100 protein-coding genes (2 of these 100 only partly in view) are annotated in these 115,343 nt (G+C 49.6%); 66 read left to right on the top strand and 34 right to left on the bottom strand.

Features of this window, described 5'->3' with window-relative positions; translation table 11 throughout:
- Positions 1 to 536, top strand: the 3' end of a protein-coding gene (locus ACYQ2L_RS04885; protein ID WP_460051802.1) for a substrate-binding domain-containing protein. It extends 1,597 nt beyond the left edge of the window; 536 of the gene's 2,133 nt are visible here — the last part of the coding sequence; the start codon falls outside the window, past its left edge; the stop codon is at positions 534 to 536.
- On the opposite strand, the gene ACYQ2L_RS04880 is transcribed toward ACYQ2L_RS04885, so the two are convergent.
- Complete coding sequence (locus tag ACYQ2L_RS04880) at positions 507 to 905, bottom strand: AraC family transcriptional regulator (RefSeq protein ID WP_460051799.1); 399 nt, start codon at positions 903 to 905, stop codon at positions 507 to 509. The genes ACYQ2L_RS04885 and ACYQ2L_RS04880 overlap by 30 nt on opposite strands.
- Before the next feature lie 158 nt (positions 906 to 1,063).
- Here ACYQ2L_RS04880 and ACYQ2L_RS04875 point away from each other — a divergent pair, with 158 nt between their 5' ends.
- Together ACYQ2L_RS04875 and ACYQ2L_RS04870 are read left to right on the top strand one after the other, a co-directional pair.
- The gene (locus ACYQ2L_RS04875) at positions 1,064 to 2,254 is read left to right on the top strand and encodes an endo-1,4-beta-xylanase (protein ID WP_460051796.1); all 1,191 of its coding nucleotides are present in this window, start codon (positions 1,064 to 1,066) and stop codon (positions 2,252 to 2,254) included.
- Between the two features lie 25 nt (positions 2,255 to 2,279).
- On the top strand, positions 2,280 to 4,157 hold the full coding sequence (locus ACYQ2L_RS04870; RefSeq protein WP_460051794.1) for a sialate O-acetylesterase: 1,878 nt from the start codon (positions 2,280 to 2,282) through the stop codon (positions 4,155 to 4,157).
- Between the two features lie 21 nt (positions 4,158 to 4,178).
- Here the strand turns inward: ACYQ2L_RS04870 and ACYQ2L_RS04865 are convergent, their stop codons facing one another.
- Positions 4,179 to 5,681 carry a hypothetical protein gene (locus ACYQ2L_RS04865; protein ID WP_460051791.1) on the bottom strand — a complete coding sequence of 501 codons (1,503 nt, stop codon included), beginning with the start codon at positions 5,679 to 5,681 and terminating at the stop codon, positions 4,179 to 4,181.
- Positions 5,682 to 5,809: 128 nt separating this feature from the next.
- Positions 5,810 to 6,355: a LysR family transcriptional regulator domain-containing protein gene (locus ACYQ2L_RS04860; protein ID WP_460051789.1), complete on the bottom strand. Its 546-nt coding sequence runs from the start codon at positions 6,353 to 6,355 to the stop codon at positions 5,810 to 5,812.
- 219 nt (positions 6,356 to 6,574) lie between these two features.
- On the opposite strand from ACYQ2L_RS04860, the gene ACYQ2L_RS04855 reads away from it, so the two are divergent.
- Positions 6,575 to 7,588: a diguanylate cyclase domain-containing protein gene (locus tag ACYQ2L_RS04855; RefSeq protein ID WP_460051786.1), complete on the top strand. Its 1,014-nt coding sequence runs from the start codon at positions 6,575 to 6,577 to the stop codon at positions 7,586 to 7,588.
- Positions 7,589 to 7,688: 100 nt separating this feature from the next.
- Here the strand turns inward: ACYQ2L_RS04855 and ACYQ2L_RS04850 are convergent, their stop codons facing one another.
- Complete coding sequence (locus ACYQ2L_RS04850) at positions 7,689 to 9,047, bottom strand: hypothetical protein (RefSeq protein ID WP_460051784.1); 1,359 nt, start codon at positions 9,045 to 9,047, stop codon at positions 7,689 to 7,691.
- Between the two features lie 51 nt (positions 9,048 to 9,098).
- Complete coding sequence (locus ACYQ2L_RS04845; protein WP_460051781.1) at positions 9,099 to 10,322, bottom strand: GAF and HD-GYP domain-containing protein; 1,224 nt, start codon at positions 10,320 to 10,322, stop codon at positions 9,099 to 9,101.
- A 319-nt stretch (positions 10,323 to 10,641) separates the two neighbouring features.
- Here ACYQ2L_RS04845 and ACYQ2L_RS04840 point away from each other — a divergent pair, with 319 nt between their 5' ends.
- The 4 genes from ACYQ2L_RS04840 (at position 10,642) to lnt (ending at position 13,440) form a co-directional block, all read left to right on the top strand.
- Positions 10,642 to 10,815 carry a hypothetical protein gene (locus ACYQ2L_RS04840; RefSeq protein WP_460051777.1) on the top strand — a complete coding sequence of 58 codons (174 nt, stop codon included), beginning with the start codon at positions 10,642 to 10,644 and terminating at the stop codon, positions 10,813 to 10,815.
- A 36-nt stretch (positions 10,816 to 10,851) separates the two neighbouring features.
- Positions 10,852 to 11,025 (top strand): 50S ribosomal protein L33, encoded by a 174-nt coding sequence (gene rpmG, locus ACYQ2L_RS04835; RefSeq protein ID WP_460051774.1) that lies wholly within the window; start codon positions 10,852 to 10,854, stop codon positions 11,023 to 11,025.
- 11 nt (positions 11,026 to 11,036) lie between these two features.
- Positions 11,037 to 11,279, top strand: coding sequence for a 50S ribosomal protein L28 (rpmB, locus tag ACYQ2L_RS04830; protein WP_460051770.1), 243 nt, complete (start codon positions 11,037 to 11,039; stop codon positions 11,277 to 11,279).
- 94 nt (positions 11,280 to 11,373) lie between these two features.
- The gene (lnt, locus tag ACYQ2L_RS04825; RefSeq protein WP_460051767.1) at positions 11,374 to 13,440 is read left to right on the top strand and encodes an apolipoprotein N-acyltransferase; all 2,067 of its coding nucleotides are present in this window, start codon (positions 11,374 to 11,376) and stop codon (positions 13,438 to 13,440) included.
- 7 nt (positions 13,441 to 13,447) lie between these two features.
- On the opposite strand, the gene lgt is transcribed toward lnt, so the two are convergent.
- Genes lgt through ACYQ2L_RS04810 form a run of 3 tightly spaced genes read right to left on the bottom strand, consistent with a single transcriptional unit; the run spans position 13,448 to position 18,587 of the window.
- The gene (gene lgt / locus ACYQ2L_RS04820; RefSeq protein WP_460051764.1) at positions 13,448 to 14,485 is read right to left on the bottom strand and encodes a prolipoprotein diacylglyceryl transferase; all 1,038 of its coding nucleotides are present in this window, start codon (positions 14,483 to 14,485) and stop codon (positions 13,448 to 13,450) included.
- Positions 14,485 to 17,442, bottom strand: a complete 2,958-nt coding sequence (locus ACYQ2L_RS04815) for a flagellar assembly protein A (protein WP_460051762.1) — start codon at positions 17,440 to 17,442, stop codon at positions 14,485 to 14,487. Before ACYQ2L_RS04815 ends, lgt begins: the two co-directional genes overlap by 1 nt.
- Positions 17,443 to 17,444: 2 nt before the next feature.
- A complete protein-coding gene (locus tag ACYQ2L_RS04810) occupies positions 17,445 to 18,587 on the bottom strand; it encodes a P-loop NTPase (RefSeq protein WP_460051759.1) in 1,143 nt (380 codons plus the stop codon).
- A gap of 74 nt (positions 18,588 to 18,661) precedes the next feature.
- Here ACYQ2L_RS04810 and ACYQ2L_RS04805 point away from each other — a divergent pair, with 74 nt between their 5' ends.
- Genes ACYQ2L_RS04805 through ACYQ2L_RS04795 form a run of 3 tightly spaced genes read left to right on the top strand, consistent with a single transcriptional unit; the run spans position 18,662 to position 21,628 of the window.
- Positions 18,662 to 20,104: a S41 family peptidase gene (locus ACYQ2L_RS04805; RefSeq protein ID WP_460051755.1), complete on the top strand. Its 1,443-nt coding sequence runs from the start codon at positions 18,662 to 18,664 to the stop codon at positions 20,102 to 20,104.
- A 10-nt stretch (positions 20,105 to 20,114) separates the two neighbouring features.
- The gene (locus ACYQ2L_RS04800; RefSeq protein WP_460051752.1) at positions 20,115 to 20,888 is read left to right on the top strand and encodes an RsmE family RNA methyltransferase; all 774 of its coding nucleotides are present in this window, start codon (positions 20,115 to 20,117) and stop codon (positions 20,886 to 20,888) included.
- Positions 20,852 to 21,628, top strand: coding sequence for a WecB/TagA/CpsF family glycosyltransferase (locus tag ACYQ2L_RS04795; RefSeq protein WP_460051750.1), 777 nt, complete (start codon positions 20,852 to 20,854; stop codon positions 21,626 to 21,628). Before ACYQ2L_RS04800 ends, ACYQ2L_RS04795 begins: the two co-directional genes overlap by 37 nt.
- Before the next feature lie 29 nt (positions 21,629 to 21,657).
- Here ACYQ2L_RS04795 and ACYQ2L_RS04790 read toward each other — a convergent pair whose 3' ends face one another.
- On the bottom strand, positions 21,658 to 22,116 hold the full coding sequence (locus ACYQ2L_RS04790) for an FxsA family protein (protein WP_460051748.1): 459 nt from the start codon (positions 22,114 to 22,116) through the stop codon (positions 21,658 to 21,660).
- A 93-nt stretch (positions 22,117 to 22,209) separates the two neighbouring features.
- Here ACYQ2L_RS04790 and ACYQ2L_RS04785 point away from each other — a divergent pair, with 93 nt between their 5' ends.
- Positions 22,210 to 23,388, top strand: coding sequence for a sigma 54-interacting transcriptional regulator (locus ACYQ2L_RS04785; RefSeq protein ID WP_460051745.1), 1,179 nt, complete (start codon positions 22,210 to 22,212; stop codon positions 23,386 to 23,388).
- Here the strand turns inward: ACYQ2L_RS04785 and ACYQ2L_RS04780 are convergent.
- The gene (locus ACYQ2L_RS04780) at positions 23,341 to 23,808 is read right to left on the bottom strand and encodes a hypothetical protein (protein WP_460051743.1); all 468 of its coding nucleotides are present in this window, start codon (positions 23,806 to 23,808) and stop codon (positions 23,341 to 23,343) included. The two genes, ACYQ2L_RS04785 and ACYQ2L_RS04780, sit on opposite strands and share 48 nt — an antisense overlap.
- A gap of 39 nt (positions 23,809 to 23,847) precedes the next feature.
- On the opposite strand from ACYQ2L_RS04780, the gene ACYQ2L_RS04775 reads away from it, so the two are divergent.
- From ACYQ2L_RS04775 to ACYQ2L_RS04760, 4 genes are all read left to right on the top strand, one after another.
- A complete protein-coding gene (locus ACYQ2L_RS04775; protein WP_460051740.1) occupies positions 23,848 to 24,627 on the top strand; it encodes an SDR family oxidoreductase in 780 nt (259 codons plus the stop codon).
- A gap of 117 nt (positions 24,628 to 24,744) precedes the next feature.
- On the top strand, positions 24,745 to 25,296 hold the full coding sequence (locus ACYQ2L_RS04770; RefSeq protein WP_460051737.1) for an STAS domain-containing protein: 552 nt from the start codon (positions 24,745 to 24,747) through the stop codon (positions 25,294 to 25,296).
- Between the two features lie 28 nt (positions 25,297 to 25,324).
- Positions 25,325 to 26,095: a PspA/IM30 family protein gene (locus ACYQ2L_RS04765; RefSeq protein WP_460051734.1), complete on the top strand. Its 771-nt coding sequence runs from the start codon at positions 25,325 to 25,327 to the stop codon at positions 26,093 to 26,095.
- Positions 26,082 to 26,630: a helix-turn-helix domain-containing protein gene (locus tag ACYQ2L_RS04760; RefSeq protein ID WP_460051731.1), complete on the top strand. Its 549-nt coding sequence runs from the start codon at positions 26,082 to 26,084 to the stop codon at positions 26,628 to 26,630. Before ACYQ2L_RS04765 ends, ACYQ2L_RS04760 begins: the two co-directional genes overlap by 14 nt.
- 291 nt (positions 26,631 to 26,921) lie before the next feature.
- Here ACYQ2L_RS04760 and ACYQ2L_RS04755 read toward each other — a convergent pair whose 3' ends face one another.
- From ACYQ2L_RS04755 to ACYQ2L_RS04745, 3 genes are read right to left on the bottom strand one after another with little or no spacing between them, the layout of a single operon-like run.
- On the bottom strand, positions 26,922 to 27,242 hold the full coding sequence (locus ACYQ2L_RS04755) for a YbjQ family protein (protein WP_460051729.1): 321 nt from the start codon (positions 27,240 to 27,242) through the stop codon (positions 26,922 to 26,924).
- Positions 27,239 to 27,694 carry an anti-sigma factor gene (locus ACYQ2L_RS04750; RefSeq protein WP_460051726.1) on the bottom strand — a complete coding sequence of 152 codons (456 nt, stop codon included), beginning with the start codon at positions 27,692 to 27,694 and terminating at the stop codon, positions 27,239 to 27,241. The genes ACYQ2L_RS04755 and ACYQ2L_RS04750 overlap by 4 nt, the downstream gene beginning before the upstream one ends.
- Positions 27,687 to 28,253: an RNA polymerase sigma factor gene (locus ACYQ2L_RS04745; protein ID WP_460051723.1), complete on the bottom strand. Its 567-nt coding sequence runs from the start codon at positions 28,251 to 28,253 to the stop codon at positions 27,687 to 27,689. The genes ACYQ2L_RS04750 and ACYQ2L_RS04745 overlap by 8 nt, the downstream gene beginning before the upstream one ends.
- 123 nt (positions 28,254 to 28,376) lie before the next feature.
- Between ACYQ2L_RS04745 and ACYQ2L_RS04740 the strand changes: the two genes are divergently transcribed.
- The 14 genes from ACYQ2L_RS04740 (at position 28,377) to ACYQ2L_RS04675 (ending at position 39,356) form a co-directional block, all read left to right on the top strand.
- Positions 28,377 to 29,333, top strand: a complete 957-nt coding sequence (locus tag ACYQ2L_RS04740) for a hypothetical protein (protein WP_460051721.1) — start codon at positions 28,377 to 28,379, stop codon at positions 29,331 to 29,333.
- Positions 29,330 to 31,093, top strand: a complete 1,764-nt coding sequence (locus tag ACYQ2L_RS04735; RefSeq protein WP_460051718.1) for a hypothetical protein — start codon at positions 29,330 to 29,332, stop codon at positions 31,091 to 31,093. Before ACYQ2L_RS04740 ends, ACYQ2L_RS04735 begins: the two co-directional genes overlap by 4 nt.
- A complete protein-coding gene (locus ACYQ2L_RS04730; RefSeq protein ID WP_460051715.1) occupies positions 31,086 to 31,919 on the top strand; it encodes a J domain-containing protein in 834 nt (277 codons plus the stop codon). The genes ACYQ2L_RS04735 and ACYQ2L_RS04730 overlap by 8 nt, the downstream gene beginning before the upstream one ends.
- An 87-nt stretch (positions 31,920 to 32,006) precedes the next feature.
- Positions 32,007 to 32,552, top strand: coding sequence for a Na+/H+ antiporter subunit E (locus ACYQ2L_RS04725; RefSeq protein WP_460051711.1), 546 nt, complete (start codon positions 32,007 to 32,009; stop codon positions 32,550 to 32,552).
- Positions 32,549 to 32,809 carry an MrpF/PhaF family protein gene (locus ACYQ2L_RS04720; protein WP_460051707.1) on the top strand — a complete coding sequence of 87 codons (261 nt, stop codon included), beginning with the start codon at positions 32,549 to 32,551 and terminating at the stop codon, positions 32,807 to 32,809. The genes ACYQ2L_RS04725 and ACYQ2L_RS04720 overlap by 4 nt, the downstream gene beginning before the upstream one ends.
- Positions 32,809 to 33,111 carry a cation:proton antiporter gene (locus ACYQ2L_RS04715; RefSeq protein WP_460051704.1) on the top strand — a complete coding sequence of 101 codons (303 nt, stop codon included), beginning with the start codon at positions 32,809 to 32,811 and terminating at the stop codon, positions 33,109 to 33,111. Before ACYQ2L_RS04720 ends, ACYQ2L_RS04715 begins: the two co-directional genes overlap by 1 nt.
- Positions 33,104 to 33,682, top strand: coding sequence for a Na(+)/H(+) antiporter subunit B (locus tag ACYQ2L_RS04710; RefSeq protein WP_460051701.1), 579 nt, complete (start codon positions 33,104 to 33,106; stop codon positions 33,680 to 33,682). The genes ACYQ2L_RS04715 and ACYQ2L_RS04710 overlap by 8 nt, the downstream gene beginning before the upstream one ends.
- Before the next feature lie 6 nt (positions 33,683 to 33,688).
- Positions 33,689 to 33,958, top strand: coding sequence for a Na(+)/H(+) antiporter subunit B (locus tag ACYQ2L_RS04705; RefSeq protein ID WP_460051698.1), 270 nt, complete (start codon positions 33,689 to 33,691; stop codon positions 33,956 to 33,958).
- Entirely contained in the window at positions 33,951 to 34,379 is a 429-nt protein-coding gene (locus tag ACYQ2L_RS04700) for an MnhB domain-containing protein (RefSeq protein WP_460051696.1), read from the top strand. The genes ACYQ2L_RS04705 and ACYQ2L_RS04700 overlap by 8 nt, the downstream gene beginning before the upstream one ends.
- Positions 34,380 to 34,382: 3 nt before the next feature.
- Entirely contained in the window at positions 34,383 to 34,751 is a 369-nt protein-coding gene (locus ACYQ2L_RS04695; RefSeq protein WP_460051693.1) for a sodium:proton antiporter, read from the top strand.
- Positions 34,751 to 36,346 carry a complex I subunit 5 family protein gene (locus ACYQ2L_RS04690; protein ID WP_460051691.1) on the top strand — a complete coding sequence of 532 codons (1,596 nt, stop codon included), beginning with the start codon at positions 34,751 to 34,753 and terminating at the stop codon, positions 36,344 to 36,346. The genes ACYQ2L_RS04695 and ACYQ2L_RS04690 overlap by 1 nt, the downstream gene beginning before the upstream one ends.
- 102 nt (positions 36,347 to 36,448) lie before the next feature.
- Positions 36,449 to 37,489, top strand: a complete 1,041-nt coding sequence (locus ACYQ2L_RS04685) for a hypothetical protein (RefSeq protein WP_460051688.1) — start codon at positions 36,449 to 36,451, stop codon at positions 37,487 to 37,489.
- Positions 37,486 to 38,688: an ABC transporter permease gene (locus ACYQ2L_RS04680; RefSeq protein ID WP_460051686.1), complete on the top strand. Its 1,203-nt coding sequence runs from the start codon at positions 37,486 to 37,488 to the stop codon at positions 38,686 to 38,688. Before ACYQ2L_RS04685 ends, ACYQ2L_RS04680 begins: the two co-directional genes overlap by 4 nt.
- Positions 38,688 to 39,356 carry an ABC transporter ATP-binding protein gene (locus ACYQ2L_RS04675; RefSeq protein WP_460051682.1) on the top strand — a complete coding sequence of 223 codons (669 nt, stop codon included), beginning with the start codon at positions 38,688 to 38,690 and terminating at the stop codon, positions 39,354 to 39,356. The genes ACYQ2L_RS04680 and ACYQ2L_RS04675 overlap by 1 nt, the downstream gene beginning before the upstream one ends.
- A gap of 68 nt (positions 39,357 to 39,424) precedes the next feature.
- Here ACYQ2L_RS04675 and murA read toward each other — a convergent pair whose 3' ends face one another.
- Together murA and ACYQ2L_RS04665 are read right to left on the bottom strand one after the other, a co-directional pair.
- Positions 39,425 to 40,714, bottom strand: coding sequence for a UDP-N-acetylglucosamine 1-carboxyvinyltransferase (gene murA / locus ACYQ2L_RS04670; RefSeq protein WP_460051679.1), 1,290 nt, complete (start codon positions 40,712 to 40,714; stop codon positions 39,425 to 39,427).
- Between the two features lie 99 nt (positions 40,715 to 40,813).
- Positions 40,814 to 41,833, bottom strand: a complete 1,020-nt coding sequence (locus ACYQ2L_RS04665) for a TIGR00341 family protein (protein ID WP_460051675.1) — start codon at positions 41,831 to 41,833, stop codon at positions 40,814 to 40,816.
- Positions 41,834 to 41,966: 133 nt separating this feature from the next.
- On the opposite strand from ACYQ2L_RS04665, the gene ACYQ2L_RS04660 reads away from it, so the two are divergent.
- Complete coding sequence (locus ACYQ2L_RS04660; RefSeq protein ID WP_460051671.1) at positions 41,967 to 43,379, top strand: aspartate kinase; 1,413 nt, start codon at positions 41,967 to 41,969, stop codon at positions 43,377 to 43,379.
- A 5-nt stretch (positions 43,380 to 43,384) separates the two neighbouring features.
- Complete coding sequence (gene thrC / locus ACYQ2L_RS04655) at positions 43,385 to 44,686, top strand: threonine synthase (RefSeq protein WP_460051668.1); 1,302 nt, start codon at positions 43,385 to 43,387, stop codon at positions 44,684 to 44,686.
- Positions 44,687 to 44,702: 16 nt separating this feature from the next.
- On the opposite strand, the gene ACYQ2L_RS04650 is transcribed toward thrC, so the two are convergent.
- The 3 genes from ACYQ2L_RS04650 to ACYQ2L_RS04640 all read right to left on the bottom strand — a co-directional run bounded on the left by ACYQ2L_RS04650 (position 44,703) and on the right by ACYQ2L_RS04640 (position 48,478).
- A complete protein-coding gene (locus tag ACYQ2L_RS04650) occupies positions 44,703 to 45,803 on the bottom strand; it encodes an HD domain-containing protein (RefSeq protein WP_460051664.1) in 1,101 nt (366 codons plus the stop codon).
- Positions 45,804 to 45,836: 33 nt separating this feature from the next.
- Entirely contained in the window at positions 45,837 to 47,711 is a 1,875-nt protein-coding gene (locus ACYQ2L_RS04645) for a DUF4954 family protein (protein ID WP_460051661.1), read from the bottom strand.
- A 68-nt stretch (positions 47,712 to 47,779) separates the two neighbouring features.
- Entirely contained in the window at positions 47,780 to 48,478 is a 699-nt protein-coding gene (locus ACYQ2L_RS04640) for a Bax inhibitor-1/YccA family protein (protein ID WP_460051657.1), read from the bottom strand.
- 128 nt (positions 48,479 to 48,606) lie between these two features.
- Between ACYQ2L_RS04640 and pyrC the strand changes: the two genes are divergently transcribed.
- Both pyrC and hisE read left to right on the top strand, forming a co-directional pair.
- Positions 48,607 to 49,623, top strand: a complete 1,017-nt coding sequence (gene pyrC, locus ACYQ2L_RS04635; protein ID WP_460051651.1) for a dihydroorotase — start codon at positions 48,607 to 48,609, stop codon at positions 49,621 to 49,623.
- Positions 49,623 to 51,026: a phosphoribosyl-ATP diphosphatase gene (gene hisE, locus ACYQ2L_RS04630; protein WP_460051648.1), complete on the top strand. Its 1,404-nt coding sequence runs from the start codon at positions 49,623 to 49,625 to the stop codon at positions 51,024 to 51,026. Before pyrC ends, hisE begins: the two co-directional genes overlap by 1 nt.
- Here hisE and leuB read toward each other — a convergent pair.
- Entirely contained in the window at positions 51,001 to 52,104 is a 1,104-nt protein-coding gene (leuB, locus tag ACYQ2L_RS04625) for a 3-isopropylmalate dehydrogenase (RefSeq protein ID WP_460051643.1), read from the bottom strand. The genes hisE and leuB overlap by 26 nt on opposite strands.
- A gap of 200 nt (positions 52,105 to 52,304) precedes the next feature.
- Here leuB and tkt point away from each other — a divergent pair, with 200 nt between their 5' ends.
- The gene (gene tkt / locus ACYQ2L_RS04620) at positions 52,305 to 54,269 is read left to right on the top strand and encodes a transketolase (protein WP_460051639.1); all 1,965 of its coding nucleotides are present in this window, start codon (positions 52,305 to 52,307) and stop codon (positions 54,267 to 54,269) included.
- Between the two features lie 65 nt (positions 54,270 to 54,334).
- Here tkt and ACYQ2L_RS04615 read toward each other — a convergent pair whose 3' ends face one another.
- On the bottom strand, positions 54,335 to 55,042 hold the full coding sequence (locus tag ACYQ2L_RS04615) for a histidine phosphatase family protein (RefSeq protein WP_460051636.1): 708 nt from the start codon (positions 55,040 to 55,042) through the stop codon (positions 54,335 to 54,337).
- 11 nt (positions 55,043 to 55,053) lie between these two features.
- Positions 55,054 to 56,901 (bottom strand): hypothetical protein, encoded by a 1,848-nt coding sequence (locus ACYQ2L_RS04610; protein WP_460051632.1) that lies wholly within the window; start codon positions 56,899 to 56,901, stop codon positions 55,054 to 55,056.
- Positions 56,902 to 56,989: 88 nt separating this feature from the next.
- Here ACYQ2L_RS04610 and ACYQ2L_RS04605 point away from each other — a divergent pair, with 88 nt between their 5' ends.
- The 3 genes from ACYQ2L_RS04605 to ACYQ2L_RS04595 are packed head-to-tail and all read left to right on the top strand — an operon-like array spanning position 56,990 to position 60,599.
- Positions 56,990 to 58,402, top strand: a complete 1,413-nt coding sequence (locus ACYQ2L_RS04605; RefSeq protein ID WP_460051627.1) for a tetratricopeptide repeat protein — start codon at positions 56,990 to 56,992, stop codon at positions 58,400 to 58,402.
- On the top strand, positions 58,402 to 59,367 hold the full coding sequence (locus tag ACYQ2L_RS04600) for a DHH family phosphoesterase (protein ID WP_460051625.1): 966 nt from the start codon (positions 58,402 to 58,404) through the stop codon (positions 59,365 to 59,367). Before ACYQ2L_RS04605 ends, ACYQ2L_RS04600 begins: the two co-directional genes overlap by 1 nt.
- 35 nt (positions 59,368 to 59,402) lie before the next feature.
- Entirely contained in the window at positions 59,403 to 60,599 is a 1,197-nt protein-coding gene (locus tag ACYQ2L_RS04595; RefSeq protein ID WP_460051621.1) for a TraB/GumN family protein, read from the top strand.
- 19 nt (positions 60,600 to 60,618) lie between these two features.
- Here ACYQ2L_RS04595 and ACYQ2L_RS04590 read toward each other — a convergent pair whose 3' ends face one another.
- From ACYQ2L_RS04590 to ACYQ2L_RS04580, 3 genes are all read right to left on the bottom strand, one after another.
- Positions 60,619 to 61,215 (bottom strand): cob(I)yrinic acid a,c-diamide adenosyltransferase, encoded by a 597-nt coding sequence (locus ACYQ2L_RS04590; protein WP_460051617.1) that lies wholly within the window; start codon positions 61,213 to 61,215, stop codon positions 60,619 to 60,621.
- Between the two features lie 12 nt (positions 61,216 to 61,227).
- Complete coding sequence (locus ACYQ2L_RS04585) at positions 61,228 to 62,352, bottom strand: hypothetical protein (RefSeq protein WP_460051614.1); 1,125 nt, start codon at positions 62,350 to 62,352, stop codon at positions 61,228 to 61,230.
- A 64-nt stretch (positions 62,353 to 62,416) separates the two neighbouring features.
- Positions 62,417 to 63,373: a DUF2156 domain-containing protein gene (locus ACYQ2L_RS04580; protein ID WP_460051611.1), complete on the bottom strand. Its 957-nt coding sequence runs from the start codon at positions 63,371 to 63,373 to the stop codon at positions 62,417 to 62,419.
- A gap of 169 nt (positions 63,374 to 63,542) precedes the next feature.
- On the opposite strand from ACYQ2L_RS04580, the gene pepT reads away from it, so the two are divergent.
- Positions 63,543 to 64,868, top strand: coding sequence for a peptidase T (pepT, locus tag ACYQ2L_RS04575; protein WP_460051608.1), 1,326 nt, complete (start codon positions 63,543 to 63,545; stop codon positions 64,866 to 64,868).
- Here the strand turns inward: pepT and alr are convergent.
- The gene (alr, locus tag ACYQ2L_RS04570) at positions 64,836 to 65,975 is read right to left on the bottom strand and encodes an alanine racemase (protein WP_460051606.1); all 1,140 of its coding nucleotides are present in this window, start codon (positions 65,973 to 65,975) and stop codon (positions 64,836 to 64,838) included. The genes pepT and alr overlap by 33 nt on opposite strands.
- Before the next feature lie 86 nt (positions 65,976 to 66,061).
- Between alr and ACYQ2L_RS04565 the strand changes: the two genes are divergently transcribed.
- The 5 genes from ACYQ2L_RS04565 (at position 66,062) to ACYQ2L_RS04545 (ending at position 73,260) form a co-directional block, all read left to right on the top strand.
- A complete protein-coding gene (locus ACYQ2L_RS04565; RefSeq protein WP_460051603.1) occupies positions 66,062 to 68,053 on the top strand; it encodes a hypothetical protein in 1,992 nt (663 codons plus the stop codon).
- Positions 68,054 to 68,136: 83 nt separating this feature from the next.
- Positions 68,137 to 69,639: a hypothetical protein gene (locus ACYQ2L_RS04560; protein ID WP_460051601.1), complete on the top strand. Its 1,503-nt coding sequence runs from the start codon at positions 68,137 to 68,139 to the stop codon at positions 69,637 to 69,639.
- 38 nt (positions 69,640 to 69,677) lie between these two features.
- On the top strand, positions 69,678 to 70,952 hold the full coding sequence (locus ACYQ2L_RS04555) for a DUF6175 family protein (RefSeq protein ID WP_460051599.1): 1,275 nt from the start codon (positions 69,678 to 69,680) through the stop codon (positions 70,950 to 70,952).
- Between the two features lie 88 nt (positions 70,953 to 71,040).
- Positions 71,041 to 71,673, top strand: a complete 633-nt coding sequence (locus ACYQ2L_RS04550; protein ID WP_460051596.1) for a hypothetical protein — start codon at positions 71,041 to 71,043, stop codon at positions 71,671 to 71,673.
- Positions 71,674 to 71,769: 96 nt separating this feature from the next.
- Positions 71,770 to 73,260, top strand: coding sequence for a hypothetical protein (locus ACYQ2L_RS04545; protein ID WP_460051594.1), 1,491 nt, complete (start codon positions 71,770 to 71,772; stop codon positions 73,258 to 73,260).
- Between the two features lie 3 nt (positions 73,261 to 73,263).
- Here ACYQ2L_RS04545 and ACYQ2L_RS04540 read toward each other — a convergent pair whose 3' ends face one another.
- Together ACYQ2L_RS04540 and ACYQ2L_RS04535 are read right to left on the bottom strand one after the other, a co-directional pair.
- Entirely contained in the window at positions 73,264 to 74,016 is a 753-nt protein-coding gene (locus tag ACYQ2L_RS04540) for a glycerophosphodiester phosphodiesterase (protein WP_460051589.1), read from the bottom strand.
- Positions 74,013 to 74,525, bottom strand: coding sequence for a hypothetical protein (locus ACYQ2L_RS04535; RefSeq protein WP_460051585.1), 513 nt, complete (start codon positions 74,523 to 74,525; stop codon positions 74,013 to 74,015). Before ACYQ2L_RS04535 ends, ACYQ2L_RS04540 begins: the two co-directional genes overlap by 4 nt.
- Positions 74,526 to 74,539: 14 nt before the next feature.
- On the opposite strand from ACYQ2L_RS04535, the gene mnmE reads away from it, so the two are divergent.
- The 3 genes from mnmE to rsmG are packed head-to-tail and all read left to right on the top strand — an operon-like array spanning position 74,540 to position 78,525.
- Positions 74,540 to 75,955 carry a tRNA uridine-5-carboxymethylaminomethyl(34) synthesis GTPase MnmE gene (gene mnmE, locus ACYQ2L_RS04530; RefSeq protein WP_460051580.1) on the top strand — a complete coding sequence of 472 codons (1,416 nt, stop codon included), beginning with the start codon at positions 74,540 to 74,542 and terminating at the stop codon, positions 75,953 to 75,955.
- Between the two features lie 33 nt (positions 75,956 to 75,988).
- Entirely contained in the window at positions 75,989 to 77,863 is a 1,875-nt protein-coding gene (mnmG, locus tag ACYQ2L_RS04525) for a tRNA uridine-5-carboxymethylaminomethyl(34) synthesis enzyme MnmG (protein WP_460051575.1), read from the top strand.
- Positions 77,860 to 78,525: a 16S rRNA (guanine(527)-N(7))-methyltransferase RsmG gene (gene rsmG, locus ACYQ2L_RS04520; RefSeq protein WP_460051573.1), complete on the top strand. Its 666-nt coding sequence runs from the start codon at positions 77,860 to 77,862 to the stop codon at positions 78,523 to 78,525. Before mnmG ends, rsmG begins: the two co-directional genes overlap by 4 nt.
- A gap of 44 nt (positions 78,526 to 78,569) precedes the next feature.
- Here the strand turns inward: rsmG and ACYQ2L_RS04515 are convergent, their stop codons facing one another.
- On the bottom strand, positions 78,570 to 79,925 hold the full coding sequence (locus ACYQ2L_RS04515; RefSeq protein WP_460051570.1) for a tetratricopeptide repeat protein: 1,356 nt from the start codon (positions 79,923 to 79,925) through the stop codon (positions 78,570 to 78,572).
- 95 nt (positions 79,926 to 80,020) lie between these two features.
- Here ACYQ2L_RS04515 and ACYQ2L_RS04510 point away from each other — a divergent pair, with 95 nt between their 5' ends.
- The 11 genes from ACYQ2L_RS04510 (at position 80,021) to ACYQ2L_RS04460 (ending at position 96,034) form a co-directional block, all read left to right on the top strand.
- On the top strand, positions 80,021 to 80,791 hold the full coding sequence (locus tag ACYQ2L_RS04510) for an Hsp70 family protein (RefSeq protein ID WP_460051566.1): 771 nt from the start codon (positions 80,021 to 80,023) through the stop codon (positions 80,789 to 80,791).
- A gap of 72 nt (positions 80,792 to 80,863) precedes the next feature.
- Positions 80,864 to 83,014, top strand: a complete 2,151-nt coding sequence (locus tag ACYQ2L_RS04505) for a flagellar assembly lytic transglycosylase (protein ID WP_460051562.1) — start codon at positions 80,864 to 80,866, stop codon at positions 83,012 to 83,014.
- Positions 83,015 to 83,044: 30 nt separating this feature from the next.
- Complete coding sequence (locus ACYQ2L_RS04500; RefSeq protein WP_460051560.1) at positions 83,045 to 85,714, top strand: DNA translocase FtsK; 2,670 nt, start codon at positions 83,045 to 83,047, stop codon at positions 85,712 to 85,714.
- Between the two features lie 152 nt (positions 85,715 to 85,866).
- Entirely contained in the window at positions 85,867 to 87,645 is a 1,779-nt protein-coding gene (locus ACYQ2L_RS04495; RefSeq protein ID WP_460051558.1) for an ABC transporter substrate-binding protein, read from the top strand.
- Positions 87,646 to 87,714: 69 nt separating this feature from the next.
- Positions 87,715 to 88,863, top strand: a complete 1,149-nt coding sequence (locus ACYQ2L_RS04490; protein ID WP_460051556.1) for an ABC transporter permease — start codon at positions 87,715 to 87,717, stop codon at positions 88,861 to 88,863.
- Positions 88,864 to 90,294 (top strand): ABC transporter permease, encoded by a 1,431-nt coding sequence (locus ACYQ2L_RS04485; RefSeq protein ID WP_460051554.1) that lies wholly within the window; start codon positions 88,864 to 88,866, stop codon positions 90,292 to 90,294.
- Positions 90,295 to 90,321: 27 nt separating this feature from the next.
- Positions 90,322 to 91,377: an ABC transporter ATP-binding protein gene (locus ACYQ2L_RS04480; RefSeq protein WP_460051551.1), complete on the top strand. Its 1,056-nt coding sequence runs from the start codon at positions 90,322 to 90,324 to the stop codon at positions 91,375 to 91,377.
- Positions 91,374 to 92,525 carry an ABC transporter ATP-binding protein gene (locus tag ACYQ2L_RS04475; RefSeq protein WP_460051549.1) on the top strand — a complete coding sequence of 384 codons (1,152 nt, stop codon included), beginning with the start codon at positions 91,374 to 91,376 and terminating at the stop codon, positions 92,523 to 92,525. Before ACYQ2L_RS04480 ends, ACYQ2L_RS04475 begins: the two co-directional genes overlap by 4 nt.
- Before the next feature lie 6 nt (positions 92,526 to 92,531).
- Positions 92,532 to 93,092 (top strand): hypothetical protein, encoded by a 561-nt coding sequence (locus tag ACYQ2L_RS04470; protein ID WP_460051545.1) that lies wholly within the window; start codon positions 92,532 to 92,534, stop codon positions 93,090 to 93,092.
- A 33-nt stretch (positions 93,093 to 93,125) separates the two neighbouring features.
- Positions 93,126 to 94,502 (top strand): EAL domain-containing protein, encoded by a 1,377-nt coding sequence (locus ACYQ2L_RS04465; protein WP_460051542.1) that lies wholly within the window; start codon positions 93,126 to 93,128, stop codon positions 94,500 to 94,502.
- Complete coding sequence (locus ACYQ2L_RS04460) at positions 94,499 to 96,034, top strand: type I 3-dehydroquinate dehydratase (protein WP_460051539.1); 1,536 nt, start codon at positions 94,499 to 94,501, stop codon at positions 96,032 to 96,034. The genes ACYQ2L_RS04465 and ACYQ2L_RS04460 overlap by 4 nt, the downstream gene beginning before the upstream one ends.
- Here the strand turns inward: ACYQ2L_RS04460 and ACYQ2L_RS04455 are convergent.
- Entirely contained in the window at positions 96,024 to 97,166 is a 1,143-nt protein-coding gene (locus tag ACYQ2L_RS04455; RefSeq protein ID WP_460051534.1) for an aldose epimerase family protein, read from the bottom strand. The genes ACYQ2L_RS04460 and ACYQ2L_RS04455 overlap by 11 nt on opposite strands.
- Positions 97,167 to 97,335: 169 nt before the next feature.
- Here ACYQ2L_RS04455 and ACYQ2L_RS04450 point away from each other — a divergent pair, with 169 nt between their 5' ends.
- The 5 genes from ACYQ2L_RS04450 to ACYQ2L_RS04430 are packed head-to-tail and all read left to right on the top strand — an operon-like array spanning position 97,336 to position 103,606.
- The gene (locus ACYQ2L_RS04450; protein WP_460051530.1) at positions 97,336 to 99,024 is read left to right on the top strand and encodes a ribulokinase; all 1,689 of its coding nucleotides are present in this window, start codon (positions 97,336 to 97,338) and stop codon (positions 99,022 to 99,024) included.
- 26 nt (positions 99,025 to 99,050) lie between these two features.
- Entirely contained in the window at positions 99,051 to 100,559 is a 1,509-nt protein-coding gene (gene araA, locus ACYQ2L_RS04445; RefSeq protein ID WP_460051527.1) for an L-arabinose isomerase, read from the top strand.
- Between the two features lie 2 nt (positions 100,560 to 100,561).
- Positions 100,562 to 101,257 carry an L-ribulose-5-phosphate 4-epimerase AraD gene (gene araD / locus ACYQ2L_RS04440; protein WP_460051525.1) on the top strand — a complete coding sequence of 232 codons (696 nt, stop codon included), beginning with the start codon at positions 100,562 to 100,564 and terminating at the stop codon, positions 101,255 to 101,257.
- Positions 101,258 to 101,271: 14 nt separating this feature from the next.
- Complete coding sequence (locus tag ACYQ2L_RS04435) at positions 101,272 to 102,324, top strand: substrate-binding domain-containing protein (RefSeq protein WP_460051523.1); 1,053 nt, start codon at positions 101,272 to 101,274, stop codon at positions 102,322 to 102,324.
- A 16-nt stretch (positions 102,325 to 102,340) separates the two neighbouring features.
- Positions 102,341 to 103,606: an iron-containing alcohol dehydrogenase gene (locus ACYQ2L_RS04430; protein WP_460051520.1), complete on the top strand. Its 1,266-nt coding sequence runs from the start codon at positions 102,341 to 102,343 to the stop codon at positions 103,604 to 103,606.
- Here the strand turns inward: ACYQ2L_RS04430 and ACYQ2L_RS04425 are convergent.
- The 4 genes from ACYQ2L_RS04425 to ACYQ2L_RS04410 form a co-directional block, all read right to left on the bottom strand.
- Positions 103,554 to 105,386, bottom strand: a complete 1,833-nt coding sequence (locus tag ACYQ2L_RS04425) for a histidine kinase N-terminal 7TM domain-containing protein (RefSeq protein ID WP_460051516.1) — start codon at positions 105,384 to 105,386, stop codon at positions 103,554 to 103,556. The two genes, ACYQ2L_RS04430 and ACYQ2L_RS04425, sit on opposite strands and share 53 nt — an antisense overlap.
- Entirely contained in the window at positions 105,370 to 106,557 is a 1,188-nt protein-coding gene (locus tag ACYQ2L_RS04420; RefSeq protein ID WP_460051514.1) for a SpoIIE family protein phosphatase, read from the bottom strand. The genes ACYQ2L_RS04425 and ACYQ2L_RS04420 overlap by 17 nt, the downstream gene beginning before the upstream one ends.
- A 67-nt stretch (positions 106,558 to 106,624) precedes the next feature.
- A complete protein-coding gene (locus ACYQ2L_RS04415; RefSeq protein ID WP_460051512.1) occupies positions 106,625 to 108,643 on the bottom strand; it encodes a hypothetical protein in 2,019 nt (672 codons plus the stop codon).
- A 12-nt stretch (positions 108,644 to 108,655) separates the two neighbouring features.
- Entirely contained in the window at positions 108,656 to 110,332 is a 1,677-nt protein-coding gene (locus ACYQ2L_RS04410) for a DNA repair helicase XPB (protein WP_460051509.1), read from the bottom strand.
- A 60-nt stretch (positions 110,333 to 110,392) separates the two neighbouring features.
- Between ACYQ2L_RS04410 and ACYQ2L_RS04405 the strand changes: the two genes are divergently transcribed.
- Positions 110,393 to 111,697, top strand: coding sequence for a PhoH family protein (locus ACYQ2L_RS04405; RefSeq protein ID WP_460051506.1), 1,305 nt, complete (start codon positions 110,393 to 110,395; stop codon positions 111,695 to 111,697).
- A 33-nt stretch (positions 111,698 to 111,730) separates the two neighbouring features.
- Here the strand turns inward: ACYQ2L_RS04405 and ACYQ2L_RS04400 are convergent, their stop codons facing one another.
- Entirely contained in the window at positions 111,731 to 112,690 is a 960-nt protein-coding gene (locus ACYQ2L_RS04400; protein WP_460051504.1) for an NAD(P)-dependent oxidoreductase, read from the bottom strand.
- Positions 112,691 to 112,762: 72 nt separating this feature from the next.
- Between ACYQ2L_RS04400 and ACYQ2L_RS04395 the strand changes: the two genes are divergently transcribed.
- Positions 112,763 to 113,020 carry a hypothetical protein gene (locus ACYQ2L_RS04395; RefSeq protein ID WP_460051501.1) on the top strand — a complete coding sequence of 86 codons (258 nt, stop codon included), beginning with the start codon at positions 112,763 to 112,765 and terminating at the stop codon, positions 113,018 to 113,020.
- 41 nt (positions 113,021 to 113,061) lie between these two features.
- Positions 113,062 to 115,343: the 5' portion of a polysaccharide deacetylase family protein gene (locus ACYQ2L_RS04390; protein ID WP_460051499.1), read on the top strand. The gene runs 31 nt beyond the window's last position; the window shows 2,282 of its 2,313 coding nt (coding positions 1–2,282); it begins with the start codon at positions 113,062 to 113,064; its stop codon lies beyond the right edge, outside the window.

Below are 115,343 nucleotides of genomic sequence, written 5' to 3'. Positions count from 1 at the left end.
AGGATGCCAGTGAGCTGGTAGAAATGATCGATGAAACTCTTGTTCTGACTCGCCGTTACGCCCATGATTCATTCCCGATGGAACTGAGCCGCTTCGGTCTGCGTGAATCCCTGCAGCAGCTCTGTAGTGCTGCCCGATCATATACCGGCTGTGATATCAGCATGCTCTGGGAAGCACCGAATGTCTTTCCTATGACTCACGAGCAGCAGTTGAATGTCTACCGTATCGTTCAGGAGGCCCTGCAGAATGCCATTAAACATGGGAAACCTAGCAGGATTGTGGTTGCCATGCAGGCCAATCCGGAAGATACGGTTCTTCTGGAGGTTTCGGATAATGGCAGTGGTATGGTTGTAGTCAGCAATGATCAAGATGCAGAGCAGAAGTTGCACCGCCGTCCTCGCGGTCTCGGCCTGCGTTCAATGCAGTACCGTGCCCATCAGCTACAGGCTGAATACAGGATTCAGTCGAGTCCTGGTGAGGGGACATGCATACAGCTGTATATTCCACTAGGGAAGGTCGGCAACAGCCTGATATAGGAGCAGTGCTGCCTGGTTAATCCCGGAGATTAATTTGGATTGCTTGCCCCAGTAGGTTTTCATCCTGAACTGCTGAGGGCTCATGCCGGTTTTCTTCTTGAACACCTTGGAGAAATGAAACTCATCCGAAAATCCGAATAACTCTGCAAGCTCACGGTTCGATAGTGTTTTCCTGGCAATGAGGACGCTGGCTGCCTGGATCTTCATTCTCAGGAAATAATCGATTGGGGAATGCCCGGTCTTTTCCTTGAACAAATGGCTGACCCGGGATTCCGTCAGACACACATGTTCGGCAAGTTCCGATACTGTCAGTTTTTCTGTAAGATGCTCCTGCATATATTCCAGAATGTCAGCCAGGACTGTATTCATATTAGTTCAGCAGTTATGTACATGGTGTTCCCCACTGGAGCCGTATACAATTACTTTATCTCCTGCATTTATTTAACTGCAGGTTTCCATAAAAACACATCGGGTATTTCCTGTATCCTGAAGCCCGGTCTTGTGATCGGCGGAGTTAAGGAGGAACTATGAATTTTACGAAAGAAATCAAAGACAAGCGTAGGCATGCCTATACACTTTCTTTTGGCCAGGCACATGCAGGTCAACAGGTAAGCATTGATCTGAAACAGCACAGCTTCAAGTTTGGCTGCAATGGTTTTGGAATTCTGAACGGAGATCAAACATATGCACAGTTGTTTGAGAATCTCTTCAATGCAGCTACCCTACCTTTTTACTGGGGCAGGTATGAGCCGGTAGAAGGGCAGACCAACGAGGAAAAGATCCGGGAGGCGTCCCAGTGGTTCCGCTCCAGAGGAATAAGCCTTAAAGGCCATCCTCTGGCCTGGCATACCGTCTGTGCTGACTGGCTTCTGGCCTACGACACCCCGACAATATACCGCAAGCAGATGGACCGGATAGCACGGGACGTCAGTGCTTTTGCGGGACTGATTGACACCTGGGATGTAATTAACGAGGTGGTCATTCTTCCGAGATTCGATCGCTATGATAATGCCATCAGCCGTCTTGCCAGGGAATACGGTGCCGAGGAACTGACCCTGGACTGCTTCAAAAAGGCCAGAGAAACGAATCCGGAGGCAGTGCTGCTTCTGAATGATTTCAATCATTCAGCGAAGTATGAACAGTTGATCGAGCGACTGCTGGATAAGGGCTGCCCCATAGATGCGATCGGCATTCAGACACATCAGCATCAGGGCTATCATGGAGTTGAGTACATACAGGATGTGCTTGAGCGCTTCAGCCGATTCGGACTCCCTCTGCATTTCACTGAGGTTACCATTCTTTCCGGTGATTTAGCGCCCGCTCACTATGATGATCTGAATGACGCTGAGCGGGAAGATTGGCCCTCTACCGAGGAAGGCGAGGAAATACAGCTGCAGCAGGTAACTGAATTCTACAGTCATCTCTATGCCCATCCGCAGGTCGAGTCAATAGTCTGGTGGGATATGCTTGACGGCAACTGGCTCAATGCCCCTGCTGGTCTCGTCCGCCGTGACATGAGTCCAAAACCCGCGTATTTGAAGCTGCAGGATCTGATCAGAAATGACTGGGGATTCCCTGAAAAAACAGTGACCCTGGATGAAAAGGGCAGTGTGGATATAGACGGACCGGAAGGCTTGTATACCTGCAGCATTAACGGCCGGACTATTGAAATTGAGCTGAACAAGCAGAGCAGGAATACAGAAGTGACAATTGCTTAAAATACCAGCCCTGTTCAGTAATCATATGATCATACAAAGGAATACACCAGTTAAGGTGTATGGCTGGAGTAGTTCATATGAAGCAGTCCGGATACAGTTAGGTCAGTTCAGCAGCTCAGTCCTGCCGGCTGGTTCTGAATATTTCTGGGAGGTAATCCTGCCGCCTTGTCCTGCAGGAGGTCCGCATGATCTGCGGATCTCCTCGGAATCAGACAGAATTGTGATTCAGGATATTTATTTCGGAGACGTCTGGCTATGTTCCGGGCAGTCCAACATGCTCACCCCCTTGTCTCGGCTTCAGTACGATTATCCTCATGAGGTGGAAGCAGCCAACAATCAACTTGTCCGCATTTTTATGGTTCCTGAATCCGCTGCCTTCGGTGAAGAACAGCAGGATCTGCCAGGCGGCTCGTGGATCCCGGTTTCGCCTGAGCAGGCAGGGAATCTGTCAGCGGTTTCCTGGTTTTTTGCTCATGAAATGCAGAGAAAGACAGGAATACCTCAGGGGGTTATCAATGCCAGCGTGGGAGGTACTCCGATTCAGTCATGGATGTCTGCAGCATCGTTGCAGGAATATCCTGAGTATCTGCAGGAAGCCAGTTACTTTGCAGATACCGGAAACTGCAGTCGTATTACGTCAGATGCTCAAAACGAGCATGACAGATGGTTCGGAGAACTGAATGCAGAAGATCCTGGTGTTAATTCCATAGAGCCCTGGATGGACGGGTCCTACATCCTCCGGGAAGGGTATCCCATGCAGATACCCTTTGCAGATACGGAAGGCTCCATTCTGAAAGGCTGCGGATCGTTCTGGTTTGCGCGTGCCTTCGAGCTGCCGGCAGAGTCTGAAGAGCCTGCTGGCGATACTGCGCTGCTGAGGCTTGGACGTATGGTGGATAGCGATACTGTCTGGGTAAACGGGATCCTGGTCGGCACAACGGATTATCAATACCCACCGAGAAATTATGAGCTGCCGGAGAATGTTCTGAAACCCGGACAAAATGTAGTTGTGGTGCGTCTTGTAAGCGGAGGACCGCCGGCAGGATTCATTCCGGACAAGCCGTATTATCTGGAAACAGGCAGCAGCAGAATAGGCCTCGAAGGCGAATGGCTCTGGCTCAGGGGTAAGGAAATGCAGCCTCTGACGGAATTCCCTCGCTTTGTGAGCAAGCCCGTCGGTCTGTACAATGCAATGATCTCACCACTTTCAGAAACTGCGCTGAGCGGGGTTGTCTGGTATCAGGGAGAATCAAATGTAGAGGATAATCCCGGTATTTACTACGATTTGCTTGTCAGTCTCATTCATGACTGGCGTGTGAGAATGTGCCAGCCTGAGCTTCCCTTTGTCCTGGTCCAGCTACCTTCTTATGGTATTCCCATGAATTATCCGCAACTCAGCGGCTGGGCCACCGTGCGGGATGCCCAGAGAAGAGCTCACATGGATATTGATCATACAGCCCTGACGGTAACTATTGATCTCGGTGAGTGGAATGACATTCATCCATTGAACAAGATTGATGTAGGCAGACGTATTGCATCTGCTGCCCTGACCTTATTGAATCAGGACAGTACAGAAGGAGTCAGCCCGGTGCCTGAACTGGCAGTTTGTGACAGCCACATACTGTATGTTGATTTCAGGAATTGCCCGGACGGTCTTAAAACCAGTGACGGCAGGCTTCCCGGTCATCTGTTTGTCTCATACAGCCTGGACGAAGATGACTGGCAGGCAGTATCCGGAACAATTTCCGGGAGCAGGCTGGAGATCTCTCTGGCGGCTGACTGGGGATGCCCGCACCGGCTTTGTTACGCCTGGGCCGACAATCCCGAAGGGGTGAATATCTGCAGTTCTGAAGGGCTTCCGGTTTCTCCATTCCAGATGAAGGTCAGACAGGAGGGCCAGTAGCCCTCCTGTTGCATATCAAAATCAGTAGCTTAGATCGCTCATTCTCCGTTGTGTACGGATCGGTCCGGTAGAGGTGCTAATTCTCATAAGCAGTTCTATGCGGCCTTTGCTGTATTCATCGGTTCCCTGGGCTTCAGAGTTCGGATTTAGATTGCGGCTGGTATATGCAATTTCGAAACCAGCATGAGGTATAAAGCTGAACTGGGCACCGGTGCGGAGTTTTGCTACATATTCACTGTTGATGTATGTCCGTACATATGGTACAAGCTGGGCTTCCATTAAATCATAGCTGATTCTTGCAGCAGCAGACCATCCGAGGTCATTACCTTCTGTCTGCAGCAGATTGTTGATCCGCAGCTCTGCCATTGCTCCCAATTTATCTACAATTCCGATATCCCCCTCTGGTTCTTCGAACTTGAATGCAAGGTCCAGATCATCGTTCTCACTGTATGCAGCATAAACCTGGGCATATGTAAATCGCTGCAGGTATCCGTCTCTCTCATAGATGTTGTTGAAATAACTCGCAGCAGGACTGCCTGCCATATCTCCCCATACATCGCTGGTAAAAACAGGCTGGCTCAGACGAAGCGTGAGGCCTCCACCAACTGCCCACTGCATATTGCCTTCATCGGGAATTACGGCATCGAATGCGACAACTGGATTCAGGGCACGATTATCTCCCAGGTAGAAGGAAGGCTCGGCTTTGAAGCCAAAACCAATGGGAGTATCTGTATAGCGGATGCCACCCATTACGTTTCCGGAGACCTCAACGGTCAGAGGAGTCGATGAAGAAGCTGTTGGTCCAAAGGGTGTAACTGTGAAATCGATAACACCAGCAGCACCATTTGCATTTTCTGCATCCGGGGTATTCACGTTTCCTTCAGTGGCCAATGTGAGGTATGTACTGAAAAGATTTCGCTGCTTGTAACCGACATAGGCAAGTGCACTGCTGTTATAGGAAGCAGTTGTATAGGGGTTACTGTTTAGCAGGAAATGTCCGTCGAGAGCATCCGGATCAGGAAAATAGAGCACCTTTCCTCCGGAGCTGATCGATGTTGCTCCATTTCCTTTGACATATTCACCTGCCTGACTGAACAGGCCAATATGAAATCCCTTGCCTTGAACCTCTGCTATCCAGATTGGTTCATTCAGATCATCGGCGTAGCTGTTGATCCGGTTTGTAAAATTCCGCATGAGAATTCTGCCGGACCATGTATCGGGATCGTCTCCCACGTTGTGTTGTTTCGATGTATCGTACATCGAGTCAACAAGGCTGAAACTGAAACTGACATATCCATCATTCCTTCTGATTCCGAAGGCATTGTTGTCGAGATTGTAGCCGATACTTCCGGTCTGTTGGGCACCGATCCAGAAAAACGGGCTGACTGCACCGTGTTCCATGGTTGCTGCCGGTGGCATTTCCTTGTCCGGGGCATACATGAACTGCCCGAATACCGGAAATGCGAAAAAGAAACTGAGTACCGCAGCTACAGCTGCACGTATATAAAATCGTCTATGATTCATTATGTTCTCCGTTGAGCTTTTGCTACTGATGCGAGGAGGAAATTGCACGTAATTTTGCAATTTCCTCTTGAAAAAAACAGCTGCCTGAAATGCTTCCGGCAGCTGCGTATCCTTATTTCATGTATTCGTTACTGGAAATTTATGGAATAGATATGGTAGCTCGCTCCACTGGAATTGGAGTGCAGCTTGAATCCCACCTTGTGGACATCGGAAAGTTCTGCAGCAGTAATGTTCATACCGCCTGGTCCGGTTCCGAGAATAACATTCGATTGTCCGCGCTCGCCGGCGTTCAGTCCGCGCCATCCGTCGGATTCCGGCTCGAGATGTCGTCCTGCACCGTCAAGGAGAACAGGCTGGAGCTCGACACGTCCTGAAGCGTTATGTGTCCAGTCAATAACAATCTCCTGGTACATAGAAAGATCCCGCTGTCCCTCAGGCAGCTGCCACACTGCGATGCTCCAGGCATCACCGCGGACATCGACACGGTTGTTGGCTTCATCCAGGCTGACAATTGCACCCCCGCTGGCAGCTGCGGTAATATCCAGCATGCTCTCAATATTGACAGTTTCAGCAGCAGGCACAGCCGCAGCCGGTGCATCGCTTGTTGCACAGCCAGCAAAAATCAGTGTTAACACAAGGCTTAAAACCCCGATTATCAGTACACCTTTTTTCATAGTAATTCTCCTCGTTGAAATCAGATTACTCTGATTGTCAACCGAGAACTGCTAATCCGGAATACTGCAATTATACCATTTGGTGGTAGGGGATTTTCCTTAGTCGAGAAATCCCGGGTACTAAGGAATGTGAGCCTTCCAATTGCTTGATGAAATTACTCGGAAATAATTCTGTTAATTTGGGATTCTTCAGGTTAGAATAACTCGGGGAGTGTATGTATGGCTGGTATGGAACAGCATATTTCTGAACAGCATATTTGTTCAGAAAAACTTCTGGAAATAATAAATATCCAGAATGATATTGCTCAAATCGGAGTGGATTTCGAGAAACTTGCCTTTCTGATAGCCGACAGGTCAATGGATATTACTGATTCGGATGGTGCAGTAGTAGAATTACTGGAAGAGGATGAGCTTGTGTATCGGGCTACAGCTGGTATCGCAGACAAACAGCTTGGTTTGAGATTGAAAAGTCATGGGAGTTTGTCCGGATTCTGTGCCAGGACCTCAGAGCCGCAGAAATGTGACGATTCAGAAACAGATCAACGCGTGGATCGCATTGCCTGCCGCAAAGTTGGTCTTCGTTCAATGCTGCTGGTTCCCCTGGTCTTCGGTGAGACATCTATTGGTGTGTTGAAGGTATTTTCCTCCAGAAGTCATGCATATTCCGCGAAGGAACTGTATATCCTGAAATTGCTGTCACGAATGTTCTGTGCTGTACTCTATTCCGCAGACAGGTTGAGGAGCGACGAACTGTATCTGAATGCAACGACTGATACCCTGACAGGAATAAAAAACAGAAGTGTATTCTATGATCGCCTTCGGATTGATCATCAGATGTCCAGAGAAAGCTCTCCGTTGTTCGGTGTATTTATTGCTGATATGGATAATCTTAAAATAATAAATGACAGTCTGGGGCACATTTTGGGTGACAGGGCAATTATAGAGGTCGCAAACCGTATAAAAGCAGTGATCAGGGAGAACAGTACTTTTTGCCGAATAGGGGGAGACGAGTTCGGAATTATTGTATATGGAGTCCACACTGCAGAGGAAATGGAGAAGCTTAAGAGACGGATAACCTCGTCTGTTCACCGGCCTTGTGAGATCGCTTCACATAAGATCACACTCAGCATAAGCATTGGTTACGCCTTGAGTTCCAGGAGTGGCAGTGATATAGATAAACTGGTTGAGGCAGCAGATAAACGAATGTACGAAGATAAAAGACAGAGAAGATGAGCCTTCTGAAGTAGCTTCAAGCACACCTACCGTCATAGGAATTCCCGGATCATGGGTAGCTTGATCCGGGAATGCTGCTTCTGATCAATAGATCATCTGATCAGTTAATTATTTCAGCTGTAATTGTGTAGCGGCCACCGCCTGCTGAACCGAATGAGCGTACCCGGGTGTTGAAAAGACCACCGCGTTCAGCACGGTACTCAATCATGGAATTGCTGCCATAATAATCGTCGTTTTCAGCAACCGTCCTGCCGGAAGGATCAAGCAGGACAAGCACTGTGTCAAAGTCATCTGATTCTGCAATAACCCGTACTGTTTCTCCGGCTTCAAGCTGAATTGAATGTTCGTTATACAGGTGTCCATTGTTGTCCATCGGGGCTCTGTGATTCAGTATGCCTGTCCAGACCATTGCATCAGCGCTGTAGTGAAAATCCTCCCACTCACTTGCCAGAATGCTGAACAGACCGAAGCCATCGCTGAAGAAGCTGGAGGCGTATATCTGATAGGTTCCGCTCTCGGGGGTGGTGAACTGGAGCCGGGCATTCGTCCCTGCCCCTGAATCATCATCATAGTCGAAGAAGTCATATGGTCCGGTAACACTCAGATAGGCATCAAAATTATCCGACATCATGTCAATCTGGATTGCCTGGCCGGCTATGAGGTCAATACTGAATACAAGTGATGGCTTCCCGTTGAACTGCTCCTCTCCATAATGCAGATATGCCAGAAGTTCCCTGTCGATTGTCAGTTCTCTCTCATCTGAAACTACTGCAGGTTCGCGTTCCTCGAGACGGATCTCGAAATCTCCCGTTTCATGTCCGGAATAGGATCCGGCAATTATTAACAGCCTGTCTTCCGGGGCAACCGGAAGTAGCAGGCGCGAATCACTGGTGTTCCAGTCTGCATCATCATTTACCAGCAGATTGCCTCCGGGAAGCAGGACATATAAGTAGGTATCAAAATCACTGGACTGCAGGTCAATAGAAAGCTCTGCGTAATCAGTGGCAGTATAGGAGTAAGCCGAGAACAATAGGTCGTCGTTATCTGATTCAAGGCGGCCTTCAATACTGCTTCCTGTAATTGGAATAGTCTCTATCGGTGTGATTTTCAGAAGATAATCCCCGTACTCCTCTCTGCTGAAGCTTGTTACGCGAAGATCGACAGTACTTTCATTTTCCGGCTGATAAAACAGGCCCGAGTCAGTTCCCATTTCGCGAAAGTCGTCATTTGCCTGGCTCTGTCCATCCGGCGGAGTTAGAATAAGATATGTGTCGAATTCTTCGGATTCAAGGCTGACAAAGACTGTTTCCCCGGCATTCAGCTGCAGTCTGTACTCGGTGTACGCTCGTCCCGTATCGTCAACATTACTTTCTGTTGTCAGAGTACCCTGGAAGCTCCCGGGGCTTATATCGCTTGCATATACCGCAGTAGCGAGGATCATGGTGCTGAGTACGGCCATGATGCATCTCATTGATTTCACTTGTTCCATCCTTTTTTAATTTCCTCTTGCTTATTCTTCGTATTTTCTGGAAACGGTATGGATGCTTGGAAGGGCATCAAAGAAGCATTTAACAAGTTGAGGATCAAATTTACTTCCCGACAGTTTTTTCACTTCCTCAAGAGTATCTTCCTCGGACCAGGCTTCCTTATATACACGTTGTGATCGGAGCGCATCGTAGACATCAGCAATTGCGACGATTCTGCCGAACAAGGGAATTTCTTCTCCCTTTTTCCCGAGTGGACGGCCATCCGGACCTGTCTTGAGTGCAGCACCGGTAGTCAGATCAATATGACCGGGATACCCGCTCCCATCCCAGTTCTCATGATGGTTAAGTGCGACAATCTGTGCTGTCTCATCGAATTCTGATTGTTTGTCGAGAAAGAGCTGGGCTCCGAAGAGGGTATGCTGTTCCATTATCAGGCGCTCTTCAGGGGTGAATCTACCGGGCTTCTTCAGAATAGAATCTGAAATAGCCACTTTTCCCACATCATGAAGCATGGCCGCCATACGGAGGTTATCTCGCTGCCGGGATATCTGCCGCTCGGGAAGACCGCTCTTACGGGCCCATCTATCGTATATTTCAACTGCATAACCGGCGACACGGTTTACATGTGGTCCGGTTTCTTTGGGATCTCTCAACTCTGCCATTTTTGTCATTCTGAGCAGGATAGCGCGGGTCATTTGTGCACGCTGAAGGGTGACAGTTGCGTTGGAGGCAAAATGTGTTACAACCAGCTCATCATCAGAGTCGAAGGGGCGGACATTTCCGTCAGAATCAAGAGCGTTAATAATCTGGAGAACACCGAGGATATCGCCCATATTCGTTTTAAGGGGTAAAGCCAGCATTGATTGTGTCCGGTAACCGCTCGTCTTGTCATAGTAGCTGTCGTAGCTATATGGCGCATTCTCCGGGATCTTGTAGACGTCAGGAATATTCAGGGCTTCGCTTGAGTATGCGGCATAGCCGGATATGGTTTTTGTATCGATAGGTATGCGGAAAATCTTGTAGATAAGCTTTTCGCCGGATGGAAGTTTTGAAGTCAGGGTGTCGTTCTGGGCGTAGGATACTGCGAGTTCATTGCCTTGCCGGATATATATGGATCCGGCATCGGCATTCATAACTTTCCGGGCCTCGGTGAGTATGTTCTCAAGCAGGACATCAATATCCTGTATCTTGTTTAATTCCGAATCAAGTGTTATAACGCTTCTCAGCTTGTCAATTCTTTCCCGCATAAGGATAGTATAGCGGGTTTGTGGATTAAATAAAATAATAGCAAGAGGAAATTGCAAAATTACGTGCAATTTCCTCCTCGCATTAATAGCAAATTCTCAAATTGTTTTATGTAAACAACTTGAGAATTTATAGTCTTGCGAATGCTCATGCAAAATGTAATTTTGCATAAAGCTCGCAGAAAAAAAACAGAATCCGGTGAAATTCTTTCTCACGCTCCTCCTGAATTTCGATTTGCCGGTATTGACCTTTCGGGACTTCTGGTCTAAATTGCTATACCCATACTGCAAGACAGCTGAAAAATGGCTAAGGAGATTGCTCATGGCAGCAGGTAAAGTTTCAAAGAACGCACGTCGTGAAGGTGCGAAAGAATTATTAAGTAAATGGGGTGGCAAGATCACCATGAAATCAGTGTTTGAGAACGGTAAAATGCGGCATTTTGCTGTTTGTGACAAGACCGGAAACCAGGCACGTAAACCTCGGGATCTGATGTAATTCATCATCTGACACACCCACGAAAGGATAAAAATCATGGCCAGCAAAAAAAAAGGTGCCCTTACCCGTGTGCGCTTAAAGAGTAGCGAAAGCGGACATTGCTACTACACAACCAAGAACAAACGGAATCTTCCGGACAAAATGGAATTCAAGAAATATGATCCTGTTGTGCGGAAGCATGTACTGTATCGTGAATCCGGAAAAGTGTAAGGAGAAATTTCATGCCTCGAATATGTAGATTAACTGGAAAGAAAACAATTTCCGGAAACAATGTTTCCCACGCAATGAATCATACCCGGCGTGTACAGAAGGCAAACCTTCAATACAAGCGCCTGTTTGTTCCTGAGCTCAATCGTTTCGTACGCATTCGACTTTCTGCCCGCGCTCTGCGCACAGTGAGTAAAATCGGTCTTCTGCAGTACATGCGAAAGCAGGGTCTGTCTCTCAAAGACGTAACGAAATAAAATCGGTTCTGTTCCGATGTCAGCCGCGCAGCAATGCGCGGTATTTTTTTTGTCCTGCCTGTACGATCAGGGTAATCGAGGGTAAGATATCTGCATGAAGCGCTCTTACCTCTTGATGATACTCGGTCTGTTATATGTCGGTTCAGCCTTTGTGTCCTTGTTCTATGGAACAGGAGGCTGGATTCATGCCGGGATAGCTGTTCTGCACATCCTGCTGGGTCTCCTGTTCTTTGCCGGAACTATTACCCGCATTGCAGGTTATACAGCCGACAGGGTGTGGTATTTTCGTGCGAGCAGAACAGCAGCAGATATTCTGTTCATATTGTCAGCCTCTATGTTCGGTTTTCTCTACTTTTATGCCCTGAATGCCAATATGGACTATGTTCAGCGATTTATGGAACATTCCGGTGTCCTGCAGCTTGCAATGGATACTGGACAGGAACGATTACAGGTCTTTTTAACCTATGGTCCATTGATTCTAAGCGGTATTCTGGCACATGTCCTGCTTCGGCTGGTGTTTCGGGTTGAATTCCATCGGCATTTCGCCAGCGGGTGGGCTGTCTGGTCCCTGCCTTTTCTTCTACTCAGTGCAGTTGCTGCTGCCTTGAGTCTGCCGAATGGTATATTCCTTCATGGTCTTCCGTTGTTGGCCTGGATAGCTGTTGTTCCTCTGCTTATCGGCCTTGTCAAGCTTCCTTTCTTCACTGCCTGGCGTTATGGATTCGCCTGGTCAATGACTTTCCTGATTCTAGGCAATTACTGGCTGGCTACTTATAGTCTTGTCAGTCTGCAGACAGCTGTTCTGATCTACGCTGGCTTGTACTTCATATTTCTTCCTGCAATTATAAGCGTGCGCTATCTGTCTGTATCCTGGCGATGGGTTTTTGCTGCACTTGCCCTGGCCTTCTTTGACTATTTCCGCTCAATAGGTTTTCTTGGATACCCCTGGGCCCTGCTTTCGCACTCGCAATATGAGAACGTGATTCTTATGCAGATAGCCGAACTTGGAGGCGTATGGCTTCTGGCTTTCCTGCTGTTTATGATCAACGCCGCTCTCGCTGATTTTCTGTCTTCAATTACAGCTGTCAGGAAAATAAAGCCCGCACTGAGAAAGTCAGCTCCCAGCATTATTACTGCAGTGGGATTTCTGACCTTTGCTCTGCTTTTCGGAGCTGTACGTCTGCTTCAGGCGCCTGATATGGATTATCGCAGCGATGATTCTGTTACCGTCGCCCTGATCCAGCAGAATACAGATCCGCGGCAGGCAGATTTTAACTTCACCTTTGGGGTTCTCCAGGATCTGACCAGCTCGGCTATGGAGCACGATCCGCAGCTGGTAGTCTGGGGTGAGACAGCTTTTGTACCGAACATCCGCCGCTGGAGTGATCCCGAACTGCCGCGGGGAGCGTATACAAACCTTGTAAGCAGGCTGCTGAATTTCCAGGCTGGACTTGGAGTGGCCTTGCTCACTGGAAATGATGACTACGAGATTGTCAGGGATCAGAACGGCAGGGAGATCGGGCGAAATCATTTTAACGCAGCCGTTCTGTTTGATGCAGAGGGCAACAGGCGCGAGACTTACCACAAGATCAGGCTGGTGCCCTTTACCGAGTATTTCCCGATGGGAGATGTATTCCCGGCAGCTCTGGAACTGCTTGAAAGCTACGGTGTTGTGTTCTGGGAACCTGGAACCGAGCGCACTGTTTTTGATTTCGAGCACTTCAGTTTTATAACTCCAATCTGCTTTGAAGATGTATTTCCCCAGGAAGTACGAAAGTCAGTGAAGGGAGGAGCAGATGTCATTCTCAATATTACTAACGATTACTGGAGCTTGAACCCCGTCCAGGCTGAACAGCATTATGCTGCCGGTGTTTTCAGGGCAGTGGAAAACAGGCGTCCGCTGCTGCGCGCTTCGGTAAGCGGTAAGACGGTATATGTCGATAGCTATGGCAGAAAACATGCGGAGCTCCCCATGTATGTGCGTGATTATCTTGTGGTTGATTTTGATCCGGAGCTGGAAAATCAGAGAAGCAGTCTGTATACCCGTTTCGGAGACTGGTTCCCGATTTTCAGCCTCCTGCTGCTCCTGGCAGCCTGTCTGCGTTGGGTTTTGCAGACAGGAGCGGCAGGAACGGAGTCCAACCCCGTATCCGAAGAGTGATCCTGGCTCAGCTGCGCAATTTTTTGCGGAGCTGACGGGCCTTGTTTCTGTTCGTACCGGGATTGTTCTGCGGTGAACTTGTGGAAAATGTTTCCACAGTTGGTTTACGACTGTGGTACATACGCAGCAGAATCCAGAGCAGGATACCGGCGAAAACCATCAGCAGTGAGAAAATCTGCCCCATACTGATCGCCAGAAAGCTCTCGAATACGTGAGGACTGGTTGGGCTGCCGGAGAAATCAAGCACATAACCGATCCCCTGATCCGGTGCGCGTGTATATTCAGCAATAAATCTCACGAAGCCGTATCCGAACAGATAGAGGCCGATCATGAACCCATCGAAAGGTTTCCGCTTCCGGATATACCACATAACCAGGAAAAGGAGGATCCCTTCGAGAAATGCCTCATAAAGCTGAGATGGGTGCCGGGGAAGATTCACCAGTGAAGCGCCTTCAGGTATACGCATACCAATTTCCCTGGCGATATTCTGTACCCATCTTTCAGATGCCGGGAATCTCTGGGCAGACGGAAAAATGATTCCGTACCATGATCCTGTTACCCTTCCATAGAGTTCACCATTCAGGAAGTTCCCGATACGGCCGAAGGTATAGCCCAGGGGAATAGCGGTGGTACCAAGGTCGCCGATCGTCAGAATGGACCATTTTTTTACCCTGCAGTAGATAATTATGGCTACGGTAGCACCGACAACGCCTCCATGGTAGCTCATACCCTGCAGTCCCACGAAGTTCCCTGAAGCATCAAGCGGCCAGAACATCAGCCAGGGCTGACGGAGAAACCGCCCTGTCGGGTCGTAAAAGAGACCGGCAAATATTCGTGCACCGACAAGCAGTCCGAGAATGGCCCAGAAGAACAGATTCATCATTGAGTCACTGTCCATTTCGAGCCGTTCTTCTCTGACCTGTTTCCGGAATAGCAGGTAGGCTATGGTGAAAGCAACAATATACATGAGGCCATACCAGCGCAAAGGGAGTCCAGGAATTATCTCAGGGCTTATCCATGAAGGATATTGCATATATAAAAACATTATGTCTCCTCGGTATTTGAGTGTTCAGTAATATGACCGGCATGCGGGTCAAAACGGAAGCTGACGTTCTTCCGCTCATGTGTTATTTCGAGTGTACGACCGTGACTCTCAATGACCACTCCTGGAAAAACACTGCCTTTTACTCTGATCTCGCTTTCATAGTGCTCTTCAAAACGTTCTCTCAGGGCAAAAAGTCTGAGCCCTCGTTTCTCCATTGCCTTCAGTGCGAGAACTTTTTTCTTGCGCAGGGCTTCCAGAATTTTCTGGTTTTCTCTAGCCTCCGGACTCTGCATGGATAAGTCGATATGTGCAATCGCTTTCTTGATTTTATCGATCTCTTTTTGCTCCTGATCGATCTTATCTCCGATCAGGTAGTCCTGCCCAAAGGAAATAACGGTCTTTATGCCTCTGGGGGAACCGATATGATGGCTCTGTATGCCATGACGAGCGCAGCTTACCCCGCCCATTATGGTGCTTTTGTCGGAATGGAGCTTGAAATGTCCATTGGTTTTTATCTTGCAGTGCATTATAGAGTTCTTGACCAGAATGTCTTCCACGGACAGCATGGTAGCATGTTCGGCAAACATGGTCTGAATACCCTTTTTGGTCCGTATAACAGCCTTGTTTGAGCCTTTGATGCCCTGCATAATCCTGATTTCACCTTCAGCAGATACCAGAGCGGCTTCCACAGCCCCGCCTATCATTACATCACCGCCTGAAATCACATAAAAACCACTGCGGACATTTCCCTTGATCTGCACACTGCCCGGAAAACGGATATTTCCGGTTTCCATGGATATGTCACCGTTGACACTATGATTTGAACGAATTTCAAGGCTGTTCTTTTCGAAAACAAGTTCCCCTTCGATCTGTGCGAACAGACGAATGGTGCCGTCCGGTCTTTCTTCCTGCCGGATGTTTTCAGATATTTCTATCTGCTGTTCTGCGTTTTTGGGGGCTGATAGTACCCTGCCGGTAACATCATAACCATCCTCGGAAGCGATTGCGGGCGGGAGCATGACAGCAATCAGTTCGTCCTTGTGAACCTGGGTCATATTATCCTGATTACGGTAGTCAGCTGTTCCGTCCTGCCGCAGTCTGACTCCTTTGCCGCTGGCTAGCTGGACTGCAAAATCAATCTTTACTTTTCCGCCGGGCACAGCTTGTCTACCCCGGGCAAAACTGACTGACTGAACCTGTTCACCCGCCTGGGCTTTTTCTACAAGCTCTTCAAGCAGCTGCTCGTTTATGCCCCGGATAACACCGGCCTTGTTGATTGCATCGTATACAGCCTCTTTTTTGAGAGGTCTTCCGGATCCAACGCTGCCGAACATGGAGATGACTGCCTGCATACCATCGGGAGAGATTTCTACAAGAACCTCAGAGTCCTTGTGTGCCCGCACCCTTAAATGTGTAACGCCGTCGATAACACCTTTATCGAGTATGCCTTTCTCGGTTGCAATGATTACATTCCCCTTTTCCGAAAGGTTCTCATGCAGCTCGAGGGCAGTCGGTTGTCCGGGTAGACCCGGTAAAATCTTGCCGTATACATCCTTGCCTGGCTCTCCAGGTTCGGGTGGTGACATAGTAATAACACGCTGTTCAAGCTCAACGGGAGCCATCTCCTGTACATCTGACATCGGAAAAATCGGAATGGAGTTTATGCCCTCAATGCTTTCAGGGTAGTCCCTCAGCTGTTCCAGGACTGCCTGCATCTCCTTGTTCTCAAGAACCTGAATGCTGTATGTGAGTTCCCGGTCCGTACCTTCTTCAGGAGGGATCCCCCGAGCCAGTACATAGCCGGTGAGATCTGCTTCATGGCTGATATAGAATTCAAGCAGGTCTTCCTTGATTTTGGCCAGATCGAGCCCTGCCAGTCTGGACTGCTTGATGGCTGCCCCTATTTCCTTGAGCCGTAACGGCTTTCCTTTTCCTCGGCCCTTGTGAGCCTGGAGCAGGGCAGTCAATTTATCTTCAGATATAGTTATCTCAAAGCTGGAATCTCTGCTGACACTCAGTGGTATATTTTCTATTGCTCTCTGCGTCTGAACAGACTGACGCATGAGCCGGTAGATTTCATCAAATTCTATCAGCAGATCTTCCGGATACTGGAGGGCTGCTATCTGGTCCCGGAGTTCGTCTTCATCCGGGAGCGGAACGGAATCTTCACCCGGAAAGAAATTCAACAGACAACTGGCCTTGTCGGGTGAAAGAGTCAGTGTGAAGCTGTGCGGGACAAACTCTATGACTTCAGCCCAATGTTCTCCCCATCGGATAAGTCCGTCATGCAGTGCAATAATTTCGCTGCCTCTGAGTTCGAGGCCTTCACCGAGGTAGAAGTGAGGGTCTCCATGCTGTGATGGAGGGATTTCCTCATCGAAAAGATTGTATCCGGAAATGCCGTCTTCACCGGCAAAAAGATCACCTGCCTTTTCTCCGGCATAAATATATCCACTTCCGGTGACAGTCGGATCAATATAAACCTTTTCCTTGATAGTCCTGGTTTCATTGGTCAGAATCTTTTCCTGTTTGGTCTGACCAAAGGGAAAAGCGCCTTTCTTCTCGACGATTTTCTCTACCTGAACGCGTTCGGTTCTGGTTTTGAATATCTGGGGCGGTCCAGCATTGTTTAATATGCGTTCAACATGTGCGGTAAGATTTTCCGGTACCGGTTCAACATCGAACTCTACTTTTTCGGGCTGCTGTTGTTTTGGTGGAATACCACTGGCAAGAACCAGTTCAGCGCGCTCCGGAGGATCCGGGAGCAGACTTTGCAGCTGTTTACTGATCTTTTCCTTGCTGGTACCTTTTCGTATGCCGCGTTCAGCCAGTAGTCTGACAACATCTGCTACCGCAATCTCGTCTGCATCAGAATCAGCGGTAAATATACCGATTGCAGTGAGACCCTGTTTATCGATGCTTATCTCGAGTGTTCCGCGCAGTGCTGTATCTGCCATTGTCAGATTTTATACCCCTGCTGTACAGCCTTGACCAGCTTTGTTTTGTACAGCATATTCTGCTTTTTCAGCTGGCTGATCTCCAGCTGTTGGTTCTTGATTGTCTCAATGAGGTCACCGGTAGACAATGCACCTGCATGGAGCAGATCTTCTATATATTCAATTTTTGCCTGAAAATCAATTTCTGCTTCCATATTAGCACTGGTATAGCTGTCTTCTATATCCTGGATATCGATGAAATCATCTTCTGTTTCAGCACTTTGCAGGATTTTATCACTTACACGGTAAATTGCCTGTGAGAGTACCGAGTTCGGTTTATAAGCCAAAATTGGCAGTCTGCTGGAAAGTGCAACGGTCTGCAGGTCATCACGATAAAGTATTCCGAGATGCTCCAGGTCCATATCGAGGTATTGTGAACAGGAATGACGTAATCGATGGGCTTTCTGGGCGTCCTTGGGATCCTCAAGCATATTGAGAATCATCCTGGGCATGAATTTCGCCAGTGCTACAGCAGCTTTTTCATAATGCTTGGGATCCTTCAGCTTTATCTGCTGCATCAGACTGCTGATATTCATTCGCTGTAACTGCGTCCCGTCTTTTTTTACCTTTTCAAGATACTCGCCTCCCGGGGATTTCCTGGGAATACTGTTGGTAATAATGCGAAACACTGCATTTTTAAGAAAGAGGTAGGCATTTACTATAGCAGTAGGTGATGGCGTGGTAACAATTATTCCTCGTGAGGATGAGAGAAAAAAATCGAGGGTATTGAAATTTGTGCCTGCACCTAGATCCAGAACAGCATAATCAGCATCCAGCGCTTTTATTCTTCTCAGGAGCATCAGTTTCTGCTTGTTGTTCAGGTTCGCAATGCCGGGGATTTCTGCATCTCCCGGAATAAACAGCAGGTTCCGATAATCCGTCGGCATAATAACATCATTCAGTTCCATGCCGGATTGCTGGAGTACGTTTCCGATGCCAACTGTCACATTATTAATGCCGAGAACCAGATGCAGGTTGGATCCACCCAGATCAAGATCAACAAGTACTACCCGTCGACCGGCCTGTGCCAGTGCAATTGCCATATTGGCGGCTACCAGCGTCTTCCCCACTCCGCCCTTGCCGCTGGCAATCGGTAAAATTTGCATCGTTTCCTCCTGCTTTTATAAAGGATAAAGTGACGGGAGGTGCCGGTCAAGCCATGCTGTGGTATATTAGTGATATGATTGATAGAACAAATTCAAATGATCCGGCTTTTGCAGATAAAAAACGGACCCCTGTCCGATTCCTTCTTGCTGCTGCGATAGTTACAGCAATCGTATTTGCATTTCTTGTTCCTTTCCTGGGTGCACAGAATCAAATGAGTTCCGAGGAGGCTGAGCTGCTTCGTCAGTTTGAAAACGTGTACCAGTTTATCCGTGACAGCTATGTGGATGAAGTTGATCCGAAGAAGCTGTTTGAGGGGGCAATGCAGGGAATGTTTGAGAGCCTGGATGATCCCCATTCTGCATATCTCCGTGCTGAGGAGATGCGTTCCCTGACCGATACTACCGAAGGTCAATTCGGAGGTGTGGGGCTGTATATAAACAAACAGCCGGCAGATGGTGACCGTCCAAGATATGTCGAGGTTGTTTCCCCGATTGAGGGGACCCCAGCCTATCAGGCAGGGATACGGGCAGGAGATCTTATAACCGCAATAAATGGCGAGTCGACTGTTCCGCTCAATATCGATGAGGTTGTTGACAAGCTTCGCGGTAGACCTGGAACCGATGTAACCGTAACCCTTCTGCGTGGCGCTCGTACCAGTTTTGATGTGGATATTACCAGGGCAATAATTCAGGTTCCGACAGTGCGCAGCAGTATGATGCCGGATAATATTGCTTATCTGAGAATTGTACAGTTTACCCCTCATACCAGGGCGCGCGTCGAGGAAGCCCTGAATGATTTTTCCAGGGCAGAATATTCGAGCCTGATAATTGATCTCCGCGGCAATCCCGGGGGCTTGCTGAATGCGGTAGTCGATGTCAGTGGATTGTTTCTGGACGGTGGACTTGTCGTTGGTACCCGGGGAAGACTTCAGAGCGAGAATCACCGTTTTAATGCCAGGTCTGGAAGCAGCGTTCCCGGAAATATGGACATTGTCATACTGATTGACAAGGGATCCGCATCTGCTGCCGAGATTATGGCAGGGGCTTTAGGCGATCGTAATCGAGCCGTATTGATTGGTGAGACTACATACGGCAAGGGGTCTGTACAGCAGGTCAGACGACTGCCGGAAGGTGGATTTCGGCTGACTATGTCCCGTTATTATACCCCGAGTGGAACCTATATCGATAAGGAAGGGGTCGCTCCGCATATTGAGATATTACCGCGTAGACTCGATGATGATGAACAGGGCATCGCGGTCGAATTGCTCAACACCAACCGGATCCGGAGCTGGACGAGGGAAAACAGTGATGTTGATGCGTCCGGAGTCGAGCAGTTTGTCCAGGGACTTAAGTCTGACTATGAACTGCCGGAATGGTTTCTGAGACAGACAGTCCGGAATGAATTGAATCGTGTGCGCGGCGATGATCCGGTATATAACCTGGAAAATGATATGGTTCTGAAGCAGGCCGTGGAGCTTCTGCTCTCGGGAGAAATTTCCAGAAAATTATCCAGGTAATGTGAGGCGTATGAAGCAGTTTATATTACCGGATAACTGTCCGGAACGGCTGATTCTCGGAGACCGGGATTATCATTACCTGCATAATGTCCGCAGACTGCGTGTGGAAGACTCTTTTTCCGGAATCGACAGTCAGGGGAACAGGTATCATGTAACCGTTATGTCCATTTCCGGAACAGAAATGGAGGTAAGTGTTCAGGCCGCAGGCAAAATTATTCAGGATCATGTATCACTGCATCTGTATCAATGTCTCCCGAAGGCCGGGAAATTTGACCAGGTAATCAGAATGGCGGTTGAGGCCGGTGCCAGCTCGATAACCCCGTTGGTCAGTGAGCGGACCATCAGTAAAATCGATGAGCATGATGTGCCCAGAAAAATGAAGCGCTGGGAACGCGTAATCCAGGAATCTGTCCAGCAAAGCGGTGCTCCAGGGGTTCCGGTTCTTAATGAGCCCGTCAGCCTGAAAGACTTGTACAGCGGGACCTCCGGGCATTCTCTACCGGACAGAATTCTGTTCTTTCATCAAGAACCGCTTGCACCAGACTCGATCCATGAGTATTGTAGTGATTCCGTAAGCAGCTACGGATTATGTATCGGTCCTGAGGGAGGGTTTTCTCAGAAGGAAACCGATGCCATGGTTTCCATCGACTGGAAGCCTGCATATCTCGGGCCCTGGGTATTAAGGACAGAACATGCAGGCATGTATGCCATTGCTGCTGTGCAAACCATTGTAATGGAGAAATCAAATTGGAAAATTATAGATCTGAGTCCGGGACTGCAATAGTTAAATACCTTCTGGCTGGGCTGCCTGTACACCATGTTTCCCGTGAGGCTCTTGCTGAGGCCGTTTCCGAGCTGAGACAAAAAAACTCATCACAGCGAATAGTGTTTCTCCGCAATTCCGACCTGGTATTATCCTGGTTGTATCCTCCCAGGAGGAAACAGCTGGAGACCGCCGCACTGGTCCTGCCTCTGCAGAAGGGAGTCGTTAGAGCTGCCCGGATTGCGGGAATTCCGGAGCTTGATCGACATATGCCGTTTCAGCTTGTGGTGCAGATCCTTGGGGCCGTGGAAGAAAAACAGGGCAGTCTCTATATGATTGGAGGGCGGCCATTTGCGCTTGAGAAAGCCGAAGCTAATATCCGTTTTACGTTTCCGAAACTCAAGCTTGTCGGACGCTTCCAGGGCTATTTCCGAAAGAAGGTCGAACCGTCGCTTCTGACCGCAGCCAGGAAGGCTAATCCGGATGTATTGCTGCTTGGTTCAGGACTGCGCGGGGGGGACCGCTGGCTAACCAATCATCTTGATGATCTGCCGCCGTCAATCTGTATTTCTGCACCGGGCGTGTTCCGGATATTCGCAGAACAGAAGCGCCGGCCGTCACGCAGGCTGTTCCATTCCGGAACGCTGGAAAATCTTGGCGCAGTGTTTCTCCCCTGGCGTTGGCTGCTTTTACCTTTGTATATAGTTCTTGGATTTAGATTGCTGATAGAGCGACATCAACGAAAGAAAGGAAATCTGTAGAGGAAATCAGCAGGAGTTATCTGCATGGTCTAAGACCGGGAGAACTCCTGTATTTTCAGATACTCATATATTTCCTGTAGTCTGCTTCTATTGCCCCTGAGAATGATTCTGCCTGATAAAAGCCTGGCGGGGGGGAAGAGCAGAATAATTCCAATGATATTGGTTATTGTGCCCGGGAACAGGAAGAATACAGCTGCAAAAATAGCACCTGCAGTACTCATGAATTCCCGTTCCGGATATATTCCCCGGCGGATCTTCTTCATTGTCAGCTTTTTAAGCCTGCTTACCGTATTAATAGTTAATATCAGAAGCAGGATGCTTGCTGCTGCAGTCAATGCCACCACCAGATATTCACCCCATAAGCGGGAAGCCCCTATTATCAACAGAATATCCAGAAGCATAAGCAATGAAAATCCCAGTAAAAGCGAGAAAACATTGCGCATCTGACGGCTGTCAGAATGGCCGAGCAGGTCATAAAAATCCATCATAGGATGATCCTATCATGATTTATCTCTGTTCTGCCATGTAATTTCGAGGAAAAATTTGCACAGCTATGTAAAATGTCCGAAGATACTTAATCTATGGATGATATTGTAATACTGAATAGTGATCTTCAGGGCTTACAGTTTTATTCCTGCCTGTTTCCGGAGTTGACAGTGCAGTTGTGGGAGCAGGCAACAGTTCATGAGGGAACGGTTTTTGTCTATGATCATTATAGGCATACACCTGGACAATTTCGGGAACTCATGCAGTTTTGCAGCGTCAGGGCTTTGATTGTAATAAGTGATCATAAGCCGGGCCTCTGGAAAAAGTCTGTTTCCCGACAGGCATCCGCAGTTTTGTTTCTCTCACGTCCGCTTGATGCGGGGCTTCTGGTTAAGAAAATATTCGAAATCAGAGCTGTGCCGGTTCAGCATGAGCTGATCCGTGAAATGCCGCAGGGTGATGCTGCTTCACAATCTACGCCGGCAAAGCCGCAAAAGCTTGAGATGGCTGAGCTCTGGCAGCTTGTCGACCGCCTTGCTGCTGTAGACGCTTCAGTGTTGATTACAGGAGAATCCGGAACGGGAAAAGATGTGGCGGCTCATCGAATTCATAAAAAATCGTCACGATGTAAAGGCCCTTTCATTGCAATAAATTGTGCAGCATTAACGAGCGATCTATTTGCAAGCGAAATGTTTGGTGTGGTTGAGGGTGCATATACCGGGGCAGTGAACAGGCGGGGGGCTTATCGCTCAGCGGATAAAGGAACGCTGTTCCTCGACGAGATTGCCGAGCTTGATCTTGCTTCACAAGCCGCCCTGCTTCGTTTGATTGAGTCCGGCATGGTCAGGTCCCTTGGATCAGATGCCTGCAGTGAGACCGATGTCAGGTTGATCACAGCGACAAATGCCAATCTGTTCAGTCTCATGGAAGAGGGAAGTTTCAGACGCGATCTCTATTATCGCTTGATGATATATCACATTCACATGCCGTCATTGCGGGAGAGACTATATGAAATTCCGTCATTGTGTGAGCATTTCCTGAAAATTGATTTCCCGGAGAGGAAGGTAAGCTTAAGTGCCTGTGCTCTGGAACTGCTCCGTTCATATTCCTGGCCGGGAAATATTCGTGAACTGAGGAATGTTATAACAAGGAGTATGCTTCATCAGGAGGGACCAGCTTTAAAGGCAGAGGATATCTGCCTTTGCTGCTCTTGCGGTCAATCAGCCTTAGAGGGCTGGCCTGGCATACCAGGCTTCAAAAAAGAGAACTTCTGAACCATCCAGAGGATCCTGGATGGTTCCGATATTGCGTGCAATGGTAATGAGCTGGCTGCCTACCTGAACACTTCCGCTGCGGGGATTAAATAATGTGTTGAATTCCTCTCCGTAGAAAAGGAAGTATGCCCGGTGAAGAATTATTTCTTCGTCAGCAGTCCATTCTCCGGTTGAAAGCTCAACGAATGCTTCAAAGAATTCTGGACTGTCATCAATAATGGTTATCGATGCCACCGTTCCATTCAGAAGCAGAAAGCGTGGATCCTCCATGGGATCATAATTAGGGTCCTCAAGGGAGGTCGCCATCTGCTGCAGACTGCTGTCTGGATTCAGGTTATCCAGCAGTTCATCGAAGGACACAGCGAAGGAGAGAGATATGGAAATGGAAAATACAAGAAATACGAACAATCCTCGTTTCATGGCTTGACGCTCCTTAATGAAAATCATAGAAGGTTTATCATGAGGGGTCAAGAAAGCAGGTGGCTAATACTTGGTGGAACTGGGGGTATTGGCCGGGCAGTTGCAGTGAAGGCACTGAATAACTCGGAGTATGTCCTCTGTACCGGAAGTTCACATAAATCTGTGAAAAGAGCAAAGGCAGAGTTCGGTCGCATCTCAGGTCAGAAGAATAGAGCTTTTCATGTATGCAGAATGAAAATCAGGGGATGGCTGAGCATTCTACGCCTGTATCGCTGGCTTGAAAAGCAGGACCTGCCGGATATCGTCTTTGTATCGTATGGACCGATGGTGGAGAAAAAACTGACAGCAATGCTTCCCCGCGACTGGAAACGGATGAGTGACCATAATCTGACTCTTCCCGGTATTGTTCTCAGTACATTGCTTGGGAGAATGCTGAAGAGGGGAAGCGGTACCATTTTTCTTACGGGGGGAACTGATACTGATGCAATCCGGGCTTTCAGGAGAATCGCTGCATACTCGGCTGCAAAAACCGGGGTAAGTGTTCTTGCTGTATCAGCCGCTGAAACAGTACGTGAATACTGTCGGAGCAGTGGGCTATCTGACGAGGAATGCAGCGTGCGTGTTGTCTGTATTTGCCCCGATTATATTGGTACGGAATACCTGAATAAGGAGCAGAAAGAGCGTTTTTCCAGGTTAGCAGGCAAGGATGGGCTGTCCAGCCCTGAACAGTTTGCAGATTTTGTCAGGAAAGTTGCTTTTGACAGGAAAAATTATCCGAATGGTACTATAATAAATGTGAAAAACTACCGAGAATTATAGATAAGGTCTGCACGGTGTGGTGTAGTATCAAGTATATGGTATTTGACAAAAGGCGTCTGGATTACTATCCTCATAGATATGTATGTAAAACGATTGGCGCGGATATAAAGGAGCAGCATGAACAACAATGATATTGTACCAGGCTTTGATGATGAGAAGGATGAAAGCCTAAAGATCAATCTCGAGGGTGTTGACTCATGCAAGACCTGTCTGGTATTTCGCTTGAACGGGTATATCGACACCTACAACTCGAATTTTTTCCAGAAACGTGTTTCCAAGGCAATCGAAGCAGGATATACGCAACTGATTTTTCATTGTGGAGCATTAAATTACGTTTCAAGTACCGGTATAGGTGCATTTACTGCTTTTCTGAAAGCGCTGAAACCAAAAGGAGGCGATCTAGTCCTCCTTCAGATTCAGCCCAAGGTGTATGAGGTCTTTCAGTTGCTGGGATTTTCCCAGTTCTTCTCGATTAAAGACACCCTGGAGGATGCGGTCGGGTTTTTTCAGGAGGATGTCCGGCAGGAATCTGCGACAGTCTTCCCCAAAATTTTCAAGTGTCCGATCTGTTCAACCAAGCTGAAAGCCACAAAGCCGGGACGGTTCCGTTGCTCCGAATGCAAAACCATTCTGGCAATTGATGCCGGTGGACAGGTTTTTCTCGGATAGTTATTAGAATAAGGAGTTCCCTTTGGGTTTGTTTGATCGTGTTAAGCGGGTATTTAAAGCCAATGTCAATCATGTATTGAACAAGGCAGAAGATCCGGAGAAAATGTTGAATCAATTGATTGTTGATATGAACCAGCAGTTAATCGATGTTAAAAAGAGTGTAGCCTCTTCAATTGCCGATGAAAAACGTATTGAGCGGCAGATGAATGAACAGTTGGCAAAGTCTGCTGATTGGGAGAGTCGGGCTATGCTCGCCCTCAAGGCTGGCAAAGAGGATCTGGCGCGTGAAGCTCTCAGCCGAAAGAAAGAGACAGATGAGTACGCCGCCCAGTATCGCGAGCAATGGGAAGCCCAGCATCAGTCGGTCAATAAACTAAAGGTTCATCTTCGGGAACTTCAGACAAAGATCGAGGATGCTCAGCGAAAGAAGAACCTGCTCATTGCACGTTCAAAGCGTGTGGAAGCCCAGAAGAAGATTCAGGAAACCATTGGCGGACTCAGTGATCACTCCTCTTTTGAAGTCTTCGAACGCATGAACAAGAAAATTGATGATATGGAAGCTGAAACAGAGGCTCTCGGTGAGCTGGTGAACAGCGGATCCACTGAGGACGACATTGAGCGTCAGTTCCGTGCGCTTGAAGGCAAGAGCGGCAGCAGTACTGATGCTATGCTGGCTGATCTCAGACAGAAGATGGCCCTTGAGGCACCGGGATCGGAAACAGACGGGCAGCAGAATGCTCCTCCCAAGGACGATGATCTCGAGGAACTCAAAAAGAAACTGCAGGATGAAAAATCCTGACAACAGTAAGTTACAATTATGGATCTTTGGAGAAGCCGATGGCTGCGGATTTTTTCTGCGGCAGTCGGCTTTTTTTTGTGATGTAATAGAAGTCCCGCCGCTGAGAAAACACTGGGGACAGCTCGCTGCCCTTGCTCCGGCCGCACAAATCACCCCTCAGGGAATCGGCTATGTACTCCGTTACGGCAGCCTTGATCAGCTGGCTGTAGCCGAACAGCTTGGTATGGATGATTTTATATCAAGTCCGATAGATCAGAAGGAGCTGCTGTACCGGCTCAAGCGTATTCGGCAGATATTTTCATTCAATTCACGGACTGATCCAGAACTCAGCAGAATGGAAAATTCTGTTCTGCATATTCTCAGAAGCAGCCGCGGACTCCCGGTTCAGCGTACTCTCCTGTTTGAACTCTGTACCTGTGATCCTTCCAGCCGCTGTATTGATATGTGTATCTCACGGCTACGGAAACACTTATGTGAACAGGGAAGTGATGAGGAGATCAGGACGCTTCGAGGTGTCGGATATATATTAATTTAAATAGAGGAAATTGCAAAAAGCTCAATACGTATTTGCTTGTGGATAACTTGTTAGTAGTCTGCCGGTAAATGCTCAAACCCCAACATAAATTTAGCCATTTGGTATTTCGGAATTCAGTATACCTCTGAATTTCCGCCAGGAAGCTTCTAACTTATTATGTTGTAAGGAATAAAATGATAGTTTGTGGTATTGGAGCAGAATTTGTCTTTGGTGAATTTAGATATTTTACAGGCCCAGATCATAAACTGAACCTTAATAACATGTGGATAACTTTGTGGAATTCTGAATAACTCACTCATCTTCCAGTAATACAGCAGTGCCGTAGACCATCATTTCGGATGAGCCCTGCAACATACTGGTTGTAGTAAACCGGACGGCTATTATGGCGTTTGCTCCCAGAGTCCTGGCATCTTCAATCATTCTGTCCAGGGCCTGTTCTCTTGATTCTGCCATCATCTTGGTATAGTCGGCAATCTCTCCTCCAAAGAGGGTTTTTACAAATGCTGATATATCTTTCCCGATGTGTCTGGAGCGGATCGTATTGCCGCGTACCAAACCCAGGCAGGTCTTTATTTTCTTTCCGGGGATTGATTCGCATGTGCACAGTATCATCTGAGTACCTCTTTCGCATATTTATCCTGTCTGGATTCATGCATTGTATCCCTCCAGGTCAATAGTAGCAACAAGAAAAATCCGATACCTCCGCAGATGACTGCAAATGCAACCAGCCCGGAAGATGAAGATATATAATTTGTGAGACTTATACCGGTTAACAGACCGAGTGAGCCACAAAGCAGGACAAGCCCGGTTCTCCGCAGCCATTTTCGTGGTCTTATTTTCTCCAGTTCATCGAACCATTCCGGGGGTGGCATTGGAATATCCTCATTCTGCAGGCTTGCCCGAAGACGTAAGAGCTGGGAATACTCATCTCTCAGTTCATATCGAGCATGCAGAATCTCGAGAAGCTCGGGAATTTTATCGGGAGATAATTCATTGTCTGCAAGCGCCTGAATAGCCAGGTGGATATTGGATTCATTTATTTCAGAGAAAAAATCATTATTCATGTTGCACTCCTTTTGTGCTCAGATGTTGAGGTTTATCCGATGTCAGAATTGCAGCCAGATTTTTTCTGGCAGTGTACAGCCTGGACATGACTGTACCGATAGGTATCTGCAATTCATCCGCGATTTCCTGGTAGCTGCATTCTTCGAAATGCTTCAGTTCCAGTATCCTCTGTTGCTTTTGCGGCAGTTCTGTCATTGCAGTGAGCAGCTCCGTCTTGTTTTCATGGTCTATATACAGGACTTCTGGTTCGCCGCCTTTGCCTCGAATAATGTCCGGCTCTTCCAGACTGCCTGTTCTGGAATCTTTTTTGGCGAGACGATTCAGGGCAGTGTTCCGGCAGATCTGTTTCAGCCAGGGGTATAGGGGGCGATTGCAATCAAATCTGGCAATATTGACATAGGCTTTGAGAAAGGTGTCCTGGGTAACATCCTGCGCTTCTTCCCTGTTCCTGACATATCTGTATGCCATTCGGTAGATACGTGGGGAATAATGATGCACCAGGTACTGAAAGGCGGTCTCATCTCCCCCCGCAGCCGCCTGAATGATTTGGGCTTCCATAACTCTATTACCACCTTATACGCAGTTTATTCAAAAAAATTATTGTTGCCAATGATCCGTATCATAAACCTGGTACCTGAGAAATGGTTTGCAAACATTCGCTGGTCGTGCTACGTTTTCAAAGTGAAGGCATCACTGAATTTACTTGCTCGTTTTCTGGCTGTCTTTCTGCTTGGTCTGGGCTTGTTTACACTTGTCCTCTTTGCAGTTGCTGTCGGACGGGCCGGAAGCGGGTATATTTCTTCCCAGGCGAGCTCTGCCGTTATCCTGTGGTATTCATTCAGTCAGGCAATTCTCCCTGCCTGGATCACTGCTGTACTCATTAATCTTTTTTCTGCATTACATAAACTCAGAAAAACACCACTTCCTCTCATTCCGGTCTGTATTGCGGCCGGCCTTCTCTTGTTTTCTATTATCGCTGTGACTGAAAACATCAGTCATGGAATTTCGGATCGGGAACAGGTTTATTCTGTATATCCTGCAGAAAACGTGATTTACAAATCACAACACAGCGCAGTACTTATTCAGGAACTTGATCAGAACAATGTCAGAAACGTGTTGTTTCTTGATTCGGAAGGAACCGCACCCCGGATTCGCCTCTATACCAGTCTTGCATACGATTCTGAGCAGCAGCTTCTTACCATTCCCGATAATCCTGATTTTAATTTCCGGCAGGCAGGAAACGCTCCCTGGGTACTTTATAATCCACCATCAGAGCTGCAGGCTGTTATAAATGATGTTCAGCTCCTTCAGGGTCTGCTTCACAACAGCTCGCTGATAGTGAGCTTTGCACTGGGTATTGCGCTCACCTTGAGTCTGTTCTCTCTCTGGACACTCGTTCGTTTTACCCGCTGGCCATTGCTGAATTCTGTGCTTGTAATTTCAGCTCTCCGTCTGCTCCTGGCTTCGGTCAGTCTTTTTACTGATCCTGCTGCTGTTGATTTTTTTACTATTGTGATAGGAACGGGGCATTCGGCCTGGCTGCCCGCTCTTTTTATGTCAGTCTTTGCATTGTCTCTTCTTGCTGCCGGTCTTCTGATGCAGCCATTCTCCCGCTGGTCGCAGGAGGTAAGGCAGTGAAGCATTCATTAAAACTCATATTTTCCACTGCTGTAATTCTTCTGATCGGCTTTTCGTTCTTTCTGGTTCTCGCAATCTATGATTTCCCGATAAGCGGGGTAGACCGGCGCTTAATGTTCCAGTGGATTACTGCTGAGGCTTTTATTCGATGGTTCGATGTAATTGTGGTTCAGCTGGTAATGTCCGCACTTCTCTGTTTCTCCCTCCTGGTGCGTCAAAAAGAGCTGCCCTCCGATAATGACGGAGTAGTTCATCATATGCAGGGCTTTATCGTTTTCAGTCTTGTGATCGTACTTTTGTTCGCTGTGATACAGTATGGGTTCTACCCTCAGGCAGTACGCAGTCGCGCTGATATGCTTCGGCGCACTGAAAGGGGGCGGGTGCTGCGCGATTCTGCTGAAGAGTTCAGGAATGAGGATGACTTTGCTGCAGCAATTGTTTCGCTCAGGGAGTACATCAGTATCTGGGAAGATGACGATGATGCTCAGCTGGAACTTCTTGCATTACAGAGAGAACTCATTATGCATGCAGGTGCCGGAGAGCAGGAAGAGGAACAGGAGACAATTTCCCGGATTAATGTGAGGGAACAGCAGGCGGGAGATCTTCTGGTACGGGCGGAGCGTTTGTATCTGCAGGAAGAGTTTTTCAGTGCACTCTTTTATGCTCAGTTGGCATACAGAATAGATTCAAGCCGTGCAGATATTGCCACGTTGATCACAAGAATCGAAGAAAAAATCGGATCGGTCGACCGCAGCGATGGTGAGCATATGCCGGCGGAGGAGCAGATGAGGCAGTATCTGTTCCGTAACAAAATGGCAGCAATGGATGCCCTGATGAACAACAATCCAGTGCCGGCATATTACATACTTCTCCGGCTTCAGAAGGAGTTTCCGACAGACCCGGATGTACGGAGATATTTACCGATAGCTATTGAGGGAGATGATGAACTCGGTATCAAAGGGGTTCGGGATCTGGCTTACTTTATTACCGAGGCCCAGGATACTCTTGCCCTTCCGGGATTTAATGACCTGTATTTATTACTCCCCGATTCAGATGACGGCCTTCAGCTGTATACATTCGGAAAAATGGTATATGGCGGGGGAGGGGTGTATTTTCAGGATATCGAGTGGATCAGAAGCGACTGCTGCGGGGAAATAATAGAGCATGTCTATGCCCCTTATGGACGCCTGGTCTCGGGTGGTCAGGATGACATTCTGATTTCTCTGTTCGGAATTCACCCTCAGTATGATTCTGTTATCGAACTGCCCAGATATTATTATGGTTCATCAGACCGGCATGACAGCAATATCCTGCAACTGCCCTTGAGCCTGCGGGACATGGAGGGACTTTCGGCTTCTTTTATGCATGAGTTGTACATTCCGCTGGAATTGTACAGAGCAATGCGCATATTACCGCGTTATGGCTTTGATCCTGTAGTTCCGTCCACTCGCTTTCTTCTGTCGATAATCCAGCCGTTTTCGCTGTTTTTTTTGCTGATATTTTCTTTTGGACTCTCTGTCAGATGGCACAGCAGATACTTCGGTATACTGCCATTCTGGACATGGGGAGGAATTCTGCTGCTGCCGTTGTTCACCCTGTATGCTGTACGTATTTACGAATTTGTAGTACAGCTTTTTACGAGTTCTGCAATCGCTCTTGTTGGTATCTGGGGAGCGGCAGCAGTAATGCTGTTTGTCTATGTTGTAATGTTCTCAGCAGTGCTCGTTTTTGCAATCAGGGAGCTGCTGGCTCGTGATTAAGCACTTGTCAAACCAGAGATATCAGGTTGCTGGTAAGATTCTCGGAACAATCATCGGAGGGGTCATGGGCCCACTCGGGATACCATTCGGCTTTGCAATCGGAGCCCTTATTGACCATGTCCTTCAGGAACGCCGGCGCTGGAATCAGCTCTTGAGTCTGTTTACTGTTGTCTATAATCCAAAAAAACAGATGATACCTGCTGATCGCAGGAATCTCATCCTTGATCAACTTTCCTATCAGGATGCTCTGGCTGCTGCTGCTGCCCCTCTGATTTCCCTCAGACTTCTGAAAAGCGGTTTTATGCATATGGATTCAATCCGCAAGGAAATAGAAGAGCTTTTCGGAAGAAGAGTGGCGCAGATATCCGTGCAGCTCGTGGACTATTTTCTTGAGCATAAGGATCATGTTGAACAGACTTCAATACTACCTACACTCGAACTCCTGAACGAACGGATACTGCCGGAGCATGTTCAGCAGCTGGCTGTTGTGTTGAGCTGTTCCGATGCGGCTGCCACTCTGGAAGAGATCTGGGAATATATCGAGACAGACGATGATACTGCGGATAAACATGAGGGTGACCAGACATCAGGAGATCCCGGCAGCTCCGGTTCTGGATCTGTAATGAATGCGGCTACAGCCTATCGGATTCTGGGATTGAGTCCACGTGCTGATGAACGGCAGATAAGAGAAGCTTATCGACGGCTGGCGGTACAGTTTCATCCGGATGCGGTCGCCGGCTTCGATGAGGAGCGTCAACAGCAGAGTGCTGATGCATTTCATAGAATTCACTCTGCCTATGAACTGCTGAGGGCCCTGAGAGCTTGATGCTGACTGATTTGATCAAAAATCCATTGAACTGACAGATTTTATCTGTGCGGCTCAGCTGTTCCATGATAAAATCTAGGACAAATCATGATGAAATTGATTATACAAAGCATACGTAACAACGCGGGTCTGGTATTTCTGCTCTCGGTGGTATGGATGATTCTGAATGAAAGCATCTCATTGCATATAGTGCTCAGCGGACCGATAGTTGCTGTCGTAGTGCTCTTTTTCACCAACAGGCTTGTTCTGAAAGCTGACTATCAGAGCTTTTACAGGATTCGGCCTTTTGTTCTGTTTCGCTATTGTATCGTCCTGTTGAAGGAAATCTATGTGGCAGGTTTCCACGCCATGGAAAAAATCATTACCAAAAAGGTGAATATCAATATTGTCGGTTTCGATACCAAACTCACTGATCCCTTTCACATATCTCTCCTTGCCAACTCTATAACTCTTACTCCAGGTACCGTGACCATGGAGAAATCGGGGCAGCATCTGGAAGTTATCTGGATAGATGCTCATACACAGGATCCGGATGAAGCTGGCCGGGAGATCATGGGATCATTTGAAAGAATGCTTATCCAGTCTGACCTCCTGCAGGCAACAGAAAACTCCGGTAAGGAGAGTAATTCATGAATTTTCTTGTATACGCACTGCTTGGCCTGATTATTCTGCTCGTTGTCAGCCTTGTCCGGATAATTATCGGCCCGACAATCTGGGATCGGCTTCTTGGAATGAACCTTGTGACTACCAAAATCGTCATGGCAATTGCGGTATTGGCCGTGCTCATGAATCGAAGTTTCCTTATTGATGTGGCAATTGTGTACTCACTTCTTGGATTTATTGCCAGCATTCTGATCGCCCGCTTCATCGAGAAAAAGGGGCAGATGTAATGGAAATTGCCGGTTATATACTTATAGGTTTGGGGCTTGCTTTTTCTGCAATCGGAATCTACAGCGTATTGTTCTATAAGGATTTCTATGCACGTGTTGTCATCACCAGTAAGGTCGATACCATGGGGCTTATAACTGTATTGTTCGGGACCATGCTGGTAAGCGGCTCCTGGTCTGTGGCACTCAAGATTCTACTCCTCCTGATTTTCGATCTCATGACCGGCCCCCTTGCTACAACAGGCATTGCGCACTCTGCCTACAAGAGCGGGTATCGAATCAAACGTGAGTTCGGCCATGGTTGAGTTTCTGCTGCTTGCTTCCATTGTTCTACTGGCATTGCTGGCGCTGTACACCGAGACCTTGCGCATAGCAGTTATCTGTTTCAGCGTGTTTTCGCTGATTACCTCCTTTCTGTATGTGTTTTATCAGGCTCCTGACGTGGCGATTGCAGAGGCAGTAATGGGCAGCGGTCTTATTACCCTTCTATATCTGACGGCACTCAAGCGATACCGCGTTTACAGCGTCTGTTACACAAATACCGATTTTCCTACTGTGAGCGACAGGGACATTATTGAGGGAACCCGAAAGGGAGAGCTGGTAAGAGAGATCGAGGATTTCTGCTATGCGCGGGAGCTGGCACCGCAGCTGGTATTTACGCCTCAACCGGTGAGAGAGATTCTGCAGAGTGGCCGGCACGATCTTATAATTCACCAGAGCGGTGACAAGATTACGATTCTCGGGAACAGTGAAAATTTTGTAATTGATGAACTTGAGGTTCTTCTTGCCTTCAAGTACCAGGATCTGAAGGTGCTGGTAGAGCGTTATGGCGGTTCAAGTGAATATGGGGACAACTATCTACCGGAGGAGGACTGAGCAGGTATGAGAACAGTAATTGTCAGTATTTTTGTCGTCCTGCTTTTTGCAGGCATTTTGTTTCTATACTCCAGTCATGCCGAGACTGCCGGTAGGGATATTTCAAGTTACTACATCTTCAATTTTGCAGCAGATACGGGAGCAGGAAATGCGGTTGCTGCGATTTATCTGAATTACCGCGTGTACGATACGATTTTCGAGGCGCTTATACTGCTGGTCAGCATTGTTGCGATGCTTCATTTCTTTCAGGCAGGGGGTACGAAGAAACATGACTGAGCCAGACAGGACTGAAACCGAATTAGAGCTGTCCCAGACCGTATCCGAGGAACTGATCAGTATTATGACCGGTCTTCTGTATCCCTTTATTGCGGTATTCGGTACTTATATTATCTACAATGGTCATGATACCCCCGGAGGGGGGTTTCAGGGTGGAGCAATTATGGCAGCGCTTTTTCTGGTTCGTTTTATTGTGGCGCATGACAACGATCTTGAGGTTCACCTTGTCCATAACCTGGAGAAATTTCTGTTTGCCTTGCTACTTATTCTGCCTGGCATCTTTGTGTTTGCTGGACTGCAATTTGTTTTTCCGGGATTACGAACCACATATCTTGTTCTTATGAACTTTCTTATTGGAATAAAAGTAGCCCTGGGACTGACTATAGTCGTCTATAAATTCGGGTTTTTTGAAGGCAGGTAAACCGTGATCGACATACCATTTCTTCCCGATATTATAAACGGACAGACCGTTAGTCTGCTGCTTTTTTTCATCGGTCTGCTTGGCGTTGTTACTCAACGGAATATTTTCAAGACAATTATTGCAATAAATATTATGGATGTCGGTGCTATTCTTTTTCTTCTGACAGTCAACATACGGGCAGACAGTGTGCCTCCAGTCGGCTCCGAAGATATGATGAGAATGGCTGATCCCCTTCCTCAGGCACTTATGATCACTGCTATTGTAATCGGTATATCGGTGACTGCAGTGAGCCTTACCATCTTCATAAGCCTTGTCCGGAAACACGGCTCGTCCGACTGGACGAAACTTATTCACAGGATTGAGAGTCGATAATGCAGTTATATATTCTTGTAGTCGGTCCCATACTGGTAGCAAGTCTCGGGTATTTTCTCCCCAGAAAGCAGTTCAGGCTTGTATTGCTCACGTTTCAGATTATACAGACTGCAATGGCGGCCTATCTTCTGGTTATTGTACGGAGCAATGGAGTCATTTTACAGCAGGTCGGCGGCTGGTCTCCGGTGATCGGCATAGCCCTGCGGGCCGATTATCTCGGTTCAACCATGGTGTTCTTTACCACCTTGCTGTATCTGTTTCTGTTTGTTTTCAGTTTCAGAAAAAAGTACACCGACAATATGTTTCAGTTCCTGTACATCGTCATTCAGGGTGTGACGATCAGCGTCTTTCTGTCCCAGGATATCTTTAATGTCTACGTGCTCATTGAGGTCATGACAATCATAATAAGTGTCCTGATCATGTGGAAGCGCGACAAGCAGGCCCTCTATGACGGGACGCTGTACCTGCTTATCAATCTATTTACCATGAGCTTTTTTCTGCTCGGGATAGGCTTGCTGTATCGAACCCTTGGTGTACTGAATTTCCAGGCCCTTGAGATTCGGGTGGCACAGCTTGCTGATCCCCGCGCGCTTATTCTTCCTGCTTCATTTCTGTTGACTGCAGTGGCCCTGAAAGCCGCGCTTATGCCTCTCTTCAGCTGGCTGCCTCATGCTCATGGTACGCCCAGCGCACCCAGTATTGTGTCAGCGGTCCTGTCCGGTTTGCTGGTCAAGGTGGGAATATATCTGTTTATCCGTCTGCGCGACATCTTTGCGGCGGCGCTCGTAGTGGATGAGTTTTTCCTTGTTATCGGTACGGGTACCGCGCTCATAGGAATTTTTCTTGCGCTCACTCAACGCGACATAAAACTGATTCTGGCGTATTCCACGGTCAGTCAGATTGGCTTGATCATGGTCGGTCTGAACAGTGGTATTACCGAGGCTTACTGGGGGAGTGTGTTCCATATTCTGAATCACGGATTGTTCAAGGCATTACTCTTCCTGACAGCCGGGGCGATTGCCAAGGAATACGGCACGAAAGATGTGCAGAAGATCCGGGGCGTGCTTCGCAGGGTCCCGACGGTTTCGATAGCTGCAGTTCTGGCTATTGCAGGAATTATAGGCACTCCTTTCTTTAACGGTGCCATCTCCAAATACCTCATACAGAGCGGCTTTACCGGTGCCAGTGAAATAGTCATCTACATCATCAATTTTGGAACTGCCCTTGTTTTCGTCAAGTACTCAACTATGTTCTGGGGCAACAGCGGAGTCGCCCGCGTTTCTGTTCCGGATCCCTTTGTGAATACTGTCTCTATCAGCATGGGAATAGCCTGTATTGGCCTCGGTATTGCAGCCAGACCGGTAATTGGCTATCTGTTCGGGGTGGATGTCAGTGTTGAGGGTGCATTTTATCCTGACAAATTTTTTGCCTGGATACTGACGCTTGGGGCTGCCGTGCCGGTATACTACTTCGTAATCCGTAAAATTGCGGTCTTTGACACCATTCGCCGGACGCGTCTGAGCTTCCCGGATATGGCGCTCCTGGTTACCGTATTCCTGGCCGCACTCATTCTCTGGCTGTATTTTTCTGTTTGACCAACTCTTTAAGCAGAAAATTGCAGCAATTTATTTGCAGATTGATTTTTAATAAATTACAGTTCCTGTATTGCTCTGTTCCACAGATTGACAGGATATATCTTGAAAAAAAAACTAAACATCGAGACAGTGAGCAGTCTGTTTCTGCTCACTGTCTTTGTAATAATTACCTACATAACACTGTATGCAGTTCACATCCTGCAGAAGCTTGACGGTTCAGATGCCGAACGTTCCTTTCCGACCGCGGTCGTCTTCGATATAAATCAAATCGGAGTAATTCCGGATGCTTTTTTTGAGGTGGTAGATAATTATCCCGAACCTCTGTTGGTAATTCGAGAATTCAGGACGGATGGATTTTTAGCCTGGTATGCTAACAGAGACCTGTCCTACTGGTTTGATATAGAACCCATTCAGCAAGGCACCGCTGATTCTTCTGGGCCTGGGTTTTTTTATGGAGCCGGAAGGCCGGTTATCCGTGCGTTGGGGGAAGACAGGGAACCCATGTTCTTTCATCACCTTGAGTTCGAGCCATCAGGGTATATTGGCAGATCCAGGTACGCAGTATTCTCATACAGTGACAGGTTAGTCCCTCTGCATGAACTCTCCGAAGCTGGCCAAGGTGTTTTTATGAGTGGCCGCTATAACTTTATTCTGGACAAGTACTGTGAAACCAGCGAAGCAGGCTCGCAGCTCAAAGATTTGTTTGTCACCAGGGCTCAGGTTCTTCTGGATCCACCGGCGGCAGCATCAGGGGCATCAATCGAGACCTTCTGGTTTGGATTCGGGGGTATTTTCGTCCTGCTTGCAGGAATCCTGTCTCTGAATATTGCTGGAATTTCCCGGCTCTGGGTAGCAGGTCTGGAGCGGCAGTTGGGGGTACATATTCTCTGCGGGGCAGGAATCCGTCAATTATACCGTATCATATTCAGGCGTTACTTTCTTCTGCTGATATCGGGAAGCAGTATGGCCATCGCTCTGTATTCCCTGCAGTTCTGGCCCATGCTGCTGCATAATCCGCGCCCGTTTGTCCTGGTGTATGGGCTTGCTATTGCAGCTGTTATGATTATCGGGCTGGTTTTTCTTCAGCTCCCCCTTGAGCACATAAAAAGATCTTCGACAATGAACATGCTGAGGCATATATGAATAATCTGCAACACGCCGTGGATGAGTTGTTCCAACAGAAATTGCTGTATGTGGTTGCCGTCATCCAGATCCTGTTTACACTCATACTGATCTCGTTTATCTGGCAGGAGCTTCAGCAGGTAAATGCCACCCTGGAGATTATGAATTCCATAAAAAATCCACGTATGGTACATGATCTCATTGAACTTACAGGTCAGGAGGATTGGGAGCTGCGTTTTGCTGGTGCAGATGATCGACTGGAACGATTTCACCGTTTTTACCGTTTTCTGAGGAACCATACTGATTTCACCTTTCTGACGCGTTGGCGATCAATGGTCCTTACCCGGGGCCTGGGAAATAATAAATTTCCGCATGAATATCCGGCATTTATGGTTGATCCACATTTTTTCGAGACTATGGGGCTGCAGCTCTCATCCGGTGCTGCCTTTGATCCCGCTGAGTACTGGATCACTGGTAGATCAGGACCAGTACCGGTAGTGCTGGGGAATTCCTTTAATAGTGAAGTGAGAATTGGAGATGTGTTTATATTGAGTCTCCGTAGTTATGAGTTCCAGGCAATAGTTGTAGGATTTCTCGAGGAGGAATCGTACATGTTGTATCGTACCTGGGACCCGATTGCCGGACTTGATGATGTAATTTTCATGCCGGTTTTTGAAATAGCCAGCTTTAATCGTATAGAACGATTCGGATGGGTAGTTATGTACACGCAACAGTCACTTATCGTGTCGGACAATCCAGAAGAAAGCTTGCGGCTTGTCCGAGAGGAGGCTGCTCGACTGGACCTGGTGGATTATGGTTTCCGTTCATTCCAGGAAGCCTGGGAAGGGAGGTATTCTGATTTGAATGAAACGTACAGTATATATGCGATGTTGATCCTCCTCATTGGAGGGCTCTCAGGCTTCTCTCTTGCCTGTACGCAGGTGTACAGAATTGTGAGTCAACGTCATGTCTATGGCATACATGTGCTGTGCGGAGCAAAAAAACGGGATTTATTCAGCCGGGTGTTCTGGGAAAACTTCATTGTAGTCATGACAGCATTCCTTCTTATGCTGGTGTTCCGGGAAAGTAGCCGATCAGATCCTGTATTTATTCTGACGATTTTTAGTGGTTTGACAGGCTATGCACTGCTGGTCAGTACCGTGCCGGGCTTTTTGATAATGAACTTCAGGCTTTCTGAACTGATACGGAGAATGGAATAATGGCTTTACTTAGACTTGAACAGGCAGAGAAAACATATGGGCAGGGGCAGGCAAGCTGCAAGGCATTAAACGGGGTTTCACTTCAGCTTGAGGCGGGTGATATGCTGGCGATTACTGGTCCATCTGGCAGTGGAAAATCAACCTTGCTGAATATTCTCGGGATGCTGGATTCAGCAGATGCCGGTAGTTATGAACTGAACGGTAAGCAGCTGTCTGAACTGTCTTTCGAAAAACAGCGTGAGCTGAGGGTTCAGACAATAGGCTTTGTCATACAGTTCTTTGCCTTGCTTGAACGCTACACCGTCTACAAAAATATTGAGCTTCCACTGAAATATGCCGGCATTTCAGGGAAAGAGAGAAAGGAACGTGTGCAGCAGGCGGTTGTCCGTCTTGGAATTGAAGACAAACTGTATTCTTATCCCAATCAATTATCGATCGGGCAGGTTCAGAGAGCGGCAATCGCCCGTGCTATTGTAAGCAAGCCGCTGCTGATACTTGCAGATGAGCCCACCGGCTCGCTTGATTCAAGGAACGGCGATCGGGTAATCGAGATTTTTCATGAGCTGAATGCTGCCGGGACGGCTGTGGTAATGGTTACCCATAATGAACATCTGGCAGAGGGCTTTCCCCGGCGGATTCATCTGGTTGACGGCCGTGTAGCTGACTGATAATGCATGTTCAATGCCTGCAGCAGCATCGTGCTGCTGCAGGTTTTTAGACAGGAAGGCTGCGTTCCTTAGCTGTTTTTTGCCTCACGGCGCTCTATACGGGCACCGATAGTAGACAGGCGCTCGACCAGTTTTTCATAGCCACGCTCGATCTGGTATACATTGTGGATTTCACTCTGCCCTTCTGCGCACATGGCTGCAATCAGCATGGCCATGCCGGCACGGACGTCTGGTGAAACCAGGACCGAACCGCTCATACGGGCAGGACCGGAGACAACAGCCCGATGCGGGTCGCAGAGAATAATCTGGGCACCCATACCGATCAGTTTGTCGACAAAAAACATGCGCGATTCAAACATTTTCTCATGAATCAGGATGGTTCCGGCGACCTGGGTGGCTACCACAGTCATTATGCTGGTCAGATCCGGCGGGAATCCGGGCCATGGGGCATCGTCAATTTTGGGGATCGCGCCGCCAAGGTCGGGGTTTACGCTGAGCTTCTGGTGGCTGGGAACAAAAATATTGGTTCCGTCCGTTTCCCAGTGAATTCCCATTTTGTTATAGGCGATTTTTACCATCTTCAGGTTCTGTGGTGCAGCATCCTGAATTTCAAGCTCTCCGCGGGTAACCGCTGCCATACCGATGAACGAGCCGACTTCCATGAAGTCTGTCCCGATGCGGAATTCGCAGCCGTGCAGTTTCTTGACACCGCTGATTCTGAGAATGTTTGAACCGATTCCGGATATTTTCGCACCCATTTCATTCAGCATGTTGCACAGGTCCTGAACGTGGGGCTCACTGGCGGCATTTTCTATTACCGTGTCGCCTTCTGCCAGAGTAGCTGCCATAATTGCGTTTTCGGTCGCTGTTACCGAGGCTTCATCCAGAAACAGGGGAAGGCCAACCAGTTTGTTGGCAGTCATGGTAAATGATGCGTCATATTCGATTCTGGCACCGAGGCCGGATAATGCCAGGAAGTGGGTGTCGAGCCGTCTACGGCCGATTACATCACCTCCGGGAGGGGGCAGGATCACCTTGCCGCTGCGTGCCAGCATGGGCCCGGCCAGCAGAATAGAGGCCCGGACGCGGCGTGCCAGCAGCTGGGGAATCTCATGGCTGGTAATGCTGCCTGCCTTCACCTTCCATACCCCGGGTTCAGGGTTTTCAGTGCTTGCGCCAACTGCCTGGAGAATCTCCATCAGGACGTGAACATCCTCGATATCCGGGACATTGCGGAGTACAACTTCTTCTTCGGTCAGCAGGGTCGCTGCTATACAGGGAAGCGCAGCGTTCTTGTTGCCGCTGGCTTTTATGCTTCCTTTAATGGGGAAGCTACCGTCTACTACATACATATGCATACCGGCATTGTCCCAATCCTGCGGAATCTGTCAAGATAGGACAACTACGCAGACCGTAAATAGATAAAAAATAATCGAATATTTTTTATTGCATGGCCCTCAGTTCCGGTAGTATGAGAGATAGATAAGGACACTCAGTAATATGAGGATCAGCAAGCTGGTCAGTAAGGATTGCAATGCAGCTTTTCGGGCTTTTTTTGCTTCCCACCATCGCGATGGCCGGATGCCCTGTAGAAAGAATGTGATAATAGCAGACAGATGAATGCAGATCAGGTTGATAGCCAGCAGGAGCAAGGCTCCAATTGCAGCCTCCCAGGCTCCTGCACCAATCAGCATGCCGGATGTGGCGAGCGGTGGAAGCAGGGCTACCGCTACCATGACGCCAATGACGGCTCCCGGAACGGCGGCTGTCATAGAGACCGCACCGGCACCTCCCGCGGCGAGTCCCAGTACAATGTCAGGAATGCCGACACTTGTTCTGAGAGCGACTTCACCGCTATGTGGATCAATATCAGTCAGAAATCCAATTGGAATAGATACGGCGAAGGCCAGCAGCAAGCCAATTAATAAAGCGCTGCCAGCTCTGCGCGCAAGTCCGCTATCCGCCAGCATTGCCGAGAAGGCGAGGGCAATAGTTGGACCGAGCAGCGGGGCGATGACCATGGCCCCTATGATGACAGCACTATTGTCTTGAAGTAATCCAACAGCAGCCACTAATGTAGACAGTACCACAAGGGTCAGGAATACGGGACTGATTTTTGAAGAATCCTGTAAATCTGCGTACAGTTCTTCACGACTGATCCGTGCTGCTTTTTTCTGTTTTGATTCCGCAGAGTCCACATGAGATGATTCATCATCCTGCTTCGGAAGAGGAATGGAGGCTTCCACCGGCATGACGATTATCCTGAAATGTTCATCACTGCTGAACTGGTTGGACAGATAATCACTGATTGATTCTGTTTCTTCGACGTCGGCGAGTATTTTGACTATACAGCGATTATCACCAAGATCGGTACTCCATACTCCAAGTATTCGCCATTGTGTACTGTCGGCGACTGACTCCCGTATTGCTTCCTGGGAATCAGCTGGTAGGTATACATCGATGAGTCGAAGCGCCATTCTATCCCTCCTGAAGAGCATGCCTTAAGGTATAAGAGCATTATCTCTTACCTGTACAGCCTAATTCTTTTTTATCTCCGTGTAAATTAAAGGGGGCTTGAGCATCAGCACCCATTACCGGTAACCTTAATATATGGATAGTTATAATATACTCGTTAGCAAATTCGGCGGTTCCTCTGTGCAGGACGCTGAAACCATTCAGAACACTACCAGCATTATTGCTGAGCGCGCAACACGCTGTGCGCACGGCCCGATCGTAGTTTTTTCCGCTATGCGCGGGGTTACCGATTTACTGCTGCAGGCTGCATCAGCCGCAGAAAACGGCAGTGATAATGCCGCTAAGCTTCTGGTAGATATTCAGAACCGGCATTACGCAACAGTCAGAGAACTGATCGAAAACAGCGATGATCAGGAGAATTTGATCATTCAGATGAACGAACTTTTTTTCCAGCTGAAAGAGATTCTGCACGGTGTAAGTCTTCTGCATGAATGTACCAAGCGGACCCGGGACTACATTGTCAGCTTCGGTGAGCGTTTGAACTGTATGCAGATTACGGCCTACATGAAGAGCATTGGGTTGACTGCAGAGATGATAGACAGCCGGGAAATAATTCGAACTGCTGAGGAACATGACGGTGCGGAGGTTCTGTTTGATATCAGCTTTGAACTGATTCGAAAGAAACTTGAGGATTTCGTAGGCATTGCAGTTGTTCCAGGTTTTATCGGTTCAACAGATGATGGAGTCACGACCACTCTTGGCCGTAATGGTTCCGATTATACCGCTTCCCTGCTTGGTGCTGCACTCGGGGCTGATTCAATCGAGATCTGGACGGATGTTGATGGCGTACTCAGCGCTGATCCTCGAATAGTTCCGGATGCATTCATGTTGCCGAAGCTCGGTTTCCGGGAGGCCATGGAATTGAGTTATTTTGGGGCAGAGGTAATTCACCCCTATACCATGATTCCTGCAATGGACGCTGGAATTCCGATCTGGATCAAGAATACCCGGAATCCGGAAAATATAGGCACCGAAATCTCGGACACAAACTCTGACAGTTCGCAGCAGATAACCGGCCTTGCCAGCATAGGCGGCGTAGCCCTTATTAATATCGAGGGCGGGGGAATGGTAGGTATTCCCGGTTTTGCCGGACGTGTATTCAAGACCCTGGCCGAACAACAGGTTAATGTAATCATGATTACCCAGGCATCGAGTGAGCACAGTATCTGTGTAGTGATCCGTGAGGATCAGATTTCACTTGCGATAGATGGCCTGGAGGAAGAACTTGCTCATGAACTCAGCACTCACAGAATTCAGCCAATAGATGTGATTCGGGATCTGGAAATTGTTGCCGTAATCGGAGAGAATATGAGGGGTATACCGGGAATTTCCGGTCAGCTGTTCAGTGCTCTGGGTGACAAGGGCATTAATGTTCTGGCAATTGCGCAGGGATCTTCAGAGATGAATGTCTCATTCGTGATTAACCGCGGTGACCGGGATGTCGTGCTTCGCTCATTACACAACAAATTTTTCGGTACAAGGAAATAAAACGAATGAAATTAATCAGTACAAAGGGAAAGGCCCCACGGGTAGATTTTCCACAGGCCTTGTTTCAGGGGCTGGCACCGGACGGAGGTTTATACGTACCTGAAAGCGAAGCCGATCTGAAACAGGTAATCCGGGCTCTTGGTCCGAAGGACAGCTTTCAGGATGTTGCCTCAGCTATGCTCGGCGGTCTGCTTGGAGATACTCTTGGAGACACTGCCGAGTTTGCGGCATCAACATTTCCCTTTGGACCCGAAATAAAGGATCTTGGGAATAATATCTATGTCCTTGAACTCTGGCATGGACCTTCCGGAGCATTCAAGGACTATGGGGCTTCGTTTCTGGCCGCCTCCATGGAGCGTCTGCTCAGTGACCGAAATCAGAGGGCAATTATTCTTACGGCGACCAGTGGTGACACTGGGGGAGCTGTTGCCCAGGCTTTTCATAACCGGGAAAACATTGATGTTGTCATTCTTTATCCAGAAGGGCGGGTAAGCCCGCTGCAGGAGAAGCAGCTAACAACCCTTGGTGGAAATATTCACGCCTTGCGGGTAAAGGGCGCTTTTGACGACTGTCAGCGCATGGTAAAAGAAGCCTTCATGGATGCCGATCTGTGCAGCAAGGTGCCTTTGACCAGTGCAAATTCTATTAACATTGGCCGTCTCATTCCACAGTCTTTCTACTATGTCTATGCACATGCCCAGTTGAAGGATCTGAATACAGGTGAACGGATGTTTGTTGTTCCCAGCGGGAATTTCGGTAACCTGACCGCGGGAGTTCTGGCCTGGCGCTGGGGTATGCCGGTTGATTCTTTTCTGGCTTCTACAAATGCGAACGATGTGGTGCCGGAATATCTGAAATCCGGCATTTATACACCACGGGAATCAGTTTCGACATATTCAAATGCAATGGATGTCGGCAGCCCCAGCAATTTTGATCGACTCATGCATATTTTTGGCCATTCTATAGAAAGTATCCGGACCATGATAAGCGGTGAAATGGTGAATGATGAAGAAACACTGGCCCTTATGAAGCGCTATCATCTGGAACAAGGAATATTTCTCGATCCGCACACGGCCGTAGGAGTTGCTGCTGCAGAACGGCGTTTGAAGAATTTCTCCGGCGGTAGAATAATGGTACTTGGGACGGCTCATCCCGGTAAATTCCTGGAGGTTGTAGAACAGGCTACCGGAGTGCTTCCTCCTTTGCCGGAGCGGCTCGAGGCAGTGCTCAGCAAGGAAGGCTCATCGCTGCCGATCGGGCCGAATGCCGCTGAGCTCAAGACAGAACTGCTACGTCTGTTTGCCTGAGATGCATAGTAAAGGTTCAGTCAACCAGTGAGTTGACCAGCTTTTTTCCTTCGGCTGTGCGAAAAGGATTGTTGTGGTTCTTGAGAAACCTGCGGTATACGGTACATGCCCGGTAGTAGTTTTCCGGCCCCCGCCAGGTTGAGCTGAGGTCACAGCGGTATAGTTCCAGCAGCAATGGAAAAAGCTGGTGGCTCATCAAGGGGGCGCTGCGGTGGGTAGGGAGCCGCTCGAGGGCTCCCGGGATGCTGTGGTAGCGGATCAGCCACATAGTATCGGCGACAATATCATCGGGGTAGTTCATGGCTCTCAATAAGCGTCCTGCGATACCTGCTCCAATATCTGCATGAAGGTGGAAACGGTGCTCCTGGGTCTGTTCGGCATGTGGTTTACCTATATCGTGCATCAGGATTGCCAGTGAAACCCTCAGATCAAAGCTCTTCCTGTATTTCAGTGCTTCCAGTGAATGCTGCCAGACATTTCCTTCGGGATGTTCGCTCTTTCCCTGTTCCTGGTCGTCCAGCATTCCCAGTTCCGGCCAGATTTTTTGTATGAAGCCGGCCTGATGCAGCAAACCCAGGCTGCGGAAGGCCTGTTCACCCGTAACAAGCGATGAGAGCAGGGTTCGCAGGGCATCCGGGCCGGGATTGGTAACGCCTGCATGTGCCGTTATACTCTTCTCGAGTTCACCGGATATAGAAAGCGGAATCCTTGATAGACCGATAGCATGCCGGAAAAAATCTATGTCAGATTCGATTCCGCCTTCAATAACATTCTGTCGTATCCGCTCATATACATTTCCGGTATCGATAAAGCTGTCGGCTTTAAGATCATAGTTCCAGTTGTCAAGATCAGTGTGGCCCGGCCGGGTCTGTGGATCGGGATGTGAATCAAGGCAGCGTATGAGCAGCGTGTGCCCATGAAAGTCGGCAGCTGCCTCATAACCCTCGATCTGGGGATAATACACGGATTCAAAACAGCGGGCAATTTCGACCAGTCCACCGACTATGCTGATGTCTGCAAAGCCTCCGGGAGGGAGTTTGAGGTAATGGCGGATGGCAGAGTGTCCGCTCAGGTATACTGGTACAGGAAGCTGCCTGAGCTGCTGCAGTAAATTCATTGTAACAAAAATACGAATTGCCCCGGGAATTGTCTATGCTGCGGACGAGTTGCTGCGGAGTTTAAGCAGCATGTTCTCGAGGGGATTCAGGGCCGCTGACAAGGCTGGGTCTGGCAAGGGCTTTACTTCTGATCCACAGGATTCAGGAGCTGCTGCTGCATCCGCGCTCTGCTGAAAATCCTCGGGAAAAATTCTGCGGCGCATTGCGTAATCCTTGCTACGCGATTTTTTTACCTGGCAAATCATATCCTCTATAATATTGATTAATTCTTCCCGTTCTCTTCTTTCGAGCTCAGCGGTTGGCTTTTCCGAGAGTTCCCCGAAGCGGATTGCATTCTGATAGGCGCGGACCGCCCGATCAATGTCCTTGGGGTATAAAATGCTGGCGCCTATACCCGGGCAGTCGGCCGGGCTTATAAAATCCTGACCAGGTGTGTAGCGGATATTCATAAGCTCATCGATAGCTTTTTTCATTATATTCCGGATTTCCTCGCGGAATGGAGAGGAATTGATTTTGTGCAGTTTTGCATGAAAGCGTGACTGATACTTGATCCAGTTACGAATGACGGAAAACATATTGCTGTGCAGACTCCATCCGGGAATTATCCGGTTTGCGCCCGGACTGATCGTGCTGAAGTTGGGGTCTGGAATAGTTGCAGGAGGCACCATCAGGGAGAAGGGCATAGTCAACCTCTGTGCAAGCAGGATGGTACCGGTTGCAACGGTGGTGTAGGGTGCTTCGGTGAGGTTGATAGGAAACTGGACAGCACAGTCGAGTCCGAAAAATACACCTTCACCAATTCGGGCCTCGAGATCAGCCATTCTGGTTGAGTGATTCGATCCAACGTTGGCTCCATAACCAATATTGCCGTGGCCGGCACTCCAGTCACTGGCTATCAACAGGCTGTGGTGGTGCTGACCGACAAGAGGGCCGATTATGCTTGCAGTTGCCTCGCCTTGTCCTATTATGCTGCCGGGGCCAATAATGCTGTCGCGGATCAAGGCGCCGTTTTCTGCACCCCCGGTCTCGAGAATTGCACTGCGGTATACACGGGCCTGGGAATTTATTTTACTGCCGGGCTGCAGCACACTGTCGATCACCACGCAGCCACTGCCAATGCTGGCTGGCAGACTTGTGTAACTTCCCTCCAGTACAACGCCGCCAAGCACTGCGCAGCGACGAACCTCACCAGGATTACTGATGCTGCAATCCGGGCCGAGATAAATGCTTGCTGCAGAGTTTGTGTGCATGAGTCGGGCCTTGCTGCTTATAATGTTCATACTGCGAAGGCTCTGTGGAATACGCTCTTTCGGAGAGCTGGTTGGCTGTTTGTCTTCAGCCGCAGTTTCCTGCCAGGACTCAAGCCGCGCACGATGAAGGCTGTCGCGGATCTCGTCCATGGTGTCATCGGCCGTAAGCAGGTAGGGTGTGGGATGCGCTTCATTGAGCAGTTTCATAGGAGTTCCTACACCGAAGGGAAAGGAGTCGTCACCAGCTTCAAGACAGCTGTTGAAAACTACACTGTCAGGCTCCAGAAAACTGTCGGAAATCAGGCTGCAGTTATGTATGCAGCATCCGGAACCTATGAAGCTGTTGTGGATTCGCGAGTTACGGATTCCTTGTGGAATCCCGTTATGTATTCTTGCGTTTTCAGATCCGGAAACAAGCGGGTGCAGCGAATATGTCTTTCCGCTGTCGATCAGCACGGTTCCGGAAAAAACCGTATTGGATACCAGCTCAGGAAGCCATGGATCGCTGACACGTACAGCTGACCAGTCTTCCGAGCTGCAGTTCTGCTGTTCAAGCTCCCGAATTTCTTCAGGAGCAAGAGGGCGGAAAACGGAATCGTTCTGTAAGAAGTCTGCAATATGCTGCAGGTGCTGGGTAAAGAAAAAACCGGATATCATAGTTCACAAGTATATGGCAATAATTTCTGCTACACAACTGCAGAATCGGGTTTTCCAGCTGTACTGGTTCAGCTTCTGTTGCCGCCGAAGATTCTCAGGAAGAACAGAAAAAGATTAATAAAATCCAGATACAGTTTCAGTGCACCCATTATAGATAAACGGGCGTAATCAGCAGCAGAAACGTTTCCGCTGTATTCCTTACTCCACCGGGAAATAATCTGGGTATCATAGGCGGTGAGACCGACAAAAATCAGGACACCTGCGTATGAAATAATCCAGTTCAGGCCGCTGCTGGCCAGAAAGAAGTTCACCAGGCTGGCAATAATCAGTCCCCAGAGTGCCATTATCAGATAATGACCGTATTTTGTGAGGTCTTCCTTGGTGGTCATGGCATATATACTCATACCGGCGAATGTTCCCGCTGTAATAAAAAAAGTCGAGGCAATCGATGTCGCTGTATATGCCAGAAAAATGTAGGAAAAGAGTATTCCGTTCAGGCTGGCATAGGTAAGGAATGCAAGAATAGCAGCCTGCGGACTAATTTTCCTGATTCTGGCTGAGATGTACATGACCAGTCCTACCTGACCAACTGCCAGTAGTATAAATAGCAGTGGGTTTCCGGCAATTGAAAGCACCAGTCCGGATCCGGAGGCGAAAAAAGCAACAAAGCCGGTAATGACCAGGCCGAGGCTCATCCACATATAAACATTGCGTAAAATCGAATTTGCAGGGGCGTATGCCCTGGCTGAGGTTTTTTCGTAAACCATTTGTCTCTCCTGTTGATCCTGTTGTTTCTGAATACAAGATAACAAGACTTGGGGCTGGCGTCTATGATGGTATCGCCTGTCACTCAGAAGCGTGTACAAGCAATGGTCTTTCCGGTATTCTCTTGGTCATGAATGCACCACACATGACTTTTCGCCGGCCTGATGACATGCATCTGCATATCCGTCAGGATGATTTTATGCGCGCAGTTCTGCCGGAAACGGCCCGGGTTTTTTCCCGCGCAATCATAATGCCGAACACCATCCCGGCAATCATAAAGGCTGAGGATGTGACTGCTTATCGTGAGCAGATCCGGGCTGCCTCTGAGGGACTCGACTTCGAGCCGCTCATGACCTTCAAGATAATACCTGGTCTGAAATCAGATGATCTGAATGCCCTGAAATCGGTCGGTGTTACAGCGGGCAAGCTGTATCCTGAGGGAGCAACCACCAATACCGAGGATGGGGTCACGGATGTGCGGGAGATTTATCCGGTCCTTGAGATTATGCAGGAGCTTGGTATCGTCCTCTGTATTCATGGAGAAGATCCCGCAGTATCCTCACTGGAGCGGGAAGAAGCATTTCTGCCGGTACTGCGCAACCTGAGCCGCGATTTCCCCGGTCTGAAAATAGTCATGGAGCATTTGAGTACCAGGGCTGCTGTCGATGCAGTCGCTCAGCTCCCGAATGTTGCCGGAACGCTTACATTGCATCATCTTCTTATTAATATTGATGACATGCTCGGTGGACAGTTTAATCCTCATTATTTCTGTAAACCGATTGTAAAGCACCCCGATGATCAGGCAGCAGTCCGCAGGGCGGCCCTGTCCGGTGATCCATCGTATTTTTTCGGTACCGATTCTGCCCCCCATCCTGCCGCTGCCAAACACAGTCCGGTAATTCCAGCCGGGGTTTTTACTGCTCCGGTGGCCTTCCCGGCACTGCTTGAGTTTTTTGAGGATAATAACAGCCTCCACCTGGTAGAGGATTTCAGCAGCCGCTTCGGAGCAGAATTCTATGGCTTGCCACTGAACAGTGAGCAGGTAATCGTGCAGCGTGAAGATTGGCAGGTTCCCGGTGAAATAGCCGGAGTTGTCCCGTTTTTCGCAGGACGGAATATGCGTTTCCACATTACAAGGAGTTCATAATGGAGTTTATACCTGCAATCGATTTGCTGGACGGGTCCTGTGTCCGTCTCAGGCAGGGTAGTTACAGTGATGTCGACCGCTACGAGCTTGATCCGGTCGAGACCGCGAAGAAATTCGAGGCGGCGGGTGCCAGGCGAATTCATCTGGTAGATCTGAATGCTGCCCGTGGCAGTGATGAGGATGAGAGAAAGGGTAATCGCGCTATAATTGCAGCCGTGACAGCCGCAGTAGGTATTGGTGTCGAGGTCGGCGGCGGGGTGCGCACTGAAGAGGATGTTGCAGAACTTCTTGATGCTGGAGTCTGTCAGGTAGTTGTCGGAACCACGCTTGCGCGAAATCCTGCTAAGGTTGCCGGATGGATCCGCAGATTCGGTCCGGTGGTCCTGGCAGGAATAGATGCTCGTGACGGAATGGTCCAGGTAGCTGGTTGGGAGCAGTCCTCAGGACGTTCGGACATAGAGCTGGCAATTGAAGCGGCGGAAATCGGATGTTCAGGTATAATCTATACCAATATCGCCCGTGACGGAATGATGCAGGGGCCGGATATCGCACGGACAAACGCAATTGCAGCCGCTGCAGGAATTCCGGTGACCCTGTCCGGCGGAATATCCAGTCATGAAGATATACTCGAAGTAAGCAGGCAGGCGCATCCGCTGTTGTCTGCTGTTATCTCCGGCAGGGCGATTTATGAAAATGCCATTAATGTCGAGCAGGTTTTCTCGGATCTTCGAACCCTTAAAAGTGAAACTGCACGGATCTGGAATTTTGAAGGATACTGGAAACCCCGGGAGAACTCCCGGAAACCGGCTGTTATTCTGGATCAGCAGGCAGAAGTACGCTCCGTACTCATTCAGAATCCGAAAGCCAGTGCAAAGAGTATTGAACAGGGTGTAATCTGGCAGCTGCTGCCGGAGAACGGGAGGGTGCTGCCGGCAGAAATCGGTGAACATCAAATAGTATCATCTAAAGATCATGGATCATGTCTCGTATTCAGGGCAGACTTTTCTGCGCCGGCTGAGGGAGAGGTATCTGTTTCAGCCCGGAAAGGCTCAGACCCGGAGGCTTCTTCAAAAAAGGGGCTGCCCGGCAGGAGCGACGAGTCTGATTCTGCAGTCGAATCTATATCTGGAGTCGACACGCAGCAGGTCCTCGGAGACCTTGAGCAGCTGATTATCAAACGCAAAAAAACGATGCCTGAGGGAAGTTATACAAGCCATCTATTTTCAAAAGGCGAAATGAAAATAAAGAAAAAAGCCGGAGAGGAAGCAGTCGAACTACTGCTTGCGGAAACCGACTCCGAAATAATCTCGGAGTCGGCTGATTTTCTGTACCACTGGATGGTGCTTCTGGCGGAGCGCGGTATTCCGCTTTCGGCTGTTATCCGCGAACTTTCGAAGCGATAAAATCTCCCATCTGGGCAGTCCCGATGGTTTTGGTATCTGGAGAAGCGATATCTGCGGTTCGGTATCCTTCTTCAAGTACTGAGCTGATTGCCTGGAAAATCGCATCATAGGCAGCATTATGTCCGAAGCTGTACTTCAGCATCATAGCTGCGGAGAGTATCTGGGCAATTGGATTTGCAATGCCCTTGCCGGCGATGTCAGGAGCTGATCCGCCGGATGGTTCATACAAGCCGAAGGGGATCGCATGTGCATCCTGCGCTGACTGACCGTCAGCAGCAATAGATGCGCTTGGCAGCATTCCTAATGAGCCGGTTATCATTGCTGCTTCGTCCGAGAGAATATCGCCGAAGAGATTCCCACACAGGATTACGTCAAACTGGCTTGGGTTTACAACCAGCTGCATTGCCGCGTTGTCTACATAGAGGTGGCGGAGTTCAACATCAGGATACTCCCTGGCTACCTCAATTACGATTTCACGCCATAGTACTGAGGCATTCAGTACATTTGCCTTATCTATGGAGTGGACCAGCTTGTTCCTTCCCCTGGCGGCTTCAAATGCAACCCGGGCAATTCTTTCGACCTCAGGGCGAGTATATACCATGGTATCGAAGCCGCGATCGGCGTCTTTTCCCTTTGGTTCTCCGAAGTAGATTCCTCCGGTCAGTTCCCTTACAACCAGAATATCCAGCTGTTCACCGATAATCTCCGGCTTGAGTGGGCTTGCGTCTCTGAGCTGCGGGAATATAATTGCGGGTCGGAGATTTGCGTTGAGCTTGAAATGCTTCCTGAGCGGAAGCAGCGCGCCTCTTTCCGGTTGCTCGGCAGGGGGGAGATGATCCCATTTTGGTCCGCCGACAGAGCCAAAGAGTATGGCCTGGCTCTGTTCACAGATTTCTATTGTTGATTTCGGCAGAGCTGAACCTTGTGAATCGATTGCAGCACCTCCCACATCGGCCTGTGTGCGGGTAAACTGGATGTCGAAGCGTGCTTCAACAGCATCCAGGACCTTCAAAGCCTCACTCATAACTTCCGGGCCGATTCCGTCCCCTGGTAAAACGGCGATTCTGTATTTCTGCATTATTTTAGATCCTCCTCAAACTGGGTACAGCTGCTCCATTCGTGCTACTGTACTGCCGACAGATTAAAGGAAGCGTACGGCTCTGACAAGATACTCATGATTTCTCCTTCGAGAGCTCCTCGCAATTTACTTCAGGGGCTGTTCTAATTGCTCTGTTCTGTTATTATCACTTTAATCCCAACATTAATTCGGAGGAAATAATGAATAATACAGATGTTCAATCGATCGCGTTAGCAGTGCGGTCACTGACTATAGACGCAGTTCAGGCTGCTAATTCCGGTCATCCAGGGCTTCCTATGGGCCTTGCCGAGGTAGGATCATTGCTCTACGGAGAGGTTCTACAGTATGAGCCTTCAGCTCCGGACTGGGCAAACAGGGACCGGTTTATACTTTCTGCCGGACATGGATCAATGTTGGTGTATTCGCTGCTGCATCTCTCCGGTTTTGACCTTTCGCTGGACGAGCTCAAAAATTTTCGTCAGGTAGGATCGAAAACACCCGGGCACCCCGAGTGGGGACATACTGTTGGAGTTGAAACTACAACAGGGCCGCTGGGGCAGGGATTTGCGAACGCAGTAGGAATGGCTATTGCTGAAACTATGGCCGCTGCCCGATTCAATACTGTTAAGCACAGCATAGTGGATCACTATACTTATGCAATTGCAGGCGACGGCTGCATGATGGAGGGCGTTACCTCGGAAGCAGCCAGCCTTGCTGCTCACCTGGAACTCGGAAAGCTCATCGTATTCTACGATGACAACAACATTACCATTGACGGAGCTACTGATATTACTTTCACGGAAGATGTCGCTGCCCGCTATGAGGCTTACGGTTGGCAGGTGCTTCATTGTGATGCCTACGATATAGATGGAGTCAGGGCACAGCTGAAAGCTGCAAAAGCCGAGCAGAGCAAGCCGACCCTGATAATTGCAAAATCACTCATTGGGAAGGGTTCTCCAAACAAGGCAGGGACCTCAGGTGTTCATGGCGCTGCTCTCGGTGTGGATGAGGTTGCTGCCAGTAAGCGTGAGCTCGGAATTCCGGCGGATGCACAGTTCTACATCCCGAAGGAAGCACAGGAATTTTTCGCCAGGCGCAAGGCAGAGCTGGCTGATAGCCGTCAGGTATGGGAGTCGATTTTTGCGGAGTGGTCAAAGGAAAATCCTGAACTACGCAAGCAATGGGATGCAGAAAGAAGCGCTGATTTTGCCCCCGTGCCGCAGTTTCCTGAATTCAAGGTTGGCGATTCTATAGCAACACGCAGTGCCGGAGAAAAAGCGCTGAAGGCTGTCAAGGAAGTATATCCGAATCTTGTCGGGGGATCAGCTGATCTGATTGCCTCAAACAAGACCAAGCCTGCAGGTACTCTGGATTATCAGGTGGATCAGCGGCAGGGCACAAACATCAATTATGGTGTCCGTGAACATGCCATGGCCTCGATCTCGAACGGTATCGCGTTGTACGGAGGCTTCCGTAGTTTTTGTGCAACCTTTCTGGTGTTTGCTGATTACATGCGCCCCGCTATTCGTCTTGCGGCAATCATGAAGCTGCCAGCAATCTATGTCTTCACTCATGACTCGATTTTTGTAGGAGAAGACGGCCCTACTCATCAGCCTATCGAGCATTTTGCGTCCCTGAGGATAATTCCAGGACTGCATTTCTACCGCCCTGCCGATGCACTGGAGACAGCTGAACTCTGGCAGATGGCTATGGAGCGGATAGATGGACCCACCGCACTTTCGCTGACCAGACAGAATATTCCTGTATTTGCCAGACACGATTCGAACTGGAAGGAAACAATCAGAAAAGGCGCATACATAGCTTTCGAGCCAGAGGCTGCACCGGATATTGTCCTGGTTGCCAGCGGATCTGAAGTAGCTATGGCCATTGAGGCAGCCAAAATCAGTCCACGAAACGTTCGGGTTGTTTCTATGCCATCCCGTGAACTTTTCCTGGCTCAGTCAGATGATTTCCGTGCTGGTCTCATTCCGGCCGGGCTACGTGTAGTAGTTGCTGAGGCTGGAGTTTCCTCCGGATGGGAGGTTCTTACCGGCGGTCGGAGAGAAGATATATTCGGTATTGATGACTTTGGTCTTTCCGGACCTGCAGAAGATGTCGCTGAGGCTATCGGTTTCACTGCAGCCGGTCTGGCTGCAATACTGTAATGCAGCACTATCGCTCCTGCTAATTAAAAAAGCCTGTCGATTATGGGAATCGGCAGGCTTTTCTTTTAATAAGGCAGTTTGTTCAGGTGAACCCAACTGGCATAATATGATTTTTCTGATTCCTCGTTTTCTTCCGCAGCCCCTGCTTCGGGGATCGGGTAGGCAAGAAATTCATATATTCCACAGTTATCGGTAGGCATGAGTGGAATCCATTCAGGTCTGGCTCCAAAACTGGTTTTTATAAGCCACTGTATAAAGCCGGCATGAGTAATCACAAGAATGTGACGGCGGCCGTCGTTTGCGGCATCGATAATGCTGTTCCAGATGTCCACAGCACGTTCCCACAGCGATGAAATTGGTTCTGCCTGCGGTACGGCTTCCCAGCTCTTTCTACGGAATGCAGCCCACTCAGCAGGCATTTCACGCTCGATTTCCCGAATCGTCATGCCGGTGAATATGCCTGTATCAAGCTCCATAAGACGATCATCCAGAATAGCAGCCGGATACTCGTTGGCAGCTGTTATAATGTCTGCTGTTTCTCTGGTTCTCAAAAGCGGACTGCTCAGAACCAGTTCGATTCCCAGGTCGGACAGATGTTCGGCAGCTGATTTGCTTTGCTGCCTGCCTAATTCCGAGAGTGGGTAGTCTTTCTGACCCTGCAGTATGCCCTGGGAATTCCCTTCACTTTCACCATGGCGTACGATATATACCCGCAGCCGCTTGTTCAGGCGTGAAAAATCAGGTTTTGATTGTGTTGTTAATGCGTATTGCATGAAATTTCCTTTTAAAAATTATAGATGATCTCACTGCTTACTGCATCCTGAAAGAATTTTATGAGAGCAGTGTTAGCAGCGGCATGATAGAAGGTACCGCGGGAATAGCTTTCGAAATTAGGATCACCGGGCCATTGCAGTCCAAACAGGTTAAGAGTACGGTATTGAGGCAAACCATAAACATAAATATAATGCGTGCGCTGCCGGGGACTATTGACCTGGAAGCTCAGACGTTCATCGGAGTAGCTGATTCCGGATATGTCAGCAATAGTGTATATGAAACTTCCCTGTCCAAGCTCATTGTACAGGCTGATCATCTTCGGGTAGGACGGATTGTTATGAATATATGCATACAATGACTCAGGAGAGCGGCTGCCCTCTCTGCCTACAATAGACCCGCCGCTGAGCAGGAGTAATTCCGGTATGAATCCAAGTCCGTCTGATTCTGCGAGAATGGAAGTTACCATGGTTCTCCCGATTCCGGTGATCTGTTCATCGTCACGCAGCTGACCGAGCCGCTGCAGGGCCATGCCTGCTCTGATTGACAGCGCGGCATCAATCTGCCCCGCGGCCGCTTCGAGATAGATGCGGTCATCAATCCGAACCAGCTTTTCGATCAGCATATCGGCAGCAGGCTGCTGACGGCTGATCAGTGGTGTCCGTATTGGTTCAGGAAGGGGAGTCTCTGTCAGTGAATTCTCCAGAAGACCGACCAGTCCGGCAGAGCTGAGAGAGTCTATGCGAATATCGGTCAGATATCCCGGCAAGGCAGAATACAGTTCCGTGCTGCCTCTGAGCAGTACCCATTCCACGAACTGATGATCTCTCAGCAAGCGTGAGTCTCGGGCTGACACTCCTCCGAGCAGTTCCGAGCTGCGGCTGTTATCAGCGTTTTCCATTTCGAGACGCTTGTTGCGCAGGTCCCCGAGGAACAGGGAGCTTGCATAGGTAATCTGTTCGGGATGTCGCGTGGCAGCTGTGCGCATTGCATTGAATGCCGCGGTATAGTCATTTCTCTTCCAGCTTTCTGAAAGGTAAGCCACCATGGCTTCTTCCGTAAATTCGGGGCTGCTGTTCGGTCTTTGCCAGGTGCTGGTTCCTGCGTTATATCTGGTGCTGCTCCAGCCACGGTAAGCTGTGTTTATGTATGATTCAAGCTGTTCCGAGAAAACGGCCTGTGACATGCGGATTGTCTCACTTTCATACCAGGGGAGGACCTCAAGTTCAGTATCATCTTCACTGACTGCCGCAACACGCTCGGTCTTGATGTATCTGATGGTCTGCCGTCCGATTGTGCCCGGCAGGGTCAGGATTCCCCGGTCACTATTCAGTACAGCCCGAGCAGGCAGGGTCAGAAGGAATACATCATCGCCGGTATCAACCGAAATCACTGACATATTATCTGTCTGCTGTACGCTTGAGCCTGACTGCAGCTCCATGGGAATGATGAGCTCGAGAATCGGCTGCAGGGTCTCGGGAATAACAGGGATTATGCGAAGCTCGCTTGAATCCCCGGTCAGGAATTGAATGCTGAGTCCTTCGCTGAATAATACTGTTATTCCATCATCCAGGGTGTTGTATCCGGTAACTTTCAGATTCCGTGTTTCCTGATTCTGATCAATCACACGCACACCGGCTCGATGAGTCAGGGGAAAATGTAATCCCTCATACGCTACCTGCAGCTGAGAGATACCTGATGTGCCGCCAGATGAGACCTGAAGGGTTCCTGTAAGAGAAAGTTGGTCGCTTATATGACCGAAAATATCTGTGTTCTGGAAATGCCACTGCAAAAGTAACGCAATGAAGACCAGATGGAGCAGGGGGAAAATGAATACCCACCCACGAACTTTTTTTGACATAGAGGTAGAATAGCACTTCCATTATCGGTTATCAAGGCGATCAATCGCCTTGTATTCTGTCACTGTTGCATGTAATATGGGTCTACCTATGAAGCAGATACATCGACTGAAAGCCGCTTGTCTGGTCGGCATTACTTATTTCCTGACTCTGTTGCTGTTTTCCTGCGTCAGTACCGCTCCTGAAGAAAGGGTGGCGGAACCTGTTATCGAGGACAAACCTGAAGAGTTGCCCCCACCTGTTCTTGATCCCTATCAAAGTATAAGTCTTTCAATTCAGGCTGGTGATCCAGCTGCAGCTATAGAAGCCTATGAAATGGCTGAACTTGAATCCCCCGATGATCCGGGGACCAGAATTCTGCTGGCCAAGCTCTATGTCATTGCCGGCAGGATTGCTGATGCGGAGAAAATGCTGCTTCAGATCATTGAGGATCATCCGGATGCACTTACTGCGCATTATAATCTGGCTCTTATCAAGAATGCAGCTGGAGACCGTGAGGCGGCGCAGGATCTTCTTGTCCGTGCTGTGCGGAAAGACCCTGGATTTGCGGATGGTCATGCTGCCCTCGGCGAGATTCTGCTTGAAAGAAAATCTCTTGATGCTGCCGAACGGGCATTCACCACAGCAGTGAATCTGGCTTCGGATAATTTTGTTGCCAGAATCGGCCTTGGCAGCACGTATCTGCGGCAGCAGCGCTACGATGAAAGTATTCTCGAATTTACCGAGGCAATTGGAATTCAGGAAGATTATTCATTTGCCTATGTCGATCGTGCCCTGGCTTATGTCGGTGCCGCCAGGCCTGAACTGGCAATAAAGGATCTCACCACTGCAATCAGTCTGCAGCCTGACTATGCCTTCACCTATCTTGACCGCGGCCGTCTGTACGCGCGTACCAATCAGCCCGAGCTTGCCCTGGAAGACTTTCGCCGTGCTCTTGTGCTGCGTCCGGATGACTTTTATATCCGTGCGCAAAAGGCCGACGTGCTGTATGCCCAGGGGCGAAGTGCTGAGGCTTCTGATCAATATGTACAGGTACTCCGGACCCGGAGGGATTATCATCCGGCCTATGTGCCGCTGGCGGTAGTCAGCTTTGAACTCGGGAACTATGATCGCGCTCATCGATTTTTCGATGAAGCCTACCGGAATGATCTGTCCCGGGATAATCTTGCCTTTGCGGCAGCTCTGTCTCTGAAAATAGATGGAAAAGAGATGGAGGGTAGAAACTACATCAATCAAATGAGCAGGCACCTGCCCAGAGACGGAGTTGCTGGTGCGGTTGCCAGGTTCTATCAGAATCCTGGATCTGATCATCTGGCTGTCCGTGAAATGCAGTCCAATCAGGATGAATTTCTGGCTGCTCAGTTTAACCTTTATATGGGGGCTCAATATATGCTGATCGGGGCAGAGGCAAGTGCCTTTACATTTCTGACCCGCGCTGTGGAAACTGAATTCACCGGTCTGCCTGAATACAGGTTGGCCTCTATACTTATGGAGCGCTTGTAATGAGCCGCTTCAGCGAATTGACTGCAGTGCTGGATTCCTCCCGGCCTGTACTTATTCAGGCACATGATTTTCCTGATCATGACGCGGTTGCTGCAGCCTTTGCCCTGGGCGAACTGTTGCGTACCCGGTCATTCAGTCCTGTGCTATGCTACGGTGGGGATATTCAGAGTGACAGCCTTCGCGAGGCAATCGAAAGACTTGGAATCGATATCCAGTCAAGTTATGATCTCAAGCAAAGTAGAGACGATCTGGATGATGCCCAGATTATAATGGTGGACGGCTTTGTCGGTAATTCAAACATGACCGGAATACCAGGAACTGTAGTTGCTGTCGTTGATCATCATGAACCTCCGGTGTCTCCTGATCTGCCTGCCTATGATATACGCCCTGGCTATGGATCCTGTTCAACCATTCTGTATGAATACTTTCATGATGAGGGTATTACTGTCTCCCGGGAGGTTGCTACCGCTCTGCTGCTCGGAATAATGATGGATACAGCATTTATGACTCGGGGGGTTTCTCCCATCGATCTTGAGGCTTTTACTTTTCTGTTTTTCCGAGGAGACTGGCAGGACGCCAGCCGCATGCTCAAGAATTCCCTTTCTTTCCATGACCTTGCTGTTTTCCGTGAAGCGATTAATGAAGTGATCGTTGCCGAGGATTTTGCATTTATACCGATCAAGAAGGAATGTACCCCGGAGGTAATGGCTCTGGTTGCTGACTTCTTTCTTAACATCCGGGAAATTCATTTTGTTGTTGTTCTGCAGCAGGACCGTGAGGATTACCGGCTTTCTGTACGCAGCGAAGATTCCAGAAATCCAGCCGGTGAAGTCATCCGTCTTGCCCTTGAGGGAATAGGCAGCGGCGGTGGGCACGTGCATATGGGAGGAGGAATAATTCCTCTCGAGCTTTTTCCGGGAGAGCAGGGGACACGGCAGCGCTTTCTCAATGCCCTCAATCGCTGAACAGATTAAAAATCAGAATTAAACCAGGAGAAATAATGTTTACAGCAGTACACGAAAGTGACACCCTTACCAGACTGAAATCAGGAGACAGAGAAATCCTTCTGGTCGGCACTGCTCATGTATCCCGTGACAGTGTTGATCAGGTACGTGAAATAATTGCAGAAGAGCGCCCGGATCAAATATGTGTTGAGCTTGATCAGAGCCGTTATCAGTCACTTGCCCAGAAGAACCGATGGCAGAATCTCGATATTGCCCAGGTGCTCAAGCAGAGAAAAGGCTTTCTCCTGCTTGTTAACCTGGTGCTCGGGTCATTTCAGCGCCGGCTCGGCAATGATCTCGGAGTCAGTCCAGGGGAGGAGATGCTGGCCGCGATACAGGCTGCCGAGGAGAGTAATACTCCATTTCATCTCTGTGACCGGGAGATTCAGGTTACCCTCAGCAGGGCCTGGCGGAGTACTGGCCTCTGGGGAAAAAACAAGCTGCTGGCTGCCCTGCTGAGCGCGGGCTTCACCAGCGAAAAGTTCAGCTCCGAGGAAATCGAGAAACTGAAAGAAAAGAGTGAGCTGCATGGCATGATGGAGGAGTTGGCAGAATTTCTGCCCCAGGCCAAGCATGTGCTCATCGATGAGCGGGATCAGTTTCTGGCAACAAAAATTCATCAGGTTTCCGGCAAAAAATTAGTGGCGATTGTAGGTGCTGGTCACGTTCCGGGAATACTGCGCTGGCTGGAGGATCTCGAGAACGGTTCGGCAGCTGCTGGCCTGGAGCAGATCAATATTATTCCACCCAAAAACAAGATTTCGAAACTGTTGCCTTATATTATTCCGGCTTTGGTGGCTGGACTGATAGGGCTGGGATTCTATAGATCGGGTTTCTCCGGTGGAATGAGTGGTCTGTACCGCTGGATACTGGTAAATGGAACCTTGTCCGGAATTGGTGCTGTTCTGGCGCTTGCTCATCCTCTGACAGTTGTCCTGAGTGTTCTGGCGGCACCGATTACCAGCATGAACCCGACTATAGGTGTGGGCATGGTTTCCGGCTTGATAGAGGCAGTGTTCCGTAAGCCGCGGGTGGAAGATTTCGAGAATCTGCTGACGGACGCCGGTTCAGTTAAAGGTTTTTACCGTAACCGGATTACCAGGGTATTGCTGGTATTTATTCTGACTTCAATCGGTAGCTCTATCGGCACATTTATTGCGATTCCGCTGTTGTTTCCTGCAGCGATCGGCTGATCGCTTGATCGGGTGCTCTTTATATGGCGTTTTCTATATGGCGGGCCAGAACAAAGAGAAAGTCTGAAAGTCGGTTGAAGAATCTCTGAATACAGTAGAGATCTTCATACACTATATGCTGCTCCTGCCCGATAAAATGTACTATCCGCCGTTCACAGCGGCGGGTAATGCTGCGGCAGAGATCGATCCAGGCTGAAGCCTCTGATTTTTCACCAGGCAGTATGAATCTCGGTTCTATCCGGGTTTTTTCGGCATACCAGGCCTGCCTTTTTTCTATCCACTCGACATCGCTATCGCTTATGCGTGGGAGCTGGCCGTATAATTCTGATTCACGCCTGGTAGCGATGACTGCCATGGCATGATGCAGCAGCTTCTGGATGTGCTCAAACTCGGAGCCCACACGCTGCTGCAGTCGACCGCGTAACTGATGACGAGCAAGGCCCAGCAGGGAGCTGAGTTCATCTATGTCGCCTATTACTTCAAAATGGATATCGCTTTTTGGCAGGAATTCTCCGCTGTATAATGCGGATTTTCCGCTGTCTCCACCTTTGGTAGTGACAGCGGGCATTTCCTGTCCGCGTTTTGCGGACAGGAAACGAAACAGTCTTGAAAGCATTATGTGCTCTGATCAGAGCTGGATGCGCATGCCGATGCTACCACCGAAGCTGCCGCTCAACAGGCCGTACATAGCGCCGAGGTCAATTTTCAGCATGAACAGATTGATTGAGGCGCCACCGAAGATCCGTGCATCCCAGGCGCCGATCTCCTGCTGTACGCTTATGCCCTGGTCTCCGCTGAACTGAACTGCCGGAAGACCGGGATTCTGCTCGCGTGCTTCATCGTAGGCTGCCTGCAGCTTTTCAACGTCTTCCGGACCGAGGGGAGTATCATCTTCAGATACAACAATTTCTGTTAGAATACCACCGCCGGCGGTGCTTTTGGAGCGGCTCAGGCCGGCACCTATGTAGGGGGTAAAGATCAGTAGGTTGCTGCTGGCCTGAACCTTGAAATCCACGACGGTGCTTGCCCAGTTGAATCCTATGGTAGGATCGCTGAGTGAGAGATCGTAGGTTCTGGTTTGTGTCCAGTCATCCGGATCGGGGAGGCTGACCGAGTCCAGACTTATGTCCTGACCGAATAGCTCGCCGAGACTGATGTTGCCGGAGGTATGGTTGATTCCGGCTCCAACTGAGACCGTTGGCAGTCCGAGACGGCCGCGTATTACGCGGTAACGGATGTCACCACCGACCAGCATGGTGCTGAAATCAACGTCCATCGGCTCATTGATGCTGCTGAATTTGAATCCAATATCGAAGGGCAGAATAAATCCGCCGATACGGGCTTCTATAAGGGCTGCCGGCAATGGAACTCCGACAGATTCGAGAAGGTCGCGCACTTCATCCGGAAAAGCAGCAAGCAGATCCAGATCGCTGCCCTCGGAGAGTTTTCCGAGACTTTGAGAAGCCTTGGTCAGGGCTTCCAGCGGCATGTTGGTGGCACCCAGTGTCACTCCGACTCCGATGTTCGGCGGAACACGCAGCAGCTGTCCAATATGGGCATGTGACCATTGTAGTCCGATCATTGAATAGAAGGGCATTGCTTTAGCGACATCGCCGGCAAATCCTTCAAAACCCTCGACGATGCCGAAGTCTGCAAAAGGATCAGATATTTCGTTCTCCTCAGCAAATAACGGTGTACTGATCAGCAATGCGCAAATCAGGATTGCGGCAAAGCATAGAAGTATATTTTTCATGGCTCAACTCCTTTTTGACAAGTGTATCACTTGAATGTCCGAAAAACCAGCTAAGTGTTCCTCATCAGGCCGACTTTTCTGCGCTGTCCGGCTCAGCTTCCAGTATATAATCTTCAGGAATCACAATTTTCATTGCACCCGGTTTCATTGCGTAGGCTGTCTCCGGAAAACCTTCAGGTTTGCGGCCCCAGATCTGGAACTTCCGCGTATAATCAATCGGGCGGTAGGTCTGTTTGGCCTGCCTCAGTCCGGGGTCACCTACATCCTGTTCACGGTTAATCGTTCTGATTGATTCCGGCAGGCTTCGTACCATTTCACGGAATATGTACTGGTAGATGCCTTTCATCTCATGGTCGCCTTTTTCAACATGGATTACATAGGAGCTGCCGTCTGCAATGCTTTCGCCAAGTGCGAAGGCGGCAGGCTGCCCTTCAATACAGACGACACTTCCGCTCAGCCCCAGCTCGGCAAACAGTTCGACTGCATCCCGGGCTTCGCGGTAATCACCCTCGAGGGCAACCTGGTCTCTCCATATATCGAGTACTCTCAGGGCCGCAGGAACATATTCCTTTTTGAAATCAAGAACATGATGTTCGGGGTAGCTGCGTTCAAAATTGTGAATCAGATTTCTTTTCTTGTGAAACTTCTTTCCGCTGAGTTCGGCCATATCATCGCGGTCGTAGAGGTAGTCATAGTTGTCGCGATCAGCAACAGCCCAGGCAGGCATTTTCTGAATCAGTGTCTCGTACTGGCGCAGATGGCGCTCACTGACAGCACGTATGTAGTCATAATCAGTAAGGAATTTCTGAAAGAGTTGCTCACCCTCGGGGCCGTCCGGCAGACCCTGGGGCAGGATAACAAACCTGAATCCTTTTTTATTGCCCTTGCCGATTATCTTTCCATCCGGGAGGCGGGAGATTTCATAGGAGTATTCATTCCTGAACAGGTATAATCCAGCAAAAGTGAATTCGGAAACACCATCGGGCAGGCTGCTCAGGATCGGGTGCAGTTCAGGACGCATGTCTAAATTTATAGCAGAAAACTCTGGAAATGCTGGAATCGTCATAAGCAGCAAATGTACTCAAGTTTCTCCGTAATGCCAAGGATTTTATGAGCGCTGGATGAAGCTGCGGAGGTCGTTCGTAATAATCCTTCTTTCCGTAGGTAGTGAAATACGTTAGTATCGCGGTATGAATCAAGATATAATTGAAACTGCAGTCTCAAGGACAGTCTCGTTACTGAAGAGCGATGCAGAAAGTCTGAAAAATTCCGTGCTCAAGCGATTTCTTGCGTATGTTCAGGTTTATACCAGCTCGGATAAGGATAGTCCTTCTATTCCTTCAACACAGAGGCAGTTTGATCTTGCTGATATTATTGCCGGTGAATTGAGAGAGCTGGGGATATTGAACGTAGAGTTGAAGGATAACTGCTACGTCCTGGCGCGTGTCTCGGCCAGTCCAGGCTATGAACATCGTCCGGTCATCTGCTACATGGCACATATGGATACCTCTCCAGATGCCCCTGGTGAAAATGTAAAACCCCGGCTCTGGGAAAATTATCAGGGTGGGAACATTCTAATTTCACCGGAGGTTGAACTGACCGTGGAAGAGAATCCTCTTCTCGGAAACTACATCGGAGGAACTATCATTACCAGCTCAGGGGATACCCTGCTTGGTGCAGACGACAAGGCAGGTGCAGCAGAAATCGTTGCAGGCATTGAATTCCTTCTGCAGCATCCGGAGATCCCTCGCCCGCCAATCGAGCTGCTTTTTACCCCGGATGAGGAAATCGGCCGCGGTCTGGACGGTTTTTCGAGGGACTGGCTACAGTGTGAGGCCGCCTACACATTCGATGGAGGTGAGGAAGGAGAACTCGAAGCAGAATGCTACAACGGTTATATGGTGGAAATTCTCTGTCAGGGATCGGTGATTCATCCGGGATATGCCCGCGGGCGCCTGGTTAATGCAGTTTCCATGGCGGCCTCCTTCATAAGTATGCTGCCGAGGAATGAGAGTCCTGAAGCAACAGATGAGCGCTATGGCTATTATCTGCCTGCTGAAGTCACAGGTGATATGGATTCGGCCAGGATCGAAGTAAACCTCCGGGACTTTGAAATCAATGAAATCGAAAGAAGGATCGATGCCTTGAAGGCTTTCGCTGCAGCGGTTGAGGCCCAGTATCCGGGGGGCAGGGTAGAAGTGCGGGTCAACAGACAATATCTGAACATGAGAGATACCATTGTTAAACATCCCGATGTCATGGAATTTGCCCGAAAGGCAATCGAAGATTCAGGGGCAGATCTTCTCGAGCGGAGTATCCGCGGTGGGACAGACGGAGCCCGCCTCTGTGAACTCGGCGTTCCCTGCCCGAACATTTTCGCAGGAGGAATCAATTTTCACAGCGTGCGGGAATGGATCCCTCTTGCAGCCCTTGAGCGGGCAGCAGCTGTGGCGGTTACTCTGGCCTGCCGCTGGGCATTAGGTTCAGCCCCGGTAGATGCGCGGGACCCTGGCTGATACAGCGCAGGTGATTTCATATGATATTGTACCGCAGATATCGGCAATGTCATCGGCAGTCCAGGGTTGTTCACTGTGGTCTCCAGCTTCAGGAGGGCCGAAAACTACGGCCCGGTCGTAGAGCTGTACGTTGCTGTCTGATCCAAGATCAACCATGAGCTGGTCCATGCAGACCCTGCCGGCAATGGGGTATGTTCTGCCGCTTATCCAGATTCTTCCGCGATTGGACAGAGCCCGTGGCACACCGTCGCCGTATCCAACCGGGATGGTTGCAATCTGTGTGTCTTTCTCTGTTGTATAGGTCATCCCGTAGCTGATCGAGCTCCCTGCGGGCACCGTCTTGATATATGCTACTGCAGATTCCAGGCACATGGCCGGTCTCAGGTCGAGCTGCTGCGGGACATCACTTGAGGGGAAGTAGCCGTATATCATTATGCCGGGTCTCAGAAGTTCGGAGTCCCTGTTTTCACGGGGAATTTCCCGGGTAATAACTGCGCCTGAGTTTGCAGTGCTCAGTACATCAATCCTGATGCCCTGAGCCCGGAGCTTCCGGACGGTATCCTGAAATATTCTGTCCTGCTCATGCATATAGCCAAGATCTGCAGCGTCAGCTGCGGCATAGTGGCTGACGACCCCAGCCAGGTCGAGGTATTCTGCTGCCTCGATTCGTCTGCAGAGTGCTAAGGCTTCTCCGGGGCTGCAGCCGATCCGCCCCATGCCGGTATCTATTTTGAGATAAACCCTGATTTTTTCTCCACTGGATGCTGCTGCCTCAGCCAGGAGATTTATCCGCTCTGTGTCGAAAACGAAGGGACTCAGTCTGTGCCTGGCAATCCGTGGGCATTCTTCAGGAAAGAAGGGGCTGAAAAGGTTGATCTCTCCCTTGATTCCTGCTTCCCGAAGCTCAGCACCTTCTGCAGGGCTGGATACTCCAAGCTGATCAGCACCTGCTTCCTGCAGGCTGCGGGCAACTGCTGCAGCACCGTGCCCGTAGCCGTTTGCTTTTACAGCCGGACAGATTCTGACGCCGTCAGGAAGCGACTGCTTTATCTGGAGAAAGTTGTGCCTGATTGCAGACAGGCTGATCACTGCTTGTGTGGGTCGCATAGCTGGGATTGTACTCTGAAATAAATAAGTATGGAAAGTACTTATATTAAGTGATATAATACATGTAGGTGACGTGCAGGATTGTAATGAAATATTCGACGGGTGTTCACAATGTAATACGCCGACTCAGGCTGTTTTTGCCGCTTGTGCTGCTTTTCCTTATTGGATGCAGCGAGGGTGGTGTGTTCATGCCGAATGTTCAGCCCAGCAAGGATCTGGAAATTGTAACATCCGAGCCCGGTGTGACTTATATGCCCGGCAGCAGCCTTCGGGTAATCATCTCGAATGATCAGCCTAACCGTTCTTTATCGGAAGAGGGTTTTCTGCTTGATGTGCGCCTGTTCGATGCATCCCAGGAGGAGCTTTCCAGTATCCAGTTCGCTGGTGATGATCTTGATGAGCTTCCGGACATTGGCCTTCCGTCAGACACTCTCCCGGGATACTACGAGATGCGTTACCGTCTGTATCAGAATGACAGGCTGGTTATCAGTCATGTGCAGCCGTTTTTCGTAGGCTATGCAGATTTCAGCCTGAATGGTATTTCGGTTTATCCATCCATTCTTGAACCTGATTCCCAGGGAATTATGAGGGTGGATATTCAGTTTGATACAGCAGTTGAAGATCAGGAGGGTAACAGGCCGGAGGATCTTTATCTGGTATGGAGACTTGACTCCTCAACTGTTCACCAGGGCTTATTGAGTGAAGGTGCGGATGAGATCAGGATCCGCAGTCCTGAGCGTGAGGGTAACTATTCCGTGCAGGTCGATGTGTATCCTGCTGCTCCAGAAGAGGGCGGTCAATTCAGTTTTCGCTCGGTCAATCGGCTCGATCCCGCACCGCGGGTCACGGTTCTGAAAGATCCCAAGCCCAGATCATATGAACTACAGCCGACCAGTTCATACTATTCATTGTTGAGACTTAACGGGAATCTGCGCGATATCGGCCAGAGGATGCAGTCAGGAAATGAGCAGTTCAGGCCGGAATCAGGTGTTGAGCCTCAGCTGGTAATTTATAATGATAGATTGGGCCACGATTTCGACGGCAGCGATCAGCTGTATACCGATGATTATGTACTTCCTCCGGGATATGTTGATCCATTTACTGTTACCTTTCGAGGGCGTTTTGATATCCCCGATGGTCCTGAAGCTGAAGAAACCTGGCTGCGTGCTTCACACGGTTCATGGTCGGCAGCTCTTACTGGAGACTACGAACTACTTCGGGCTGAAATCGGCTGGCACAATCCAATCGAGTTTACTGCACCAAGGCAGATAATTCCGGATGATACCCAGGTTCAATGGAGCTTTTCGTATCTTGTAGAAGGCAGTGTAGCATTCGGCATGTGGACAGTTAACGGCATGCTGCTTCATGTGGATTCAGTTGACCTGCCGTCGGGTTTTATTTCAGATAGCGTGCAGTCAGAAACTGGTGTGCTTCAACGGCCAGTGAGTAGAATCGGCGGTGGTGTAATAGGGATTCTGGAAGAATTCGGAGTGTTCTACCGCGAAGATGAACTTCCCAGTATAGATACAGGGAGTTTCCGTCGTGCTATGGAACTTTTATTTCCTCATACCCTGATTTTTGCTGATAGTTTCACAGGATCTACCGAAAGACTTGAAGATTATGATTTTTCTGAGGGTGTAACATCTGGTGGAGGATTTCTTCATATTCCTGCAGGAGCATCCGTCCGTCTGCCATCGGTGTTTTTCAGGAATGCCGACATTATACTTGAGCTGCTTTTTGCCGAAAATCCTGAAGATGAAAGCTCGTATCTGCTGCTCCAGGCTGCTGATGCCATGAATACCGTGCATGCCTATGAAATCCCACTGAAGCAGAAAATGCAGTTGCATGTCAGCCGGGAGGGAAGGGTTTTTACTCTTGAGCAGACTGCAGATTCGCAGGATATCGAGACAGCAGGAGTGGCGATGGATGCCGCTGCTGTGGCAGGTATGGAGTATGTTCCTGATTCTCTGTCGGTGTCGGCTGAAGTTGTTAATAACTCCGGAACGGATGCGGTGCTCCGTATGCAGCATGTGTTGGCCCGTCACAGCAGTTCTTCCGGAATAGATGACTTTTTCTGAAGGAATGAATAGATAACCTCCCATTTATGCGTTAAAGTTATGCTTGATCCGTTCTCGGATATGTAAATAGTCAAGGAGGGGATATGCCCGGATCTAATGCGCTTCGCATCCCTGGTTTAGTCTGTCTGCTGATGCTGCTGGTATATACCACAGGAGCGCAGGAATTTTCTGAAAGAAACGAGCTGGCTGTATTCAGTCTGAGTTATGATTCGGTGCCAGTCAGAATCGAGATTCCCCGTGAATTGCAGAACAAGCTGGAACTGGAAATCATTGTCGACAACCCCAGGACAGGAACCGACAGGGGCCGCAGTGTGGCTGGAGTCACAGTACGGATACAGCAGCAGGATCTCCGTGTCCCCACACCTGAGGAGGTGCGCTCGGAATTCGAGCGGGCCTTCACCAATATTGATCAGCGGATCCGTCAGGTGTTTGTCAACATAGGCCGCTTTGACGTGGTTGGTGAAAGCTATTCAATCGACGGAGAGGACGTTGACAGCTTTGTCCGTCAGATACGGCAGTTCAGGGCAGAGAGCATTGAGCTTTCAGAAGAGGTTCTTCTGGGACGACAGGCCTTTACAGAGTCTGATTTTAATAGACTTGCCGACGGTTATTATCTTGTAATTCCTTCTGTCAGCTATTACCGGGCCGAACTCACTGAAGATGCTACCTACAGGGTGGAGATCGAGGTTAGTTTTGCCTTTATCTCAATGGAAACCCAGCGTACCTTCGAGCGTTTCACGATTTCATCATCGGGGACGGGAGAGAATCTGTCAGCAGCTATTTCCAGTGCAATCAGCAGTATTCCTTCGAATCTGGATTTCAGAATCAGAACAGTCCCGGAATTCCAGATTCGCACTGGTATTACGGACATAATCGGCCGGCAGGTATTAATCGAATTCGGACGCAATATGGGTCTGAATGTCGGAGATGAGTTCATGATAGTTCACTATCGGGATTTCGGAGTATATACGGTTGAAGAAGAGACGGGTCTGATTTACATAACCGATGTCCGCGATAACTTCAGTTTCGGCATACCTATCTATTCCAATCCCCGGCCGATGATCGGGGACCAGCTTCATGAGGTGCCTCGCAGCGGAATAGAGGCTGAATTCTATGGCGGTGTTCAGTCCATGAACCTTATGACAGATCCTGAGCGAATTGATCTGCTGCCGATTATCGGAATCAAGGCGACAGTTTCACGAGGGTTCTATCCGGTACGGCCGATAGTTAAAGTTGAACTTCCTTTTATCTTTGCGAGGGATGATTTCAGGTCACCCGAAACTGGTGATCCCTTTTTCGGTGTAACTGCAGCCATTGGCGCAGAGTATCTGATGATTCTCGGACGGCTGCGGTTTTCTCCTTTTGCAATGCTTGGCATTACGACCGGTCGGTTCGGGCTTGATTTTGAAGATGAAGAAACCGTCGACCTGGCCGGGATCGGAATTAATGCCGGAGCGAGAATCGGGTGGCATCTCAGCCGTAATTCGGTGTTGTATATTGAACCAGGCTTTTCGGCATATATTGGAATTGATCCTTTGCCGTCTGTCATCGGTCCGGCGCTTACAATGGGAATCAATATTAAATGATAAGAATTCAAAATTTGGTAGAAATAAGGAAGGTGTATATGCTTCGAAAATTACTGGCTCTGTCAGTGTTCACGTTGATTTTGCTGTTGTCCTGCGCCAGCAGGCCGGCAGGAGACGCGGCAGCTGCTCCGGATAATATATTTTATGGAAGAGGTGAGGCTGAAAGCTTTGCTCAAGGCATCAATGCTGCCAAGATGGATGCGGTACGGCAGGCGGTTATTGCTCTTGTCGGTGAGGCAGCTGAGCGTGAGAACGCAGAAGCTCTGCAGAGAGAATTGTATTCCACCCGCAATCCGAACAGTTTTGTGCAGAACGACAGAATGGAAATCCTGCAGCGGGAAAATGTCGGTACTATTAACAATCCACATTTTATAGTGGAGATCGAGATACCCGTGCAGATGAATGTTGTACAGCGTACGCTGGATAGTATGGGGATTACGCGTAGTACAGCATCCGGCGATCAGGACAGCACGCGGACAGCACCGTCCGTACCCACCCTCACTCAGGAAGAAGCCTACGACGGTGCAGATGCTGAGCAGGCGCGATTTCTGCAGAGATATATAGAAAATATGACCTATATGGTTTTCTATCCGGAAAATTCGAATACCCAGGAGATGTTTTTACGCCAGGCAGTGGTACAGGCCAACAGCTATCTGGCCGAGCAGGGCTATACCTTGATTGATGCTTCCCAGGTTGACAGACTGCGTCGTGACCGGGAAATGGTGTTCGAGGCTGAGGCTCAGCGTGAAGTCAGTCTTATTCAATGGATTGCTCAGCAGCTGAATGCCGATGTCTACCTCGAGGTGGAAGCCGATGTGAGTGGCAGTACCCAGGATGACAGTCATTACGGTAGCGCCAATATTACTATACGGATCTATGAAACCAGTACCGCTCAGCTGCTTGGATCTGTTCCTTTCAGCAGTCAGAGGACTTTCAGCCGAAGCAGTCAGCAGGATGCAATATCCAACGCCGTTCAGTCGGCAGTATATGGTGCTATGCCGACCGCTGTTCGTCAGTCCCAGGCGCTGCTTGCCCAGTCCTATGCGCGGGGTGTGCGCTATGAAATGGTATTGCTTAACACACGCGATGCAAGGGTTATGAGTCAGGTTCGGAGCCGACTGCGTGATGAAGTGAGCATGATTGATACTATCAGTCAGACAGCGGATGAGACTCGCTATGCAGTCTACATGTACGGGAGTCTTGATGAGCTTGAAGACCTCATGTATGACCTCTCATTCAGGGTGCCTGGAATGGAAAATCTGTATCTGGTTATGAGGCGCGGCAAGAGTATAACATTCGATATGGGAATGTAGGTTTACCGGCAATTTTTTGCCGTGGATTTTTGGAAAGTAAGAGAAAAAGGGATAAGATTGTACAGATCCCGAAATTTCAGGAGGAAATATGAAAAAGGTGATTATTATTGCAGGTATTGCGGCTCTGCTGTTTTCCTGTGCGAGCACATCGGAACCAGCATCACGGACTGTGCCGGCAGACCAGACCACTGCCTCGTTTGAGGTTCTTCAGCATCGGGGTACAGTTCTCGGAACGAATACTCCGGAATGGGTTATTCAGTCTATTGAACTCACTGCCAGTCAGCTCGAAGCCCTGCCTCAGTATGAAGGTAAGTATGTCTTCGTTGCCGAACAGAGCGGTGGAAATCTGAATGCAGTGCAGACATGGGCGCAGAGCGTGAATGTAGCCGGTGAGTTTGCTCGCCGAGTAAGTACCCGTGTCGAGCAGCAGACCAGTGCGGCCCTTGCGGGGGACCTTGATGATGCAGCTACCTACATCGAGCAGGTAACCAACACCCTAAGCGCTGCAACCTTTGCCGGTATGAGTCAGGAAGGTGAATGGTGGGTTCAGCTGCAGTGGCTGCCGGAAGGCAATCAGGAATTCCGTTATTTCATTCTTATGACCATCGACAAGGAGACCCTTGATCGGCAGATCGCCGATTCTATCGACGGTATTCGCGGTGAAGACGAGCTGAATGATAATGAAGCAAGGGTTCGTGATCTGGTCAAGGGCGGACTTTAGTCTTTACGGAAATGGGCGAATGGCCGCATCACGAGGTGCGGCCATTTCGTTACTCTCGTCTGGCAGTATTAATCAATGTGTAGCAAGGATGTATTCATGCGGGTAAGAAATCTGGTTCATGTTTTTTCTGGTATAGCAATGCTGTTTACTATCTCTCTTTTTATCGGCAGCTGTGCTACAGCAGAAAGAAGAGCTGAACGCGATGTGCCCGATTGGGTGCTGCAGCGTCCTGTCGGCGACAACGATTATGAATATTTTGTAGGCACCGGTTTCGATGAACAGGGTAGTCAGATACGAGCTGAAGATGTGGCAGTCAATAATCTCATATCTGCAATTATCCGTTTTATCGGGGTTGAGGTTACGTCGGAAACCAGTGCTACGGCCCGGGCCACTCTGGATACCTATGAAGCCGATCTGGTGCAGCAGGTGCAGCAGAGAGGTGAAGCGGTAGTTTCCGGCTTCCAGATTGTGGACAGTTATGTTGCAAGATCCGGTGATCAGGTCGAGGTTTTCATGCTGGGGCGCTATGAGCGGCGTCAGCTTCTCGAAGAGCAGCAGAGATTCCGTGAAATGTTCCAGGAACGCCTTGATGCTGTAGATGTACCTGAAAGACGGGGCCAGGAGGCATATGCTGCGGGCCGCTATGGCGCTGCCATACCTTTTTTCCTCGAAGCTGGAGCAGCAGCAGCTGTAAGCAGCATCCAGAATGCAGATATCCGGTTTGACCGGAATATGGTGCAGGCACGGCAGATTATTGAGAATCTGGTGTTCCGTCCGCTGCACGAGAGCGTGCAGGGAGTCGCCTATCAGTCGCTTGATACTGCGATGGGTGTAGAAGTTTTCTATCAGCGGGATGGTGAGTTGCTTCCCGTTGCAGATCTCCCCATACAGGTCAGCTATCGTGAAATGCTTGATGGTCGTCGACTTGCTGTTAGAACCACGCAGATTCGTACTGATAACAGCGGCCTGGCAACTTTCCGGCATCCAGCGCCGACTTTTGTCGGGGAGGAAAGGGTAGGATTCAGCCTGGATCTCAGTGGGAATATGGAGCCTCTCATGCGTCTGCAGGGCCGATACCGTTCCCTGGTGCGTTCGACGGAGGATGCTCTTATCAGGGCGCGGACACACACCTTGCTGCAGGTTGAAAGCAGTGCCCGTCATGTTCCAACCGCAGTGCTGGTTCTTGATACCGATATGGCAAGTAACCCGCTCAGGGAGCAGCATACCAGCAGCGGTATACTGTCGGCATTGAGTGCCGCAAATTTTAATGTCAGTTCTATAGATATCGATCCGAGAATGCTCCAGAGCAGGACAAATCAGGAAATAGCAGCTATGGTAGCTGATCTGGATGTGGTTGAGCGCCTGATAATAGGTACGGCTTCAATATCTGAATTTACTGAGGATGACGGTTTTATTGTGGCTGTTCGGGGCGGATTTCAGGTGTATGATGTGCATAATGGTCGGATCCTGTTTACTTCAAGCCCGTCCAGTCGAACCCGGGGAAGCAGTTCATCCGGTGCAATATCTTCGGCCTTCAGAAATCTCGGTACCGGTCTGGGGCAGGAGCTTGTCAGAACCCTGCCTTGAGAGTCAGAGCTCTGTACTGAGAAAAGGTCGCGGGTCATCGGAAACAAGTCCGGCGGCTCCGACCTTGAGAAGGCGTTCTCCATCAATCCTGTTATTTACTGTCCATGGAAGCACCCATCTGTGTGATGTTCTGGCTCTCAGGCCTGCCTGCTGATACTCAGGCTTCAGTCCGTCACAGTTGCCTATAAGTCTACCGAGGCCCCTTCTCAGATACCATGGTACTTCCGGGTCGCGTGAGTAAATGATTGCGGTTGGTACTTCCGGCATTATAGATTTGAATCTCTGCATCTCAAGTGGATTGAAGGACGAAACAATCAGGGGTGCTTTGGGTCGTATGTCCTTGAGAAGGCTGGAAAGTGCCTGGGCAATTCCCTTGTCTGTGCTTACTCCATTCTTGATTTCTATGTCGAAGTACAGGTCATCCCCGTAGCAGTCCAGAACATCTGCAAGCAGGGGAATACGCTCTCCCGAGAATCCTGGATCCTTGCTGCTGCCGACGTCTATATTCCGGAGTTCATTCCAGCAGCATTTTTCGACTTCGAGCTTCAATCCAGCAACGCGTTCCAGATCATTATCGTGAATTACGACCAGTTTACCGTCATCGCAGATATGTATATCCAGTTCAATGCCGGGGATTCCTTCTGATCGGCATGCCTCGAAAGCAGCCATTGTGTTCTCCGGAAAATCGCAGCGGAGGCCGCGATGGGCGAACAGCAGAGGGTATAGACCGGTATCAAAGCCATGAGGAAGTTTCACTCGAGTTCCTCGCCTTCTGCATCGGTAATAATCTGCTGTCTGAGACGTTCGAGATCATCGTTGATCTTGCTCTGTTGCTCGAGTTCCCGCATTCCTGCTTCCATCTCGGTGTCTTCGCTGAGTTCGGTATACAGCTGTTCCAGAAGATTCGTGCCCTGAAGTCGGCCGGAATCACTGGATATACGCAGCTGTTTACGGCAACGTGATATTTCGTTTTCCAGTTCGATTTTATCGGCTTCGAGAACAGCACTCCGCTTGCTCAGGCTGCTGATTTTTTCGACAGCAATGTCCAGTAGGTCCTGTCGATTGCTGCTTTCGGCCAGTTCCTGACGATGCCTCCACAATTCCAGGTCGTCTGAAATACTTTTCAGTTCTCTGTCAGTCTTCTGTAGTGAAGTGAGATATTGAAGGGTAATTTCCCTCAGGCTTTTTGAATCGAGTGATGATATATCCATTGGCTCCATATATACATGGTAGCTCTTAGTGGTAGTCACGGTCAATTGTTTCACGCTACCATTATTGCATGAGTACAGGCCTTTCTTTATCCGAGGATCCGATAGCGGCTATAGCCAGCCCTTTTGGTGAGGGTGCAATCGGTGTTATCCGCTGCAGCGGTGATGGTTGCATAGAGTTGATTGCTGCAGTTTTTTCCCGGCCGGATGCCATTCGCAATGCAGCCGGGCACAGCATGCAGCATGGTTATATACAGGATCCGGAGCAAGGTAAGCAGATAGATGAAGTTCTGGCAGCTGTTTTCCGCGGGAAAAAGAGTTATACCGGGCAGGACAGCGTTGAATTGTACTGTCATGGAAATCCGGCGGGACTGCAGGCTGTCATGGGGCTGCTACTACAGAAGGGCTTTCGTTCTGCAGAGCCAGGAGAGTTTACCCTTCGTGCATTTCTGAACGGTAAGCTGGATCTGACCAGGGCCGAGGCGGTGCATGAAATCGTTACTGCAAAAACCAGAACTGCTCATTCTCTTGCTTTGAACCGGCTTTCGGGTAAAGTTTTTGACCGTATTGATGCTGTCAAACACAAGTTGGTACGTGCAATGGCTGCTGTTTCAATTCAGCTTGATTATCCAGAGGATGAAATCGGTGAAATCCCGCTGCCTCGCGAGGATCTCGATTTTGCCAGACATGAGCTTGAACTGCTTGCGGATACCTACCGCAGCGGACGCCTTTACCAGGAAGGTGTCCGTATAGCCCTGGCCGGAAGGACAAATGCCGGGAAATCCAGTTTGTTCAACCTTCTGCTGCGAGAGGACCGCTCCATTGTATCGGATCAGCACGGAACTACCAGGGATTACATTGAGACCCTCCTGAATATCGAGGGCATACCGATTCGACTCTTCGATACTGCAGGTCTCAGGAAGACCGATGAAATAGTGGAATCTGAGGGTATACGCCGTTCCGAGGAGATAATCAGAGCATCTGCAATTGTTCTGTATGTAATTGATGCTGCCGTTGGTCTCTCCGGTGATGATCTTGAGCGTCTGGATACTATCCAGAAGATGAATGTCCCCGTACTACAGATCTGGAATAAAATAGATACACTTACTACAGAACAGCTGCATGCTCTGCGTGAGACGGCTGCCGGTGGGGCTGGAAATGAAGCTTCACAGGACGCGGTATTCCTGAGTGCATTCACCGGAGAGGGCCTTGATGAGCTGCATCGTCTGGTTCTGGCGTCGGTTGGCGGCGGAGCGGGAATATCGGACGGGGCCGTTGTAATTGATTCCCAGCGGCAGCACGATTTACTGCAGAGGGCATTGCAGGCGCTTGATCAGGTCGAGCAGGATATCGTTCAGCAGGATCCAATGGATGTGCTGGCGCTGGATCTGCAGGAAGTTCTGAATGCACTTGGTGAAATTACCGGGGAAGTGAGTTCTGCAGACGTCCTTGATGCCATGTTCAGCGGCTTCTGCGTCGGCAAATAGGCAAAACAGGCCCCGCTGTGATACAAGAGTAGTATGGACTACGATGCAATAGTAATCGGTGGAGGACATGCGGGGATAGAAGCTTCGCTGGCTCTGTCCCGTCTGGGATTTTCCACCTTAATGATAACACAGAATCTCGATACGATCGGCAAACTCTCCTGCAATCCTGCGATTGGAGGACTCGCCAAGGGAAATATGGTTCGCGAAATTGATGCTCTTGGCGGAGAGATGGGCCGGATAATCGATGCCACCATGATTCAGTTCAGAGTTCTGAACCGCAGCAAGGGGCCAGCTGTTCAGGCACCCCGCGCCCAGGCTGACAAGGTAGCGTATCAGAATCTGGCGAAGAAAACTCTCGAGCGACAGGATGGACTGGAACTGTTTCAGGATACAGTTGTTGATTTCCTTCTCGATGAGAAGGAAGGAGAGCTGCCTGTCGTGACCGGTGTCATTACTGAACGGGGCCGGCGTTTTTCCTGCCGGACTATTGTTTTGACTACCGGTACCTTCCTGAACGGGCGGATCTTTGTCGGAGAGTACTCTCAGGAAGCCGGGCGGATTTCAGAGCCGGCTGCCAAGGGGCTGGATAAACCGCTGAAAGCACTTGGTTTCAGAATGGGGCGTCTGAAAACCGGAACCCCGGCCAGGGTGGCGAGGAGTTCGCTGGATTTCAGTAAACTTGAAGAGCAGTTCGGCGATTCTGATATGCTGGCATTCTCTTTTTCTGCTGGAAATGTCGACCGGCCGATGCTCTCCTGCTATATCACCTATACCAACGAGAATACCCACCAGGTAATACGGGACAATATTTCCCGCTCTCCCCTGTATTCAGGCCTGATTGTTGGTTCCGGTCCCAGATACTGTCCTTCAATCGAGGATAAGGTCCAGAAGTTTCCGGATCGGGATCGTCACCAGATTTTTATTGAGCCTGAAGGTGTGGATACCGATGAGATGTACCTGAACGGAATATCCTCATCCATGCCCGAGGATGTGCAGGAAGCTTTCATTCATTCCATTCCCGGACTTGAGAATGCAAAGATAATGCGGCCCGGCTATGCCGTTGAATATGATTATATTGATCCAAACCAGTTGTATCCAAGTCTGGAGACAAAACTGGTGCAGGGGCTCTATGTGGCAGGTCAGACAAATGGAACTTCAGGTTATGAAGAGGCAGCAGCCCAGGGGCTTATGGCAGGAATCAATGCTGCCAGGAAGATGCAGGGTCAGGATGCTGTCATTCTTTCCCGGGCAGATGCCTATATCGGAGTGCTGATTGATGATCTGGTGACCAAAGGTACCGAGGAGCCGTACCGAATGTTTACTTCACGGGCAGAACACCGGATTAACCTTCGTTATGATTCGAGTGATATGCGGCTCTACGAACTCGGTTACGAGATTGGCCTCCATTCGGAAGAAAGATATCAACGTTTTATTGAGAAGCGTAATCACATTGAGTCGACCAAGCAGTATCTTCAGCAGCGCAAGGTAAAGGCAGCGGATGCCGAGAAAACTGTGAACGGTGATGCTGAAATCCTTCAGCGGAGTCTGGGTAAGAGTTTCTATAAACTGCTAAAGGATCCCCTGGTGAGCATGGAGCTGCTGTTGAAGCTTGACAGCAAGCTCCAGGAAGAGCCGGTAACATGGCTGCACCAGGTTGAGCTGGATGTAAAGTATGAAGGCTATGTCGCGCGGCAGGAGCTGCAGATAGAGCGTTTCCGGAAGATTGAACAGATAAAAATACCTCCTGCGTACGATTTTTCTGATCTTGAAGGCCTCTCGAATGAAGCCCGGGAAAAGCTCAAACATGTGCAGCCTCTCTCGGTTGGGCAAGCCTCAAGAATCAGTGGAATCCGCAATTCTGATGTGGCAGTATTGATGCTTGCTTTCAGTGACAGGAGAAAGTCTTGAAGTCTGAGGAGAGAGACTTGTTGATCGAGGGGGCCGCCGAGCTTGGAATTGAGCTGAGCGAGGGCGAGATTAAGGCCCTTTCCGTGTATGCAGATGAAATCGCGCTCTGGAATCCGAAGCTTGGTCTGGTTAATGCTGAAGGAGAAGAACTGATCCGGAAACATTTTCTTGATTCTATGGCGGCTGTTCCCTTTCTCAGGGATTTTCTGGCGCGTGAACGGGTCCTGACGGCCGCTGACCTGGGTTCAGGTAATGGTTTTCCCGGAGTTGTATTGCAGATTCTCCTGCCGGATGTCAGGTTTACTCTGGTTGAGCGCTCGGGGAAGCGATGCGGCTTTCTGAGAAATGTCAGCGCATTGCTTCCTGGTATTGAACTTGAGGTGCTGCAGGCAGAACTCAGTCAGGTTGATGCTAGTTTCGATTTACTGGTCAGCAGAGCCTTCAGACCGCTACAGCCGGAGATAACAGCCGGGATGCAGAGGATAACTGCAGCTGGCGGCTCCTGGGTTTTATACAAGGGAGACAGTAGGAAAGCCGCTGCCGAACTGGAAGCCGCGGGCCTGCAGGGAGGAATCCTTCCTCTCAAGGTGCCTGGAGTTGCCGAACAGCGCTGTCTTGCGCTCGCAGGAAGGGCATCAGTATCTACCAGCGGCAATCAGTAACTGGACCGGAGATGCCGCTGAAATAGCTTTTATGGTGATAGCGGCTATCGCCCGAGGCTGCGGAGCCGCTTCAGCAGTTCCTTTTTTGCAATAAGATCAATCAGTCTTGCCTCGACAAATGCCTGAGCGCCTTCGGTGAACTCACCTGCTGCAAAACAGAGGCCTCGACCGGCTTTCAGCTCCTTGATCCGGCCATGAAAATCCCTGAGCATCAGTTCACCAACCTGTCCGGAGGAACGTATGTACCTGAATAGAATAACATCTACCCATTTGCTGGTTTCAATCTCTGCCAGAATATCCGTGTACTCGCTGCGCTGAACACTGATGTCGGTAATTTTTGTCTGACTCTGTGGAAAGTAGCTGGAGGTCAGTTTCCGGCAGAGAGTTACAAATTCCGAGGGTGGCGCAATCAGGTATGTCTGCAGATTCTTGTTCTGCTGAAGCTCGGATGCCGATGAAATCTGGGATTGAACATCCTTGTATTTGGGATTCATGTTGTAGATTTCACGCAGGAGAGGCAGTGCCCTGTCCAGCTCCTGGTTTCTGGAATATGCAGAGGCAAGCCGGTACTTCAACTCAAGCAAAACATCCGTAGGGATATCCGGATGTCTGAGTCCGATTTCGAAATCCAGCTGAGCCTGTTCGTATTTTCTCAGTTTAACATTAATAGTGCCTGAATATAGCGAAGCCTGAGGCCCCCATTTCGGGTCGGGACGAAGATGTGAAAAAATGCGCAGGGCCTTATCGTTCTGACCGGAATCGAAATAGCACTGGGCCAGGGCAAACAGGGAGGCTTTGTCTTCAGGCTGGGCATCGATAACACTCTTGAGGCGACCGATAGCATCCTTCAGTTTTTTTGCTTTTGCCATGGACAGGCCCAGATAGCGCCTGGTATCAATGTGATCTGGTTGTGTTATTTCGGCTGCCCGGAGAAACTGCATGGCCTTGTCATAGTTTTTTCTCTGGTATTCCAGGAAGCCCAGATTGTAGTTGACGTTAAAATCATCACCGTTGAGGGTTCGGGCAACAACCATGCTTTTATAGGCGTCTTCATAGCGTTTCAGTTTGAGGGCAGACAGTCCATGCCTGAGCGTAACATGAAACTCGTCGATGTGAGGATAGCTCGGGCAGAGGTCCATGAGTACTTCGAATGTCCGGTATGCTTTCTCCCAGCTGCCTTCTTCAAAATAGGCATCTGCCACCACCAGCAGTGCGTCTCCGTCCTTTGGATTCGAGCTGAGTTTCTTGCGGGCCTCCTTGAGCATGCTGGCTGAGTCCCGGGATCGTTTGTTCTTTTTTTTGCCGCCCTGGCTGTTCTCACTGCGCTTCAAGGATACTGCAGCCAGAAGCAGAATCAGTATGACAGCAAGCAGTGTGAAAAATGCAATTGTAATACCCACATCTACATTATCTTTCGCAGTATAGATAGATGTCAATTGTTGTCTGCAGAAAAAGAGTGTATACTGGTGATAGAAACCTCATTTCGGGAGGGCTTGTGGCTCATATTGGCATAAAAACTGCGGATGGAAAGTTCTATCCTATAACTACTGACGAAGGAACCTCGAAAAAACTGCTTCGCCTGATACCCGCCCGGGAGCATCAGACAAGTGTGCAGATAGATTTATATCGTGGAAATCCTGATACTGCGATTGCAGATTCCGAATACATCGGCAGCCTGCTGCTTGAGCGAATAGAACCCGAGCAGGACGGGTCACGACGTATCGAACTGGTTCTCCAGTACGACGAAAATCATGACCTGTCGGCCACGGCAACAGATCTCGGAAGTGGCAGCTATCAGAGCTTTTCGGTAAGCCTGGATGCGCTCTCCGGAAACACAGAATTTGACATGCCGGATTTCCCGGTAGATGACGAACAGACTGATTCAGTTTTTGTTGACAGCTTTCCTGAATACGATACCGGAGAGGAGACTGATTTCGAGCGTGAACTCGAGTCCGGCCTTGAGGACAGCGACATGTTTGCATCTTCTATGCCTGAGCCTCCGTCCTTTGAATCTGAAAGCCATGACTCAGCGAATGTAGTATCTTCCGATGAGGATGATTCTTTCCCCGATGAATATGAATCTGAGGATGAACCCCCGGTTGTACGGAAATTACCGGTCTGGTTTATAGCATTGATTGCCTTGATTGTACTGGCTGCAGCCGGACTGATTGCTTTTGGCATTTTTCTGCTTGTCCGAGGCTCGGCAGCTGCTGCGCTGGAAGGTGCCATGCCAGTCTTGCTTGCCTGGATAACTGCGATAGGGTAGTCTGTACCGCGAATGAAGTACTTGAATCTCCCTCAGTCTGTGTGTCGATTTATATCCTTATCGGCTTGTCTTTTGTCAATCAGTTGTTTTATCCTGTTAAGCTGCTCATCATCCCAGCCGGAAGGTTACGGCCTGTTTATACCCGGGGATTATTTCGCTGATGCAGATTTTTCGGATGAGTTATCCCTCTATGAAGGTGTTCTTGAGTATTCGCCCGGTGCAGCTTTTACTGCTGGACGCTATCTGGAAATACATATGCAGGATACACAGAGTGCAAAGGGATTCTTTCTTCTGTCACTTGCACATGATCCGCCTCCCTTTAATTCTGAGTCTGCGTTGCGACTGCTGGAAATTGCAGACTCGCTTGATGATGCCGAAACCGCCTACCGCATTGCCGAGAAAATCGAAGAAAGTGATATCTCAGGTCCTGAAGTAGACCGGGCACTGGCCTCCTTCTATTACAGTGGTGATTACGATAACTATCTGCTTCCGGTTCTGGAACGGATCGATGAGCTGTATGGAATGCGCCGGAGAGATCCGGAAGTTCTCATGTGGGAAATAGTGTATGACCTGAGAAATAGTGAGCGGGAATTTCCGCATGAGGCAATACAGAGTTTGAATACCTGGTTTCGTGCCCACGATGTGCACTGGCGTCTGGAGCGGTATATTCAATTCAGACCTGAACTTGCAGAGCAGATGCAACCGGGGAATTTACGGCTGCTGCAGTTGAAGGCTGCTGTCTCACAGCAGCAGTTCCGTGGGAATATCCGGGAGTTTTTCGGTATTGCCGAAGAACAGATGACTGAAGCGCTGCTTTGGGACATATACACTGCTGCACTGCAGGGAAACGATCGGCATGGAGCAGCGGCGCTGTTCCAGGATTTTGCCCGGAGCAGCAAAAGTGAGGCTTTTGAAATAACAGCCCTGGAGCTCTCCGGCAGAATACTGGCCCTGAGCGGCTTGCACCGGGCTGCACAGGAAGCGTTTCTGCTGGGCTTGTCTGCAATAGATTCATCGGATTCGCATGCGCTTTCCAGCCTGCAGGGACAGAGAATTGCCTGGAACTGGTGGAGGTCCGGCATAAGGATCGGAGCAGATACGGCGCTGGTACAGTCAGAGCAGCTTTCTGACTGGATACATAATCTTCATTATTTTAATGATATAATGCATGATTTTATCTCGCAGCTCATACGTGAACAGAGATGGAATGCATTACAGGATCTTTATATTTCTCTGGATGGGAGTCTCAGTACTCCTGTCGAGGCACGGCTGGTATGGGTGCTTGCAGAATTGCAGCGTCTCGGATTGCTGGACAGCAGCGTTCTGAATAGGCGGAAGCTACTGCAGACGGCAGCGGAGCAGAATGAGGATCCGTATTACCGCCTTGTGGCAGAGATAGCTCTTCAGCAGAGGCCTGAACTGCCGCTGCTTGCCATAACTCCACAGATACCTGACAGGGGTCAGGATTATGATGAGTCGGTATATCTGCAGTGGACCGAGCAGATGTACCGTGCTGGATTGCTGGATGACGGTTACCGGCTTAAACACCGCTATGCAGTGCTTTTTTCTTTCGAGCGCTTAAGTGACTATGTAGAACTCCATTTTCAGGCCGGACGTTATATAGACGGCATGCGGCTGGTAGACCGCTGGCTTCGGGTGAATCAATCCGAACTGCCTCCTGAACTTGGTGAGGATTTTATGCTCCTCCGTTACCCCATGGCTTTTGAAGAGGAGATGCTGGAGGTTATCGAGCGTCATGAATTGCAGCCTGCGCTTTTCTATGGTCTGGTAAGAGAGGAAAGTTTTTTTGATGCTGGAATACGATCTCATGTCGGCGCAACCGGGCTGGCGCAGTTAATGCCGGCTACTGCACAGGATATGATACAGCTGTTGCGTCTTCAGAATCCTGATCTAACCGATCCTCGCACAAACCTCAGCATAGGATCATTTTACTTCAGAAGACTGCTGAATCGTTTTGAACAGTATGTTCAGGCATTGGTTGCATATAATGCGGGGCAGGGACGGGTAAATACCTGGAGGCTTGAACCATGGGCGAGAAGCTCGATTCTGTTTCATGAGGGGCTTCCCTTCGAAGAAACCCGACACTATATCCGTAAAATTACTGTGACGGCTGTTCATTACCAGCAGTTGTACTTCAGCGGTACTGCAGAGGAAGTGTTTTTTCAGATTTTCCCTGATTTTGATCCTTATACCGATGGATAATTCAGCCGATACAGCAAAAAGGAGGGGTCTGTGAGCGATCTTCGTCAGACTGATCAAAGCGGCTGTCTGCAGGCTCTTGTCCTGACAGCGGCTGGCTTTTTGACTATTTCTTTTATTCTTTCTCTGCTGCCGTACCAGCAGTATGGTTTTCTCTCTATTCTTGCTGCACAACCGGGGCGTTTCCTGTACCGCAGTTTCAGTTTTGCCGGGCTGATAGTCCCTGCTGCGCTTTATGTTTCCGCAATGGCTCTCAGGGCACCGCGGTTTCGTTTTGACTGGCTCGGTGCTGCAGTGCTTTCTGTTCTGCCTATGGCATCGCTGGGTGCCGGCCTGCGGCTGGCACTATCGGTTGAAATCGAGAATTCAGTTATTACTGCCTGGGCTGAGGCCCGCTTTGGCAGCACAATTGCGGCCTGGTTCTTTCTTTCTCTGGCCGGCGTTCTTGCAGTTTGTGTTCACCAGGTGTCGCGCCTGGTGCGAAACAGGTTTATTGATCTGTCAGAAAATCCAGGTTCACTTTCTGGAGGGGCTGACTGGAAAGACCGGCAGCGTGTGTATGAAGACTATACAGATCCCGAACAGGACTATGCCCGTGATGATGCTCATGACTACGGTGAAGAGATTCATCGGGACAGTGAGACTGGTGAAGATGAGACCCAGGAAGAAGATGCACTTGAATCAGACAGGGCAGGCTTTTCAGGCAACAGCGCTTCACTTCTCACTCCGGGTTTCAATCGTCTCGTAATGTCTGCTCCGCTGCGTACTGCGGTTCTTGATGAACAGAGAAAAGCTCCGGAGGAGTTGTCCGTCATTCAAACTGAGCCCGAACTTGAGCCTGAGATCGAGCCCGAGATCGAGATCGAGATCGAGCCCGAGGCAGAACTCGATATGGAAATTGAGAGCGAGAGTGAAATCGAAAATCAGGATGATCTGACAGAAGAGCCGCCGGTAATCCACGTTACCTTTCCCAGGCCTGCATCTATGGTGTCCGATTTTGTTAATGCCCGGCCATTGCCTTCTGTGACTGAATCAGCTGATGCAGCTGAAGAGGATGAAGATGAGGTTGACGGTGCAGACGTGGTGCAGACAGAAGCCGATTTTGAACTGACCGAGCATATTGAAATCGATCTGGGTGAAGTCCCGGAGGCCTCATTTGATGATGATGTTGAAGAGGATCTTGAAGAGGATACTGAAGAGGACGTTGAGGATGAGAGCGCTGAGTTTGAAGAGCGGGAGCGCGAAGCGCGTATTCTGGAAGAGGCTCCACCGCCTAAAAAGATAACCAGGGGCAAATACGCTGTTCCGATTGATGGTCTGCTTGACCATTACGAAAATACGGCTGTTGGTGTAGTCGGTCCTGAAACCCGAGCGGCGGCACAGGCCTTGAAGGAAACCCTCAAGGAATTCAATATTGATGCTGAAGTGACTGGTATTCGCAAGGGGCCGGTTATTACGATGTTCGAGATTCTTCCTGCCCCGGGTGTCAAGCTGGCGAAGATTACCTCACTTGCGGATAATATTGCCTTGCGCCTGGCTGCCCAGTCGGTGCGTATTGTTGCCCCCATTCCGGGCAAGCATGCAGTAGGTATCGAAATTCCGAATCACCGCAGAAGCCTGGTAGGCTTTGGTGAGCTGCTGCATCAGGATGCCTTTGCAAAAAGTGATGCGGCAATACCTCTGGCCCTCGGGAAGGATATTCCTGGTGATGCCCAGATAGTTGACCTGGCCCGTACTCCACACCTACTCATAGCAGGCGCAACGGGTTCTGGAAAATCAGTCTGTGTGAACAGTATTATCTGTTCAATTCTGTATCGCCGGGCACCTGAAGAGGTTCGTCTGATTCTGATTGACCCGAAGATTGTAGAGCTCAAATTCTATAATGATATTCCGCACCTGCTGACTCCGGTAATAACAGATCCCAAGCGGGCCTTCCAGGCCTTGCAGTATGCAATATATGAAATGGAGCGGCGCTACAGTCTTCTTGATGCCATGGGTGTCAGGGATCTTTCCAGCTATAATCGGAAAATCAAGGAACGGAAGCTTGCAACTGCGAATCTGCCGTATATTGTAATTATTGTAGATGAGTTTGCGGATCTTATGGCAACCAGCGGTAAGGAGCTCGAGTCCACTGTGGCGCGTCTCTGTGCAATGAGCCGGGCGGTCGGGATCCACCTTGTTCTGGCAACGCAGCGACCATCTACCGATGTAATCACCGGATTGATCAAGGCCAACATTCCCTCACGGATTGCCTTCATGGTAGCCAGTAAGGTCGACAGCCGGATAATTATTGATACTGGTGGGGCAGAAAAACTGCTGGGCCGTGGGGATATGCTCTTTACCAGTGCCTGGGATCCCTTTCCATTCCGCATGCAGGGTGCCTTTTTGACCGAAGATGAGGTCGAGCGGGTAGTTGCGCATGTGAAGACCCTTGGTGAGCCGGACTATATTGACGATGAAATATTTATTGATGATGAAGAAGCCGATTACATACAGCCGGAACTAGAAGACCCGCTCATGGAAAAGGCTGTTGACATTGTGGTTTCTGCCAACAAAGCCTCTGCATCCTATTTGCAGCGTCGGCTGAAAATAGGCTACAATCGGGCTGCTCGCCTGGTCGAAGAAATGGAGCGGATGGGTATAGTAGGTCCGCAGAATGGCAGCAAGGCCAGGGATGTTATCGGCTCAGCAGCCGACATGTAGTGACTCAAATGCAAAAAGTCGGTCGATGACCGACTTTTTGGTGCCCTGTTTCATAAATTCTTACAAAAATGTAATTGCTTTCCGCGAATGTCTTGCCGGTATCGGAAATCCGGTTTACTATTGCATTAATATATTTTCATAGGAGGATGTGTATGAAAAAGATTTTACTTTTCATGCTTGCTTTTTCTCTCTGTGCTGCGCTTGCTTTTGCAGGTGGTAGACAGGAAGAAGTCGTAGATGTCGATGACGGGGAACAGGTTGGACAGTTCGAAGGACTGTTGACTGTTGATCACAGCAGCTGGGAAAGGGGACAGCAGGGCGGACGCTTTGTAATGTCTACTTTCGGCAGTGATCCCAGAACTTTTAATACAATTGTTGCAGCTGAAACATCTTCAACAGATGTTACAGATCGTCTGTACAGCGCAGCCGTTCGCAGAAACCAGCTGACCCTTGAGTGGGAACCTGCACTTGCAGAAAGCTGGGTCATTTCTGATGACGAAAAGACCATTACCTATACCCTTCGCGAAGGTCTGAAATGGTCAGATGGTGCGGACCTTACTGCGTCCGACTTTGTTGATGCGGTTAACCTGATCTATCTTGATCCTGCAGTTGAGACCAACTCACGAAATGCATTAATGCCAAGCGGTCAGGCAACAGAATGGGAAAAGATTGACGAGAGAACCTTCAAGGTTACCTTTCCTTTCGTATACGCTGGTATTCTGACTGGTACATCAATTTATCCGCTGCCGATGCACATTCTTCGACCTATCGTAGAAAATGAAGGTGCAGCTGCAATCAATACCATCTGGGGCGTTGACACCGATGTTACCAGTGTTATTGGAAACGGACCTTTCAAGATTCGCAGCTATACACCTGGTCAGCGCGTTGTACTTGAGCGTAATCCACTGTATTGGGAAAAGGATGAGTGGGGAACTCAGCTTCCTTATGTAGATGAAGTGGTTATTGAGTACCTGCCGGATCAAGATACACAGCTGCAGCGCTTCCTTGCTGGTGATCATGACTATCTTTCACTTCGTGGTGAAGATGTCTCCATCGCTATGGAGCGTCAGGAAGAGGTCGGTTTTGATCTTTACAGCGTTGGTCCACGTGCCAGCTCGAACTTCTTTGCCTTCAACCAGAACCCGAACGGCATTGAAGAGCCCGAATTGACCTGGCTTTCAAACAAGACCTTCCGCCAGGCAATGGCTCACCTTGTTGACCGCCAGGCGATTATCAACAACGTAATGTACGGCTTTGGGTATCCACAGTACTCATTTATTCCTCCCTTCTCTCCCTATTTCTGGGAAGGGGCAGCGGATGCATCGTTCCCATACGATCCTGATACCGCTATGGATATGCTTGATTCCATCGATTACGTAGACCGGAATGGTGACGGATGGAGACAGGATCCTGACGGAAACCGCATTGTGCTTGACATGCGTACCAACGCGGGTAACCGCGAGCGTGAGGCAATCGGTGAGCTTTTCGCTCAGGATGCTGCTGAAATCGGAATTCAGGTTAATTTCCAGCCCGAAGATTTCAACACCATGGTTGGCCGTCTGGTCTCAACCTATGACTGGAACATCATTCTCATTGGTCTGACCGGTTCGGTTGATCCGATCAGCGGTGCAAACGTATATCCTTCACGGGGTAACCTGCACATGATCGAGCCAAGCCAGGAAACTCCCCGCCGTGACTGGGAGCGCCGTGTAGATGAAGCATGGGATATGGCTAATAACACAACCAACGAGCAGCAGAGAATTGATGGTTTTCAGATTATCCAGGAAATCTGGATTGATGAAGTGCCGTGGGTTCATACTGTAAATGCAGCGCTGGTACATGGTTACAAGACAAAATGGGGAAATATCAAGCCTCAGTCTGTAACTGGTTTTGAGTGGGATGGTATCCTTCACCGGATTTACCTGAAGTAATCACAAATTAAATTAGAGCGGGGGCAGCTGTTTCGGCAGCTGTCCTTCCTCTGTTCAAGGTCGGTTTTCATGAGCTCTACTAATTTGGCCACACGTATCAACCAGATCAACTGGCGGTTCACCTTACTGTTGGATCCCTTCGTATGGTTGATATTCTTTTCCGGAACTGGTATGGGATGGCTGACATCCCTGTTTTTTGCTGAAGTAGCAATGTGGATGCTGAGACTTGTATGGATCAGCCCGATGATGCTCAGGTTTATCCTGCGTCGGCTGGTGCATATGATTCCCATCGTTCTTGCGGTTGTTGCTATCGGTTTCGGTCTTATTCAGCTTGCCCCTGGTGACGTGTTCACCCAGATGGTGCTGAATCCCAATGTCCGTCCTGAAGACATCGAACTGTTCCGTTCCCAATTCGGCCTGGATCAGCCATGGTATAGACAGTTTTTCCTCTACATTTTTAACGCCCTGCAGGGGAATTTCGGTTGGTCGATGACGCAGCGTGCACCGGTCTTTGTACTGGTTCAGCAGCGTGCGGCAGCAACTATCCTGCTCTCTTTGACATCACTGGCCTTTGCCTGGTTTATCAGTATACCTTTTGGAATCATTGCTGCTACCAATCAATATAAATGGAAAGATCAGTTCATTTCTTTCTTTGCCTTTTTTGGGTTAGCGATCCCGAATTTCTTTCTTGCCTTTCTTCTCATCTACTTGATTTCGCGACTCAATCTCAGCTTTTTCCCGCTTGGGGGAATGACCAGTATTGATCACGAACAGTTGAGCTGGATTGGTCAGCGGCTTGATATTGGCAGGCATCTCATTTTGCCGGTTTTTGTAATTGGAACCAGTCAGATGGCCCAGCTTACCAGGTACATGCGTGGTAATATGCTGGAAATTATGAATCAACAGTATATCGTAACTGCACGGGCCAAAGGGCAGAAGGAAAGCAAGGTTATATACCGTCATGCTCTCAGAAATGCAATCAACCCGATGATTACAATTCTTGGTTTTCAGCTCGGGGTAATTATGTCAGGTGCAGCACTCGTAGAGAACGTACTGGCATGGCCGGGTCTTGGACGTCTGATTCTCAACTCTATTCTGCAGCAGGACTTGTACATGGTAGTCGGCAGTCTGATTTACGGGGTAATTTTGCTGGTAATCGGTAATCTTATTGCTGATATACTTCTGGCGATTGTCGATCCTCGGATACGGGTGAATTAAATGGAAACGAATATTAACGCGACAAATATGGAACCACCTGCAGCAGATGACATTGCGGCAGATATTGGTGCTGAAGTGGATAAAGGACAATCACTGTGGTCGGTATACCTCAGGAGATTTCGCAAGCATACGCTTGGTAAGGTTGGGCTTCTTATTCTTCTGACCCTGTACTCAGCAGCACTTATGGCAGATGTTCTCTCGCCATTCAGCATGACATGGGCGGACAGAAATAAATCCTATCATCCTCCGACAAGTATAAATTACATACACCGCAGTGATGATGGATCATCCTTCCGGCCGTTTGTTTTCGAGCAGCGTCTGGTAAATCAGGCAACCCGCGAGTACGGTATTATTCCTATGCGTGCCTTGCGCGCTATTACCGTAGAGACGCAAGCCGGCCGTTCCGAGCGCAGAGCAATAACTACAGCGCGTACACCGGAAGAGCGAAAAGCCGTAATTATGGATGAAATGCAGCGGCACTACCGTCTGGCAGAAACTGATCCGATATTGCAGCGGCTTTCGAATGAGATAGATTCAATTGAAGCCCTTGGCGATATTGATGAGCACCGCAAACTGAATCTCGGTGTCCGTACCGTTCAGGGAATCGAAACCGATGTAGTTATCTGGCTTGCCAAGGGAAACAAGAATTTTCTGCAATTCTTCGGAGAAGGTATTCCCTACAGATTCCTGGGGATGTTCGATAGTAATCGTCATTTCCTGACTTCTCCTACCGGTGGTTTTTTCCTTATGGGAACTGACCAGCTCGGACGTGATCTTCTGTCACGGCTGTTGCATGGAAGCCGTGTGTCACTGTCAGTAGGTATTCTCGGTGCTGCGATTACGTTCATTCTGGGAATCATTATAGGTGGTATATCAGGTTATTTCGGTGGTGTTACGGATACTATCCTTATGCGGCTCTCTGAAATAGTTATATCTTTTCCATCGCTGTATCTGCTGTTTACCCTGCGTGCCAGCTTTCCGCCTGGACTTAATTCGATACAGGTATATGTTCTGATTATCATGATTCTCTCGCTGGTTGGCTGGGCTACTCTCGCAAGGGTTATCCGCGGGATGGTTCTGTCAATCAAGACCGAGGACTATGTACTGAGCGCCCGTACCATGGGATTGAGCGACTGGAAGATCATTTACCGCCACGTGCTTCCGAATACATTCAGCTATTCGATTATCCAGGTTACACTGGCTATTCCTGGTTTTATTCTCGGTGAGGCGGCTCTCAGTCTGCTGGGACTAGGAATCAGTGAACCCCAGGCATCCTGGGGACTTATGTTGTCCGTAGCTCGAAGCACACGGGTGGTTCAGGATTTTCCATGGATACTTATACCGGGGTTCGCAATTTTTCTTGCAATCCTGGCGTGGAACTTTTTTGGTGATGGTATCAGGGATTCAATGGATCCTCGCAGCAAACATTAATGCCAGCGGAGACAACAGGAAGTATATATGAGTGATAAAATATTGGAGGTTAAAAACCTCCAGACATATTTCGATATGCATGGCTACACCGTCAAGGCTGTTGACGGTGTGGATTTTCATGTGAGTAAAGGTGAGACGCTGGGTATTGTCGGGGAGTCCGGCTGCGGCAAAAGTCAGACATCCATGTCTATTATGCGCCTGGTTCCAAACCCACCGGGGAGAATTGTAGGTGGCGAGGTTCTTTTTAATGGTCGTGATCTTCTCAAACTCAGGGAAGATGAAATGCGGAAGATTCGGGGTAATGATATCTCGATGATCTTTCAGGAGCCGATGACTTCACTTAACCCGGTGTATACAATCGGGTATCAGATATCCGAGGCCTTGATGCTTCACCGTGATATGAGCAAGAAGGAAGCCCTGAAAGAAAGCGCTCGGCTTTTAACGGAGGTTGGAATCAGCGATCCGGAGTCCCGGGTAGCGGAATATCCCTTTCAGCTCTCTGGCGGTCTGCGGCAGCGGGTTATGATTGCGATGTCCATGGCCTGCGAGCCGTCTCTGATGATTGCCGACGAGCCCACAACGGCTCTGGACGTTACCATTCAGGCACAGATTCTGCGTCTCATGGGCAGGCTCAAGGAAGAACGTGACACCGCTATCATGTTTATTACCCACGACCTTGCGGTTATAGCTAACTTCAGTCAGCGCGTCATGGTTATGTATGCCGGTGTCGTTGTTGAAACCACCTCTGTACAGAATATTTTCAAGAAACCAATGCATCCGTATACAAAAGGCCTGCTTGGATCCGTTCCGGTACTCGGTGAGAGCAAGTTCAACAAGGATGGCAGCCGAAGAATACTTCAGACCATTCCAGGTACGTTGCCCGATCCGAAGAAGCCTCGGGTGGGTTGCCGTTTTGCATCACGCTGTCCAAGTGTCATGAAAAAATGCCGCGAGGCAGAACCCGCGCTGGTGCAGCTGGAAGAGGACCATCAGGTCAGGTGTTTTCTCTACTCCAATGAAATACGGAAGCCTCTATATAACGAAACAACGAATGATTCTATGGTCACCGGAGGTGAGGCGTGAGTAAAAAGCTGCTTGAAGTCAGAGGGCTTCGAAAAACCTTTCCGGTAAAGGCAAGTCCTTTCTCCGGAAAATCCCTGAGCCTGAAAGCCGTTGACGGAGTCGATCTCGATATTATGAAGGGTGAGACCCTTGGTCTTGTTGGTGAGTCCGGCTGTGGTAAAACCACCATCGGGCGTTGCCTTCTGCGATTGTATGAACCCGATTCCGGCCGTGTATACCTTGATCCGGATCAGCATCGTCAGACAATTACTGAAGTAGATGCTATAGATCTTGAGTATGCAGAGAAGCTATCCATGATCGAAGAGCGTAGCGGTGAAAAGTCATTTGCTGCCAAAAGAGAGATGCGTAAGCTCCAGCATTCTGCTGATCAAATCAAGCATCGTGCTGATTACATTGCTCGCAAGGCAGATATTCTCTCCATGAACCGGCATGATCTGAAGGCTGCACGCCAGCGTATACAGATGATTTTCCAGGATCCCTGGGCTTCTCTGAATCCCATGATGCTGGTCAAGGATCTTATTGCCGAGGGTCCCAGAGAATTCAAGACTCATAACGGTCCCCAGCTGAATCGCTGGGTAAATGAGCTTCTTGACAAGGTAGGTTTGCCGAGAACAGCAGCCAACCGTTATCCTCATGAGTTTTCAGGCGGTCAGCGCCAGCGTATCTGTATTGCCAGGGCTCTTGCACTCACACCTAGTCTTATTGTATGTGACGAGCCTGTCAGTGCGTTGGACGTGTCGATTCAGGCACAGGTACTGAATCTTCTTATATCCTTGCAGGATGATTTTGATCTGACCTTTGTTTTTATTGCGCATGACCTGAGTGTAGTCCAGTATATTTCCGATAGAATAGCCGTTATGTATCTTGGAAAAATGGCGGAGAATTCGGAGGCCTCGGATTTATACAGGAACCCACGGCACCCGTACACGATCAGCCTGCTTTCTTCTATTCCTGTGGCCGATCCTGACTACAAGAGCTCAGGTATTATCCTGCAGGGAGATGTGCCGAGTCCGGTAAACCCTCCACCCGGCTGTAGTTTTCATCCACGATGCCAATATGCAACAGAGATCTGTAAGCAGGTTACTCCGCAGCTTGAAGATAAAGCGAAAGGGCATATTATAGCCTGTCATAATCCACCGAATGGCTGATCATCGATGATACGTGTTAAATCACATTATGCATTATATGCAGATAATCGGTCCGCTCCGGAGCTCAAGCTGAGTCCTCTGAGGCGGATCGGTTTTGCCTTCTCTGCTTTGCTGCTTCTGACTGCTGCAATCATGGCCTTTCCGCAGATTCAGCAGTTTGATTTCAGCTTCGGCACATTGTTTTATATAGCTCTTTTTGTGGCCTGTTTTGTGGTGGCAGGAATGAATCGTCGTTGTATATTTGATCTTGATGCTGAAAAAATAACCTATCGTTCCAGCTTTCTTGGGTTCAGGCTGTCAGAAAGCACAGATTCCCTGAAGGATCTTGAGTCGGTGCGCTTAACTGCATTGCGTATGATAGGTAATTCTGCCAGGCCGAGTTCGACTGTTCTGAATGCCGGTTTCGGTTCCTATGTAGAAAAGAGAAAGATGTACTACCGTTTGGAGCTCGTATTCAGCGATAAAGTTGAAAAGATTGATGACGGCAGCGACGGGGCAGATATAAATGCCACGGCAAAAACCCTGGCATCACTCATTAATCGGCCTTTTATATACAAAGAAGGCTGATTCCTTCCGATTCTTAATGTATACTTTACATAGATGGCACAAGAAGAAACCCAGAGCATAGCATCTATCCAGAAAAAGCTGCTCGAGCTTAGTCGCGAGAACACGGGCCTGCGCAGGATGCTGAATACTAATCCTTATACCGGACTGCCAATCCGCCGTGTGTGTGAACGTCGTTTGCTGGAACTTCATAGTAATGCACAGACAAAAGGTTCCTATCTGCTTCTTATCCGACTGGATAATGAATATGAGCGGATCAAGGATCTTCGCGACCAGAGTAAGGCTCTACTGGTAAAGACAATTCTCAGAATCCGTAAGCTCTGCGGGGATCAGCTGTATCAGTCTGATAGGCTGGATGAGTTTTTCTGTATTCTTCCCGCCGAGCGCATTGAGGACAGTGAGAATGAGTCTGGAATCTACACCTTTATGGAGCAGCTTAATGCCTCAATTTCCAGGGAGCATGAAGCTCCGGCCAGCGATGTACATTTCGGGGCATTTATTGCAGCTGTACCAGTTTCCGGTTTTTCAGCGGATGATGCTGTCAGGGTGGTGTTTGATCTTCTGCTTGAGGCGATCAGGAACCAGCAGCGCACACTCGTTTATAACCCTGGATTAGCTGATTTGATTCATCGTCGCAGGGGGCTGGAACGCAGCATAGCTGATCAGACCAGTAAAGGGTTTCCTGATTTTTTCCAGCGTTTTCAGCCTATAGTGGATAATGATCATCGTATTTGCGGAGTCGAAGCACTCCTGAGGTGGAAGCATCCTGAATTTGGACTTATACCACCAGATGAATTTCTGTCAATTGCCGAGGAGAGCGGCGGGGTCAAGCATATAGCACAGTGGTCTCTGTATCAGGCTCTTCATGCTTCTGAATCCTGGACTGTGGGCGACAGGAAGCCTTATGTCAGCGTCAACGTATCTGCTTTACAGTTTTTCCGGACCGAGATCGTAGAACGCATTCTCGAGATACTCAAGAGTCTCAATGTGCCACCCGGTAGACTGCAGCTTGAGCTTTCAGATGCAGCCTTCCATGGCAATATAAAGGTAATACAGAGCGGACTCGATCGGCTTCACAAGGCTGGCGTCAGATGTGTTATAGATGATTTCGGTGGCTCTTATTCTGCCCTGAGGCATCTCCCTCAGCTGCCGCTTTCAGCGGTCAAGTTTTCACGCTCCCTTCTGGAAGGAGCCTCAGGAAATCCCGTGCAGGCATCTATTATCAAGGCTGTGATTCAGGTCTGCAGGGATGCAGGAATCCTGACTCATGCTGGTGGCATAGAATCAGCGGCTGAGGCGGCTTTTTTTATTGATATTGGTTGTGATTGTCTTCAGGGTTATTATTACAGTGCGCCAGTAGAAGCCGGGGTAATCAATGATTTCGTTTCAGCCGGAGGAATTTTACCTGCATGATAACTGTAACTATCTTACACTCCGATTGCCAGGGCATGATAGCGCGTGCCCGTTCCCAGGCTTCTTTTGCCTCAGGTGTTGAGTTCCGGCTTGATGCTCTCGATGAAATCAAGGCATCGGATTTTATGCTTCTTGTGAATGAGGGCCTGACGCTCTTTCGCCGCGTGGTAATTACTATTCGTCTGCCGCAGGACGGAGGTAAATATAGTTCCAACCGTGAAGTTCGGAACAGGACGCTTATTGAGCTCCTGAAGAAACTTGATAATAATCCAGGTAATTACATCCGTGGAGGGAGTGGTGCCCCCCGCGACGCGAATCACGGGCTTTTCCTTGATCTCGAGGTAGAACAGGCGGGAACTACTGATGATGTAGAGCTATGTCGACTCTGTGACCGCGTTGATGCACGGGTCATCCGATCCTGTCATGTGTTCAATACAGCTGACTGGAAGGGATCTGACAGAATCGCCAGAACACTGAAGCGAATTCCGGAGCATGAACTACCGAAACTTGCACTTATGCTTGAGGATAGCCGGGATTTACTTGAACTTCTGAAGCTTGCTGGAAATAATCGACCAGGGGATCAGCTTGTGCTTGGAATGGGAAAATGGGGTATCCCTTCCAGATGTGCTCCGCTTGCCTTCGGATCCTTGTGGACCTATGCTCATGACGGGAGCGCCGAGGCTGCACCGGGACAGTTATCTGCTGAATACCTTTCTCTGAGTTGCCGAACCGGGAAGCATAATGCTGATACCCGCTTTTTTGCTATTTTCGGCAATCCTGTCATGCATTCGAAGTCTCCTGAATTTCACAACAAACGTTTTAGGGATGAAGGTCTGAATGCTGCATATATCCCCTTTCCGCTGAGTCATGGTGAGCTTGGCATAGATTTTATGAATGCCTTCCCCCTGAGGGCTGTATCGGTCACTGTTCCTCACAAGGAGGCAACACTGACCTGGAAGGGTGCGCTGCCTGACCCTTCAGTGAGCGCATTGGGGGCTGCCAACACTGCGGTCTTGAATGGCGACGAAATCCAGCTTTTTAATACAGATGTTGAAGGATTTCTGCATCCGCTGCTGGAAAGCGGCTTTCCTTTATCTGACAGCCGCTGTGCAGTAATCGGTGCCGGTGGGGCTGCCAGGGCAGTAGTATTTGCTTTGCTGCAGCATTCTGCAGGAGTAATTGTATACAACAGAACCGAAGCACGAGCTGAACAGCTGTGCAGCGAAATGGCTGTGCTGTTTCCGGAGGCTGACTGCCGTCCTATGGGATTGAGTCCTGATTTAGGTGCGGAGGCCTTTGATCTTATCGTTCAGACGACCCAGGTGGGCATGGCACCGGATGCCGAGGCCGATCCGATTTCCGATTATGTATTCAGCGGAAAAGAGACCCTCTACGATATTATCTACACTCCTGAGTATACGAGCCTGCTCCGGCGGGCGCAGGAATCAGGCTGCCGTGTAATTACCGGAAGAGCAATGTTTGAAGCGCAGGCGGCTGCGCAGAGCCGCCGCTTTATAGCTGCTACCAACTGAAACGGTGAACAGTTGTCCGCCGGTATCTTTGGCCGGGCTCCAGAACTATGCTGGGGTACTCCGTGTGATTAAGTGCATCAACCCAGTCCTGAGTCTCCAGGCAGACAGCTCCGTGCGATTCGATTAGTGCATTGTCCCGAGCCTTGATCCCACCTGATGGAATCATGTTTGAGCTGTAGAGTTGAACTGCTGACTGATCCGTGTATATTTCCATTCTGATGTTGCTGCTGTCTGCGCTCAGCTCTGCCGATTTCTGTACGCTGCGTCCGGTCATCGGATTTTTTTCTGTTGAGCTTTGCAGCAGCTGAGTAAGCTCCGGCGGCAAAACGCTTTCCGGATCAAGCCCATGGCTCCACGACTCATCATTGTTTTTAAGGATATAGCAGTGGTCATAGCCGCCGGCAACCGCTGCAATGTCTTTGCCAATGGTTTTGGTTTCCTGAAAATCCATTTCTGCTGGTACGGTGTGAGCCCCCTGATCGGGGAGTAGTTCACCATTAACCGGCAGATAGCGGTCAGCATGCAGTTTCAGTTCATGCTGCAGTATATTGCCGCTTCCGGCACCGTTCAGGTTCCAGTATGCGTGATTGGTTGCGTTGATAGGACTTGCCTTGTCACACTCGGCTTCATAGTGGAAAATCAGATCATTCTGCTCGGTCAGCCAGTATGCTGAGTGAAACTGCATAGTACCAGGGAATCCTCCCTCACCGTCCGGACGTTCATAGCTGAATATAACGCCGGCAGCCATTTCACTTTCGATGCAGCGGGCAGAAAAATTCTTGCGGGGAAATCCCTGGCTGCCGGAATGCAGGCAGTTTTTTCCTTCATTGGCCTCAAGCTGGAATTGCTGGCCGCTGAGCTGAAATCGGGCTCCTCCGATTCTGTTTGAAACCGGCCCTACTGTCACTCCGAAATAGGGAGGATTGCGGACGCAGTCTTTCAGCTTGTCAAATCCGCAGACCGTCTGAATGGAATCTGTGTCTCCCTGGTTCCTGCTTGCCGGGACTGAGAGTCCGCAGAGGCTTGCACCTACACTGCATACATCAAGGCATACGCCACTGGAATTCTGAATACTGATAAACAGTACATCGCTGCCCTCATGTTTCCCGAGTTTTTTCATTGAAATGGTCATTGTGTTTGCTCCTTGCCCTCCACAGACAGAACGTTACCTCAAAATCCAGGCTATTGCAATCTTGCATGTAGAATCATAGTGCTATTTCGAGCTTAAACGCGTGTGCGTACACATATTTTGTGGACAGCTGCAATGATGTGTGTTAACGTACACACAGGAGGGTAAATCAGTGAATTATGTGATTGGTCTTGATTTTGGTACCGACTCTGTACGTGCAGTGCTAGTGGATACAGGGAACGGTAAAACCATGTCCCAGGCAGTCGAGTATTATCCTCGCTGGAAACAGGGACTGTACTGTGATCCTCACAGCAGCCGATTCAGACAGCATCCACTGGATTATATCGAGACACTCGAGGCGGTAATCCGGCAAACACTTGCTGCATGCCCGCAATGCAAGCCTGGAGATGTAAAGGGGATTGCCGTTGATACCACTGGTTCTACACCGATATTCTGCGATGCTGACGGACTGCCGCTTGCACTGAAGAATGATTTCGCGGAAGACCCCGATGCCATGTTTATACTCTGGAAGGATCATACCAGCGTCCGTGAAGCAGCGGAAATCAATAAGCTGGCCGCAAGTTGGCCCGGGCAAAATCCTGTTGCTTATGTGGGCGGTATCTACAGCTCGGAATGGTACTGGGCGAAAGCCCTGCATGTAATCAGAAATAATCCAGAGGTCAGGAATGCCGCAGCAAGCATGATTGAGCATTGTGACTGGATCCCTGCGCTGCTCACCGGAACTATCGGGGCCGGCAATATAATGAGAAGCCGTTGTGCTGCCGGGCACAAGGTGCTATGGAATGAAGAGTTCGGAGGATACCCAGAAGAAACATTCTTCAAGCAGCTTGATCCCAAACTTGTTGAAATTCGTTCTTCTCTCGGGACAGAGACTCACACCAGTGATGTATCTGCAGGTGCCTTGTCGGCACAATGGGCTGAGCGGCTAGGTTTGACCAGGGACTGTGTGGTCGGAGTAGGTGCTTTTGATGCTCATATGGGTGCCGTCGGGGCCGGAATTGGTCCGTATCAGCTTGCCAAGGTAATCGGTACCAGTACCTGCGATGTGTACCTGGGGCCGGATGAATCATCTAATGATGTAGTTGTAGGAATATGCGGTCAGGTTAAGGGTTCGGTTATCCCTGGTAAAACCGGGTATGAGGCAGGGCAGTCGGCATTTGGCGACGCCTATGCATGGCTTAAAAAAACATTGATGTGGCCGCTTTCACTGATTGAGGAATCTGCAGCAGCTGAACATGGGGTTTCCGATACATCGAAACTCGAAGCCTTCCTGAATGACGCAATTCTTCCCGGACTTGAAGCGCGATGTCGGGATATCAAACCCGGGGAAAGCGGAGTGCTGGCCCTGGATTGGCTGAACGGCCGCCGCACACCAGATGCTGATCAGCTTCTGCGTGGTGGTTTTGCCGGTCTGAATCTTGGAACCGATGCCCCGAGGATGTATAGAGCTCTGGTTGAAGCAACAGCCTTTGGGGCGCGGGCAATTGTCGAGCGCTTCCGCTCTCAGGGACTGGAGGTGCGTTCCCTTATCGCTCTGGGCGGTGTATCCCTGAAGTCGGAATTCGTAATGCAGACCCTTGCAGATATTGTGAACATGCAGATTTCTGTCAGTGCCGCAGAGCAGGCTGGTGCTCTGGGAGCAGCAATGTTCGCTGCTGCGGCAGCCGGTGTATACCCGAACGTGGAAGCGGCACAGAGGGCAATGTCAGCTGGCGTGCACAGGATTTATGAGCCGAACCCGGTGAACGCCACCCTGTATGATGAAATCTATCAGCAGTATCAGGCATTCGGAGAGTTTGAAGAGCGCTATTCAGAATTCAGGTCAAGGGATCGGGATTGAACAAAACGAAAGAAGGAGAAATGAACATGAACACAGAAATATTCAAGGAAAAAGAGATATGGTTTATTACCGGCAGTCAGGACCTCTATGGCGAGGAAACCCTGAAACAGGTAGCCCAGCAGTCCGGTAAAATAGCAGATGGCTTGAATGCCTCGGCCGGGCTGCCGGTCAAACTTGTATGGAAACCGGTGGTTTTGAGCAGTGCCGGTATTGCGGGGACAATCAGGGAGGCGAATGCTGCCGACAGCTGCATCGGGATTATTACCTGGATGCACACCTTTTCACCGTCCAAGATGTGGATTCGCGGTCTGTCAATTCTGAACAAGCGGCTGCTGCACCTGCATACCCAGTTCAGCCGGGATATTCCCTGGGATTCCATAGACATGGATTTCATGAATCTGAACCAGAGTGCGCATGGAGACCGTGAATTCGGGCACATCAACGCCCGAATGAATCTCAAGCGCAGGGTTGTTGCCGGGTATTGGCAGGATAAAACTGTTCAGTCAGAAATAGGAGCCTGGATGCGGGCCGCCCTTGCCCTGGATGAAGCCGCACATCTCCGGGTCGCCCGCTTCGGCGACAACATGCGGAAGGTCGCGGTGACCGAAGGTGACAAGGTAGAACTCGAGATCGCGCTTGGTGTACAGGTCGATGGATATGGAATCGGGGATCTGGTCAGCGCCTGTGATAAAATCAATCAGAATGAGATTTCACAGCTGGTAGAGGAATATAAAAAGCTCTACTCCTTCAGTCAGGATGTGCTTTCCAGTCCGGAAAAAATGAAGGCCGTCGAAGAGCAGGCCAGGATTGAACTCGGGCTGCGTTCCTTCCTGGACGCCGGGGGCTACAAGGCTTTCACAACTACCTTCGAGGATCTCTACGGTTTACCTCAGCTCCCGGGACTTGCCGTACAGCGTTTAATGGCTGACGGCTATGGTTTCGGGGCGGAAGGAGACTGGAAACACGCAGCTCTGGTGCGCATAGTCAAGGTAATGGCTGCCGGATTAGCAGGCGGGACAAGCTTCATGGAAGACTATACCTATCATATGGATCCTGAAAACTCCCTGGTTCTTGGTGCCCACATGCTTGAAATCTGCCCGAGCATAGCAGCGGCAGGAAAGAAACCATCACTCGAGGTGCACCCTCTTGGAATCGGAGGCAAGGCTGATCCGGCACGTCTGGTCTTCGATGGAGAGGGCGGTGCTGCAATAAATGTATCTCTGGTCGATATGGGTGACCGTCTGCGCCTTATTGTGAACGAGGTTGAGGCCTACAAGCCTGAGCAGAGCATGCCAAATCTGCCGGTGGCCAGGGTACTCTGGAAACCACTGCCTGACTTCAAGACCGGTCTTGAGGGCTGGATACTTGCCGGCGGAGCACATCATACCGCATTCAGTACGGCTGTGCATGCCGGACATATTGCTGACTTCGCTGAAATGGCAGGCATTGAACTCATACGGATCGGAAAGGGCAGCAGTACTGAAAGCCTGAAACAGGAAATCCTTCTGAGTCGTCTTGCTGCAAAGCTGGGGTGATTATGAGCGTATATACAGCGATCAAGGAAGAAGCCTACGAAGCAAACATGGGTATCCCCGCTCACCAGCTGGCGATTTTTACCTTCGGCAATGTCTCGGTAATAGACCGAGGCTTGGGCGCAGTGGCAATAAAGCCCAGCGGAGTGCCGTATGAGGATCTCAAAGCAGAAGACATGGTGGTTCTTTCACTTGAGGGTGAGACCATAGAGGGGAAACTGCGGCCGTCCAGCGATACGCCTACACATCTGCATCTATACAGATCCTGGAAGGAAATCGGCGGAATTATTCATACCCATTCTACATATGCAACATCCTGGGCCCAGGCCGGGCGTGATATTCCCGTGTACGGCACCACTCATGCCGATCACCTTGCAATGGATATTCCCTGTGCCAGCCTTATGAGTGCTGCAGAAGTAGAGGGGAACTACGAGCTTGAAACCGGCAGACAGATTACCAACTGCTTCAAGCAGCGGGGTATACGGGCAGAGTTCTGTCCCATGGTTCTTATTGAGGGGCACGGTCCCTTTGCCTGGGGTAAGACAGCCGCCAAAGCCCTGTATCATGCAGCTGTCCTGGAACAGATCGCACAGATGGCCTGGATGACCGAGAGCCTTGTTGCGGCCAGAGGGCTTCCGCGCTACTATACTGAAAAGCATTTCCAGCGCAAACACGGGCCTGATGCCTACTACGGACAATAAAGAAGAGGGGGATTATGAGCACATCCGATCAGCCAGTAACAATCAAGGATATTGCCAGAATGGCTGGCGTATCCATCGGCACCGTTGATCGGGTGCTGCATAATCGAGGCAGAGTTCTGCCGGAAACCGAAGCCAGAATCAGGGAGGCAATCGAAAAGACCGGATATGAACCCGCTGTTTTTGCTTCCCGCCTGAGTAAAAGCAGATCATCTTCCCTCGGGATTATCATGCCGCTCCCGGAACAGGATTCCGGCTACTGGGAACTCTGCAGGAAAGGGCTGGAACAGACGGCCGCCGATCTGAGACTGTATAATGTAGCAGTCAATTACTTCCACTTTGACAGGCATTCGCCTGTGTCTGCTGAGGCAGCAGTACGAGAGGCAGCCGATTCAGGGGCTGAGGGTTATCTGATTGCCCCGGTTCTGGCTGATTTTTTTACCCAGGTGCTGCAGCAAGGCTGCCTTGGAAAGAATATTGTCCTTTTTGACTCCGATATTCCGGATGCTGATTTTTCCTGCTGTGTCAGTCAGGATGGCTATGCCTCGGGACGTCTGGCGGCACGTCTGCTGCTGCAGTCAATGTATGAAGCTGTCGCCCGGAACGGAAACAGGCCCTTCAGCTTATTTGCAGCAGATATCAGCGGCAGCGACTATCATCTCAAGCAGCGCTTATCGGGCTTCCTCTCGTATCTTGAAGAGCGGGCTATCCAGGTTCAGGCAGTCGAAGGTGAGGATGGAGATGCCGGCCCGATCCGTAAAAGAATACAGGACCATGCCCTGTCATTGGCAGGAGTATTCGTGCCGAATGCCATGACCCATGCCTACAGTGCAGATTCAATCGGTATTGAGAATCTCGAGCTTCACATTGTCGGCTATGACGCCATTCCCGAGAATCTGGCAGGAGTCCGGAACGGTGAGATCGATTATCTCATTTCTCAGCGCCCCGAAGAACAGGCTGCCGCAGCCCTCGGGAATCTCTATCGATCTTCGATACTCCGCAAGGAAATCCCTCATCGCGTCGTCATGCCGATCGATATTGTCGCCCTGGAGAATCTGAGTGACTCCTGAATAATCGGAGGTCTTCATGAATATGAAACTGTTGATTGACGAAAATGCACTGGAACTGCTGCCGGCTGAGCTTGCCCGGCTGTATCCCGGGAGGGAAATCTGTCTGGTATCCGATGCAAATACCCGGTCTGCTGCAGGGCAAAGAGCCGAATCGCTGCTTGCCTCCAGTGGAATCAGGGTGCACAGGATCGATCTTGGTGGGAAGGTGCAGGCTGATGCCGACAACTTCCTGCTGCTTCTGAGCAAACTCGACAATCATTCGGTCATTGCTGCCTGTGGTTCAGGTACCATAAACGATCTATGCCGCTATGCTGCATTCAGGATGAATTTGCCCTACTTTGTAATTGCCACAGCACCTTCAATGGACGGCTACGCCTCGCATGTTTCTCCCATAACCATACATGGCGTTAAACAGACCTTTCCGGCTGTTATTCCCGATCTTGTGTGTGCTGATATCTCAGTATTGAAGGCTGCCCCATTCGGGATGATACAGGCTGGATTCGGGGATATGATCGGGAAAATCACCTCCTTACTGGACTGGAAGCTCTCGGCTCTCCTGACCGGAGAGCCAATCAACAATGATTCACTGATTCTCATGCAGTCACAGTTGGATAACATGCTCTGCCTTACGGTGGATATTTCTGGCTGCAGTTCAGATTGTATCGAGGCTCTTGCCCGAGGTCTTATCGGCTCAGGGACCGCAATGTATCTCGCTGGTTCATCACGGCCGGCTTCGGGCTCGGAACACCATATTTCACATTATCTTGAAATGTGTGGCGAGATGCATGAACGCAGCCTGCCGCCGCATGGGATCAAGGTCGCCTTAGGTCTCTGGTTTTCCGGAAAAATGTATGAGGAACTGTATCGCATGGATCTGTCAAAGCTGGCAGTTGAGCATGACTGGCAGGGAAGGGAGGACCGGATTCGCAGGTACTATGGTGAACGCTCGGATTCAGTTCTACAGATTCTCAGACAGCGCAGGAATACCGATGTGCTGGATACCATTACATTGCAGAAGAAAGCAGCCGAGGTGCATGATCTTATCGGCAAACATCTTGAGACCTTACAGCGGATACCGGAATATCTGGAGAGCAGCGGGATCTGGCAGCGTGATGATCTCGCCGGGATACCGAATGACTGGATATATGCCGCCGTCAGAAGCGGTTTCGAAATCAGAGACCGATTTACCATTGCAGTCCTGCTTGAGGTAACCGGTCAGCTGGAAGGGATCAGCTCAAAGCTCTTGAAGGAGTATGGTGATCCTCCGGAATCTCAAGAATAAACTCTGTAGGCTGACAGCCGGCAAGATACAGTTTTCCCTTGTGATGATTCTGGACTATGTGCCGGGAGATGCTCAGACCCAGGCCGGTGCCCTCTCCGGCTTTTTTGCTGCTGTAGAAGGCTTCGAATATTTTTTCACGGTCCTCTTCAGGGATTCCTGTTCCGCTATCGCTGACGCTGCAGAAAATGGTGCCTTCTTGTTTCCAGGCACTGATTCTGATCCAGGGATGAGTATCGGATGCATAGTCAGATTTTTCTATAGCATGTGCTGCATTCAGAAGTAGATTTACCAATACCTGGCTCAGTTCGCTTTCAATGCAGTACAGTTCAATTTCCGGAGGTACCTGTATTTCCATGTGTACGCGTCCGATTGCAGGACTGGTAAGAGCTGCACTTTTTCTGACGATATCGGCAAGAACGGTCTTGTTAAATTCTTTTGCAGTATGCATGCCTCTGGAATAATGAAGCAATGACTGAATGCTGGCCGATATCCGCTCCAGACCTTCATGTATATCGGAATAAATATCGGTGGTGGCTTGATCCTTGCTTTCTTCCTGAAGCTCCAGCTGCTTGATACCGCTGATAATAAAACTGAGAGGATTGCTGATTTCATGTGCCATATTTGCGGCCAGTTGGCCTATTGTCGATAGTCGTTCCTGTTTCTGAAGCATTATCTGTAGTTCCAGTAGACGCATCCGCTCGGACTGAAGAGTGCTTATGGCATTATTACGTTCCTGCAGCAGGCGGTTCCAGGAGCTGACGTCATGTATGGTTACGGTTGTACCTGCATGTCTGCCGTTCTTGTCCACCAGGGGCTGTATCCAGATGTCAAGATGCTGTAATTCCGTGTTTTTTACCCTGCTGGTCTCGAAATTGCTCCGTTCATTCAGCGGCACTGACTCAAGCAAACCGTTTAGTGTGCTGCAGCTGCTTATATGGCTGTCAATAATCTGCACCGGATCTATATCGAGCAGCACCTGTGCATAGTTGTTGACATCCTGAACATGGCCGTATTCATCCAGAACCAGCACTGCGGAATGCACATCCTCGAGTATAAAATGCCTGTTCACCGGAAGTATGCGCATAAGGCTGTAGCGATGAACCGCCAGGAAAAAGAGAACTCCTGCCAATGCGAAGGCTACCGGAGTATAATCCTTGCGGATAGATGGAAGGAGGCGGAAGACGTAGAGAAGGTTAAATAGAATTGGAATAAATGCCCCGAGTGAAATCAGTACTGTCTGCCGCTGGATTGCATGTCTGGATGCCGCTGTAACGCTCACCATGAGTACTACACCGCCGATCAGTAAGAAGTACAGATAAATTCCGTAGATCCAGAACCATGGACCGTACACGGGACGTAAGACTGTGTAATTGCCGATGCGGGTTGCTCCAACATTCACCCAGAATTGAAGATGATACTCGTTGGTCCAGATTACGATTACGATAATCACCGGAAGTATGGTGAACCAGCGGAGGGTTTTCCATGTGCCCAGGTGAGGGAAACCGGCAAAACAGAATCCGAAGGCGAGCCAGGCCAGCCCTGAGCCAAGGAAAAACATGTGGCTGACCTTGGCGGCGGATATTGTGATTATTTCTGTGTTGGCAATCAACTCTACTGTGTTTGCAGCAAGGAAGAAACTGACCATCAGCAGATACCAGATCAGCGACCTTGCTACCTGCTTGCTGCGGTAAGGCGCGATCGAGCTTATGGCAAGCAGGGTTGAGCCCAGGGCAAAGGGGGCAATAATCAGGAAAAGATGATAATCAATTGCGGAAGGCATGTTTGGAATGCATCTTGATGCTGACTATGGTGAGATCCTCCCGGCTGAAAGTGCTGCCCTTCAGCTCATCCAGGAGATCCTCTGCACCCAGGAGTCGGTGAATCTGGCTGATAAAATCCTTGTGAGCGTCTGCCTGGAGAAACATTTCTTCAAGCAGGGTCCATGGGACGGAGTGGCTTGCGCCTCGGTCATAAACACCGTCAGTCATAATAACAATTCTGTCATGCTCATGCAGTTCAAACTCCTCTGCAGCGTACATCACTGTCTCGTGGAAGCCGAGGGCGGGTGCCTGCAAGGGAAGCATAATCAACTCATGTTTACGGACAATGCAGATGGGCGGGTTTCCTCCGCCGCTGAGACGCATGGTCATGGTCGATGGATCGATCAGGACAGCCGAGCAGGATATGAGAATATCCAGAACGGCAGAGAAGCGTTTACAGAGCTCCTTGTTCAGTCGATTTACAAAGTCCTCTATGCTGTATTCTGCACTGAGAATTCTTGATTTAAGGTTGTCGAGGCTCATCTTGAAGACCGTGGCTGCCATAGCTGGCTTGACTCCGTGGCCACTGACATCCGATACGAACACAGCAAGGCGACCATCAGGCAGCTGCAGACTCTGGTAGTGGTCTCCGCTTACAAATATTCCCGGTGCAGCTGCGCTGCTGGCCTGGAAGGTATAGAAGGGTGATTCCGGAGTGGCTGTGGAAAAGAATTTGCTCTGGAATTCTCCGGCTGCCGTAAGCTGATTCTCTATCTGTCTCTTGAATTTTTTCTCGTCTCTTCGTTCCCTTACACGACACAGTGCCCGGTTCAGTTCAAGTTCAAGCTTGGTCTTGTCCCATGGTTTCAGGATCAGCCCTTGTAGCTGGGTAGATGCTGCCTTGGTAATATCTTCCATGTCGGAAAAGGCTGTCAGCAGGATCAGGCCGATGTCGGGGTAATGATCAGCAATAAACTGCAGCAGCTGACTTCCCTTCATTTCCGGCATTCTCAGATCGGATACGACAAGAAGTACTTCATCAGCATGCTCTTCCAGATAACTGAGACACTTTGACGGGGAGTCTATGGTTTGCAGCTTGATATTCTGCTGACTGAGCCATGGACCTAGATCACGATCGATCGCCCTGAGGACCGGCGCATCGTCGTCAACACAAATTATGGTTTCGTTCATTTTACATCTCCTCATCGTATAATATAGTTAACTATAGCACCCGAATCAAAAAAACCTTGATAACCCTTTAATCATGTGATGCTGAGTTGAATCCCGAGCGGACTTTTCTTACGAGGCTGAGCTTGCGTACCTGCAGATGAATTGGTTCACCTCCAGGCAACTGCAGACCGCTGACAAAGAGATCTGCTCCACGCGGCTTCAGGGCTGTGGGGCGGATGAGTCTCCGGATCGGTTTGCCGTTTCGGTCGCGCTCGGTTGTTTCTGCCAGATCAGAAGATGATCGAAGAATCCGCTCGAGCAGGCGTACTTTTCCCATGTAGTCAATCCCGCGTGCCTCGTTACGTTCTTTCGGCAGATGCCTGCTGCTGATCTGTTCGGGGAGGAGTATCAGCTTCTGTTCCAGAAGGTGCTCCATGAGCTCCCGGGAGTCCTGCTCGGTGATTTTAGCGTGAATCAGCTCAATTCCCGGACTTTGGTTCCCGCTTTTTATTGGAGTATCTGTTATATGGCTCTTCGAGCTGCTCGGTTTCTGCTTCTGAGTGTGGAGAAAAACGGACTCTGGCAGGAGCGGGAAATGATACGCTGTTTCTATGCCGGGCAGGCTTCTGCTGCGGGAGGGAATATTTCCGAGCCCGGCGTCAGCGAAGGCGGCTTGCACCTCACGCTGACTACCGCGCATAAGATATACACCTGGGGCGAGTATTTCCTGAATCAGGCGTGAGATGTTGTGGTGATGTTCGATAATATGGCGCCTTTGTTCATCAGCCTTGAGAATTGTTCCCGAGTACAGAGAAAGACTGCGGCCTTCTGTCTCCCAGAGCTCCAGCGACATGGTGACATTCTGCGGTAGATTTCCCTTGCTGTACGTGGACAGGAGTTCAAAGGCCTCGGGTTCATGGATAAAGGCATGCAGGCATCGGTCCCGTGTCAGTTCGAACTGGGGATAAATATCACAGCGTCTCGGTTCCAGCAGGCTCGCCAGGGGGAGAAGTTTGCCAATGGGGGCATTGTGGGTAATGGTTACCTCGAAGGAGGGTTGAACGATGACAGATTCTTCCTCGGCTGCAATATCTACCGGGTTATCCGAAGCTATCACTGATGAAAGCTCTGCACTGATGCAATGCTCCTCACCGTCAGGCCAGAGAATTCCGAGGCTGCACAGGGCTCTGTAGGTGTCTGCTGTCCAGCTTGCAGAAGGACCGTTGCATGCAGTAAAAGAAAACTGCAGGGCAGAGATAAGGTCCTTGATCAGATAACGGCTGGAGGGCTGCAGCAGGGACAGAAAGGCATGGCAGCCCCTGGCAGTAGCTTCGAGCTGGCGGGATTCCGGTACTATCATTCCCGCAGCAAGGTAGGCCAGGGCCTGTTTGCGGGGAAGTTTGAGAAATTTCTCCCAGGCAGGGCGCGAGGACATGTAGGCAGTAGAATCCTGATTCCCGGGTCTAAGTAATCCAATGGCGGCTAATGCATGAATAATGCTTTCTATAGCCGTTCCGAGAACTCCTTTGGCGGGAAACTGGAAGAATATTCCCTCCAGCAATTCCATGTCCTTTTTCCGGATTCCGCCACTCTGCTTGAAAATCTGCTGGGGGTGGCGGAAGAAGGAGTAGAATGTAAACCAGGCAGCCTCATTCATGGGACAGCCTGGAGCTGCAGCCGTGAGCTGTTCAAATGGAAGAATGCGTGACATGTTGACTGCATGTTCCTGCAGCAGGGGTCGGAGTATTGGATTCAGTTGAATACTTTTACTGTCGGGATCTATTACAATCAGCATCCGGTCTTCCAGATTAAGCATTCTTTGATGGATTTCGACTGGACTGAGCCTGCCGTGGAAAATCTGCTGGGCCCTCTCGGGAGAGAAGCTGGCAGAGATATCAATGACCGTGAGCCAGTAGCTGTCGTCCTGGTCTATGAGATCTACTATGCGCTGCTGCACCTCAGGACGTCGCAGGAAATTACACAGATCGCTGCAGAGTTCCTGTTTACGGAAAGGGGTGGATACCGGGCCCAGGTATGTACGGTATATATCGAAAAATGCGCTGTCGGGCAGGGACATCAGGTATCTTTTGAATAGCTCTTCGCTCATGACATGTACAGCTTATACTTCGGGGTCATAGAGTTCAATATGGTACTTGTAGCCCTGTTCGGTGAGAAATTTCTGTCTGTTTGCACTGAATTGCTCCTCTGTAGTGAATCTGCTGATCAGTGAATAGAAAAAAGCGCTGCGGGTTTTAGGCCTGAGTATGCGGCCAAGCCGCTGGGCTTCTTCCTGGCGGGATCCGAAGGTTCCGGAAACCTGGATTGCCATGGATGCATCCGGTAGGTCAATCGCAAAGTTTGCCACCTTGGAGACAACAATTACCCGAACCTCTCCATCGCGGAAGCTCTGGTAGATTTCCTCCCTTTTCTGATTCGGTGTGCTGCCGGTAATCAAGGGCGCTTGCAGTTCTTCTGCGAGTTCTTTCAGCTGATTGACATACTGTCCGATTACAAGAATCGCGTCCTCGGGGTGTTTCGCGATCAGCTGACGGGCGGCCTCGATCTTGAGAGGGTTTTCGCTGGCAATACGGAATTTTGCACGCTTGTCAGCGATTGCGTAGGGTATCTGCAGATCCTGCGGAAGAGGGAGGCGGATTTCTATGCATTCTGCAGCAGCGATCCATCCCCTTGCTTCAAGTTCTTTCCAGGGAACATCATAGCGCTTGGGACCGACGAGACTGAATACATCTCCCTCCAGGCCATCCTCGCGCACAAGTGTAGCGGTGAGTCCCAGTCTGCGTACAGCCTGAATTTCTGCTGTAACCCTGAACATAGGAGCAGGCAGCAGGTGCACTTCATCGTAGATAATCAGACCCCAGCTCCGCTTGCTGAAAATCGAGAAGTGGGGAAAATCTGCATCTACATCCGGCCGCCATACAAGAATCTGATAGGTAGCAACGGTAATCGATCTGATTTCCTTGCGTTCCCCACTATATTCGCCGATGTCTTCCCGGGGTATATCGGTCTTGTCCAGCAACTCACGAATCCACTGATGAACAGCGGCAATATTGGTGGTCAGAATAAGGGTGCTGGTCTGGAGCTTGTACATAGCCTGAATGCCGACAACTGTTTTTCCGGCTCCGCAGGCCAGGACAACTGTTCCGAAGCCTGTTCCCGGCCGGCCATCGCCGGCGAAGTTTTCTACCGCGGCTTTCTGGTAATCACGGGCTTCGAATGGGCGTCCGGAAGCACTCGTGGTTCTGAGTGAGAAATGATAGTCGTCACCCTTGTTGAGCGGGGCCAGGTCTTCTACGGGATACCCGACATGGATAAGAAGTTGCTTTACGGTTCCCCGACGGTAGAGATGAACCAGGAATCCCTCCTCATCCGGGATTGCCAGTTTTGCGAGTTCACGGTTTTCCTTGAGCTCTGCCAGTACCCGGGGACTGTGCACTCGTAGGAGCAGCATATTTTCACCGGCTTCTGGAGCTGCTGTCTCCATGCTTATAAGACCATAGCGGTGATATAGATCACGGATAGTAAACAGCACGTTCTCGGGAATGGTGAATCGGCTGAAGCGGTGCAGATCACTTTCCATTGTCTCCAGGGTCAATCCTGCAGATGCACCGTTCCAGACGCTCAAGGGACTGATGCGGTAGGTGTGCATGTGTTCGGGTGATTTAACCAGCTCGGTAAAGCTGGCAATGGCGGCGCGAGCGTCTTCAGCACCGGGATCGTGTACATCAAGCAGAATAGATCCGTCACTCTGCACAATTAAGGGAGTTGCTTTGCTCATGAGTATCCAGAATACAGGAAATAGCTTGCAGGATGCAAGCAAGGGGATCATACTATAGCTATGAGTGAACGTACAGCCAAGATTTTTGTAATTGATACGAATGTGTTTATTCACCGTCCGGATGCGATAATGAGTTTCCGGGACAGTCAGATCGTCATTCCGCTGTGGGTGCTCGAGGAACTTGACAAGCTCAAGAGTTTCAGTGACGAACGGGGTCGAAATGCCCGTCATGCTATCCGCTTTCTTGAGAGTTCAAGTAAGGGAGGAAGGCTCAGCGAAGGTGTTAAACTGGAGAACGGTTCAATCCTTCGGGTTGAACTGGATCATGCCCGTGAGGTGCAGGCTGATCTCCAGCTGGACAAGAATGACAACAAGATTATTCTGGCCGCCTATATGCTGCAGCAGCAGGGGAACGAGGTGTTTTTTGTTTCCAAGGATATTAATGCCAGGGTCAAGGCGACCGCACTTGGTCTCCGTGCAGTAGACTATGAAAAACAGAAAGTCAACATTGACACCCTGTACTCGGGTTACAGCTATCATGATACCAGTGTCGAGAACATGGAGAGTCTCGAGCGGGACGGAGTTCTCAGCTGGAACGACCAGCTGATCCCGAATCATTTTATCGCCCTTCATGAGCATGGAAGTGAAGATTATACCATTTCCCGATATCGACCGGATCAGCAGTGTCTGTGTTTTGTTGATCATAAAATGCAGTCGGTCGCAGGGATCCGCCCGCTCAATGAGGAGCAGCTTATGGCCCTGGATCTTCTTATGGATGATTCAGTACAGCTCGTCACCCTTGTCGGCAAGGCAGGTACCGGAAAGACTCTACTGGCACTTGCTGCAGGTTTGAAAATGGTTATGGAGGACAAGAAGTACCAGCGGCTGCTGGTCAGCCGGCCGGTCGTCCCGATGGGGAAGGACATTGGCTATCTGCCCGGAGCGAAGAACGAGAAACTGTCCCACTGGATGCAGCCCTTGTTCGACAACCTTGAATTTATACTTGGGGTATACAAGAAACCAAATGTCAAAACACCGGACCAGCTGATCAATAACAAGATCATTGAACTCGAAGCGCTTTCATACATCAGGGGGCGCAGTCTGCCCGAACAGTACATAATAATCGATGAGGCCCAGAATCTTTCTCCGCATGAGGTGAAAACCATTGTGAGCAGGGCCGGACAGGGTTCCAAGGTTGTACTCACTGGAGATCCCTATCAGATTGACAGTCCGTATCTGGACTCAAGTTCAAACGGGCTTACGTATCTTGTGGAGACCTTCAAGGGTCAGGACCTGTTTGGTCACGTTACGCTCACCAAGAGCGAACGTAGCAGACTGGCCGAACTGGCAGCAGAGCTGCTCTGAAATTTTCCCGGCAGACCTCGGGAAAATTGCAGTTCAGACAGTGTTAACCGGATGCCCGGCAGCATAGGCACGAATGTTCCCGGCTACCGCAGCGATGACCCTCTGTCTGGCTTCAGTGCTGCCCCAGGCTATGTGCGGACTCAGGAGCAGGCGACCTTCCGGGACATCGAGGAGGCTGGACTCCTGTTCCAGGGGTTCGTTGGTGAATACATCTACAGCAGCCCCCCGGATTATACCTTCTCTCAGGGCTGCCGCCAGGTCATTTTCCTTGATTATGCCACCCCGGCCGACGTTTATAATCAGTGAATCCTTCTGCATAAGCCTGAGTTCTTTCAGACCGATGAGACCATTGGTCTTTTCGGTCAGCGGTGCATGAATAGAAATAATATCGGATTCTTTAAGGAGCTCATGCAGATCATGGCGGCAGTACTCCGGAGTGCGGTCCATTCCGCTGCTGGAATAATAGATTATCCGGCAGCCAAAGGCTGAGGCAATTTCTGCAGTTCTTTTCCCGATTGCCCCCATGCCGATAATTCCCCAGGTTTTTCCGGATAGTTCGAACCAGGGTCTGCCGAAATGTGTGAATACCGGGGCTTGAGAGTATTCACCTTCTGCAATGTATCTGTGGTAGTAATCAGTCTGCTGAAGCAGATTCAGGCAGAGATTGAAGGTATGCTGGGCCACACTGTCGGTTGAGTAGTCCCTTACGTTACAGACAAGAATTCCCAGTTCTGTCGCGGCATCAACATCGATATTATTGTAGCCGGTGGCAGTCAGGCAGATCAGACGCAGCTTGTCTGACAGTTCATGCAGCAGGCTGCGGTCAAAGATGATTTTGTTGGTTATAATAACGGCTTTGCCGTGGCACAGACGTATGACATCTTCTGTATCCGTCTGATCATAGATATCGATCTCACTGACGTCGTGAAGCTCCTGGAGTGAAATGTCATTACCGATAGTTAGTGCGTCAAGAAATACTGCTGAAGGTTTCATGTAATAAATATAACAAAAAATCAGATTTTCTGCAGTTGCAGACAGGGCATAAGCACCGTAGAATATATAGATATGGAAGTACCGGGAAATCAGGATCCGAATGAATATTGCCCCTGTTGTGGAGAATCGACGGGTTTGCCGGGTCTACCGTGTGCCTTCTGCGGCTATGCCCATGAGATCAGCCATGGTCCCAGCTATCACGAGGTATTTGATCTGCCCTTCCGCTGCATAGAGGTTCAGGATGCACTTGAGCGGCTGGACGAGATGCTGCTCATACTGGATGGAATAGACCGGGAGTTGGCTGAAGCCTGCCGTGTATTTTCTTCTTAATCTGCTCAAGCCCTTGCAGCGGGGGACCGATAATGTATGAGATGGGTGTATCAAATGCTCTTAAAATGAACTACCGCGCGCTGTTCCTCGTTGTCTTCGCGGTTCTGTGTGTTTCCGGCCTGTCAGCAGAGCTCGTTTTTTCTGACCTGCATGCTGGAGAAGATGACAGACTTCTGTTCTCCGCGACAGTCAGCGCTCCATCAACGGGGGAGTACAGAACTGCTTTTTCCGCCGATCTTCAGAGCGGCCGGATCCAGCAGCTCAGTGTCTTTCCCGAATATATCGCTTCAGTCAGTCCCGCCGGAATGGTTCGGGTTCAGAACCGCTTCGGACTTTTTTATCTGAATCCGGCTAACGGCAGCATTCATCCACAGACAATTCTACCGGCATTTGTGCATGGCGCCCAGGTTCAGTCCGGCAAGGTTCTGCCGGTTTCTTCATCTCCCAACGGCAGCTATTTTACCTATCTTGATCCTGTCAGTCCGGCTCACGGGCGCTTGATACTGCATGACACAGCTCGTGACAGGAATGTTGTACTGGCGGAAAGGGTTCCTTTGACCCTCGGCGATCCACCGGTGCGCTGGGCTCCAGACAGCTCTCTTCTTATATATAGCGAGAACGGGAAACTCTATTACTATTCACTTCTTCAGCATGAGAGGGGCCGGAGTCCTTCTTCTGATTTGCGACTACTTGGTCCTGGATCTATTTTCAGTGTTCAGTGGGGCAGATCGGGACATCTGTATTATGCGAGCGGAACAATTGTATATCGTGTGCTTCCTGGTGAGCTTTTCACCAGATCGATTTATCAGCAGGTACTGGCGATCGGTGAGATTGTCGGCAGGCTTCCTTTCGTCTTTGAATCGAATTTTGACCGGTTTTATATTTCTCCGGATGGCGATTCGCTGCTTTTTTCCAAAGCCGGCAGAAATCTGTTTTTTATCGATCTGAAAGAATCCGATTCAGGGCGCAGTACAGGAATAATTACACTGCCATATATGTATCTACCGCGCGGCAGCAGTATCGATCAGGTTCTCTGGTCCGCTGATAACATTATTACTATTGCTGCATCCTCACTCGAGAATGGACAGAACACAAGCAGGCTCTTCAGGGTTGTCGATGCAAATTTTTCAGCTATCCAGCAGAACGACATTCTGGGAATCAGTCTGAGTCCAGGGCAGGATCGGATTATTATCAGAACAAAGGACAGTGTGCAGCTTCGCAGATATCGTGACTGGACTCTTGTATCCGAGTTTTCTGCTCCCGGATCATATGACGCATTGTGGCTGAATGACAGGGAGATCCTGATCGCCGGGAAATATATCTATGAGCTGATTGATGTCAGCAGCGGGCAGAGGAGCTGGGCCGGTTTTACCCAGCCAGCTGCAATCGGCCTTGATGTGCACAGCCTGCAGCAGCTGGTTGCCGGCGGTGATGAAATCAGGGAGTGGAACCCACAGACCGGAACATGGAGAAGGCGGGAAAATTTCCTGATTGCAGATCCTCGAACGGCCAGCCGGAATTTCCGGGTGTATACCGAGAATCAGCCGGAGAGCAGCCGCTACCGTAATCTGATAATGCTCAGAGATTCGCAGGGCCTGCAGACACGTAGCTTGATTCCCAGGCCTGAACAGCGTTATGAAGAATTCCCGGCTCAGGATGATCCCGTCGATCAGCGTGTGTTTGCACATGGTTCACGGATCAGAAGGCGTGAGATTTCCCTGGTTTTTAATGCCATAGACAATGATGAGGGCTTGCTGCGAATTCTGCAGGTACTGAATGACTTCGAGATCAAGGCAACGTTTTTCCTGAACGGTGACTTTATAATCAGAAACCCCGCAGCTGCCAGGGATATTGCTGAAGCCGGACATGAAATCGGGAATCTGTTTCACAGTTATTTTGATATGACGGATGAGCGTTTTCAGATAACCAGTGATTTTATTCAGCAAGGCCTGGTCTTGAATGAGGATCTGTTTTTTGAAGCGACCGGCCGGGAGCTTTCTATGCTCTGGCATGCTCCCTATTATTATGTCAGTTCATCCCTGCTTTCAGCCGCCGAGGAATTGAATTATCAGTACATCGGCCGTGACGTTGATGCCCTTGACTGGGTGGCAAAAGGGTTGCAGGATGGTACACAGAGTATGTATCGACCGAGTGCAGAGCTTGTCGAGAGGATCGTTGACCTCAAAAAACCCGGTTCGATAATTGCAATGCGTATTGGTGTTCCGCACGCCGATCGTATTGATGGTGGAAGAGATGATTATTTGTTCCAGTATCTTGATATACTGGTTAACTCTTTGACAGAAAAAGGCTACAGTTTCGTTCC

The organism is Spirochaeta dissipatitropha, assembly GCF_054657935.1.
This window is presented reverse-complemented; position numbering and strand designations above follow the sequence as displayed.

What these genes read in the sequence shown, in the direction of transcription:
- ACYQ2L_RS04435 (WP_460051523.1), top strand. Translation starts at nt 101,272, where the DNA reads ATGAGCACATCCGATCAGCCAGTAACAATCAAGGATATTGCCAGAATG.
- ACYQ2L_RS04775 (WP_460051740.1), top strand. Translation starts at nt 23,848, where the DNA reads ATGAGGGGTCAAGAAAGCAGGTGGCTAATACTTGGTGGAACTGGGGGT.
- murA (WP_460051679.1), bottom strand. Translation starts at nt 40,714, where the DNA reads ATGCATATGTATGTAGTAGACGGTAGCTTCCCCATTAAAGGAAGCATA.
- ACYQ2L_RS04770 (WP_460051737.1), top strand. Translation starts at nt 24,745, where the DNA reads ATGAACAACAATGATATTGTACCAGGCTTTGATGATGAGAAGGATGAA.
- ACYQ2L_RS04790 (WP_460051748.1), bottom strand. Translation starts at nt 22,116, where the DNA reads ATGATGGATTTTTATGACCTGCTCGGCCATTCTGACAGCCGTCAGATG.
- ACYQ2L_RS04405 (WP_460051506.1), top strand. Translation starts at nt 110,393, where the DNA reads ATGAGTGAACGTACAGCCAAGATTTTTGTAATTGATACGAATGTGTTT.
- ACYQ2L_RS04415 (WP_460051512.1), bottom strand. Translation starts at nt 108,643, where the DNA reads ATGAGCGAAGAGCTATTCAAAAGATACCTGATGTCCCTGCCCGACAGC.
- lnt (WP_460051767.1), top strand. Translation starts at nt 11,374, where the DNA reads ATGAAGCGCTCTTACCTCTTGATGATACTCGGTCTGTTATATGTCGGT.
- ACYQ2L_RS04395 (WP_460051501.1), top strand. Translation starts at nt 112,763, where the DNA reads ATGGAAGTACCGGGAAATCAGGATCCGAATGAATATTGCCCCTGTTGT.
- ACYQ2L_RS04595 (WP_460051621.1), top strand. Translation starts at nt 59,403, where the DNA reads ATGTTTACAGCAGTACACGAAAGTGACACCCTTACCAGACTGAAATCA.
- ACYQ2L_RS04665 (WP_460051675.1), bottom strand. Translation starts at nt 41,833, where the DNA reads ATGGCGCTTCGACTCATCGATGTATACCTACCAGCTGATTCCCAGGAA.
- ACYQ2L_RS04615 (WP_460051636.1), bottom strand. Translation starts at nt 55,042, where the DNA reads ATGCAATACGCATTAACAACACAATCAAAACCTGATTTTTCACGCCTG.
- ACYQ2L_RS04680 (WP_460051686.1), top strand. Translation starts at nt 37,486, where the DNA reads ATGAATAATCTGCAACACGCCGTGGATGAGTTGTTCCAACAGAAATTG.
- lgt (WP_460051764.1), bottom strand. Translation starts at nt 14,485, where the DNA reads ATGTTTTTATATATGCAATATCCTTCATGGATAAGCCCTGAGATAATT.
- rpmG (WP_460051774.1), top strand. Translation starts at nt 10,852, where the DNA reads ATGGCCAGCAAAAAAAAAGGTGCCCTTACCCGTGTGCGCTTAAAGAGT.
- ACYQ2L_RS04580 (WP_460051611.1), bottom strand. Translation starts at nt 63,373, where the DNA reads ATGCGTCCTGAACTGCACCCGATCCTGAGCAGCCTGCCCGATGGTGTT.
- ACYQ2L_RS04840 (WP_460051777.1), top strand. Translation starts at nt 10,642, where the DNA reads ATGGCAGCAGGTAAAGTTTCAAAGAACGCACGTCGTGAAGGTGCGAAA.
- ACYQ2L_RS04400 (WP_460051504.1), bottom strand. Translation starts at nt 112,690, where the DNA reads ATGAAACCTTCAGCAGTATTTCTTGACGCACTAACTATCGGTAATGAC.
- ACYQ2L_RS04725 (WP_460051711.1), top strand. Translation starts at nt 32,007, where the DNA reads ATGATGAAATTGATTATACAAAGCATACGTAACAACGCGGGTCTGGTA.
- ACYQ2L_RS04710 (WP_460051701.1), top strand. Translation starts at nt 33,104, where the DNA reads ATGGTTGAGTTTCTGCTGCTTGCTTCCATTGTTCTACTGGCATTGCTG.
- ACYQ2L_RS04850 (WP_460051784.1), bottom strand. Translation starts at nt 9,047, where the DNA reads ATGGCCGTACTCAGCACCATGATCCTCGCTACTGCGGTATATGCAAGC.
- ACYQ2L_RS04810 (WP_460051759.1), bottom strand. Translation starts at nt 18,587, where the DNA reads ATGCAAATTTTACCGATTGCCAGCGGCAAGGGCGGAGTGGGGAAGACG.
- ACYQ2L_RS04750 (WP_460051726.1), bottom strand. Translation starts at nt 27,694, where the DNA reads ATGAATAATGATTTTTTCTCTGAAATAAATGAATCCAATATCCACCTG.
- ACYQ2L_RS04565 (WP_460051603.1), top strand. Translation starts at nt 66,062, where the DNA reads ATGAAATATTCGACGGGTGTTCACAATGTAATACGCCGACTCAGGCTG.
- ACYQ2L_RS04610 (WP_460051632.1), bottom strand. Translation starts at nt 56,901, where the DNA reads ATGTCAAAAAAAGTTCGTGGGTGGGTATTCATTTTCCCCCTGCTCCAT.
- ACYQ2L_RS04865 (WP_460051791.1), bottom strand. Translation starts at nt 5,681, where the DNA reads ATGAATCATAGACGATTTTATATACGTGCAGCTGTAGCTGCGGTACTC.
- ACYQ2L_RS04585 (WP_460051614.1), bottom strand. Translation starts at nt 62,352, where the DNA reads ATGAAAAATATACTTCTATGCTTTGCCGCAATCCTGATTTGCGCATTG.
- ACYQ2L_RS04855 (WP_460051786.1), top strand. Translation starts at nt 6,575, where the DNA reads ATGGCTGGTATGGAACAGCATATTTCTGAACAGCATATTTGTTCAGAA.
- ACYQ2L_RS04815 (WP_460051762.1), bottom strand. Translation starts at nt 17,442, where the DNA reads ATGGCAGATACAGCACTGCGCGGAACACTCGAGATAAGCATCGATAAA.
- tkt (WP_460051639.1), top strand. Translation starts at nt 52,305, where the DNA reads ATGAATAATACAGATGTTCAATCGATCGCGTTAGCAGTGCGGTCACTG.
- ACYQ2L_RS04485 (WP_460051554.1), top strand. Translation starts at nt 88,864, where the DNA reads ATGGAAACGAATATTAACGCGACAAATATGGAACCACCTGCAGCAGAT.
- araA (WP_460051527.1), top strand. Translation starts at nt 99,051, where the DNA reads ATGAACACAGAAATATTCAAGGAAAAAGAGATATGGTTTATTACCGGC.
- ACYQ2L_RS04860 (WP_460051789.1), bottom strand. Translation starts at nt 6,355, where the DNA reads ATGAAAAAAGGTGTACTGATAATCGGGGTTTTAAGCCTTGTGTTAACA.
- ACYQ2L_RS04675 (WP_460051682.1), top strand. Translation starts at nt 38,688, where the DNA reads ATGGCTTTACTTAGACTTGAACAGGCAGAGAAAACATATGGGCAGGGG.
- ACYQ2L_RS04755 (WP_460051729.1), bottom strand. Translation starts at nt 27,242, where the DNA reads ATGATACTGTGCACATGCGAATCAATCCCCGGAAAGAAAATAAAGACC.
- ACYQ2L_RS04805 (WP_460051755.1), top strand. Translation starts at nt 18,662, where the DNA reads ATGATTGATAGAACAAATTCAAATGATCCGGCTTTTGCAGATAAAAAA.
- ACYQ2L_RS04870 (WP_460051794.1), top strand. Translation starts at nt 2,280, where the DNA reads ATGATCATACAAAGGAATACACCAGTTAAGGTGTATGGCTGGAGTAGT.
- ACYQ2L_RS04700 (WP_460051696.1), top strand. Translation starts at nt 33,951, where the DNA reads ATGACTGAGCCAGACAGGACTGAAACCGAATTAGAGCTGTCCCAGACC.
- ACYQ2L_RS04660 (WP_460051671.1), top strand. Translation starts at nt 41,967, where the DNA reads ATGGATAGTTATAATATACTCGTTAGCAAATTCGGCGGTTCCTCTGTG.
- ACYQ2L_RS04410 (WP_460051509.1), bottom strand. Translation starts at nt 110,332, where the DNA reads ATGAGCAAAGCAACTCCCTTAATTGTGCAGAGTGACGGATCTATTCTG.
- ACYQ2L_RS04605 (WP_460051627.1), top strand. Translation starts at nt 56,990, where the DNA reads ATGAAGCAGATACATCGACTGAAAGCCGCTTGTCTGGTCGGCATTACT.
- pepT (WP_460051608.1), top strand. Translation starts at nt 63,543, where the DNA reads ATGAATCAAGATATAATTGAAACTGCAGTCTCAAGGACAGTCTCGTTA.
- ACYQ2L_RS04745 (WP_460051723.1), bottom strand. Translation starts at nt 28,253, where the DNA reads ATGGAAGCCCAAATCATTCAGGCGGCTGCGGGGGGAGATGAGACCGCC.
- ACYQ2L_RS04425 (WP_460051516.1), bottom strand. Translation starts at nt 105,386, where the DNA reads ATGCCTTCCGCAATTGATTATCATCTTTTCCTGATTATTGCCCCCTTT.
- ACYQ2L_RS04845 (WP_460051781.1), bottom strand. Translation starts at nt 10,322, where the DNA reads ATGCGGGAAAGAATTGACAAGCTGAGAAGCGTTATAACACTTGATTCG.
- ACYQ2L_RS04420 (WP_460051514.1), bottom strand. Translation starts at nt 106,557, where the DNA reads ATGAACGAAACCATAATTTGTGTTGACGACGATGCGCCGGTCCTCAGG.
- ACYQ2L_RS04780 (WP_460051743.1), bottom strand. Translation starts at nt 23,808, where the DNA reads ATGAAACGAGGATTGTTCGTATTTCTTGTATTTTCCATTTCCATATCT.
- alr (WP_460051606.1), bottom strand. Translation starts at nt 65,975, where the DNA reads ATGCGACCCACACAAGCAGTGATCAGCCTGTCTGCAATCAGGCACAAC.
- ACYQ2L_RS04705 (WP_460051698.1), top strand. Translation starts at nt 33,689, where the DNA reads ATGAGAACAGTAATTGTCAGTATTTTTGTCGTCCTGCTTTTTGCAGGC.
- ACYQ2L_RS04495 (WP_460051558.1), top strand. Translation starts at nt 85,867, where the DNA reads ATGAAAAAGATTTTACTTTTCATGCTTGCTTTTTCTCTCTGTGCTGCG.
- ACYQ2L_RS04430 (WP_460051520.1), top strand. Translation starts at nt 102,341, where the DNA reads ATGAATATGAAACTGTTGATTGACGAAAATGCACTGGAACTGCTGCCG.
- ACYQ2L_RS04545 (WP_460051594.1), top strand. Translation starts at nt 71,770, where the DNA reads ATGCGGGTAAGAAATCTGGTTCATGTTTTTTCTGGTATAGCAATGCTG.
- ACYQ2L_RS04875 (WP_460051796.1), top strand. Translation starts at nt 1,064, where the DNA reads ATGAATTTTACGAAAGAAATCAAAGACAAGCGTAGGCATGCCTATACA.
- ACYQ2L_RS04480 (WP_460051551.1), top strand. Translation starts at nt 90,322, where the DNA reads ATGAGTGATAAAATATTGGAGGTTAAAAACCTCCAGACATATTTCGAT.
- ACYQ2L_RS04800 (WP_460051752.1), top strand. Translation starts at nt 20,115, where the DNA reads ATGAAGCAGTTTATATTACCGGATAACTGTCCGGAACGGCTGATTCTC.
- ACYQ2L_RS04550 (WP_460051596.1), top strand. Translation starts at nt 71,041, where the DNA reads ATGAAAAAGGTGATTATTATTGCAGGTATTGCGGCTCTGCTGTTTTCC.
- rpmB (WP_460051770.1), top strand. Translation starts at nt 11,037, where the DNA reads ATGCCTCGAATATGTAGATTAACTGGAAAGAAAACAATTTCCGGAAAC.
- ACYQ2L_RS04785 (WP_460051745.1), top strand. Translation starts at nt 22,210, where the DNA reads ATGGATGATATTGTAATACTGAATAGTGATCTTCAGGGCTTACAGTTT.
- ACYQ2L_RS04555 (WP_460051599.1), top strand. Translation starts at nt 69,678, where the DNA reads ATGCTTCGAAAATTACTGGCTCTGTCAGTGTTCACGTTGATTTTGCTG.
- hisE (WP_460051648.1), top strand. Translation starts at nt 49,623, where the DNA reads ATGGAGTTTATACCTGCAATCGATTTGCTGGACGGGTCCTGTGTCCGT.
- ACYQ2L_RS04720 (WP_460051707.1), top strand. Translation starts at nt 32,549, where the DNA reads ATGAATTTTCTTGTATACGCACTGCTTGGCCTGATTATTCTGCTCGTT.
- pyrC (WP_460051651.1), top strand. Translation starts at nt 48,607, where the DNA reads ATGAATGCACCACACATGACTTTTCGCCGGCCTGATGACATGCATCTG.
- ACYQ2L_RS04690 (WP_460051691.1), top strand. Translation starts at nt 34,751, where the DNA reads ATGCAGTTATATATTCTTGTAGTCGGTCCCATACTGGTAGCAAGTCTC.
- ACYQ2L_RS04600 (WP_460051625.1), top strand. Translation starts at nt 58,402, where the DNA reads ATGAGCCGCTTCAGCGAATTGACTGCAGTGCTGGATTCCTCCCGGCCT.
- ACYQ2L_RS04470 (WP_460051545.1), top strand. Translation starts at nt 92,532, where the DNA reads ATGATACGTGTTAAATCACATTATGCATTATATGCAGATAATCGGTCC.
- ACYQ2L_RS04640 (WP_460051657.1), bottom strand. Translation starts at nt 48,478, where the DNA reads ATGGTTTACGAAAAAACCTCAGCCAGGGCATACGCCCCTGCAAATTCG.
- ACYQ2L_RS04645 (WP_460051661.1), bottom strand. Translation starts at nt 47,711, where the DNA reads ATGATATCCGGTTTTTTCTTTACCCAGCACCTGCAGCATATTGCAGAC.
- thrC (WP_460051668.1), top strand. Translation starts at nt 43,385, where the DNA reads ATGAAATTAATCAGTACAAAGGGAAAGGCCCCACGGGTAGATTTTCCA.
- leuB (WP_460051643.1), bottom strand. Translation starts at nt 52,104, where the DNA reads ATGCAGAAATACAGAATCGCCGTTTTACCAGGGGACGGAATCGGCCCG.
- mnmG (WP_460051575.1), top strand. Translation starts at nt 75,989, where the DNA reads ATGGACTACGATGCAATAGTAATCGGTGGAGGACATGCGGGGATAGAA.
- ACYQ2L_RS04460 (WP_460051539.1), top strand. Translation starts at nt 94,499, where the DNA reads ATGATAACTGTAACTATCTTACACTCCGATTGCCAGGGCATGATAGCG.
- ACYQ2L_RS04760 (WP_460051731.1), top strand. Translation starts at nt 26,082, where the DNA reads ATGAAAAATCCTGACAACAGTAAGTTACAATTATGGATCTTTGGAGAA.
- ACYQ2L_RS04465 (WP_460051542.1), top strand. Translation starts at nt 93,126, where the DNA reads ATGGCACAAGAAGAAACCCAGAGCATAGCATCTATCCAGAAAAAGCTG.
- araD (WP_460051525.1), top strand. Translation starts at nt 100,562, where the DNA reads ATGAGCGTATATACAGCGATCAAGGAAGAAGCCTACGAAGCAAACATG.
- ACYQ2L_RS04560 (WP_460051601.1), top strand. Translation starts at nt 68,137, where the DNA reads ATGCCCGGATCTAATGCGCTTCGCATCCCTGGTTTAGTCTGTCTGCTG.
- ACYQ2L_RS04455 (WP_460051534.1), bottom strand. Translation starts at nt 97,166, where the DNA reads ATGACCATTTCAATGAAAAAACTCGGGAAACATGAGGGCAGCGATGTA.
- ACYQ2L_RS04590 (WP_460051617.1), bottom strand. Translation starts at nt 61,215, where the DNA reads ATGCTTTCAAGACTGTTTCGTTTCCTGTCCGCAAAACGCGGACAGGAA.
- ACYQ2L_RS04880 (WP_460051799.1), bottom strand. Translation starts at nt 905, where the DNA reads ATGAATACAGTCCTGGCTGACATTCTGGAATATATGCAGGAGCATCTT.
- mnmE (WP_460051580.1), top strand. Translation starts at nt 74,540, where the DNA reads ATGAGTACAGGCCTTTCTTTATCCGAGGATCCGATAGCGGCTATAGCC.
- ACYQ2L_RS04650 (WP_460051664.1), bottom strand. Translation starts at nt 45,803, where the DNA reads ATGAATTTACTGCAGCAGCTCAGGCAGCTTCCTGTACCAGTATACCTG.
- ACYQ2L_RS04490 (WP_460051556.1), top strand. Translation starts at nt 87,715, where the DNA reads ATGAGCTCTACTAATTTGGCCACACGTATCAACCAGATCAACTGGCGG.
- ACYQ2L_RS04715 (WP_460051704.1), top strand. Translation starts at nt 32,809, where the DNA reads ATGGAAATTGCCGGTTATATACTTATAGGTTTGGGGCTTGCTTTTTCT.